Origin of the sequence: Streptosporangium fragile (genome assembly GCF_039534445.1) — a bacterium.
Taxonomy (GTDB): domain Bacteria; phylum Actinomycetota; class Actinomycetes; order Streptosporangiales; family Streptosporangiaceae; genus Streptosporangium; species Streptosporangium fragile.
On the sequence record NZ_BAAAVI010000001.1, the window covers coordinates 124,050 to 237,163 of the forward strand.

At 71.2% G+C, this 113,114-nt stretch carries 107 protein-coding genes, 1 tRNA gene, 4 pseudogenes and 2 riboswitches (1 of these 114 only partly in view); of the genes and pseudogenes, 72 read left to right on the forward strand and 40 right to left on the reverse strand.

All coding sequences use genetic code 11. The features are described from left to right. The first annotated feature begins 101 nt into the window (after positions 1–101). The 3 genes from ABD841_RS00570 to ABD841_RS00580 all read left to right on the forward strand — a co-directional run bounded on the left by ABD841_RS00570 (position 102) and on the right by ABD841_RS00580 (position 2,770). Positions 102–965 (forward strand): PSP1 domain-containing protein, encoded by an 864-nt coding sequence (locus ABD841_RS00570; RefSeq protein ID WP_425581925.1) that lies wholly within the window; start codon positions 102–104, stop codon positions 963–965. Positions 966–1,117: 152 nt separating this feature from the next. Then, positions 1,118–2,629 carry an alpha/beta hydrolase gene (locus ABD841_RS00575; protein WP_344966601.1) on the forward strand — a complete coding sequence of 504 codons (1,512 nt, stop codon included), beginning with the start codon at positions 1,118–1,120 and terminating at the stop codon, positions 2,627–2,629. 64 nt (positions 2,630–2,693) lie between these two features. Beyond that, positions 2,694–2,770: transfer RNA gene (locus tag ABD841_RS00580), tRNA-Thr, on the forward strand. A gap of 203 nt (positions 2,771–2,973) precedes the next feature. Here ABD841_RS00580 and ABD841_RS00585 read toward each other — a convergent pair. Continuing rightward, positions 2,974–3,534, reverse strand: a complete 561-nt coding sequence (locus ABD841_RS00585; RefSeq protein WP_344966603.1) for an SMI1/KNR4 family protein — start codon at positions 3,532–3,534, stop codon at positions 2,974–2,976. Positions 3,535–3,723: 189 nt separating this feature from the next. Further along, a complete protein-coding gene (locus ABD841_RS00590) occupies positions 3,724–3,912 on the reverse strand; it encodes a hypothetical protein (protein WP_344966605.1) in 189 nt (62 codons plus the stop codon). Between the two features lie 315 nt (positions 3,913–4,227). Here ABD841_RS00590 and ABD841_RS00595 point away from each other — a divergent pair, with 315 nt between their 5' ends. The 5 genes from ABD841_RS00595 to ABD841_RS00615 all read left to right on the forward strand — a co-directional run bounded on the left by ABD841_RS00595 (position 4,228) and on the right by ABD841_RS00615 (position 7,626). Beyond that, a complete protein-coding gene (locus ABD841_RS00595; protein ID WP_344966607.1) occupies positions 4,228–4,404 on the forward strand; it encodes a hypothetical protein in 177 nt (58 codons plus the stop codon). A 351-nt stretch (positions 4,405–4,755) separates the two neighbouring features. Further along, positions 4,756–5,424 (forward strand): hypothetical protein, encoded by a 669-nt coding sequence (locus tag ABD841_RS00600; RefSeq protein WP_344966609.1) that lies wholly within the window; start codon positions 4,756–4,758, stop codon positions 5,422–5,424. Positions 5,425–5,444: 20 nt separating this feature from the next. Further along, positions 5,445–6,104, forward strand: coding sequence for an HAD family hydrolase (locus ABD841_RS00605; protein ID WP_344966612.1), 660 nt, complete (start codon positions 5,445–5,447; stop codon positions 6,102–6,104). A 37-nt stretch (positions 6,105–6,141) separates the two neighbouring features. Further along, the gene (locus tag ABD841_RS00610) at positions 6,142–6,417 is read left to right on the forward strand and encodes a CPCC family cysteine-rich protein (RefSeq protein ID WP_344966614.1); all 276 of its coding nucleotides are present in this window, start codon (positions 6,142–6,144) and stop codon (positions 6,415–6,417) included. Positions 6,418–7,317: 900 nt separating this feature from the next. Then, entirely contained in the window at positions 7,318–7,626 is a 309-nt protein-coding gene (locus ABD841_RS00615) for a hypothetical protein (protein ID WP_344966617.1), read from the forward strand. 106 nt (positions 7,627–7,732) lie between these two features. Here the strand turns inward: ABD841_RS00615 and ABD841_RS00620 are convergent, their stop codons facing one another. Together ABD841_RS00620 and ABD841_RS40705 are read right to left on the reverse strand one after the other, a co-directional pair. After that, positions 7,733–8,071, reverse strand: a complete 339-nt coding sequence (locus ABD841_RS00620) for a tyrosine-type recombinase/integrase (protein WP_344967037.1) — start codon at positions 8,069–8,071, stop codon at positions 7,733–7,735. Positions 8,072–8,209: 138 nt separating this feature from the next. After that, positions 8,210–8,284, reverse strand: a pseudogene (locus ABD841_RS40705) (replication initiator); the annotation flags it as partial. An 18-nt stretch (positions 8,285–8,302) separates the two neighbouring features. Between ABD841_RS40705 and ABD841_RS00630 the strand changes: the two are divergent. Then, a pseudogene (locus ABD841_RS00630) lies at positions 8,303–8,551 on the forward strand (IS5/IS1182 family transposase); the annotation flags it as partial. Between the two features lie 66 nt (positions 8,552–8,617). Here ABD841_RS00630 and ABD841_RS00635 read toward each other — a convergent pair. Then, positions 8,618–9,967: a carotenoid oxygenase family protein gene (locus tag ABD841_RS00635; RefSeq protein ID WP_344966619.1), complete on the reverse strand. Its 1,350-nt coding sequence runs from the start codon at positions 9,965–9,967 to the stop codon at positions 8,618–8,620. Positions 9,968–10,187: 220 nt separating this feature from the next. Here ABD841_RS00635 and ABD841_RS00640 point away from each other — a divergent pair. The 3 genes and pseudogenes from ABD841_RS00640 to ABD841_RS00650 all read left to right on the forward strand — a co-directional run. After that, positions 10,188–10,370: pseudogene (locus ABD841_RS00640) on the forward strand (IS5/IS1182 family transposase); the annotation flags it as partial. A 906-nt stretch (positions 10,371–11,276) separates the two neighbouring features. Beyond that, complete coding sequence (locus ABD841_RS00645) at positions 11,277–11,795, forward strand: SigE family RNA polymerase sigma factor (protein ID WP_344966621.1); 519 nt, start codon at positions 11,277–11,279, stop codon at positions 11,793–11,795. After that, positions 11,792–12,907: a hypothetical protein gene (locus ABD841_RS00650; protein ID WP_344966624.1), complete on the forward strand. Its 1,116-nt coding sequence runs from the start codon at positions 11,792–11,794 to the stop codon at positions 12,905–12,907. The genes ABD841_RS00645 and ABD841_RS00650 overlap by 4 nt, the downstream gene beginning before the upstream one ends. Before the next feature lie 185 nt (positions 12,908–13,092). On the opposite strand, the gene ABD841_RS00655 is transcribed toward ABD841_RS00650, so the two are convergent. Continuing rightward, entirely contained in the window at positions 13,093–13,719 is a 627-nt protein-coding gene (locus ABD841_RS00655) for an NUDIX hydrolase (protein WP_344966626.1), read from the reverse strand. Between the two features lie 607 nt (positions 13,720–14,326). Here ABD841_RS00655 and ABD841_RS00660 point away from each other — a divergent pair. After that, positions 14,327–15,760 carry a carboxylesterase/lipase family protein gene (locus ABD841_RS00660; RefSeq protein WP_344966628.1) on the forward strand — a complete coding sequence of 478 codons (1,434 nt, stop codon included), beginning with the start codon at positions 14,327–14,329 and terminating at the stop codon, positions 15,758–15,760. 11 nt (positions 15,761–15,771) lie between these two features. Here ABD841_RS00660 and ABD841_RS00665 read toward each other — a convergent pair. Continuing rightward, positions 15,772–16,047 (reverse strand): annotated as a pseudogene (locus tag ABD841_RS00665) (response regulator transcription factor); the annotation flags it as partial. An 88-nt stretch (positions 16,048–16,135) separates the two neighbouring features. Continuing rightward, a complete protein-coding gene (locus ABD841_RS00670) occupies positions 16,136–16,690 on the reverse strand; it encodes a CGNR zinc finger domain-containing protein (RefSeq protein WP_344966630.1) in 555 nt (184 codons plus the stop codon). A gap of 241 nt (positions 16,691–16,931) precedes the next feature. Here ABD841_RS00670 and ABD841_RS00675 point away from each other — a divergent pair, with 241 nt between their 5' ends. Further along, positions 16,932–17,228 (forward strand): hypothetical protein, encoded by a 297-nt coding sequence (locus tag ABD841_RS00675; RefSeq protein ID WP_344966632.1) that lies wholly within the window; start codon positions 16,932–16,934, stop codon positions 17,226–17,228. A gap of 112 nt (positions 17,229–17,340) precedes the next feature. After that, positions 17,341–19,161 (forward strand): serine hydrolase, encoded by a 1,821-nt coding sequence (locus ABD841_RS00680; RefSeq protein WP_344966634.1) that lies wholly within the window; start codon positions 17,341–17,343, stop codon positions 19,159–19,161. Positions 19,162–19,312: 151 nt separating this feature from the next. Here ABD841_RS00680 and ABD841_RS00685 read toward each other — a convergent pair whose 3' ends face one another. Further along, positions 19,313–19,618: a hypothetical protein gene (locus ABD841_RS00685; protein ID WP_344966636.1), complete on the reverse strand. Its 306-nt coding sequence runs from the start codon at positions 19,616–19,618 to the stop codon at positions 19,313–19,315. 243 nt (positions 19,619–19,861) lie between these two features. After that, complete coding sequence (locus tag ABD841_RS00690) at positions 19,862–20,788, reverse strand: oxidoreductase (protein WP_344966638.1); 927 nt, start codon at positions 20,786–20,788, stop codon at positions 19,862–19,864. A gap of 522 nt (positions 20,789–21,310) precedes the next feature. Here ABD841_RS00690 and ABD841_RS00695 point away from each other — a divergent pair. After that, positions 21,311–21,460 (forward strand): hypothetical protein, encoded by a 150-nt coding sequence (locus ABD841_RS00695; protein ID WP_344967039.1) that lies wholly within the window; start codon positions 21,311–21,313, stop codon positions 21,458–21,460. Here the strand turns inward: ABD841_RS00695 and ABD841_RS00700 are convergent. Both ABD841_RS00700 and ABD841_RS00705 read right to left on the reverse strand, forming a co-directional pair. Beyond that, a complete protein-coding gene (locus tag ABD841_RS00700) occupies positions 21,457–22,395 on the reverse strand; it encodes a CU044_5270 family protein (protein WP_344966640.1) in 939 nt (312 codons plus the stop codon). The genes ABD841_RS00695 and ABD841_RS00700 overlap by 4 nt on opposite strands. Continuing rightward, a complete protein-coding gene (locus ABD841_RS00705; protein ID WP_344966642.1) occupies positions 22,395–22,997 on the reverse strand; it encodes an RNA polymerase sigma factor in 603 nt (200 codons plus the stop codon). The genes ABD841_RS00700 and ABD841_RS00705 overlap by 1 nt, the downstream gene beginning before the upstream one ends. Positions 22,998–23,280: 283 nt before the next feature. On the opposite strand from ABD841_RS00705, the gene ABD841_RS00710 reads away from it, so the two are divergent. From ABD841_RS00710 to ABD841_RS00725, 4 genes are all read left to right on the forward strand, one after another. Continuing rightward, on the forward strand, positions 23,281–24,891 hold the full coding sequence (locus ABD841_RS00710) for an ABC-F family ATP-binding cassette domain-containing protein (RefSeq protein WP_344966644.1): 1,611 nt from the start codon (positions 23,281–23,283) through the stop codon (positions 24,889–24,891). An 87-nt stretch (positions 24,892–24,978) separates the two neighbouring features. After that, the gene (locus ABD841_RS00715; RefSeq protein ID WP_344966646.1) at positions 24,979–25,782 is read left to right on the forward strand and encodes a hypothetical protein; all 804 of its coding nucleotides are present in this window, start codon (positions 24,979–24,981) and stop codon (positions 25,780–25,782) included. 288 nt (positions 25,783–26,070) lie between these two features. Continuing rightward, positions 26,071–27,873: an RNA polymerase sigma factor gene (locus ABD841_RS00720; RefSeq protein WP_344966648.1), complete on the forward strand. Its 1,803-nt coding sequence runs from the start codon at positions 26,071–26,073 to the stop codon at positions 27,871–27,873. A gap of 278 nt (positions 27,874–28,151) precedes the next feature. Beyond that, a complete protein-coding gene (locus ABD841_RS00725) occupies positions 28,152–29,402 on the forward strand; it encodes a C40 family peptidase (RefSeq protein ID WP_344966650.1) in 1,251 nt (416 codons plus the stop codon). Between the two features lie 54 nt (positions 29,403–29,456). On the opposite strand, the gene ABD841_RS00730 is transcribed toward ABD841_RS00725, so the two are convergent. Beyond that, a complete protein-coding gene (locus ABD841_RS00730) occupies positions 29,457–29,954 on the reverse strand; it encodes an inorganic diphosphatase (protein WP_344966652.1) in 498 nt (165 codons plus the stop codon). A 119-nt stretch (positions 29,955–30,073) separates the two neighbouring features. Here ABD841_RS00730 and dacB point away from each other — a divergent pair, with 119 nt between their 5' ends. The 11 genes from dacB (at position 30,074) to ABD841_RS00785 (ending at position 40,346) form a co-directional block, all read left to right on the forward strand. Further along, a complete protein-coding gene (gene dacB, locus ABD841_RS00735) occupies positions 30,074–31,441 on the forward strand; it encodes a D-alanyl-D-alanine carboxypeptidase/D-alanyl-D-alanine endopeptidase (RefSeq protein ID WP_344967042.1) in 1,368 nt (455 codons plus the stop codon). A gap of 51 nt (positions 31,442–31,492) precedes the next feature. Next, complete coding sequence (locus ABD841_RS00740; RefSeq protein ID WP_344966655.1) at positions 31,493–32,590, forward strand: zinc-dependent metalloprotease; 1,098 nt, start codon at positions 31,493–31,495, stop codon at positions 32,588–32,590. A 272-nt stretch (positions 32,591–32,862) separates the two neighbouring features. Beyond that, the gene (gene tilS / locus ABD841_RS00745; RefSeq protein ID WP_344966657.1) at positions 32,863–33,903 is read left to right on the forward strand and encodes a tRNA lysidine(34) synthetase TilS; all 1,041 of its coding nucleotides are present in this window, start codon (positions 32,863–32,865) and stop codon (positions 33,901–33,903) included. A 12-nt stretch (positions 33,904–33,915) separates the two neighbouring features. After that, on the forward strand, positions 33,916–34,473 hold the full coding sequence (gene hpt / locus ABD841_RS00750) for a hypoxanthine phosphoribosyltransferase (RefSeq protein WP_344966659.1): 558 nt from the start codon (positions 33,916–33,918) through the stop codon (positions 34,471–34,473). Positions 34,474–34,753: 280 nt separating this feature from the next. Next, positions 34,754–36,751 carry an ATP-dependent zinc metalloprotease FtsH gene (gene ftsH, locus ABD841_RS00755; protein WP_344966661.1) on the forward strand — a complete coding sequence of 666 codons (1,998 nt, stop codon included), beginning with the start codon at positions 34,754–34,756 and terminating at the stop codon, positions 36,749–36,751. Positions 36,752–36,753: 2 nt separating this feature from the next. Next, a complete protein-coding gene (folE, locus tag ABD841_RS00760) occupies positions 36,754–37,335 on the forward strand; it encodes a GTP cyclohydrolase I FolE (protein WP_344966663.1) in 582 nt (193 codons plus the stop codon). Positions 37,336–37,491: 156 nt separating this feature from the next. Beyond that, a complete protein-coding gene (gene folP / locus ABD841_RS00765) occupies positions 37,492–38,343 on the forward strand; it encodes a dihydropteroate synthase (RefSeq protein ID WP_344966665.1) in 852 nt (283 codons plus the stop codon). Then, a complete protein-coding gene (locus ABD841_RS00770; protein ID WP_344966667.1) occupies positions 38,340–38,777 on the forward strand; it encodes a nuclear transport factor 2 family protein in 438 nt (145 codons plus the stop codon). Before folP ends, ABD841_RS00770 begins: the two co-directional genes overlap by 4 nt. A 263-nt stretch (positions 38,778–39,040) precedes the next feature. Beyond that, positions 39,041–39,403: a dihydroneopterin aldolase gene (gene folB / locus ABD841_RS00775; RefSeq protein WP_344967044.1), complete on the forward strand. Its 363-nt coding sequence runs from the start codon at positions 39,041–39,043 to the stop codon at positions 39,401–39,403. Next, on the forward strand, positions 39,400–39,897 hold the full coding sequence (gene folK / locus ABD841_RS00780) for a 2-amino-4-hydroxy-6-hydroxymethyldihydropteridine diphosphokinase (protein WP_344966669.1): 498 nt from the start codon (positions 39,400–39,402) through the stop codon (positions 39,895–39,897). Before folB ends, folK begins: the two co-directional genes overlap by 4 nt. Further along, positions 39,894–40,346, forward strand: a complete 453-nt coding sequence (locus tag ABD841_RS00785; RefSeq protein ID WP_344966671.1) for a DUF3180 domain-containing protein — start codon at positions 39,894–39,896, stop codon at positions 40,344–40,346. The genes folK and ABD841_RS00785 overlap by 4 nt, the downstream gene beginning before the upstream one ends. A 52-nt stretch (positions 40,347–40,398) precedes the next feature. Here ABD841_RS00785 and ABD841_RS00790 read toward each other — a convergent pair whose 3' ends face one another. The 3 genes from ABD841_RS00790 to ABD841_RS00800 are packed head-to-tail and all read right to left on the reverse strand — an operon-like array spanning position 40,399 to position 44,186. After that, a complete protein-coding gene (locus tag ABD841_RS00790) occupies positions 40,399–41,574 on the reverse strand; it encodes an acyltransferase family protein (protein WP_344966673.1) in 1,176 nt (391 codons plus the stop codon). Positions 41,575–41,628: 54 nt separating this feature from the next. After that, positions 41,629–42,825, reverse strand: coding sequence for an NADH-quinone oxidoreductase subunit D (locus ABD841_RS00795; RefSeq protein ID WP_344966675.1), 1,197 nt, complete (start codon positions 42,823–42,825; stop codon positions 41,629–41,631). A gap of 17 nt (positions 42,826–42,842) precedes the next feature. Then, positions 42,843–44,186 (reverse strand): aminotransferase class V-fold PLP-dependent enzyme, encoded by a 1,344-nt coding sequence (locus tag ABD841_RS00800; RefSeq protein ID WP_425581926.1) that lies wholly within the window; start codon positions 44,184–44,186, stop codon positions 42,843–42,845. 52 nt (positions 44,187–44,238) lie between these two features. Beyond that, positions 44,239–44,354, reverse strand: a riboswitch (SAM riboswitch). 153 nt (positions 44,355–44,507) lie between these two features. Between ABD841_RS00800 and ABD841_RS00805 the strand changes: the two genes are divergently transcribed. Together ABD841_RS00805 and ABD841_RS00810 are read left to right on the forward strand one after the other, a co-directional pair. After that, positions 44,508–45,284: a TerC family protein gene (locus tag ABD841_RS00805; RefSeq protein ID WP_344966677.1), complete on the forward strand. Its 777-nt coding sequence runs from the start codon at positions 44,508–44,510 to the stop codon at positions 45,282–45,284. Between the two features lie 123 nt (positions 45,285–45,407). Next, complete coding sequence (locus tag ABD841_RS00810; RefSeq protein WP_344966679.1) at positions 45,408–46,607, forward strand: cytochrome P450; 1,200 nt, start codon at positions 45,408–45,410, stop codon at positions 46,605–46,607. A 112-nt stretch (positions 46,608–46,719) separates the two neighbouring features. Here the strand turns inward: ABD841_RS00810 and ABD841_RS00815 are convergent, their stop codons facing one another. Beyond that, on the reverse strand, positions 46,720–47,754 hold the full coding sequence (locus ABD841_RS00815; RefSeq protein WP_344966682.1) for an SAM-dependent methyltransferase: 1,035 nt from the start codon (positions 47,752–47,754) through the stop codon (positions 46,720–46,722). Positions 47,755–47,920: 166 nt separating this feature from the next. On the opposite strand from ABD841_RS00815, the gene ABD841_RS00820 reads away from it, so the two are divergent. The 6 genes from ABD841_RS00820 (at position 47,921) to ABD841_RS00845 (ending at position 56,201) form a co-directional block, all read left to right on the forward strand. Beyond that, positions 47,921–48,811 carry a Rossmann-like and DUF2520 domain-containing protein gene (locus tag ABD841_RS00820; protein WP_344966684.1) on the forward strand — a complete coding sequence of 297 codons (891 nt, stop codon included), beginning with the start codon at positions 47,921–47,923 and terminating at the stop codon, positions 48,809–48,811. 246 nt (positions 48,812–49,057) lie between these two features. Next, positions 49,058–49,897 carry a pantoate--beta-alanine ligase gene (gene panC / locus ABD841_RS00825; protein ID WP_344966686.1) on the forward strand — a complete coding sequence of 280 codons (840 nt, stop codon included), beginning with the start codon at positions 49,058–49,060 and terminating at the stop codon, positions 49,895–49,897. Positions 49,898–50,148: 251 nt separating this feature from the next. Then, positions 50,149–52,704, forward strand: a complete 2,556-nt coding sequence (locus ABD841_RS00830; protein ID WP_344966688.1) for an L-aspartate oxidase — start codon at positions 50,149–50,151, stop codon at positions 52,702–52,704. Next, on the forward strand, positions 52,704–53,486 hold the full coding sequence (locus ABD841_RS00835) for a type III pantothenate kinase (RefSeq protein ID WP_344966690.1): 783 nt from the start codon (positions 52,704–52,706) through the stop codon (positions 53,484–53,486). Before ABD841_RS00830 ends, ABD841_RS00835 begins: the two co-directional genes overlap by 1 nt. Positions 53,487–53,544: 58 nt before the next feature. Then, positions 53,545–55,047 carry a bifunctional lysylphosphatidylglycerol synthetase/lysine--tRNA ligase LysX gene (gene lysX / locus ABD841_RS00840; protein WP_344966692.1) on the forward strand — a complete coding sequence of 501 codons (1,503 nt, stop codon included), beginning with the start codon at positions 53,545–53,547 and terminating at the stop codon, positions 55,045–55,047. Positions 55,048–55,967: 920 nt separating this feature from the next. Further along, entirely contained in the window at positions 55,968–56,201 is a 234-nt protein-coding gene (locus ABD841_RS00845; RefSeq protein WP_344966694.1) for a LuxR C-terminal-related transcriptional regulator, read from the forward strand. A 179-nt stretch (positions 56,202–56,380) separates the two neighbouring features. Here the strand turns inward: ABD841_RS00845 and ABD841_RS00850 are convergent, their stop codons facing one another. Continuing rightward, positions 56,381–57,430, reverse strand: coding sequence for a C40 family peptidase (locus ABD841_RS00850; protein ID WP_344966696.1), 1,050 nt, complete (start codon positions 57,428–57,430; stop codon positions 56,381–56,383). A 5-nt stretch (positions 57,431–57,435) separates the two neighbouring features. Beyond that, positions 57,436–57,593: riboswitch (cyclic di-AMP (ydaO/yuaA leader) on the reverse strand. A gap of 334 nt (positions 57,594–57,927) precedes the next feature. On the opposite strand from ABD841_RS00850, the gene ABD841_RS00855 reads away from it, so the two are divergent. Beyond that, complete coding sequence (locus ABD841_RS00855; RefSeq protein ID WP_344966698.1) at positions 57,928–58,596, forward strand: amino-acid N-acetyltransferase; 669 nt, start codon at positions 57,928–57,930, stop codon at positions 58,594–58,596. A gap of 207 nt (positions 58,597–58,803) precedes the next feature. After that, positions 58,804–59,886, forward strand: a complete 1,083-nt coding sequence (locus ABD841_RS00860; protein WP_344966700.1) for an RDD family protein — start codon at positions 58,804–58,806, stop codon at positions 59,884–59,886. A 241-nt stretch (positions 59,887–60,127) separates the two neighbouring features. Here the strand turns inward: ABD841_RS00860 and ABD841_RS00865 are convergent, their stop codons facing one another. Then, positions 60,128–60,661, reverse strand: coding sequence for a hypothetical protein (locus ABD841_RS00865; RefSeq protein WP_344966702.1), 534 nt, complete (start codon positions 60,659–60,661; stop codon positions 60,128–60,130). Positions 60,662–61,164: 503 nt separating this feature from the next. Here ABD841_RS00865 and ABD841_RS00870 point away from each other — a divergent pair. From ABD841_RS00870 to ABD841_RS00880, 3 genes are all read left to right on the forward strand, one after another. Next, positions 61,165–61,497, forward strand: coding sequence for a histone-like nucleoid-structuring protein Lsr2 (locus ABD841_RS00870; RefSeq protein ID WP_184724583.1), 333 nt, complete (start codon positions 61,165–61,167; stop codon positions 61,495–61,497). 278 nt (positions 61,498–61,775) lie between these two features. Then, positions 61,776–64,277 carry an ATP-dependent Clp protease ATP-binding subunit gene (locus ABD841_RS00875; RefSeq protein ID WP_344966708.1) on the forward strand — a complete coding sequence of 834 codons (2,502 nt, stop codon included), beginning with the start codon at positions 61,776–61,778 and terminating at the stop codon, positions 64,275–64,277. A gap of 402 nt (positions 64,278–64,679) precedes the next feature. After that, positions 64,680–65,630 carry a sugar phosphate isomerase/epimerase family protein gene (locus ABD841_RS00880; RefSeq protein WP_344966710.1) on the forward strand — a complete coding sequence of 317 codons (951 nt, stop codon included), beginning with the start codon at positions 64,680–64,682 and terminating at the stop codon, positions 65,628–65,630. Between the two features lie 26 nt (positions 65,631–65,656). Here ABD841_RS00880 and ABD841_RS00885 read toward each other — a convergent pair whose 3' ends face one another. After that, a complete protein-coding gene (locus ABD841_RS00885; RefSeq protein WP_344966712.1) occupies positions 65,657–66,532 on the reverse strand; it encodes an HhH-GPD family protein in 876 nt (291 codons plus the stop codon). Positions 66,533–66,655: 123 nt separating this feature from the next. On the opposite strand from ABD841_RS00885, the gene ABD841_RS00890 reads away from it, so the two are divergent. Beyond that, positions 66,656–67,342: a hypothetical protein gene (locus ABD841_RS00890; protein WP_344966714.1), complete on the forward strand. Its 687-nt coding sequence runs from the start codon at positions 66,656–66,658 to the stop codon at positions 67,340–67,342. A gap of 50 nt (positions 67,343–67,392) precedes the next feature. Here the strand turns inward: ABD841_RS00890 and disA are convergent, their stop codons facing one another. The 5 genes from disA to ABD841_RS00915 form a co-directional block, all read right to left on the reverse strand. Beyond that, entirely contained in the window at positions 67,393–68,478 is a 1,086-nt protein-coding gene (gene disA, locus ABD841_RS00895) for a DNA integrity scanning diadenylate cyclase DisA (protein ID WP_344966716.1), read from the reverse strand. 117 nt (positions 68,479–68,595) lie between these two features. Beyond that, positions 68,596–69,996, reverse strand: a complete 1,401-nt coding sequence (gene radA / locus ABD841_RS00900; RefSeq protein WP_344966718.1) for a DNA repair protein RadA — start codon at positions 69,994–69,996, stop codon at positions 68,596–68,598. 214 nt (positions 69,997–70,210) lie between these two features. Beyond that, a complete protein-coding gene (gene trxA, locus ABD841_RS00905; RefSeq protein WP_344966720.1) occupies positions 70,211–70,525 on the reverse strand; it encodes a thioredoxin in 315 nt (104 codons plus the stop codon). Continuing rightward, complete coding sequence (locus ABD841_RS00910) at positions 70,522–70,905, reverse strand: MerR family transcriptional regulator (protein WP_344966722.1); 384 nt, start codon at positions 70,903–70,905, stop codon at positions 70,522–70,524. Before ABD841_RS00910 ends, trxA begins: the two co-directional genes overlap by 4 nt. Before the next feature lie 103 nt (positions 70,906–71,008). Next, positions 71,009–71,707 (reverse strand): class I SAM-dependent methyltransferase, encoded by a 699-nt coding sequence (locus ABD841_RS00915; protein WP_344966724.1) that lies wholly within the window; start codon positions 71,705–71,707, stop codon positions 71,009–71,011. A gap of 162 nt (positions 71,708–71,869) precedes the next feature. On the opposite strand from ABD841_RS00915, the gene ABD841_RS00920 reads away from it, so the two are divergent. The 6 genes from ABD841_RS00920 to ABD841_RS00945 all read left to right on the forward strand — a co-directional run bounded on the left by ABD841_RS00920 (position 71,870) and on the right by ABD841_RS00945 (position 78,236). Beyond that, on the forward strand, positions 71,870–72,679 hold the full coding sequence (locus tag ABD841_RS00920; RefSeq protein WP_344966726.1) for a sugar phosphate isomerase/epimerase family protein: 810 nt from the start codon (positions 71,870–71,872) through the stop codon (positions 72,677–72,679). A 145-nt stretch (positions 72,680–72,824) separates the two neighbouring features. Further along, positions 72,825–73,544: a TetR/AcrR family transcriptional regulator gene (locus ABD841_RS00925; protein ID WP_344966728.1), complete on the forward strand. Its 720-nt coding sequence runs from the start codon at positions 72,825–72,827 to the stop codon at positions 73,542–73,544. A 207-nt stretch (positions 73,545–73,751) separates the two neighbouring features. Next, positions 73,752–75,902: a (Fe-S)-binding protein gene (locus ABD841_RS00930; RefSeq protein ID WP_344966730.1), complete on the forward strand. Its 2,151-nt coding sequence runs from the start codon at positions 73,752–73,754 to the stop codon at positions 75,900–75,902. Between the two features lie 169 nt (positions 75,903–76,071). Continuing rightward, positions 76,072–76,863: a hypothetical protein gene (locus tag ABD841_RS00935; protein WP_344966732.1), complete on the forward strand. Its 792-nt coding sequence runs from the start codon at positions 76,072–76,074 to the stop codon at positions 76,861–76,863. After that, positions 76,860–77,936 carry a glycosyltransferase gene (locus tag ABD841_RS00940; RefSeq protein WP_344966734.1) on the forward strand — a complete coding sequence of 359 codons (1,077 nt, stop codon included), beginning with the start codon at positions 76,860–76,862 and terminating at the stop codon, positions 77,934–77,936. The genes ABD841_RS00935 and ABD841_RS00940 overlap by 4 nt, the downstream gene beginning before the upstream one ends. An 18-nt stretch (positions 77,937–77,954) precedes the next feature. After that, entirely contained in the window at positions 77,955–78,236 is a 282-nt protein-coding gene (locus ABD841_RS00945; RefSeq protein ID WP_344966736.1) for a metal-sensitive transcriptional regulator, read from the forward strand. A gap of 86 nt (positions 78,237–78,322) precedes the next feature. Here ABD841_RS00945 and ABD841_RS00950 read toward each other — a convergent pair whose 3' ends face one another. From ABD841_RS00950 to ABD841_RS00960, 3 genes are all read right to left on the reverse strand, one after another. After that, positions 78,323–78,484 carry a hypothetical protein gene (locus ABD841_RS00950; RefSeq protein WP_344966737.1) on the reverse strand — a complete coding sequence of 54 codons (162 nt, stop codon included), beginning with the start codon at positions 78,482–78,484 and terminating at the stop codon, positions 78,323–78,325. A gap of 233 nt (positions 78,485–78,717) precedes the next feature. Further along, positions 78,718–80,070 carry a hypothetical protein gene (locus tag ABD841_RS00955; protein WP_344966738.1) on the reverse strand — a complete coding sequence of 451 codons (1,353 nt, stop codon included), beginning with the start codon at positions 80,068–80,070 and terminating at the stop codon, positions 78,718–78,720. Positions 80,071–80,313: 243 nt separating this feature from the next. Further along, positions 80,314–80,874, reverse strand: coding sequence for a gamma carbonic anhydrase family protein (locus tag ABD841_RS00960; protein WP_344966739.1), 561 nt, complete (start codon positions 80,872–80,874; stop codon positions 80,314–80,316). A 140-nt stretch (positions 80,875–81,014) separates the two neighbouring features. On the opposite strand from ABD841_RS00960, the gene ABD841_RS00965 reads away from it, so the two are divergent. After that, a complete protein-coding gene (locus ABD841_RS00965) occupies positions 81,015–82,259 on the forward strand; it encodes a coiled-coil domain-containing protein (protein ID WP_344966740.1) in 1,245 nt (414 codons plus the stop codon). A gap of 223 nt (positions 82,260–82,482) precedes the next feature. On the opposite strand, the gene ABD841_RS00970 is transcribed toward ABD841_RS00965, so the two are convergent. The 4 genes from ABD841_RS00970 to ABD841_RS00985 form a co-directional block, all read right to left on the reverse strand. After that, positions 82,483–82,743 (reverse strand): hypothetical protein, encoded by a 261-nt coding sequence (locus tag ABD841_RS00970; RefSeq protein ID WP_344966741.1) that lies wholly within the window; start codon positions 82,741–82,743, stop codon positions 82,483–82,485. A 124-nt stretch (positions 82,744–82,867) separates the two neighbouring features. Beyond that, entirely contained in the window at positions 82,868–83,620 is a 753-nt protein-coding gene (locus tag ABD841_RS00975) for a GntR family transcriptional regulator (RefSeq protein WP_344966742.1), read from the reverse strand. A gap of 150 nt (positions 83,621–83,770) precedes the next feature. After that, positions 83,771–84,313 (reverse strand): VanZ family protein, encoded by a 543-nt coding sequence (locus ABD841_RS00980; protein ID WP_344966744.1) that lies wholly within the window; start codon positions 84,311–84,313, stop codon positions 83,771–83,773. A gap of 85 nt (positions 84,314–84,398) precedes the next feature. Then, positions 84,399–85,157, reverse strand: coding sequence for an IclR family transcriptional regulator (locus tag ABD841_RS00985; protein ID WP_344966746.1), 759 nt, complete (start codon positions 85,155–85,157; stop codon positions 84,399–84,401). A 74-nt stretch (positions 85,158–85,231) separates the two neighbouring features. Here ABD841_RS00985 and ABD841_RS00990 point away from each other — a divergent pair, with 74 nt between their 5' ends. The 9 genes from ABD841_RS00990 to kynU all read left to right on the forward strand — a co-directional run bounded on the left by ABD841_RS00990 (position 85,232) and on the right by kynU (position 93,690). After that, complete coding sequence (locus tag ABD841_RS00990; RefSeq protein WP_344966748.1) at positions 85,232–86,686, forward strand: 2-hydroxymuconic semialdehyde dehydrogenase; 1,455 nt, start codon at positions 85,232–85,234, stop codon at positions 86,684–86,686. Beyond that, complete coding sequence (locus ABD841_RS00995; RefSeq protein ID WP_344966750.1) at positions 86,679–87,476, forward strand: 2-keto-4-pentenoate hydratase; 798 nt, start codon at positions 86,679–86,681, stop codon at positions 87,474–87,476. Before ABD841_RS00990 ends, ABD841_RS00995 begins: the two co-directional genes overlap by 8 nt. 37 nt (positions 87,477–87,513) lie before the next feature. Then, a complete protein-coding gene (locus ABD841_RS01000; RefSeq protein WP_344966752.1) occupies positions 87,514–88,440 on the forward strand; it encodes an acetaldehyde dehydrogenase (acetylating) in 927 nt (308 codons plus the stop codon). Further along, positions 88,437–89,486 carry a 4-hydroxy-2-oxovalerate aldolase gene (dmpG, locus tag ABD841_RS01005; RefSeq protein ID WP_344966754.1) on the forward strand — a complete coding sequence of 350 codons (1,050 nt, stop codon included), beginning with the start codon at positions 88,437–88,439 and terminating at the stop codon, positions 89,484–89,486. Before ABD841_RS01000 ends, dmpG begins: the two co-directional genes overlap by 4 nt. Then, complete coding sequence (locus ABD841_RS01010) at positions 89,483–90,253, forward strand: 2-keto-4-pentenoate hydratase (RefSeq protein WP_344966756.1); 771 nt, start codon at positions 89,483–89,485, stop codon at positions 90,251–90,253. The genes dmpG and ABD841_RS01010 overlap by 4 nt, the downstream gene beginning before the upstream one ends. Continuing rightward, positions 90,250–90,681, forward strand: coding sequence for a RidA family protein (locus ABD841_RS01015; RefSeq protein WP_344966758.1), 432 nt, complete (start codon positions 90,250–90,252; stop codon positions 90,679–90,681). The genes ABD841_RS01010 and ABD841_RS01015 overlap by 4 nt, the downstream gene beginning before the upstream one ends. Beyond that, positions 90,678–91,193: a 3-hydroxyanthranilate 3,4-dioxygenase gene (locus tag ABD841_RS01020; RefSeq protein WP_344966760.1), complete on the forward strand. Its 516-nt coding sequence runs from the start codon at positions 90,678–90,680 to the stop codon at positions 91,191–91,193. Before ABD841_RS01015 ends, ABD841_RS01020 begins: the two co-directional genes overlap by 4 nt. A gap of 31 nt (positions 91,194–91,224) precedes the next feature. Next, positions 91,225–92,196, forward strand: coding sequence for an amidohydrolase family protein (locus ABD841_RS01025; protein ID WP_344966762.1), 972 nt, complete (start codon positions 91,225–91,227; stop codon positions 92,194–92,196). Between the two features lie 261 nt (positions 92,197–92,457). After that, positions 92,458–93,690 carry a kynureninase gene (gene kynU, locus ABD841_RS01030; protein ID WP_344966764.1) on the forward strand — a complete coding sequence of 411 codons (1,233 nt, stop codon included), beginning with the start codon at positions 92,458–92,460 and terminating at the stop codon, positions 93,688–93,690. A 280-nt stretch (positions 93,691–93,970) separates the two neighbouring features. Here the strand turns inward: kynU and ABD841_RS01035 are convergent, their stop codons facing one another. The 4 genes from ABD841_RS01035 to ABD841_RS01050 all read right to left on the reverse strand — a co-directional run bounded on the left by ABD841_RS01035 (position 93,971) and on the right by ABD841_RS01050 (position 98,420). Next, complete coding sequence (locus ABD841_RS01035; RefSeq protein ID WP_344966766.1) at positions 93,971–94,657, reverse strand: hypothetical protein; 687 nt, start codon at positions 94,655–94,657, stop codon at positions 93,971–93,973. A 399-nt stretch (positions 94,658–95,056) separates the two neighbouring features. Then, positions 95,057–96,664, reverse strand: a complete 1,608-nt coding sequence (locus ABD841_RS01040) for a CocE/NonD family hydrolase (protein ID WP_344966768.1) — start codon at positions 96,662–96,664, stop codon at positions 95,057–95,059. Between the two features lie 11 nt (positions 96,665–96,675). Beyond that, on the reverse strand, positions 96,676–97,125 hold the full coding sequence (locus ABD841_RS01045) for a DUF3237 domain-containing protein (protein WP_344966770.1): 450 nt from the start codon (positions 97,123–97,125) through the stop codon (positions 96,676–96,678). After that, positions 97,122–98,420 carry a flavin-dependent oxidoreductase gene (locus tag ABD841_RS01050; protein WP_344966772.1) on the reverse strand — a complete coding sequence of 433 codons (1,299 nt, stop codon included), beginning with the start codon at positions 98,418–98,420 and terminating at the stop codon, positions 97,122–97,124. The genes ABD841_RS01045 and ABD841_RS01050 overlap by 4 nt, the downstream gene beginning before the upstream one ends. A 72-nt stretch (positions 98,421–98,492) precedes the next feature. Between ABD841_RS01050 and ABD841_RS01055 the strand changes: the two genes are divergently transcribed. After that, the gene (locus tag ABD841_RS01055) at positions 98,493–98,996 is read left to right on the forward strand and encodes a MarR family winged helix-turn-helix transcriptional regulator (protein WP_344966774.1); all 504 of its coding nucleotides are present in this window, start codon (positions 98,493–98,495) and stop codon (positions 98,994–98,996) included. A 103-nt stretch (positions 98,997–99,099) separates the two neighbouring features. Then, the gene (locus ABD841_RS01060; RefSeq protein WP_344966776.1) at positions 99,100–99,849 is read left to right on the forward strand and encodes a hypothetical protein; all 750 of its coding nucleotides are present in this window, start codon (positions 99,100–99,102) and stop codon (positions 99,847–99,849) included. A 122-nt stretch (positions 99,850–99,971) separates the two neighbouring features. Here the strand turns inward: ABD841_RS01060 and ABD841_RS01065 are convergent, their stop codons facing one another. From ABD841_RS01065 to pcaD, 3 genes are read right to left on the reverse strand one after another with little or no spacing between them, the layout of a single operon-like run. Then, entirely contained in the window at positions 99,972–100,361 is a 390-nt protein-coding gene (locus tag ABD841_RS01065) for an MmcQ/YjbR family DNA-binding protein (RefSeq protein ID WP_344966778.1), read from the reverse strand. Continuing rightward, complete coding sequence (locus tag ABD841_RS01070; protein WP_344966780.1) at positions 100,345–101,421, reverse strand: DUF2293 domain-containing protein; 1,077 nt, start codon at positions 101,419–101,421, stop codon at positions 100,345–100,347. Before ABD841_RS01070 ends, ABD841_RS01065 begins: the two co-directional genes overlap by 17 nt. A gap of 40 nt (positions 101,422–101,461) precedes the next feature. Next, complete coding sequence (gene pcaD, locus ABD841_RS01075; protein ID WP_344967048.1) at positions 101,462–102,202, reverse strand: 3-oxoadipate enol-lactonase; 741 nt, start codon at positions 102,200–102,202, stop codon at positions 101,462–101,464. A gap of 159 nt (positions 102,203–102,361) precedes the next feature. On the opposite strand from pcaD, the gene ABD841_RS01080 reads away from it, so the two are divergent. The 6 genes from ABD841_RS01080 (at position 102,362) to ABD841_RS01105 (ending at position 108,064) form a co-directional block, all read left to right on the forward strand. Beyond that, complete coding sequence (locus tag ABD841_RS01080; protein WP_344966781.1) at positions 102,362–103,174, forward strand: class I SAM-dependent methyltransferase; 813 nt, start codon at positions 102,362–102,364, stop codon at positions 103,172–103,174. 72 nt (positions 103,175–103,246) lie between these two features. Then, positions 103,247–104,143 carry a YihY/virulence factor BrkB family protein gene (locus ABD841_RS01085; RefSeq protein WP_344966783.1) on the forward strand — a complete coding sequence of 299 codons (897 nt, stop codon included), beginning with the start codon at positions 103,247–103,249 and terminating at the stop codon, positions 104,141–104,143. Between the two features lie 233 nt (positions 104,144–104,376). Beyond that, complete coding sequence (locus ABD841_RS01090; protein WP_344966785.1) at positions 104,377–106,722, forward strand: sensor histidine kinase; 2,346 nt, start codon at positions 104,377–104,379, stop codon at positions 106,720–106,722. After that, positions 106,691–107,128, forward strand: coding sequence for a roadblock/LC7 domain-containing protein (locus ABD841_RS01095; protein ID WP_425581930.1), 438 nt, complete (start codon positions 106,691–106,693; stop codon positions 107,126–107,128). Before ABD841_RS01090 ends, ABD841_RS01095 begins: the two co-directional genes overlap by 32 nt. Further along, entirely contained in the window at positions 107,128–107,475 is a 348-nt protein-coding gene (locus ABD841_RS01100) for a DUF742 domain-containing protein (protein ID WP_344966787.1), read from the forward strand. The genes ABD841_RS01095 and ABD841_RS01100 overlap by 1 nt, the downstream gene beginning before the upstream one ends. Then, entirely contained in the window at positions 107,456–108,064 is a 609-nt protein-coding gene (locus tag ABD841_RS01105) for a GTP-binding protein (protein ID WP_425581927.1), read from the forward strand. Before ABD841_RS01100 ends, ABD841_RS01105 begins: the two co-directional genes overlap by 20 nt. A gap of 352 nt (positions 108,065–108,416) precedes the next feature. Here the strand turns inward: ABD841_RS01105 and ABD841_RS01110 are convergent, their stop codons facing one another. After that, entirely contained in the window at positions 108,417–109,118 is a 702-nt protein-coding gene (locus ABD841_RS01110) for a TetR/AcrR family transcriptional regulator (protein ID WP_344966791.1), read from the reverse strand. A gap of 182 nt (positions 109,119–109,300) precedes the next feature. Here ABD841_RS01110 and ABD841_RS01115 point away from each other — a divergent pair, with 182 nt between their 5' ends. From ABD841_RS01115 to ABD841_RS01125, 3 genes are all read left to right on the forward strand, one after another. Next, positions 109,301–110,536, forward strand: coding sequence for an acyl-CoA dehydrogenase family protein (locus ABD841_RS01115; RefSeq protein ID WP_344966793.1), 1,236 nt, complete (start codon positions 109,301–109,303; stop codon positions 110,534–110,536). Continuing rightward, complete coding sequence (locus tag ABD841_RS01120; RefSeq protein WP_344966795.1) at positions 110,533–111,399, forward strand: SDR family oxidoreductase; 867 nt, start codon at positions 110,533–110,535, stop codon at positions 111,397–111,399. Before ABD841_RS01115 ends, ABD841_RS01120 begins: the two co-directional genes overlap by 4 nt. A gap of 219 nt (positions 111,400–111,618) precedes the next feature. Further along, positions 111,619–113,114, forward strand: partial view of an ATP-binding protein gene (locus ABD841_RS01125; RefSeq protein ID WP_344966796.1) — the 5' portion only. 1,993 nt of this gene lie beyond the right edge of the window; the window shows 1,496 of its 3,489 coding nt (coding positions 1–1,496); the start codon lies at positions 111,619–111,621; its stop codon lies off the right edge, out of view.

Sequence of the window (113,114 nt, forward strand, 5' to 3'; positions counted from 1 at the left end):
GCCCGGGGCACCACGCCCCGGGCCGGCGGCTGTCAGGCACCGCGTACCCGCGGGTATGCCGCATAGGCTGAGCGCAGGCCGTCCCCCAGCTTTGGAGCCTCATGAGCATGATCATGGCGGTGAGCTTCACCCGCTACGGCAGGCTGTACTACCTCGATCCCGGCGAGCACAGCCCCAAGGTCGGCGACAAAGTTCTCGTCCCCACCGACGCCGGGCCCGAGGTGGCCGAGTGCGTCTGGGCGCCGCAGTGGACAAGCGAGGAGGTCGGCGGCCTGCCGGTCTGCGCGGGCATCGCAGGAGAGGAGCACCTGGCCCGCGACGAGGCCAACAAGAGGCGGCGCGCCGAGGCCCGCAGCGTCTCCAAACGTCTGATCAAGCGGCACGCCCTGCCGATGAAGGTCGTCGGCGTCGACTACCTGGACGCCGACAACGTCTACACGGTCTACTTCTCCGCCCCCCAGCGAGTGGACTTCCGCGCACTTGTCCGCGACCTGGCCCGCAACCTGCGCGCCCGGGTGGAGCTGCGCCAGATCGGCCCCCGTGACGAGGCGCGTCTCCAGGGCGGCATCGGCCCCTGCGGCCGCGACCTGTGCTGCGCCACCTTCCTGAAGGATTTCGAGCCGGTCTCCGTCCGCATGGCCAAGGACCAGGACCTGCCGGTCAACCCGCTGCGCATCGCGGGGGCGTGCGGGCGGCTGATGTGCTGCCTGAAGTACGAACACCCGCTCTACCTCGACGCCCACAGCAGGATGCCCCGGGTCGGGCTGAAGGTCGACACCCCCGAGGGCTCGGGCACCGTCGTGGGCCGCAACGTGCCCTCAGACTCCGTGGTGGTCCGCCTTGACGAGGGCGGTCGCCGCTGCGCGTGCCCCTCGGCCTCGGTGTGCTCCCCGCGCAAGCAGCACGACGAGGTGTACGGCGGCGCGGTGAAGGTCGCCGAGAGCGGGCCCGACGGGGAGGGGTGACGTCCCAGGCGTAGCGCCTATTTGGGGTTATTCCGCTGGTTTGTAGTGATAGAGGCGTAGGATGCCAGCGGTATGCGAGCAGTCGTCCATCCCCCCGAGCCGCGCCTTCCCGCCGGACCGGCGGGCGACCCGACCTATGGAGCGGACCAGGCGTGAGATCCCGTACGGCCGCCGCGCTGGCGGCGGTGGCCCTGCTCGCCGGCGCCTGCACCGGCAACGGCGCCGCCCCCGGCCCCACCTCCACTCCCGGTTCCGTCTCCAGCGCCGGTGCCGACTCGGCCGTGGCGGGGGCGACGCTCGCCTGGGCGGACTGCGGCGACGGCTTCGAGTGCGCGAAGCTCCAGGTGCCCCTGGACCATGACAAGCCGGACGGCGAGAAAATCTCGATCAGCGTCATCCGGCTGCCCGCCTCGGGGAAGCGGATCGGCTCGCTCCTGTTCAACCCCGGGGGACCCGGCGCCTCCGGGGTCGAGTTCGCGCGCAGTGCCCGCCAGGTGATGAGCCCGGCCCTGCGGGAGCGCTTCGACATCGTGGGGTTCGACCCACGCGGGGTCGGTGAGTCCGCGCCCGTGCGGTGCCTGTCGTCGAGCAAGATGGACGAGTTCATCGGCATCGACGGCACCCCCGACTCCCCGGAGGAGGTCACCGCGCTGGAAGAGGGCGCCCGGCAACTCGTCGCCGGATGCCAGGAACGCTCGGGCAAGCTCCTAGCGCATGTCGGCACCGTCGACGCGGCCCGGGACATGGACCTGTTGCGCGCCGCCGTCGGAGACTCCACGCTCACCTACCTTGGCTTCTCGTACGGAACGCAGCTGGGCGCCGTCTACGCCGACCTCTTCCCCGGCAAGGTCCGGGCCCTCGTCCTGGACGGTGCCGTCGACCCCACGCTCGACCCGATGAAGCTGAGCGCCTCCCAAGCGCGTGGTTTCGAGGTCGCGCTCGACGCCTTCCTCGAAGACTGCTTCACGGCCGCCGACTGCCCCTTCCGGGGATCGGTCGCCTCCGCTCGCGAGGAGATCGCCCGGCTGCTCCGCCGTACGGACGCGGCCCCCCTCGACAACACCACGGGCGACGGGCGCGCGGTCACCGAGCCCTGGGCCATTCTCGGCCTGCTCACTCCGCTCTACGACCGGCAGTCCTGGCCGGTGCTGCGCCAGGCGCTCAGCCAGGCGCTGAAGGGTGACGGGACCGCGCTCCTGCGCATGGCGGACCTGCTCATCGACCGCCGTGAGGACGGTGAGTACGCCAACCAAACCGAGGCCAACTACGCCGTGAACTGCGTCGACTCCACCTACCCCGACGCCGCCGCCTTCGCCGAGGCCGCACGCGACGCCGCCAAGGACGCGCCGCTGTTCGGCTCGTCCACCGTGTGGAGCTCGCTGCCCTGCGCGTACTGGCCGGTCAAGGCGGGCCCCAAGGAGAAGATCGACGCACCCGGCGCCCCGCCCATCATGGTCGTCGGCACCCAGCGCGACCCCGCCACCCCCTACGAGTGGTCCGAAGCCCTCGCTTCCCAGCTCTCCTCCGGTGTCCTCGTCGGTTTCGACGGCGACGGCCACACCGCCTACGGGAGAGGTTCCACATGCGTGGACGGCCTGGTGGACGACTACCTGATCAACCTGACCGTCCCGAAGGACGGGACCCGCTGCCCGAAGATCGGTTGAACCGAGGCGCGGAAACTCCGCGGAAGCCTGTACACTTCGGTAAGTCGCGTGAAGCACGCGGCACGCCGCCTTAGCTCAGTCGGCCAGAGCACTTCACTCGTAATGAAGGGGTCAAGGGTTCGATTCCCTTAGGCGGCTCCAGCTCAGAGGCCCTCACCGGACACCGGTGGGGGCCTTTTGCTAACACCCTTGCTAACAGCGCCATGGACCCGGCCGCTTTTCCCACGGCGGGGCGGTCGCCGGCCGCGCTGTGGCTCTCCGGCCGGTCGCGGCCAGCGCCGCCCACGCGCATGACCACCGCCACGAAGGACCCGAGACGGCGAAGCTCAACGACGAAAGGGACATCAACGTGCGTATCGCATTCGCAGCTCGTCCATTGCGAGGTCCCAGAAGGACCTGTAACGGTTAGCCCCGGGCAGCCATGGCGCGAGATACCAGGCTTCCCACTCACCTTCAGAGGTCCTGACGTGGGGATTGAGGAGAGCCACTCCGTCATCCCAGTATCCGGCCAGAAGGGTGTCGGGCACATACTCCCCTCTGTAATGGATGGAGTCCTGCTCCAGTCCGTAGACGAAGTAGAGCTCGTCGGGCACGCTCCATGAGTTCTCGGGCTTGGGTTCTGACCAGCTCTCGGCGATCGAGGGATCGACATCACGGAGCCAGCCGACTTCTTCGATGTGTAGCAGGCAGCAGTCATCGTCGCTGCCCCACCCGTTGGCGAACAGGAGAAACTGCCGGTAACTCGGCGGCAGCTCCACACCCAGCCGCTCTTCAAGCTTGCGGACTCCTGCTTCGGTAGCCGGAGGATACAGATCGCCCAGTGGGCTGACCGCCGGGTGATCAGAACCCTTGGTCACCGGATGCCGTGCAGGGAAGCGTTCAGACCATGCGTACTGGGCACTCATTGTGAAGAAGATCTCCCGTTTCGAGTGGCTGCTGCACGTGCAGCACAAAGCTAGGGCTGCCCCTCCCGATTACCTCCAGGCGTGGGGCGTACGCGATATGATCAAGGTATGGCATCTATCGATGCTTAGCATCCCCGCAGGTCACCCAGTACGCCGGACCGCAGGAGCGCCGTTCTCCTAAAGCGCGTGTCACGCGTAACCGCGGAACCTAGTGGCCCATTCGGTGTAGTCGTCGCGGAGGTAGGCAGGGTCGACGGGCTTGAGGCGGATCTGGGGTCGTTCGTCCATCCACCAGATCTCGAAGTCCGTCACCGCTCCCACGGCGGGCCAGCGGTCGGCGTCCTGCGGTAGGAGGAGGACGTCCACGAAGCCGGCCACCGGTAAGCGAAGGTCGACGAAGATGCTGGTTACTCCGGCAGGCCACGGGCTGGGCAGGACGGTTCCTTGTAGCCTTTGCCCGAGCGTGAGCCGTGGCCGGAGCCGGGGCCACGCCTCCGCGTTCATGCCTGCCTCCTCGTCTCCGGCACGGTAGCGCGGCTCGGAGAGGACGTGAGTGGAATGAGGTACTTCCGGCGGGAGTGAGACGAGGACTGCGGGGACCAGTACGCGAGCTGGGGAACGTCCACGTATTATCTGGCGCTCGACGACGAGGGATACGCCCACGTACAGGTCGAGGCCTATGCCGACGGCACGGTGATCGCCTACGACACCGAGTACGCGGAGGACTCTTACGGCGGCCTGACCTACGCTCAACTTGATCTCGACGAGTTCGCGCCGTACGAGATCGGTGAGCAGGAGTTCCACGAGGAACTGAGCCGCCTGCGACTGATGAACCTGCGGGCAGGCCAGAAGTGGCCGCCCAGCCGGTGAGGCCGCATTCCGCCGCCGCTCCGGGAGAGCGCCGAAAGCGGTACGCAGCGAGGCACGGTGACGGTAGGTGAGCCCTGTTCAGTTGCGTGATCGGCTTGCTCTCTCGAACGGTCGGAACCAGTGTCGGAGACCACCCAGATCTCGATGGGCAGGACACAACGAGGGCACACGAGGGTGTGAGACGGCCGGAGACATCGAGAACCGGTGAGAGGCCGGGGCGCAGGTCAGACGCCGCCCCGTGATGCCGGCCCAGGTCTCAGCCGTCGCCCTGACTGAAGTGCCGACAGTCCCCTATGCCCGGGGAGAGAACGCATCGGGAGGATGTCACCGGCATCCGGTTGGATGAGGCGCATGACTGCTCATGACGTGGCCCGGCTGCTGCCCGATGTCCCGGTGCTCCGTGACCTGTGCCGGTCCATGGCGGTGCTGGAGGCCGTCCTGAGCCCGGAGTGGTCCAGCCGCTACCACTCCTTCGACGCGGACTGGAGTCCCGGGCAGGAGATGGCCTCGATGCGCAACGGCTCGGGAGATGAGTACTCCATCGTCTTCTCGGGATCGGGTGCCTACATCCGCGGCTTCGATCACGAGGCGGTGATGAGCCCGTACGGCAACGACGGGCCGTGGCCGGGGGTGCTCGACTCGGTCCCCGAGGTCTTCCGCCACTGCGTGGCCGAGCCCGCGTTCTGCGACGAGGACGGCATGCCGGTTGTGACCGCCTGCCTGTGGCGCAAGACCGGGGACGACCGCTGGCGGGTGGGGGAGATCGACTATCCGGACGGTGCGGGCGATCCCGATGGGGCGTCATACCTGTTCGGACGGCTCGTCGACCCGTCTCCGGAGGCGTTCCGGCGGTTCGCCGAGGACTACTACGAGATCCCCGTGGACCTGGAGGCGGTGCGGCACGTCTACGCCCTCCGCCCGCTGACACAGGAGGTGGTCACCGCGCTGAACGCCGACCTCACCATGAACGACCTCACCGACGACCTCGCGGCAGCCCGGTATCCATCCGCCGCCGGTTGAGAAGACGGTCTGCCCGTAGGGTGGTGATCGTGCAGCGGCTCGCGCTCTTTGATCTGGACAACACGCTCGTGAGCCTGGATGAGGCGTTTCGGGTATGGGCCGCGGAGTTCGCCGACGGGTACGGCCTCGGACGCGAGGCGGTGGATTGGCTGATCGCTCTGGACCGGGCGGGTTACCCGCATCGTGAGGTCTTCTTCGGCAGGGTCCGCGAGCACTTCGCCCTCGCCGCCTCGGTTGAGGAGTTGTGGGGCCGTTACCGCCGGCGCATGCCGTACCTGGTGCGTTGTCGGCCCGCGGTGATGGACGGACTGTCGCGGCTTCGTGTGGCCGGGTGGAAGGTGGCCATCGTCACCAACGGCACGGCGGACAACCAGCTCGGCAAGATCCAGCGGACGGGACTGGCCGAGGCCGTCGACGCCTACGCGCTGTCCGGGTTCGAAGGCATCCGCAAGCCCGATGTGGGCCTGTTCGAGATCGCCGCCCGGCGGTGCGGCATGGTCCTTGCCGATGGGGGATGGATGGTCGGTGACCACCTGGTCGCCGACATCGGCGGGGGACGGGCCGCCGGCCTTCGCACGGTCTGGGTCGATCGGGGGACGTGGCCGGACCAGGAGCACGGGGCGGACCACGTTGTTACGGATGTGCTGCAGGCGATGGAAATCCTGTATGGCGAGAGCTGATCGGACCACCGCGCGTTACCGTGTGCGGGTGACGTTCATGAACATTGTTCGTCGTAAGGGCGAGGAGCCGTATCCGTGTCCGTGCTGCGGCTTCCTCACGCTTGAGGAGCGGGGCATGCACGAGATCTGCCCGGTGTGCTTCTGGGAGGACGACGGACAGGACGAGCATGACGCCGACGAGGTCCGTGGTGGTCCCAACTATGGGCTGAGCCTCACCCAGGGACGGCGTAACTTCGCCAGATTCGGCGCAAGCAGCAAGCGGTGCATCGACAAGGTGCGCGACCCTCTCCCGCACGAGCACCCAATCACGTGATCTTGCTAACGCGGGTGCTAACAACAGGTCTGGACAGCCCTGGACGAGCATGGACCGAGGAGCCCTGTAGACCCCACCCCACCAGGCTCGGAAGACGGCTGTGGAAGGTCCTGGACGATCGTGCCCTCACTCGTAATGAAGGGGTCAAGGGTTCGATTCCCTTAGGCGGCTCCGCATGTCAGAGGCCCTTCCGGATGATCCGGGAGGGCCTCTGTCGTGTCCGTACAGCAGTGGCGTACAGCTACAGCTACTTTTGCTTCCCGTAGTCCGGGGTCCGGTGGCTGTACGAAGGTGGTCAGCCGAGAGGGGAGCGGGCAAGCGTCGGTAGTACCGTCAATCAAAGGATCTTGACGATGAACAACTCGCCGCTGTCCTTCTGTCGCACAAGCAGATCGTTGCCCTTGGATGCCTCGGCCTCCACGTACTCGTAGAGCGTGATGGCTCTGTTCACCAGGTCAGTCTTCGAGAAGCCGGTGCGTTCCTGGAGTCTCTGGAGCTGTTCCGAGACTCGCGGAACCAAACCTACTGTTATCCGCTCACTCACTATCTGCCGGGCTTGCGGAGGGGTTGACTCCGAAGGCATCGCACACCTCGCATAAGTAGCTGACCCGTCCGCTGTCTACGGGGTTACTCAGCTGATGGTCGCACATCTAGCAGATGATTAGCCATGCAGCGGCAGTAGATCTGCAGCTATTTGATGCAAATGCGCGGTCGTCCTGGTAGTCTCCCCTCCGGACAGAACGTCTGCCTGTCTATGGCTGAAGGAAGACCTCAAGGAGTAGAGGCATGGAGCTTCTAGCACTCCCGGTCGGGACTCTTACCCCCGACTAGTTCAGGTTGCTATTTGGGGCGCAGAAATGCTCCGCAATGGGCGGAGCTGTGCCCTGACAGAGGAGCAACATGCCCACCAGTCCCGCTTCACCTCACCCTGTCGACGACGTCCCCAGCGACGCCGCGAACCTCAAGATTTCCCTCCAGTCCCCCGAAGGGCTGGATATGACTGCTTCAAGCGAGATGAGCGGTCCTCACCTCGGCCGCTTCTGGGATGTCGTAACCACCGTTGCCGCCATCGTTGCAACCGCCCTCGTTCCGCTGCTCAGTGCGAAGGAGCTGTACCTGCTCCCGGCGCACCTGGCAAGCTGCATCATGGCGATGCAGGTGGTCGTCGTCCTCGCGATCTATGCTCTCTGGCGGTCTCGCAGGAAGTAGCGAACCACCTGGTTACTCATGCGTGCTAAAGGCCCTTCCGGCTAGAAATGAGCCGGAAGGGCCTTTGGAGTTCAGAGCAGTACACCTGGCGGCAGTAGGGATGAAGTTACGACAGCGGTTCGCCGAGGCTCTGGTTCAGTCGATTCAGCGCTCTACGCGTTTCTGGCGCCGGAACCTGCGTGTAGACGTTCATGGTCACCGAGATCTGCGAGTGTCGGAGGATGCGCATCGCGACGCGGGGGTGGACGTCCAGCGCGGCCAGGAGCGAGGCGCAGGTGCGCCGGGTGTCGTGGACGCGGATGCGAGGGACACCGGCCTTCTCGCAGTAGCGCTCGAAGGACCGGTTGAAGTTGCGCGGCTCGACCGGGGTCCCGTTCCTCGTGGTGAACACGAGGTCGGAGTCCTGCCACTTCTCTCCGGCGCTCTCGCGGGCCTCCTGCTGGATTCACCGACGGCCCCGGAGCGCCGAGACGCAGAGCCCGAGCAGCGGAAGAGAATCCGTCGAGTTCTCCGTCTTGGTCCTCTCCCGGTGCAGGAGCCGGCCGCGGACCCGGCTGAGCTGATGGGAGATCCTGAGCTCTTCGCCGTCGAGGCGGATCACGGCGTGGAAGCGGACGGCCCCGCGCCGCTGGTACTCGGCCACCTTGGCGAAGGAGATCACGGCCTGCTCACATGCCGCCGCATGACCGGCGAGATCGCCCGCAAGGGCACCAGAGCGCCTGTTCAGGCCACCTGGCGCCGGCGTGTCGAGCGGACGAACGCCTGGCACAACGCCTTCACCCGCCTGGCCCGTTGTCACGGACGACGTGCGAAGGTCGTGGATGCCTTTTTCGGCCTCACCGACGCCGTCATCACCGTCCGTAACCTGATCCGCCGGACCTGGCACACTCACCGCTGGGACGCCCGACCCCATCGACGCCGATGACCGTCGCCTGTCCGCGCGACCGCCCAGCTGAGGATCACTGAGACTCGGCGAACGGTACCCCGGTGCTCAGGCCGGGATCCAGTTGCCGTGGAAGCCGGCCGGGACGCGGACCGGGACATGCACCTCGGCCAGTGGCGGCGCAGCCAGGTCGGCGGCGTCCAGGATGGCCAGATAGCTGCGGTCGGTGGCTCGGTCGTGGGCGAAGGTCATCAGGTAGCCGTCGTTCTCCCCGGCCGCGCCCGCCGCCACGAACACCGCCTCGCCGCAGGTGTGCCCGGCCGGGAAGCGGTGCACCGCCCGTACGCCGCCGTCGGCCAGGTCATAGGCGTAGATCTCCGACCGCTCCGGCTCGGCCTCCAGGGCGAAGCTGGTGGTGTAGCCGTAGCGGTGCGGTAGCCCGATCGCGCTGTCGGCGACACGCGGGTACTCGCTGGGTGCGTCGTCGACGGGGGCCTCCGCGACCGTGCCCGCGCGCGGGTCCAGGGTCCAGCGGTGCAACGTGGGCAGGCCGCCGCCGACGTCCTCGGGACCGCCGCGCCACAGCGACGGCACCCGGGTGCCGGTGACCGTGATCGTGCCGGTGGCGGGGTCCTCGAAGGCATTCATGGTGTGCCAGACGTAGCACGGCGCGATGTCGAACCAGCGTACGGGCGCGTCGTCGCCGGCCGTGCGTGGCAGAACACCGAACCTGGCCTGATGGGCGTCGTCCCAGTGCCATGGCGGCGCACCGGCGGCGGCCTGGGCCGCGTCGAAGACGACCGGCAGGTCCAGGAAGATCACGTGATCGCGGGTGACGGCGAAGTCGTGCATCATCGTCGCCCGCGGCACGTCGATCACCCGCGTCTGCACCACCTTCCCCGCAGCGTCGGCGCGGTAGTACGTCAGGTACGGCGGGCGCAGCCGGGAGCCGAAGAACAGCAGCTCACCGGTGATCGGGCAGGTCTTCGGGTGCGCGGTCATCGGCGTCTGCAGCGCCCCGTCAAAGGTGTACGCCCCGATGGTGGCCAGGTCGGGCGTCACCTCGTACGGGAAGCCGCCCTCCTCCAGCGCGAACAGTCTGCCCGCGTGCGCGATCAGGTGCGTGTTGGCTGTGGTCACCCGGTAGTCGATCCGGCCCGTGCCGGGATCGAAGGCGAGGGCGAACCGGGACTCGCCGGGGTGCTCGTACAGCGGCGTGCGGACGTACCGGTTGCGGTACCAGCGCGCCCGGCCGCCGTCCAGCGCGATCGTGTGGATCATGCCGTCGCCCGCGAAGGAGTGCGGCGACCAGCCGGTGCGTGGGTTGGGCCCGTTGCGGAAGAACTGGCCCGACAGCTCAGCGGGGATCTCGCCCGTCACCTTGGCGGGCTCCAGCGTCACCTCCTCCGCGACCGGCGCGTTGTTGCCCGCGAGATGCAGCGGGATGGTCTCGGCCATGGTGGATCTCCTGTCGGTGTGGTCGGGGGACGCCGACAACCATGCGCGGGGAAATCCGCGAAGAACAGTCTTGTTTTGCCGGACGCCGTCAGCCGCCCGGCGTACGCGCAGGCCAGGGCGGTGCGAGAATCTTCGGCGGCAGGCTCGGACGGAGGTCGTGACGAGACCGGCGGGGGCACCCGGCTCACCAGCCCGGCCCGCTCCAGGCGGGCGATCAGGCGCGACAGCGCGCTGGCGTATCGAGCGGACGAACGCCTGGCACAACGCCTTCACCCGCCTGGCCCGTTGTCACGGACGACGTGCGAAGGTCGTGGATGCCTTCTTCGACCTCACCGACGCCGTCATCACTGTCCGTAACCTGATCCGCCGAACCTGGCACACTCACCACTGGGACGCCCGACCCCATGCGGATCTGCCCCGCCTCGACTTCATCGACGGCATGGAAATTGCCGAGGACCGTGTGATCTGGTGGGGCAGCGGAGGTCTATCAGGTGCCTCTCGCCGGCGGAAAACCGGCACAGATCCCGATGCACGGCTATAGACACATCATCCGGTGGCCTTGGGCTCATGATGAACGCGATGATGTCCTCAATCTGGTCACAGGGGAGAGGCGCAGCGCGGAACTCTCCGATGGGGAGCGCCGGTGTGGCCCGGAATGGTGTGTGGCCGGAAGCACTGAGCCGGGATATGAGCAAGCCGAGGTCGTTCTACAGCGTCTGGACGGTTCGGATCAGCGCGCGTTCCGGGGCAGGTGACAGGCCCCGTGGGTCTCGTCGCTCGTGAGCGGTTCGGTTTGTTCTACCCGCCGGTCCTCCCGAATGGCAGGGCGGTGAGCATCTCCGGGGGCAAGGCGGTGGGGTCATGGGGGCATGCTCTGGTGATCTACGACCGCTGTACCAGTGAAACGGGACTTCTGGATCCCCCTGATGTGGAGGCGCCCCACACGGTGAGTCACAGGTATGCTCCCGGGATCATTCGTGAGGGAACCGATGCTTCCGGAACGCTCTTGTTCTGGAACGGCCCCCGCAACCGGCATTCGGTTCTCGCCCTGACGGGTCCCGTCTCCGATGATCAGCCCTGCTGAATTCACGTACCGGTGAGATCGCCGACGGCCTGAGCGAATACATCGGCGGTGGCAGCCTTCGCCGCGCGGATCACGTGGGCGTGGACGCGAAGGGTGATCGTCGAGGAGCGGTGGGGCGGCTTCGTGGTGCTCCTATGCCGTCAAGCTGCCGGCGCCGAGAAAGAAAAAGGGCTGGCAACCATTCGTCCGACAGGTCGCGTTGGGAACGGGCGAGAGGAGATCGCATTGAATCATCACGACGGCTTCCGTGAGTTCGTGCTCGCCCGCCAGCAGGTGCTGATGCGGACCGCGTACCTGCTCACGGGAGACGCCCACCTCGCCGAGGACCTGCTGCAGAGCGTCCTGATCAAGATCGCGGGGCAGTGGCCCAAGCTGTCCAGGGGCGGCAATCCCGAGGCGTACACGCGCAAGGCACTGGTCAACCAGTACATCTCCTGGAGGCGTCGGCCACGCCGCGAGTTACCCAGCGCCAACCCGCCCGAACGCGGCTCCTCCTGCGACGAGGCCGCACTCGACCGGATCGTGCTGCGCCAGGCGCTGGCCAAGCTGACACCCAAGCAGCGTGCCGTGATCGTGCTGCGCTTCTGGGAGGACCTCACCGAGACGCAGACGGCCGAGGTGCTCGGCTGCTCTGTCGGCACCGTCAAGAGCCAAGTCCATCGCGCGCTGGTTCGCCTGCGTTCGCTCGCGCCCGAGCTGGCGCACCTGCTGACGGATTCCGAGCTTGAGGAGGTGGCCCGATGACGAGGCTGCGTGAGGCGCTGGACGGTATCGCCGACGAGGCCCCCTTGGCGGACCTGGCCGACCGGGTCGACCTGGCCGTCGCCGGTCACCGGCGCAGGCGGCGCACGGTCCTGGGGCTGGCCGCCGTCGCGGCGGTCACGGTGCTGGGCGTGGCGACGGCGGTCGTGGCGCTGCAGGTGCCCCGTGGTGACGACACCACCGCGCCCCAGCGCGTGGACACGGTGCCCGACCTGCCGGACGGCAGGACAGGACCGCTCAGCCACGCGTACCAGACGCCCTGCAAGGTCGACCCGGAGGAGCCGCTGCGGCGGCCACCCGACTGCCGCGCCGTCGAGTGGCGGGTGGTCACCCGTGCCGGCATGACCTACCGCGTGCCGCAGGCGCTCGTCAGGAACACCAAGGAGTGGCGTGCGCCCGTCGCGATCAGCCGGGACGGGCGCATGCTCGCCTACTACAGCCGTCAGGCCCAGGCGCACGTGGTCCGCGACCTGGTGAGCGGCTCCGAGGTCACTTCCCCCGTCACCGTGAAGGAGGAACGGATCGGCATGGGCTCCATGCTCGTGGTGTCCGACGACGGTCGTTACGTGGTCTTCGACCCGCGGGAGGGGAGCAAGGAGCCCGGCCTGCTGATCGACATGCGCACCGGCAAGACGGTCTCGGTGCCCGGCAAGTTCGAGACGATCAGCGTCAAGGACGGTGTCGCCGAGCTGATCCGGTACGTCAAGACCGACCTGTGGCTGATGCCCGCCACCGGTGGGGGCGCGCCGGTGCGCTTCGACGGCGTGTTCATCATGTTCAGCGAGCTCGCCCCGGACGGCCGGACGGTGGCCGCCTTCCGGATGCGGGACATCGAGAGGCACACACTCACCCTTCTCGACGCCAAGACCGGGCGTACCCTGCGGAAGGTCGCCATCCAGGGCCTGCCGAAGGACGGCGGCATCGCCGGTACCACCCTCTGGCGGAGCGGATCCGAGGTCACGATCGTTCACCTGGGCACGGGACTCACGAGCACCTATGCGGTCGACGTCAACACCGGACAAGCCCGCCAGCTTGCCCGTTACCCCGGCCATCTCCCGTATCTGACCCTGCCTGGATTCGAGGGCGTGGGATAGCGATCGAAGATCGCTGCGCGTCCGACCGCGTGACGGCGGTGGAGCGCTTCCACGGACGCTCCCGGACGTTCACGGACGTTCACGCACGTTCCGCTCCCGACCACGGGGGTTCTCCCGGGAGCCATGATGCGGGCGGTTCCTTCGTGATGAAGGGGTCACGGGTTCGTTCCTTGGGCGCCTCCAGGTCAGAGGTCCCCGGATGATCCGGGAGAGCTTCTGCCGTATCCGTGCGGCAGTGGGATACGGCAACGGCGTCGGTTGTTCTCGATGCCGCCGTCGAGCAGGTCGGCCGCCGCGTCCCTACCCGAGAGGATCCGGGTGGTGCCAGGGAAGACGACGGGCTCGCGGGGGATGTCGCCGGTGAGCAGGCGTCCCAGCAGCCCGGCCAGGCCGAGCGGGATGACCCGTTCGTCGGTGTTCCGAAGCTCGGCCGGCGACCACCAGTGGAACCGGTCGAACATCGACCGTTCGAGATCCTCCATGCTGGAGGGGTCGGCCCCCAGCTTCCCGATCCGGAGGAAGAAGAAGGAGTCGGAAGCGAGGAACAGCCGGCCGTCGGCCGCCTGCCAGTGGCCTGAACTGGTGGCTATGACGTGCCCGAACTCTTCGGGTGTGGCCCGGTGTCCGGTCTCCTCGCGGAGTTCGCGGGCCGCGGCCTGGTTCAGGGACTCACCGTCCTTGACGCCGCCGCCCGGAGTGAACCAGGCGTAGTCGAGGTTCTCCGTCGACCACAGCCCTCGGTAGAGCAGGAGCCGGTCGTGATCGTCGACCAGCAGGATTCGCGCGGAGGGCCGGGTGGTCACGTCGGGCATGCGGGTGATCATAGGAGCCGCTGTGGTGACGTGGCCATCGGCGCATTCTCATGCCGAGCCCAAGCCTGAGCCCGAGCCCAAGTCCGGGTCCGGCCCGGCGACCGGCCGGCCGGTCGCGCTGCTCGTGACCGGCCGTAGTGGCGCGGGGTGCGCACGGTCGTCCCGCTTGCCCGCGCCGGCTCCCCGACGCCCCACCGGCGGCCACCGTCTGCCTGGATCACGCGGCCCACGCTAGGGCCTGACACCGTGTCAGGTTCAAAGGGCGGGTCCGAGCCCGTCTTGTGCCCGCAGCGCTCTCATCTCGTCGGCGTTTCTCATCGGCGTTTCCGGGCCCGCGTGATCCTGGGCGCTGTTCGAGCCGGCCGGCGAACGCTGTTTCCTCTCATCGGCAGGCCGCTGCGGGGTCCGCGCGATCCCGGTGAGAGGTTCGGGAGGCCCCGCGGTGCTCACCGAACCGGGGTGCGATCACCCGGAGGAGGTGCGGATTCCGGGCCACGACGCGGGCGAGAAGGATGTTCGGCGGTGCCACCGCGTCCCCGGGCCCGCCGACGGGGACTCACCGCCCGGCGGTTGCCATCGATCGCCGTACGCCCTAACGTTCCTGCGCGTGATCGACGCTGTAGCGAAGACCCGCCAGGGCCTGGTCCGAGGACTCGGCCAGGACGGCATCGTCTCGTTCAAGGGAATTCCGTTCGCCGCTGCTCCGGAGGGGGCGCTGCGTTTCCAGCCGCCCGCCCCGCCGGCCGACTGGGACGGGGTGCGCGACGCCACGGCGTTCGGTGCCGCGCCGCCGCAGCTGCCACCGGCACCGGGTGTGCCGCCGATCTGGCGGCCCGGTGACGGGCTGGACTGTCTGACGCTGAACGTCTGGAGCCCGGACCCGGGCGCCGCCGGGCTGCCGGTCATGGTGTGGCTCTACGGCGGTGCCTGGAAGGTCGGCTCGTCCGGGATGCCGCAGTATGACGGTGCCACGCTGGCCCGCTCGGGGGTCGTGGTGGTGACGGTCAACTACCGGGTGGGCTTCGAGGGCTTCGGCCACCTGCCGGGTGTTCCGGACAACCGCGGGCTGCGTGATCAGATCGCGGCGCTGGAGTGGGTGCGGGACAACGTCGCGGCCTTCGGCGGCGACCCCGGCAACGTGACCGTCTTCGGCCAGTCCGCGGGTGCGGCCTCGGTCGCGTTGCTCGTCGCGGCGCCGGCCGCCGAGGGCCTGTTCCGGCGGGCGATCGCGCAGAGCATCCCGGCCGGCTACCACAGCGTCGCCGAGGCCGAGCAGATCACCGGGACGCTGGCCGCCGCAGCCGGCGTGGCCGCCACCCGGGAGGGTTTCGCCGCGTTGGCGCCCGAGGCGATCCTGGCCGTTCAGGACGTGCCGCTGACCGGCCCCGCGGCGGGCGCCAGCGCGTTCGGGCCGGTCGTCGACGGTGATCTGGTGACCGGTCCGCCGTGGACGGGAATCCGGGCGGGTGCTGCCCGGGACGTGGACCTGATCTGCGGATTCACTCACGAGGAGTACCGGGGGCTCGCCCCGGGAGGTCCTCCTCCGGGTGTCGCTCCGGAGGCCGCGGCCGCCTCGCTCGGACTCGGCGAGGACGCGGTCGCCGTCTACCGGGACGCCCATCCCGGCAGCTCCGACGCCGATCTGTTCGCCGTGATGATGTCGGACGCGCTGGTCAGGATGCCGACCACCTGGGTGGCCGAGGCGCACGCGAGGGCGGGCGGCCGGACCTGGCTGTACGACTTCACCTGGCGGGGGCCTCTGCTCGGCGCCGGTCACGGCGTCGACGTGCCGTTCACTTTCGGCAACGGTGACGGCCGGTTCGCCGCCCGCCTGGTGGGCTCCCCGCCGGCCGCCGGCTTCGCCGCCCTGTCCGAGCGGATCCGCACGGCCTGGACCTCCTTCGCCGCCACCGGCGACCCGGGCTGGCCGCGTTTCGATCTCGAACACCGTCGGACCCGGATCTGGGACACCACGCCCTCCGAGGCGGCCTACCCTCTGGCGGACTCCTACCGCGTCTGGGAGCGGGCCGCGCCGCGCTGACCGGCCGGGGGCTACTCCGGCCTGCCGGGGGCCGTCGGTCCGGTCTCGTACGCGGTGATCACCGCTTGGACCCGGTCGCGGAGTCCGAGTTTGGTGAGCACGTTGCTGACGTGCGTCTTCACGGTGTGCTCGCTGACCACCATGGCATCGGCGATCTCCGCGTTGGACAGTCCTCGCGCGAGCATGCGGAGTGTCTCCCGCTCGCGGGCGGTGAGCACGTCGAGGCGCTCGGCCGGGCGGGCGGGTGCTTTGGAAGTGAACTCGGCGATCAGTTCGGTCACGTACGGCGTTTCGGCGTCCGGTCATGCGTACGGTGCCCGAGGGCGGCGGTCGCCGGGGCCCGGGGTGGGGACGGAGCCGTGGGCGTCCCGGGGGTCACGGTTTGTGACGCCGGTAGTAGCGGGCGACGCGGACGCGGTTGCCGCACAGCTCCGGTGAGCACCAGCGGCGCCTCGGGTGGGCGGGCAGGAAGAGCAGCCGGCAGCCCGGCCCCTCGCACGCGCGCACCGAGTGGACCGGGCCGGCCAGCAGGTCGATCACCGCGTCCGCGAGCAGCGCGAGGAGCGTCGCCCGGTCGTCGCCGGCGCGTTCGGTGGCGACCGTCAGGCCGCTGTCCCGCCAGCGCAGCGTCCGGTACGGCGGGGCCAGCCGGTCGGCCTCGCTCAGCGCGCGCAGCGCCGGGGCGGGGGGTTCGACACCCCGCAGCACATGGTCGACCACCGTGTCGGCCGCCTCGCGCAGGCGTAGGACGGCCGCGAGGTCGGCCTCGGTCGGCGGCGCGGCGGGCCGGGGGAGCCGATCGGCCTGGATCCGCAGCCAGGCGTCCAGCGCCTCGACGGTGGCCAGGTGGTCGGAGAGGCCGTCCGGGGAGTCGCTCCGGGTGTTGATCAGGTCGAGCGCAAGCGGTTCACCGGTCAGCGGGAAGGCCATGAACTAATGGTATAGACAGGCATTGACACATTAGAAGCCATGACCGGGCGGAGGGTGGGACCGGGGGTCCGAAGGCGGGTCCCGTCCTTACCCGTCGCGTAGGACTCATGCTCCTTCACCGCGAAACAGCCACGCGTACGGGGTTGCAGAAAGACGGGCGGGTTTTTGACCCAAGCCTCCTTGTCCACTTTCTCCGGCGAAGGGTGGAGTTGGAGCAGGAGGCGAGAAACGGGAGGGTCTCATGAGCTTCATACAGGTCATCGAGTTCGAGAGCACCCACGAGGAGGACGTCCAGAGGCTGATGGACGAGTGGCGTGACACCACCGGGAACGAGCGCACGGCCACGCACACCACCCTCACCCGCGACCACACGCGCCCCGGGCACTACGTGGCCATCGTGCAGTTCCCCTCCTACGAGGAGGCCGTGCGCAACAGCAAGTTGCCGAAGACGGACGAGATGTCCCGGCGCATGCAGGAGCTGTGCGACAGCCCGCCCCGATTCGTGGACCTGGACGTGATACGGGACGAGGATCTTTGACGGTCCCGGCGCCCCTTCCCGCCGCGGCGCAGCCGGGGGAGGACCCCTGATGGGGGCGCGGCGCCGGAAGGGACGCGGCGCGCGCGGGGTCACGGCGGTTCTGGTCCCCGGAATGCTGGTCTCGGGGGCCCTGGCCTCCTGCGGGGTGGCAGCCCCCCGGCAGATCGGCGTCCCGGACCTCCGGCAGGCCGCCGTGACGGGCTCCGGGGAGGCCGCCGTGACGGGCTCCGGGGAGGCCGCCGTGACGGGCTCCGGGGAGGACACCGCGACGGGCTCCGGGGAGGACACCGCGACGGGCTCCCGGCGGGTCCGCGCGACCGGCTCCGGGCAGGGCCGGGTGACGGACCCCCGGCGGGTCGGCGTTCCCGTACCCGGCCGGGCCACCCTGACCGCCGGTCCCGCCCCGGCACCCACTCCCACCGGCGCCGGTGCCACGCCGTCGCTCGCCCCGGCCCCGCCCGCGCAGGCGCCGCCCTCGCTCACCCGGTCCGCGGTCGACGACGCCGTCGCCGGGCTCGGCGGTCTCGTACGGGACACCATGGCGAGAACGGGCATCCCGGGGATGGCGGTGGCCGTCGTCCACCGGGACCGGGACGTCTATCTCAAGGGCTTCGGCGTCCGGCGCGTGGGCGCGCCCGACCCGGTCGGCCCCGACACGGTCTTCCAGCTCGCCTCCGTCTCCAAGCCGCTGGCCTCCACCGTGGTCGCCGGGGCCGTCGGCCGGAAAGCGGTCTCGTGGGACGACCCGGTGGTCAAGCACGATCCGGGGTTCGCGCTCAAGGACCCGTGGGTGACCCGCCACGTCACCCTCGCCGACCTGTTCTCCCACCGCAGCGGCCTTCCCGACCACGCGGGGGACCTGCTGGAGGACCTCGGCTACGACCGTCGCTACATCCTCGGACGCCTCCGCGAGGAACCTCTCGCGCCGTTCCGCGCCCACTACGCGTACACCAACTTCGGCCTCACCGAGGCGGCGGTCGCGGTGGCGAAGGCCAGGGGGACGAGCTGGGAGGCCCTCTCGTCCGAGGTGTTGTACGAGCCGCTGGGCATGACGTCGACCAGCTCGCGCTTCGCCGACTACGCCAGGGCTCCGGACCGGGCTTTCACCCACGTCAGGGTGGGCGGCCGGTGGGAACCCGGGCACGTGCGCGACCCGCAGGCGCAGTCACCGGCGGGTGGGGCGAGCTCCACCGTGCGGGACATGACCCGGTGGATGCGCCTGCAGATGAGAAACGGCAGGTTCGGCGGCAAGCAGCTCATCGACGCCGCGGCCCTGGAACGGACCCACGTGCCGCACATCGTCTCCGGCCCGCCCCGGGCGCCGGCGGGCGAGCCGGCCTTCTACGGGCTCGGCTGGAACGTCGGTTACGACGATCGCGGCCGGCTCCGGCTCAACCACTCGGGCGCCTTCGAACTGGGCGCCGCCACCACCGTGACGCTTCTGCCGACCGAGGGGCTGGGAATCGTCGTCCTCACCAACGCCGCGCCGGTGGGCGCCCCCGAGGCGGTGGCCGCCTCCTTCTTCGACCTCGCGGAGAACGGCAGGGTCACCGTCGACTGGCTTGGCCTGTTCGGCGGGCTCTTCGCCCGGATGGACGAGGCCGACAGACCGAAGGCCGACTACTCCAGGCCACCGGCGGGCGCCGCCCCGGCCAGGTCCGACGCCGCCTACGCCGGCACGTACGCCAACGACTACTACGGCCCGCTCACGATCGGCGCCGTGAACGGCACCCTGGTGATGCGGCTCGGCCCGCGGGGCGAGCGGTTCCCGCTGCGGCACTACGACGGCGACATCTTCAGCTACCGGACCGCGGGCGAGAACGCCGTCGGTCTGTCCGGCGTGACCTTCACCGTGGGGCCCGAGGGCACGGCCACCCGGGTCAGGCTGGAGAACCTCGACCCGACCGGCCTCGGCGTCTTCACCCGCCGCTGAGACCGGGCCCCGGCCGCCGCCACCGTGTCGTGACCCTGAACGGCCGCCGTACGGCCGTCCTGAACGGCCCTCGCGGTCGAGGCTCGAATCCTCAGAGGTGCAACGCTGCCGGGGCACGGAAGGACGCGGTCAGAGACGTGGGAGAACGCCGTCAGGGGCGCGGCGACGTCCTGCGCCAGCCCTTGCTCCAGCCACGGCCGCTTCCACCGCCCGCCGCGGCCCGGCACCTCGGGCAGACTCGCCGTACCTCGTCGGCCGCGCCGCCCGACTCCGGAAACGTGTCCGTCCACGCCACGTGGTGGAACCGGCGCAGCCGCGACCGGCTCAGCGCCAGCCCGCAGAGCGTCTGGTTCGTCCCCGGCCACCAGGCGTGCACCTCGCCCGCCGGCAGCCGCACCCCGTCGTCGTCCATCCACTCGCCCGAGGCCGCGACCGAGGGCTCACCGCGTCCCGGCATCACGAGCCTCCTCTCCGCACCGCGCCCTTCCCGCACGAGGCGCGCCGTCACCGTCTCCCTGCCCGCACGGTGCGGTGCCATGTCGGCCGGCCCGCGGCGGATTCCTCCGGAGGATCCCGCGGGCGGATCCCTCCGGAGGCTCTCTCCGGCATATCCCTCAGGTCCGTCCGGCGGATGGTCGCGATCCGCCGCCGGGCCTGCCGTCGCGGCCTTCGCGCCGCTCGCCGTGGCGCCCCTGAGACATCAGGCGAGCTTGTCCAACCGGGTGACGTCGTCCTCGGTCAGTCGTAGGTCACCCGCGGCGACGTTCTCCTCCAGGTGTGCCACGGAGGCGGTGCCGGGGATCGTGAGGGTGACCGGGGATCGGGCCAGCAGCCAGGCCAGCGCCACCTGGGCACGGGTGGCGCCGTGGCGCGCGGCCACGGCGTCCAGCGTCTGCTCCTGCTCCTCGGTGGGTGCCATACCGGGCGGGATCTGGGACTTGTCCAGGCCGGGCCGGAGCATTCCCGCCGCGAGGGGGAAGTACGGGACGAACGCGATGCCGTACTCCTCGCAGGCGGCGAGGACGTCGGCGCTGCCCCGGTCGAGGAGGTGAAACCGGTTCTGCACCGCGACGATGGGGACCATCTCGCGGGCTTGGGCCAGCTGGGCGGGAGTGACCCCGCTGAGCCCGAGGTGGCGGATGAGCCCACGCTGCCGCAGTTCGACGAGCGCGCCGAGGGACTCGGTGAAGGGGGTCTCGTCGGGGAAGAGCAGGCCGTCACCGCCGACTCGCAGGTACACCAGGTCGAGGCGGGCCCTGCCGAGCCGGGAGAGATTCTCCTCCACCTGCTCGCGCAGCCGGGCCGGCGCGGCGGCGGGGTTCCAGCCCCGCCACTCGTCCCGGCTCACGCCGACCTTGGTGGCGATCACCAGGTCGTCCGGGTAGGGATGGAGGGCTTCGCGGATGAGGTCGTTGGCCACGTGCGGGCCGTAGAAGTCGCTGGTGTCGAGGTGCGTGACGCCGAGCTCGACGGCCCTGCGCAGGACGGACAACGCGCCCGCCCGGTCTTGCGGCGGTCCCCAGACCCCGGGGCCGGGCAACTGCATGGCCCCGTAGCCGAGACGGCTGACGGCCGGGCCGTCGACGAGCCGCAGGAGGCCGCCGGGGGCGGGGCGGTCGGTGGTCATATGTGGTCTCCTCACGTTGGTTGCGGGTCGGCCGGGACCCGGACGGCGCGGGTCTCCGCGGCCAGGCGTTCCCGCAACGCCTCTCCCCGCCGAAGAGGACGTCCAGGGGGTCGAGCACCCGGCCGCCCACGACCCTCGCCGGGTCGGCCGCGAGCGCGTCCCGGGTTTCCGCCCAGGGGCCATGACTTCCCCTCCTACTTGACGCTTATCGTCAAGTACTTGTCGTCAATCATCAAGTACTTGACGGTAAGCGTCAAGTGGCTTTTCCGGAGGATGCGGGGCCGGGAAGCCGCGATGGCGGGCGAGGTGGTGGTTTTCCACCAGAAATATGGAGGAAAATCGCAATGACCCCGGGAAAGGCGGCGTACCTGGCGTCGGGGGACGCTCAGAATCACCCTTGCCGCGATCTGCCGTGCCGTATCCCCTCTGCCTGGGCTCTCCCGGTCCGGCGACATCACCCCCGCGGCCGTCGACGCGTTCATCGCGGAGTACCGCGAGGCGACGGGCTTGCCCGGCGTGGCGGTGGCCGTCACCAAGGGGACGGAGATCATCCATGCCGCGGGGCACGGCGAGACGGCCTCGGGTGAACCCGTGACGGCCGACACTTCCATGGCCGTCGCGTCGGTCAGCAAGTCCTTCCCGCCCTGGAAGGCCGACCAGCCAAGGTGCTAAGGCCGTTGCCCGGCTCTGTCGACGAGGTGGGTCTCCAGTTGGGCGCTGAGCACGAGAGGGGTGCCCGCCGGCACGAAGACCGATCCCGAGGCGGAGTAGTTCGTACGGTCCTTGACCGTGACCCCGTACGTCCCCAGGTAGCGGAAGTCGTCCGGGCTCAGGATGAGCTCGTAGCGCGCCCAGTCGCCGGTGTAGGCGAACGCCACCCCACGGCGGCCGTCGGCGTCCACGGCGTCCGGCCGTACGGTCACTCCCTTGATCGAGGGCAGCGCGCGGAACAGCGCGGCGCGTACCTCCGGGCTGAGCGCCTGCTCGCCCATGAGCTGGTAGATCGCTTGGAAGAGCCGTTGCTCCCTGGGTTCCCTGTAGGGGCTGCCGTCGCTGTCGAGCCATCCGGCCATGGCATCCGCCGTGACCGTGTCGATCCGGCTGAGCACCTTCTGCGGGGTGACGGGAGGCTCGGCCAGTTCAGCCGCGGAGATCCCGGGATGTGTGCCCTGAACGAGCAGGTTGCCGCCGGGTTGGTACCAGGCCTGATGCTTGCCGTCCACACTGGTCCAGGTCTCGCTGGTGGTGCGCTCATCGAGGTTCACGCCGACCCCGGCACCGGGCGCCAGCCTCTCCTTCACGTACAGCCACTGGCCCGACGAGGGCTCCGGGCCGTCGTGGGTCTCGGCCGCCTCGGCCGCGCGCTCGCTGAGCTCCTGGACGCTCGCCACCGGCACCACCGATGGGGTCTGCGACCGGATCACCCCCAGACCCATCACCACCGCGAACGCACCGGCGAGCACGATCCGCCACGCGTACCGGGGCAGGCGTCGCCGCCCAGGTTCGCGGCCGGTCCGGATCTCGTGCAGCAGGCGGGCGCGGGCCGCCGCCTCCGCCTCGCGAGTGATCGCCGCGGTGGACGCGCGGAAACGCTTGATCTCCTCCACTACTCCTCCTCCTGGGCCGGGTCGTCGCCGCCGAGTGCGGCCCTTGCCTTCTTCCGCGCGCGATGCAACCGGGAGCGCACGGTCCCCACCGGGACGCCGAGTGCCTGCGCGGCCTCCTCATAGGACAGGTCACCCCATGCGATCAGCAGCAGCACGTCGCGGTCGCCGCGCGACAGTCCCGCCAGCGCCTTCGCGAGCCGTCGCTCCTCCTGCGCGGCGACGCGATCGACCACCGCGTCGGCCATCGGCTCCGGCAGCGGGTCCACCCCCGTACGGCTCAGTGCCCGCAGGAACCGCTCCTCGCCGCGCCGGTGCCTGGCGACCAGGGTGGTCGCGATGCCGTACAGCCAGGGTCTGGCCAGCGGCCGGGCCAGGTCGTAGGAGTCGCGGCGGCGGAAAGCCGCCAGGAACGTCTCCGCCGTGATGTCGTCGGCGGCCTGGGTGCCCAGCCGCCGCGCGACGTAGTGGTGGATCTGGTGGACGTAGCGGTCGAACAGCACGGCGAACTGCTCGGGATCGTCACGTGAGCGGCGGATCAGCTCGGCGTCGTCCGTCTCGTCCGTCTCGTCCGTCTCGACCGTCTCCGCCGGCCGGGCGGTCATCTCGGTCCTCGTGATGTCATGCCTGCTGTCTCCCGAAGGGCCGGGGCGGGTTCTCCCCGGAGGAGGACGGGACGCACGTCCGTGGATTCCGGCGGGGACGCGGCCCATGGAGAGAACGTTGGCGGGGCCTGCCCGCGGCGGTCTGTTCCCCGGTGGCGCCGGCACCCGCTCCGGGGGAGCGGGCTCCGCCTGATCTTCGCGACTGCCGCACCGGCGGAAATCCGGATGCCCGCGATGGAGGGCGGCGTGTACCCTGCGCGGGGATCGCAGGGAGGGAAACGCCGTGGGGCACGTGGAGGTCGCACATCTGACGTATGTCCTGCCGGATGGCCGGCCGTTGCTGAACGACGTGTCCTTCCGGGTGGGCGAGGGGGTCAAGGCGGCGCTCGTCGGCCCCAACGGGGCGGGCAAGACGACCCTGATGCGGTTGATCGCGGGTGATCTGCAACCGGTCGAGGGCAGCGTCGCGAGCTCCGGCGGTCTGGGGATCATGCGGCAGTTCATCGGGAACATCCGCGACGGCCGGTCCGTCCACGACCTGCTGGTGAGCGTCGCCCCCGAGCGGGTGCGCGTGGCCGCCGCGCGGCTGGAGGCCGCCGAGCTGGCGATGATGGAGTCCGACGACGAGAAGGTCCAGATGCGCTACGCGCAGGCCATCACGGACTACACCGACGCCGGCGGCTACGACATCGAGGTGCTCTGGGACACGTGCACCATGGCCGCGCTCGGCATCCCGTACGACGGCTGCAAGTATCGCGAGGTGAACACCCTCTCGGGTGGCGAGCAGAAGCGGCTGGTGCTGGAGGCGCTGCTGCGCGGGCCCGACCAGACGCTCCTGCTGGACGAGCCGGACAACTACCTCGACGTGCCGGGCAAGCAGTGGCTGGAGCAGGCGCTGCGTGAGACGTCCAAGACGGTGCTGCTGGTCAGCCACGACCGGCAGCTCCTGGCCAACTCCGCGGACCGGATCGTCACCGTGGAGTCCGGCAACGTCTGGGTCCACGGCGGGGGTTTCCGCACCTACGCCGAGGCGCGCAGGGAGCGCAACGAGCGCCTGGAGGAGCTGAAGAGGCGCTGGGACGAGGAGCACGCCAAGCTCAAGCGCCTGGTCAACATGCTGAAGAACAAGGCGAAGTACAACGACGGGATGTCCGCCGCCTACCACGCGGCCCAGACCCGTCTGCGCAAGTTCGAGGAGGCGGGTCCGCCGGAGGCCGCGCCCAGGGACCAGCTCATCAGCATGAGGCTCAAGGGCGGCCGGACCGCCAAGCGGGCGGTGATCTGCCAGGGGTTGGAGCTCACCGGCCTGATGAAGCCGTTCGACCTGGAGATCTGGTACGGCGAGCGGGTCGCGGTGCTGGGGTCCAACGGCTCGGGCAAGTCACACTTCCTGCGCCTGCTCGCCGGGGAGGAGGTCCGTCACACCGGCGAGGCCAGGCTCGGCGCCCGGGTCGTGCCGGGGCACTTCGCCCAGACCCACTCCCACCCGGAGCTCCTCGGCCGGACGCCCTGTGAGATCGTCATGACCGAGCACGCCCGGCTGAAGAACGAGGCGATGAAGGCGCTGGCCCGCTACGAGCTGGCCGGGACCATCGCCGAGCAGCGCTTCGAGACGCTGTCCGGCGGGCAGCAGGCACGCCTGCAGATCCTGCTGCTGGAGCTGTCGGGCACCACGCTGCTGCTGCTGGACGAGCCGACCGACAACCTCGACCTGGCCAGCGCCGAGGCGCTCCAGGAAGGTCTGGACGCCTTCGACGGGACCGTGGTGGCCGTCACCCATGACCGCTGGTTCGCCGACGACTTCGACCGTTACCTCGTCTTCGGATCCGATGGAAACGTCTACGAATCGTCCGAACCGGTCTGGGACGAGACCCGGGTGGTCCGCCGGAGGTGACACGGCCGGTCCGCACGGGGCAAAGAGTCGGTCTGCTCCTGGCGTGTCGGGGGTGACGGCGAGGGCGTCACGGGTTATGACGACTAGGTGACGCACAGTATCCGAATTGTCGGCGCCCTCGCCCTTCTGCTCGTCGCCGGATGCTCCGGCGAGGAGAAGCGGCAGGCCGTCGCGCTTCAGCCTCTCACGGTCAAGGAGCAGGTCTCGTCGATCGTCAAGGGCGACGACGGGTACGCGGTCAACTGGGCGGGCGTGCTCGTCAACGCCAATCGGTGGCACTTCGGCGAGCACGTGGTGGCCACCGTGGTGGCCAAGGACGCCCGGGGCAACGAGGTCGTCCGGATAGAGCAGCCGCTGGACGCCGTGCCTCCCGCCGGGACGCTCCCGTTCAGCGGGCAGGTCGTCGTCGAGGACAAGCCCGCGGACGTGAGCATCCAGTACCGCCCGGCGCGCTGGCACCAGGCCGGCCGGATCGTCTCCGCTTTCAAGCCCTTCCCGGTCTCCGACGTGATGACCGACCGCAAGGACGACGGTGCCTACCTCATCACCGGTTACGTGGGCTCGCCGTACGTGCTGCCGGTCCGCAGCCTGGCCGTCACCGCGCTGCTCCGCGACAAGAGGGGCAAGCTGCTCGGCGGCGGGAGCACGTTCGCCGACGACGTCCAGCCGGGGGAGAAACGCCGGTTCATTCTGCAGATCAAGAGCGTCGAGGACACCGGGGAGATCGCCACGGCCGAGGTGACCGCGCGGACCTGGGGCTCCAGCAGCCGTCCGTACGAACAGCTCGCTTTCGGCGGTGTCATACCCGCGAACACGGCCAAGCCGACCACACCGCCGTTCACCAGGGACCGTGGCGCGCAACTGACCGTCAACGGCGACAGCCGGCCGTGATCGTGCTCGTCTCCGGGGATCGCGCCCGTGCCCATGCCTGTCTCCGTGGTGGGCGGTCGCGGGGTCGCGCGGCGAGCCGAGGGTTCCGATCACCCCGTGGATTCCGGCGGCCCGCCGCTCGGCGTGCCCACCGCACCTGCCAATCCGGTCGAATAGCGATTAGTCCCCATTTATGCATGCATATCATGGGGAATTTGTGGCGGGCGATATTGAAGCGTCAAAGAAAACCGTTGCCACAATGGGGAAACGGCTGGAACTTGCCGTGATGTAGCCATTACCTTCGGTTACATGACTGACAGTGTCCTGGTCGAAGCTCTGCGTGCACGCGATCCGGGTGGCCTGGCCGCTCTCTACGACTGCTACGCCGAGAGCGTCTACCGATACTGCTGCTCGATGCTCGGCTCCCCCGACAGCGCCCAGGTGGCGCTGCGCGACACCCTCATCGCCGCCGAAGCCCATATTCACGCGCTTGCCGACCCTCGTCGGCTGGAGGCGTGGCTGTACGCACTCGCTCGGGGGGAGTGCGTACGCCGCAGCCTCGCCGCGGGGCCCGATCCGTCACCGCCCGACCCGGCGGCCGCCCGGGGCGGTGACGCCGACCTCCGGGTGATGGCGTGGAACGCCGTCCGGAGCCTGTCGCCCGACGACCGCGAGGTCCTGGAGCTGAGCTGCCGCCACGGCCTGGGGCCCGCCGACCTCGCCGCCGTGCTCGGCGTCACCGCCAGGGTCGCCGGCGCGCTGTACGAATCGGCGCGCGAGCGGCTGCGCGACGTGGTCACCGCGGAGGTCCTCGTCCGCAAGGGGCCCTACGACTGCGCGGGCCGGGCCCAGCTGCTGGCCGGTTTCTCCGGCGAGCTCACCCGCGAGACGCGCGAGCGGGTCATCCGCCACGTGAGCCGCTGCGACACCTGCGCCCCGCACCGGGTCAGGCAGGTCTCCGCGGCCAAGGTCTTCGATCTGTTGCCCGCGGCCGAGGTGCCGCCGACGCTGCGGGTGCGGGTGATGAGCTGCTTCACCGATCCGGAGCTCGTCCCCTACCGCCGCCACGTCGCCCAGCGGGTCGGCCTCCTCGACGGCGCGGGGTTTCCCGCCTTCGGGATTCGCCGGAGTCGTCGCCGGTCTCGTGTGGTGGCCGGCGCGGTGGCTGCGGTCGCTGCGGCGGCCGCCATCGCGCTGATCTTCGCCCAGGTCGCGGTGGAGCCCGCGGGCCGGAGGTCCGGCGTCACCTCGGAGTCCTTCCCGGCGGAGGCCGAGCCGCCGGGTGTCCGGCTGCCCCGGGAACCCGAGCCCGCCGACACCCCTGCGGCCCTCGACCCCGTCGGCGAGCGGTCCACCGGACCGGTCGGCTCCCTCGGCTCGACGGAGCCGGTCAGCGCCACCGGGCCCGTCGGTCCCGCCTTCCGGATCGGCGCGATCCCCCCGGGGCCGGTCGACCGCCCGGTCGGCGGCCCGCTCCGTCCGCCGGTCGACGATCCCGCCGACCGTCCGGGCGAGGGGCCGCCCGACGGGCCGGGAGATCCGGCGCCCGATCCCGTCCGGCCGTCCCCCGCCGATCCGCCGTCCCGGCCGGTGCTGCCCCCTCCCCGGGCGGACACCCCGGATCGGCCCCATCGCCCGCACCGCGACCACCACGGGCGGCGCCCGTCCGACCGCCCCTGCCGGTTCGCCCCCGGTCCGACCGCACCGCGGCCCCCGTACGGGAACCCCCCGCCTGCGCGGGGCGGCCGGGGCGGCGCCCCCAGGCCCCCGCAGAACGGTCGGCCTCCGCAGGCGAACCCCAGGCCCCCGCAGAACGGTCCGCGGCCTTCACCGGCGAATCCCCGGCTTCCGGGGGGCGATCGGGGATCCGCGGATCCCGGTCCCTCGGGCCCCCGTCCCGCCGACCCCGGCTCCTCCCGTCCGGGTCCTTCGAACCCGGGTCCCTCCGCCTCCTCCGCCCCCCAGGCGGGTTCCCCGGCTCCCGCAGCCTCCGGCGCCGCTTCGAGCGCGGCCTCCGGCGCCGCTTCGAGCGCGGTGCCCAGTGCCGCCCCGAGCGCGGCGCCGCTCCCGCCGGAGCCCTCCACCTCGCGGGAAAGCGCGCCGACCACCTGACGCCCGCCGCGTGACGCCGACCGCGGTACCCCGCCACGCCGTCGGCGTACGGTGACCGGTCGCCGTACGCCGACGGCGTTGACGACCGGGCGCCGACCGCTCCGCCCGACCCCGCCCTCTACGCGTGTGACTACAGGTAGTTATGTTTCTTGCGGGAAATGTGTGCGAAGAGTGACCGGGGGGAATCCTGGGGATGCCGCTTGTCTGCAGCAGGACGCTGCCGTGCGCGGTGACACGCAGCGTTATGCGGCATTACGGGGTGACTCGGGGGGAAACGCATGCATTCGCTTGTCAGGGGGCGCCGACGCGCCGCCGCGGTGGCGGGCCTGGCCTGTTGCCTCATCGCCGGTGCGGGAGCGCCCGCGGGCGCCGTGCCGGGCACGCCGGGCCCGTCCGCCGACGAGGTCGCCGCGGCGAGGTCCGAGGCCCACGAGCGCGACAGGCGGCTCGGCGAGGTCACGGTCATGGTCGCCGAGGCGCAGACCAGGCTGGAGGAGCTGGTCGTCCGGGCGGAGAAGCTCGTCGAGGCCTACAACGGCGAGGTGGTCGAGACGGCCCGTGCCAAGGAGGCCTACGAGCAGGCGGTCCGGCGGGCCGAGACCGCCCGGGCCGAGGTCGACCGGGCGCGTGAGGCGGTGGCCGCGATCGCCGCGCAGAACTACGGGAGCCTGGACCTGGCCCAGCCGATGATGGCGCTGATGGCCGACGGCGGCGCAGACCAGGGCTACCTCCACCGGGCCAGCGTCATGGCCCACATGGGCGGCGGACAGGCCGAGACGCTCAACGGGCTGCGCGACGCCCAGGAGGTCCTCGCCATCCTGCAGGACCAGGCCGAGGACGCCTACGCCAGGCAGCAGGAGGCGCAGGAGCGCGCCGAGGAGGCCAAGAGGGCCGCCGAGGAGGCCGTGGCCGCGCAGCTCGCGGAGACCCGGCGGATCGAGGAGGAGCAGGCGCGGCTGGAACGGCTGGCCGACGCGGCGCGCGACACCGCCGAGCTGCTGGCCAGGCAGCGGGAGGAGGCCCTGGAACGGGCCAGGATCGCCCGGCAGAAAGCCGCGCACGAGAAAGTCCGAGTGGCCGCGGTACGGCGCGACACGGCCCGGATGCGCGTGGCACGGGGGGAGCCCGTCGCTCGCTGGGCGCTCAACGTGACGGCGCGCTCGTCCAGGGGGGACATCGCGGCCGACTGGGCGCTCACCCAGCTCGACAAGCCCTACGTGTGGGCGGCCGACGGGCCCGGCGCCTACGACTGCTCCGGCCTGACGATGCGGGCCTGGGAGCAGGTGGGGGTCGATCTGGACCACTGGACCGGCACCCAGTGGACCGCGGGCCCGCACGTGCGGCTGAGTGAGCTGCACCGGGGCGACCTGCTGTTCTTCGGCCGCGTCACGGACAATCCCGGCGACATCTATCACGTCGGGATCTACATCGGCAGAGGGCTGATGGTGCACGCCCCGCAGACGGGGGACGTGGTCCGGGTCGCGCCGATATGGCGCGGCGACCTCGTCGGCGCGACCCGCCCCGCCTGAGGCTCGGTCCTCGCCGTCCGGCCGGGACTCGACGCCCGGCCGGACGACCGGGGCTCAGTGCTCGCCGTGCGCCTGCTCCTCGGCACGCTTGAGGGACCGGGAGATCTCCTCCTCGGCCTCGACCCGGCCGACCCAGTTGGCGCCCTCGACGGACTTGCCGGGCTCCAGGTCCTTGTAGACCTCGAAGAAGTGCTGGATCTCCAGGCGGTCGAACTCCGGCACGTGGTGGATGTCGCGGATGTGCTCCATCCGGGGGTCGGTGGCCGGGACGCACAGGACCTTGTCGTCGCCGCCCTTCTCGTCCGTCATGCGGAACATGCCGACCGCGCGGCACTTGATCAGGCAGCCGGGGAAGGTCGGCTCCTGGAGCAGCACCAGGGCGTCGAGGGGGTCGCCGTCCTCGCCGAGGGTGTCTTCGATGAAGCCGTAGTCGGCGGGGTACTGCGTGGAGGTGAAGAGCATCCGGTCGAGCCTGATGCGGCCCGTCTCGTGGTCCACCTCGTACTTGTTCCGTTGTCCCTTGGGAATCTCAACGAGAACGTCGAACTCCACCGCGGTTCCTCCGCTCAAGCCCCCGGGCACCCCCGGTTGGGCGTTAATGTCTCGTAGGCGTTGATGCCTTTGGATATCGATGATGAGAGGTCGGCGACGTCATGCGGCGCGAGCGGTGGGTGGCCTTGGTCACTCTCGTCTTGCTGCAGATGTTCGCCGTCGCGGCCGGCGTCCACCTGCTCACCAGCGGCCTGCTGGACGAGAAGGAGGAGCCCGATCCGGTCGCGTCAGCCGGACCGCCCCCCGTCCCGGTCATCACCGCGGGTCCGGTGCTGGCCGCGGGGGGGAACGGACCTCTCCCTGCCAAGGGTACTTTGGCGGAGCGGTTGACCAAGGCGCTGGGGGACCCCGCTCTGGGCGACAGGGTCGGGGCCGTGGTCCTCGACGCCGAGACGGGCACCACCCTGTTCGGCAGCGCCGCCGGCGTCGGCATCACCCCGGCCTCCACCACCAAGATCGTCACCTCGGTCGCCGCGCTCGCCTCGCTGGGCCCCGACGCCAGGCTGAGCACCCGCGTGGTGCGGGGCGCGTCGCCCGGCTCGATCATCCTGGTCGGCGGCGGTGACCCCACCCTCGCGGGCCCCCGGGCGCAGACCGGCCAGGCCTACCCCAAGCCCGCCTCGCTGGCCGCCCTGGCCTCCCACACGGCCAAGGCGCTCAAGGCGGCGGGGGTCGCCAAGGTGACGGTGGCCTACGACGACACTCTCTTCACCGGGCCGCGCGTCTCCCCGGCGTGGAAGCCGGTCTACATCCCCGACGGCGAGGTGGCCCCCGTCACGGCACTCATGATCGACGAGGGCCGGGTCTTCCCGGGGAATCGCAACCGGGTCTCCGACCCCTCCCGCGTGGCGCACGGCGCGTTCGTGTCGCTGCTGTCGAAGCACGGCATCACGGTCTCCGGGTCCGCCAAGCGGGTCAAGGCGCCCGCCGGGGCCGAGGAGATCGCCCGGGTCGACTCCGCGCCGGTCTACGCCCTGGTCGAGCGGGCGCTGACGCTCAGCGACAACGACCTGTCGGAGGCCCTGGCCCGGCAGGTGGCCCTCAAGGAGGGCGAGCCCGCGTCGTTCGACGGCGGCGCGGCGGCCGTCCACAAGGTCCTGGCCCGGCTCGGTCTCACCGACGGCGTCACGGTCCACGACGGCAGCGGGCTCTCGCCGAAGAACCGCATCGCACCCCAGGCCCTGGCCCGCCTGCTCGCGATGGCCGCCTCCCCGGCCAACCCGCGGCTGCGCCCGGTCGTCAGCGGCATGCCGGTCGCCGGCTTCACCGGCACCCTGGGGCGCCGCTTCGGCAAGAGCAACTCCGCCTACGGGCTGGTCCGTGCCAAGACGGGCACCCTGAACGGGGTCTCCACCCTGGCGGGTATGACCACCACGAAGAGCGGCCGGTTGGTGACCTTCGCCTTCATGGCGGACGACGTCACGTCCGGCGGGGGCGAGGCGGAAGCGGCCCTCGACAGGCTCGCCGCGCTGGTCGCCGCCGGTTGATCATCTGTTCGGGGTACGCGACCCGGCGGGAGAGCACGTACGGTGGACGGTATGCAGGTGATCGACTGGGATCTTGCCGTAGCGACCGGAACGCGCTTGGTGCGCCCCGGGCCGCAAGTGAGCCGAGAGGAGGCCCGGCAGGCCGTCGCCGATCTACGGCGGCTCTCGCGAGAAGCCGAGGGGCACGTCCGCGAGTTCACCCGAATCGACACCGAGACCGCGCCGCAACCCGCGACCATCGTCGACAGGCCGGGCTGGATCAGGGCCAACGTCGACGGCTTCCGGGTGGTGCTGGAGCCGCTGACCGAACGGATGGCCGCCCGGCGGGACCAGACGCCGGCGATCGTGAGCGCCGTGGGGTCGCGCGTCACCGGGGTCGAGGTCGGCGCGGTGCTGGCCTTCCTCGCCTCCCGTGTCCTCGGGCAGTACGAGCTGTTCCTGCCGCCCGACCCGACGGGCCAGGCGCCCACGGGCCGCCTCACGCTGGTCGCGCCCAACATCGTCCACGCCGAGCACGAGCTCAACGTCAACCCGCAGGACTTCCGCCTGTGGGTCTGCCTGCACGAGGAGACCCACCGCGTGCAGTTCACCGGCGTCCCCTGGCTGCGCGAGTACATCCGCTCGCAGATGACCGAGTTCCTGCTCGCCTCCGACATCGACCTGCCCGCGCTGCTCGACCGGCTCCGCTCGGCCGCCGACACGGTCGCCGACGTGGTCAGGGGCGGCGAGGGCAACCTCATCGACGCGATCCAGACGCCCGCGCAGAAGGAGATCCTCGACCGGCTCACCGCGGTGATGACCCTGGTCGAGGGCCACGGCGACTACGTGATGGACGCCGTCGGCCCGTCGGTCGTCCCCTCGGTCGCCGAAATCCGCGCCAAGTTCGGCCACCGCCGCGAGGGCGGCTCCCGCCTCGATCGCACGGTCCGCAGGCTTCTCGGCCTCGACCTGAAGATGAAGCAGTACGCCGAGGGGTCGTCCTTCGTCCGCACGGTCGTCGACCGTGCGGGCATCCACGGCTTCAACAAGGTCTGGACCTCGCCGCAGACCCTCCCCACCCAGGAGGAGATCAGCAAGCCCGAGCGCTGGATCGCCAGGGTCGTCGGCGCTCCCGCCCTCCCGGAGACGGGCGGCGCCACCACCGGCTGACCGGAGCCGCCACGGGCCCGCCGGGTGTCTCCGGGTGGTCCGGGGCGGTGGTGTCGCGGGCTCGCCATGGGTCCGCCGGGTGTCTCCGGGTGGTGCCACGGGTCCGCCGGACGGGGGCCCACGGCACATCCGGGGACCCGCTCGTGCCTGTGGGCCCGCTCGGCCTCCGAGCGTCTTCGGAGGGCACCGGCCGGGCCTGTCCGGTGAGGCGGCGGCCGTTCACCGGCCGGTACCGGCACCGATGGTCCGGCCGAGGCCGGACAATGGCGGGCATGGGTCCGCATCCCGCCGTCGCCGACGTCCGCCGCGCCGTGCGGCTCGCCCTGGGTGACCTGCGGCCGGGTGAACTCGTGCTGGCCGCGTGCAGCGGCGGCGCCGACTCCCTCGCGCTGGCCGCCGCGCTGGGCTTCGAGGCGCCCCGGGCGGGGCTGCGCGCCGGGCTGCTGACCGTCGACCACGGCCTCCAGGAGGGCTCCGCCGACCGGGCCGCCGAGGTCGTGCGGCTGGCGCCGCGCCTCGCGATCGGCCTGGCGGAGGCGCTGACCGTCTCCGTCGGCACCTCCGGCGGTCCCGAGGCGGCGGCCAGGCAGGCCAGGTACGCGGCGCTGTCGCGGGCGGCCGAGCGGCTCGGGGCGGCGGCGGTGCTCCTCGGGCACACCAGGGACGACCAGGCGGAGACCGTGCTGCTCCGGCTGGCCCGGGGGAGCGGCACCCGGTCACTGGCCGGGATGCCGGCGCGGGCCGGGATCTACCGGCGGCCGCTGCTGGGGCTCGGCCGCGCGACGACGGTGGCGGCCTGTGCGGCGCTCGGGCTGATCCCGTGGGACGACCCGCACAACCTCGACGCCCGCTACACCCGTGTCCGGGTCCGCGAGCGCCTGCTGCCCGCCCTGGAGCGCGAGATCGGCCCCGGCGTCGCCGAGGCGCTCGCCAGGACCGCGGACCTGTGCCGGGACGACGCCGACGCGCTCGACGCCTGGGCCGACGCCGTCTACGCACGCGCGGTCCAGGCCGCCGGAGATGCCCAGGATTGCGCTCTTAGCGATATCGAGACCGGCGGCCCGGTGGTGCGAGTGGCCGTACGGGAGATCGCGGACCTGCCCGCCGCCGTGCGGCGGCGGGTGCTGCGCAGGGCGGCGGTCGAAGCGGGGGCACCGTCCGGAACCCTGTCGGCGGCGCACATCCTGCAGGTCGACCGTCTCGTCACGGAGTGGCGGGGGCAGCGGCGCATCGAGGTGACCGGGGGGATCGGCGTGGTTCGACGGTATGGCACCCTGATATTCGCCAGACAGCCAGCAAGCCCCGTCTCGTAAGGAAAATCCCAGGTGGACGCAGCCGACATGGGCAAGGACCTCGCGAAGGTCCTCATTCCCGAGGAAGAGCTCCAGGCCAAGATCAAGGAGCTCGCGAGCCGGATCGACGACGACTACGAGGGCAAGGACCTGCTCATCGTGGGCGTGCTGAAGGGCGCGGTCATGGTGATGGCGGACCTGGCGAGGGCGCTGCACGTGCCGGTCCAGATGGACTGGATGGCCGTGTCGTCCTACGGAGCCGGCACCAAGTCCTCCGGCGTCGTGCGGGTGCTCAAGGACCTCGACACCGACATCGCCGGCCGCCACGTGCTGGTCGTCGAGGACATCATCGACTCCGGCCTGACCCTGTCGTGGCTGGTGCACAACCTGAAGTCGCGCAACCCGGCCTCGGTGGAGATCTGCACGGCGCTGCGCAAGCCGGACGCGATCAAGGTTCCGATCGACGTGAAGTACGTCGGATTCGACATTCCCAACGAGTTCGTGATCGGCTACGGGCTCGACTACGCGGAGCGGTACCGCAACCTCCCCTTCATCGGAACTCTCGCCCCGCACGTGTATGGAGCAGGCTGAAAAGTACGCCCTGCGCGAAGTACGCCATCCCCAATGGGGACATTGTCCACAGCGGCGGGGAACACCGGCCTACTTGACGTACGTTGGTAGGGCATAGCCGGTGCTGTCGGAGCAGTTACTCTGCGCGCCACACCGGTGTACCTTCGGACGACCGAAGAGGTGGCCCCCCGCCGTCTCTGGGTAGTCAGTTGGAGCGGTTAGGGATACCGCGAGCCCCGGGGCGGCCCGGGGTTGCAGGCCATGGTCAGGAAGGGACGGGCCCGCCGGGGTTCCGCATCGGATGGATCTCAAGCGATTTACACGTGGGCCACTGCTGTGGATCCTGGGCATCGTCGTGCTTCTCCTGCTCGTCACGACGATGTGGAGTGGTGACGGCAACTACGAGAGAGCCGACACCTCCAAGATCATCAGCTGGATCGACGAGGGTAAGGTCTCCAACGCCAAGATCACCGACAAGGATCAGCGCATCGAGGTCACCCTGACCGACAAGAAGCGCTACTACTCCTCGTGGGTGACGGGCCAGGGCGTCCAGCTCGCCGACCGGCTCGAGACCGCAGCCAAGAGTGGCAAGCTTCCCCAGGGTTACACCGTTGACGTGCCGAAGGAGAACTTCCTCCTCAGCCTTCTGGTGAGCTTCCTGCCGATCGTCATCATCGTGCTGATCTTCCTGTTCATCATGAACCAGATGCAGGGCGGCGGCTCGCGGGTGATGAACTTCGGCAAGTCGAAGGCCAAGCTCATCACCAAGGACACCCCCAAGACCACCTTCGCCGACGTCGCGGGTGCCGACGAGGCCATCGAGGAGCTCCAGGAGATCAAGGAGTTCCTGCAGGCCCCGGCCAAGTTCCAGGCGATCGGCGCCAAGATTCCCAAGGGCGTCCTGCTGTACGGCCCGCCCGGAACCGGTAAGACCCTGCTCGCCAGGGCCGTCGCCGGCGAGGCCGGGGTGCCGTTCTACTCGATCTCCGGCTCCGACTTCGTCGAGATGTTCGTGGGTGTCGGTGCCTCGCGCGTCCGCGACCTGTTCGAGCAGGCCAAGGCGAACGCCCCGGCGATCATCTTCATCGACGAGATCGACGCGGTGGGCCGTCACCGCGGCGCCGGTCTCGGCGGCGGTCACGACGAGCGCGAGCAGACGCTGAACCAGCTCCTCGTCGAGATGGACGGCTTCGACGTCAAGGGCGGTGTGATCCTGATCGCCGCGACCAACCGGCCCGACATCCTCGACCCGGCGCTGCTGCGTCCCGGCCGCTTCGACCGCCAGGTCACCGTCGACCGCCCCGACCTGGAGGGCCGCAAGGGCATCCTCCGGGTGCACGGCCGCGGCAAGCCGTTCGCCGAGGGCGTCGACCTCGACGTCATCGCCCGTCGTACGCCCGGCTTCACCGGCGCCGACCTGGCCAACGTGATCAACGAGGCGGCGCTGCTCACCGCGCGCGCCGACCAGAAGCTGATCACGATGGAGACGCTGGAGGAGTCCATCGACCGCGTGATGGCCGGCCCCGAGCGCAAGACCCGGGTCATGTCGGACCAGGAGAAGAAGATCATCGCGTACCACGAGGGCGGTCACGCCCTGGTCGCGCACGCGCTGCCCAACTCCGACCCGGTCCACAAGATCACGATCCTGTCCCGCGGCCGCGCCCTCGGCTACACGATGACGCTGCCGATGGAGGACAAGTTCCTCGCGACCCGCTCGGAGATGATGGACCAGCTCGCGATGCTGCTCGGCGGTCGCACGGCGGAGGAGCTCGTCTTCCACGAGCCCACCACCGGTGCCGCCAACGACATCGAGAAGGCGACCTCCATCGCCCGCCGTATGGTCACCGAGTACGGCATGAGCGAGCAGCTCGGCGCCCGCAAGTTCGGCACCGGCCAGGCCGAGGTCTTCCTCGGCCGTGAGATGGGCCACGAGCGCGACTACTCCGAGAAGATCGCCTCCACGATCGACGAGGAGGTCCGCCGCCTCATCGAGAGCGCGCACGACCAGGCCTGGGAGATTCTCGTCGAATACCGCGACGTGCTCGACAACCTGGTGCTGGAACTCATGGAGAAGGAGACCCTCTCCCGCGAACAGGTTCTCCAGATCTTCGCCCCGGTGGTGGTCAAGGAGAAGCGCCCGTCCTACTCCGGATACGGCAAGCGGCTGCCCTCCAACCGGCCGCCGATCCTGACCCCGAAGGAGCAGTCGGGCAACGGCTCCGTCCCCTCGGGCGCCGGCAACGGCGCGCTCCCGGCGGGCACGGTCCACCCCGACTCCGCCGCCAAGGGCGGGAACTGAGCGTGAGCGCCAAGCCGCTCAAGGTCGACTCCGCTCGCCTGGAGAAAGCGGTTCGCGAGATCCTCATCGCCATCGGTGAGGATCCCGACCGCGACGGCCTGCAGGAGACCCCGGCCCGCGTCGCCCGCGCCTACGCGGAGCAGTTCGCGGGCCTCGGGCAGACTCCGGAAGACGTCCTGACCACGGTCTTCGACGTCGACCACGACGAGATGGTGCTCGTCCGCGACATCGAGGTCTACTCGACGTGCGAGCACCACCTCGTGCCGTTTCACGGCGTCGCCCACGTCGGTTACATCCCCAACGAGAAGGGGCAGGTCACCGGCCTGTCCAAGCTCGCCCGCCTTGTCGACGTGTATGCCCGGCGCCCCCAGGTGCAGGAGCGGATGACCTCGCAGATCGCCGACGCGCTCATGAGCGTGCTGGAGCCGCGCGGGGTCATCGTCGTGATCGAGTGCGAGCATCTCTGCATGACCATGCGGGGTGTCCGCAAGCCCGGCGCGAAGACCATCACCTCGGCGGTGCGCGGAGACTTCCGCAACAGTGAGAAGACCAGGGCCGAGGCGATGGCCCTGATCATCCGCTGATCTCCGGGTGCGTATACGTCGGGCCGCATGGTTCTGCTGCGGGGTGCACCGGTGCCCAGTAGTGTGTTCGGCGTGCGGGGCGACGGGCCGATTCGTTATCCGCCAAGCCGGACCCGCGAGGCGGGCGGGTGGCGGGCAGCGCCTAGGCTTGTCGGCATGACTACGTGGAGTGTTCCGGGGCTGCCCGATCCGGGCCGGTGCCTTGTGATGGGCGTGGTCAACGTGACTCCCGACTCCTTCTCCGACGGCGGCCGGTGGTTCGACCCGGACGCGGCCGTGCGGCACGGGCTGGAGCTGGTCGAGCAGGGCGCCGACATCGTCGACGTGGGCGGCGAGTCCACCAGGCCCGGGGCGGCCCGGGTCACCCTCGAGGAGGAGCTGACCAGGGTCGAGCCCGTCATCCGGCGGCTGAGCCGCGAGGGCGTCGCGGTGAGCGTCGACACCATGCGGGCCGAGGTGGCCCAGGTGGCCGTAGAGGCCGGGGCCAGGCTGGTCAACGACGTCAGCGGCGGGCTGGCCGACCCGGAGATGCCCAGGGTCGTGGCCGCCTCCGGGGTGCCGTACGTGGTGATGCACTGGCGCGGCCACAGCCACAGCATGGACCGCCGGGCGGTGTACGGCGACGTGGTGACCGAGGTGCGCGAGGAGCTCGCCAAGCGGGTCGCCTCCGTGCTGGCCGAGGGGGTGGCCGAGGAGCAGATCGTGCTCGACCCGGGCCTCGGCTTCTCCAAGAACCCCGAGCACAACTGGGCCCTGCTCGCGGGGATCGACCGGCTCGCCGAGCTGGGCTACCCGTTGCTCATCGGGGCCTCGCGGAAGCGTTTCCTGGGCCGGCTGCTCGCCGACCCGGACGGCACGCCGCGTCCTTTCAGCCGCAGTGACGACGCCACGCTCGCCGTGACCGCGCTCGCTGCACACGCGGGCGCGTGGTGCGTCCGCGTGCACGACGTGCGTCCGAACGCGGACGCCGTCCGGGTGGCCGCCGCAGTCCAGGGAGCGAGATCATGAGCGTCGACACCACCGCCGTCGAGACGGTCAACCAGGCGTTCTACACCGCCATCGAGAACGCCGACCTCGACCGGATGACCGAGATCTGGGCCGACGACACGGACGACGAGCAGGTCAGCTGCGTGCACCCCGGGTGGCCGATCGTGAGCGGCCGTCAGGAGGTGCTGCGCTCCTGGGCGCTCATCATGGCCAACACGCCCTACATCCAGTTCGTGCTCACCGACGTGCGGGTCATGGTCCTGGGCGACGTCGCCATCCTCACCTGTGAGGAGAACATCCTCACCGCCGGCGACGAAGGTGAATCCAGCTTCGCCGCGGGCAAGGTGGTGGCGAGCAACACCTTCGTCCGGACGTCGGCGGGGTGGCGGCTCTGGCTGCACCACGGCTCACCCGTGCTGCAGGGGGACGACGACGAGGAAGAGGAAGCCGCGTGACCGACCGCACCGGTGAGCGGCCCGGCGAGGAGGGCGCCCGGCCCGCCGCGGGCTCCGGCCCGCACCCTGACCCGGCCCGCGACCGGCCGCAGGTCCACATCCACGACGGGATCAGCGACCTGATCGGCGACTCGGCCCACGACCCGTCCCGGCAGCCGGCGGGCCCCCCGCTCCCCGGCCCGGAGGAGGAGTTGCTCAGCGAGCCCGGACGCACCGTCCTGCCGGGCCCGTCCGAGCGGCGGCTGGGGGCCGGCCCCTGGCGGGTGCCCGACAGGATCAGCCTCAGGGGGCTGCGGGTGCGGGGACGGCACGGCGTGCTGGCGGCGGAGCGGGAGCTCGGCCAGGAGTTCGTCGTCGACGTCGTCCTCTTCCTGGACACGGAGCCCGCGGCGGCCGGCGACGATCTGACCCTGACCGTCCACTACGGCGAGCTCGCCGAGGATCTGGCGCGGGTCGTGGCGGGGGAGCCGGTCAACCTGATCGAGACCCTGGCCCAGCGCCTGGCGGACGTCTGCCTGGCCCGTGAGCAGGTCTGGTCGGTGGAGGTCAGCGTCCACAAGCCCGCCGCGCCGATCCCGCTGCCCTTCGACGACGTGGTCGTGACGATCACCCGGAGCCGGTCATGAGAGTCGTGATCGCGCTCGGCAGCAACCTGGGCGACCGGTTCGGCACCCTGCAGGGCGCGGTCGACGCGCTCTTCGACACGCCGGGGCTCACCTTCGTCGCGGTCTCGCCGGTCTTCGAGACCGACCCGGTGGGCGGCCCCGAGCAGGGACCGTACCTCAACGCGGTGGTGATCGCCGAGAGCGGGCTGGAACCCCGGGCGCTCCTCGATCGTGCTCAGGGTGTGGAGAACGCATTCGGCAGGGTCCGCGCCGAGCGCTGGGGCCCGCGCACCCTGGACGTCGATCTGATCGCCGTGGGGGACGTCGTCATGGACGACCCCGACCTGACGCTGCCCCACCCCAGGGCGCACGAGCGCGCGTTCGTGCTGGTGCCGTGGGCGGAGGCCGACCCGGACGCGAGCCTGTCCGGGCGCAAGGTCGCCGACCTGCTGGCCGGGCTCGACCGGAGTTCGGTGCGGCCCCGCGCGGACCTGACCCTCCTGGGGCCCGCGTGAGGCCTACCCGTCCCGGCGTCCTCGTCGGGCTTGTCGTCGTGTTCACGATCCTCAGCTGGGCGGTTCTGAAGCCCCTCTACTCGTCCCTGCCCACCGTGCCGTGGACCGCCATCCCGACGGTGTTCCTGCTCGCGCTCGGCGAGTTCTACAGCGGGTGGATGACCAGGGCCAGAATCCACCGCAGGCCCGGCACCAAGCCGGTCGAGCCGCTGGCGGTGGCCCGGCTGGCCGCCCTCGCCAAGGCCTCCGCGTACGGCGGCGCCGTCTTCGCCGGGCTCTTCGCGGGTTTCGCCCTCTACACCGCCGACCTGCTCGACCAGGAGACGCCCGGCCGCGACTTCCTCATCGCCGGTGGCTCGTTCCTGGCCTGCGTACTCCTGATCTGCTCGGCCCTGTACCTGGAGTACTGCTGCAAGGTGCCCAAGGACTCCGGCGAGGACGAACGCTGAGCGGCCTCCGGCCGGCGCCCCGTACCTCCCCGGCGCCCCGAGGTCCCGCCGGTCAGGCAGGGTCGGCGGGATCGGGGGCCGGCCCCGGCTTCGGGGCCTCCTCCCGGCGCCGCGAACCGGCCCACCTGCGGCCGAAGAGCATGATGACCGGGAGCGTGCACACCAGCGCCCCGCCGACGGCCAGGGGCCGCTCCAGCCACCAGAACAGGTCCGGTGGGGTGACGCGTCCCGCGGGGCCGCCGCCGAACAGCCACCAGGTCAGCGCCACCCAGATCGCCATGCCGGTCGTGTGGAACAGGAAGAGCGGCAGCGCGAACCTGTTGACCGTCTCGTTCACGCGCTGCCACCCGGGGCGTTCCAGCAGGTGCTCCATGGTCGGCCGCACCACCTCCACCAGGCCGATCTGGAAGACCAGCAGGGCCACGATGACGAAGGTCGGCGGAGCCATGTTGGACAGCTTGTCGCCGGGCACGCCCACCATCGAGCCCGGGTAGATGCCCGAGTAGACCAGGCCGAACAGGGCGAACAGCCCGGTCCACAGGATGGCGACGTCGAAGCGGCGGGGCAGCGCCACCACCCTGTCGTAGAAGAACCCCGCCTGGTGGGCCAGCCCCCAGACGATGACCATGTTGAGCCAGCCCACGGCCTCGTACCCGTAGCGCAGCCGCAGCACGTCGACCACCAGCGCGGCGCCGGCGAGCCAGATCAGGGCCAGCACGTCGAAGCGCCGGTGCAGCCAGAGCGCGACCGGGAGCAGGGCGATCAGCACCAGGTAGACGCCGATGAACCACAGCGGGCTGATGACGAGCAGGACGACACGGTCCATCCACCGGACCCCGAACGCCTGCGCGACGATCGCGCCCAGCACGGCCCAGGTGCCGGCCAGCGCCAGCGCCGGGACCGCCAGGCTGCGGATGCGCCGCCACACGAAGGTGCCGAGGCCGACCCCGCGCTCGCACGCCCGGTTCCACGACAGCAGGTGGACGTGGCCGCCCACGTAGAAGAAGAGCGGCAGCACCTGCAGCAGCCACGTCAGGATCCACAGCCCCGAGGTGAAGCCCAGCGGGCTCGTCGGCGAGGGGCCGGCCGGCCCCCACTCCAGGATCGTGAACGCCCAGTGCCAGACGACCACGACGAGCAGGCTGAACGCCCGGAGCCAGTCGACGTACTTGTCGCGCCGCGGTCCGGAGGCCGCCGGGGGCGCCGCCGTGCCGCCGTCTTCGATCATGCGGTCGTACCGTGCCTCACTGCTCGGGTCTCTGCCTGGCGACGCCGCCCTCGGTTACTTGTCGATGTCGCCCACGACGAAGAACATCGAGCCGAGGATGGCGATCATGTCGGAGACCAGGTGACCGGGGAGCATCTCGCGCAGCACCTGGACGTTGTTGAAGGAGGCCGAGCGGAGCTTCAGCCGCCACGGCGTCTTCTCCCCGCGCGAGACCAGGTAGTAGCCGTTGAGGCCCAGCGGGTTCTCCGTCCAGGCGTAGGTGTGGCCCTCCGGGACCTTCAGCACCTTGGGCAGACGCTGGTTGATCGGCCCCTGGGGCAGCTCGCGGAGCCGCTCCACGCAGGCGTCGGCCAGGTCCAGGGAGACCTTGAGCTGCTCCAGCAGCACCTGGAAACGGGCCAGGCAGTCTCCGGCCGACCGGGTGACGACCTTCACCGGCAGCTCGCCGTAGGCCAGGTAGGGCTCGTCCCTGCGCAGGTCCACGTCGACGCCCGAGGCGCGGGCGATCGGGCCGCTCACGCCGTACTGCAGGATCGTCTCGCGGTGCAGGACGCCCACGCCGCGCGTGCGGGCGAGGAAGATCTCGTTGCCGGAGATCAGGTTCTCGATGTCGGGCAGCCGGCGCCGCACGTCGGCCACCGCCCGGGAGACCCGGCTCAGCCACCCCTCGGGCAGCTCCTCCTTCAGGCCGCCGACCCGGTTGAACATGTAGTGCATGCGCCCGCCGGAGATCTCCTCCATCACCCCCTGGAGGGTCTCGCGTTCCCGGAAGGCGTAGAAGATCGAGGTGATCGCGCCGAGCTCCAGGGGATAGGAGCCGAGGAACATCAGGTGGCTGAGCGCCCGGTTGAGCTCGGCCATCAGCGTGCGCGTCCAGACGGCCCTGACCGGGACCTCCATGCCGAGCATGCGTTCCACCGCCAGCACGACGCCCAGCTCGTTGGCGAACGCCGACAGCCAGTCGTGCCGGTTGGCCAGGACGATGATCTGCCGGTAGTCCCGGACCTCGAACAGCTTCTCCGCGCCGCGGTGCATGTAGCCCACGACCGGCTCGGCCGCGCTGATCCGCTCACCGTCCAGGGTGAGGCGCAGGCGCAGCACGCCGTGCGTGGACGGGTGCTGCGGCCCGATGTTGAGGACCATGTCCTCGGTGGCGAGCTCCTTGCCGTGCGTTTCCTGCACGGCGCCGGCTCCCGCCCCGATTCCCACGTCCAGGCTCCGGGACACGCCCTCGGCACGAGGCTCAGTCATAGCCCCATGCTGTCACGTCAGGCGCGCGAGACAAGATCCCGCAGGGCGGCGACGAGGCGGTCGACGTGCTCCGAGGTGGTGCCGATGCCGATGGAGGCGCGGACGGCGGAGGCGGTGACGTCGTCGCAGCCGCCGTCCTTGGCGCCGAGGAGGTGGCGGACGAAGGGGTGGGCGCAGAACTTGCCGTCGCGGACGCCGATGCCGTGGTCGGCGGAGAGCGTCTCGGCGACCTCGCGGGCGGTGAATCCCGCCACGACGAAGGAGACGATGCCGACGCGGGGGTGGTCCGGGCCCCACAGGGACAGCTCCTGGACGCCCGGGACGGTGGCCAGGCCCGCGCGCAGGCGGCCGAGGAGACGCTCCTCCTCGCGGACCAGCGCGTTCCACCCGGTGGCGCTCAGGGCGTCGCAGGCGGCGGCCAGCGCGACGGCGCCCAGGACGTTCGGGGTGCCGGCCTCGTGGCGGGCCTCGGGGTCGTCGTGCCAGTCGGTCTCGCCGTCGTTCACGGCCCGGACCGCGCCGCCGCCCCTGAGGTACGGCTCCGCCTCCGCCAGCCAGTCGGCGCGGCCGACCAGCGCGCCGGTGCCGAACGGGGCGTAGAGCTTGTGGCCGGAGAAGACCACGTAGTCGAGGTCGAGCGCGGTCAGGTTGAGGGGCCGGTGCGGGACGAGCTGGGCGGCGTCGACGAGGATGCGGGCGCCGTGGCGGTGGGCGATGTGGGCCAGCGCGGCGATCGGCCACAGCTCGCCGGTGACGTTGGAGGCGGCGGTCACCACCAGCAGCTTGGAGCCGTCGATCGCGGCCAGGGCCTCGTCGGCGGCGCGCACGGCCTCGCCGGGGAAGGCCGGGGGCGCCAGCCGCACCGCGTCACCCCAGGGCAGGAGCGAGGCGTGGTGCTCGGTGTCGAAGACCACGGCGGTGGTCCCCTCGGGCAGGCTGCGGGCCAGCAGGTTGGTCGCGTCGGTGGTGTTGCGGGTGAAGATCACCGAGTCGTCGGGGCGGGCCCCGACGAAGGCGCGGACGGTGTGCCGGGCCTGCTCGTAGCGGGCCGTGGTGAGCTGGGACGCGTACCCGGCGCCGCGGTGGACGCTGGAGTAGGCCGGGAGCGCGGCGGCGACGGCGGCGCTCACCGGCTCCAGACAGGGGGCGCTGGCGGCGTAGTCGAGGTTGGCGTAGCGGACGAGCCTGCCGCCCCTGACCGGGACCTCCAGGTCCGAGCCGAGCACCGCGGGGATCGGCCGGTCGCCGGACGGGCGGGTCGCGGGGACGGCCGGGACCGCGGAGGCGTCCGGAGCCGCGGGAACGCCCGGGGCGGCGGCGTCGGCGGCGGTGGCAGCGGTGAGGATCGTCAGTGTGGACACGCCGGGGCTCCTTCGAGGTCGTCGGACCCCAAGCCGTGGCGTTGGTGCGTGGAGCCCGCGCTTGCCCGGCACACCTCGTGCCGGACCAGGTCTTCACCCGGGGCACCCCGCCGCGGACGCGAGGGTTGCCGGCCAGCGAGCCGGGGCTTGTCACTGGCACTCATGACCTACGCCGGAACTATAACCGACTCCCCGCCGCATCTCGCAAGCCCGAAATGTGACCAGACCGGTATCCGGGCAGGAACTCAGAGCGCTCGCCAGTCGTCCAGGCAGTCAATGGTGAGAGCCGGTTGAGGCCGACAACCGACGGAGGAGGCGTAAATGGACTGGGTGACCAACCCGGAGATATGGATAGGGTTCTTCACCCTTGTCGCTCTGGAGATCGTTCTGGGGATCGACAACATCATCTTCATCTCGATCCTGGTGGGGAAGCTCCCCGAAGAACAGCGTGACAGGGCGCGCAAGCTCGGTCTTCTCGTCGCCCTGCTGAGCCGGCTGGCCCTGCTGCTGGCGCTGTCGTGGGTGGTGCGGCTCACGAACCCGCTCTTCGAGGTCTTCGGGCAGGGGATATCCGGGCGCGACCTGATCCTGATATTCGGCGGCCTGTTCCTGCTGGGCAAGAGCGTCTACGAGATGCACGACAGCCTGGAGGGCAAGTCCGGCCATGCGGGCGGCAAGGTGGCCGCCTCCTTCACCGCCGTGATCGTCCAGATCATGATCCTCGACATCATCTTCTCGCTCGACTCGGTGATCACCGCGGTGGGCATGGTCGACGAGCTCGCCGTCATGATCGCCGCCGTCATCGTCTCCGTCGTCGTGATGCTGGTCGCGTCCGGGCCGATCAGCCGCTTCGTGGACCGGCACCCGAGCATCAAGATGCTTGCCCTGTCCTTCCTGGTGCTGATCGGCGTCGTGCTGATCGCCGAGGGCCTTGAGCAGCACATCTCCAAGGGCTACATCTACTTCGCGATGGCGTTCTCGCTCGTCGTGGAGTTGCTCAACATCCGGATGCGCGGCAAGGCGGGCAGGGAGGAGCCGGTCGAGCTGCACCGTCGCTACCAGGCCGAGGGGCAGACGGGCGAACAGGCCGGCTCCTAGACACCTCCCCGGGTCTCCCGGTCCCCTGCTTCCGGACGGGGTCGGCCGGACCGGCTCCCCGGCGGGACTCTCGGGGGTGGCCGGTGGATGGGAGACCTTTGAGGTGGGGATTACGATGCTTAAGTGCACTTTGATCCTTGGAGTCCGGAGTTCATCGCCCATCCGTACGACGTCTACGACGAACTGAGGCGGGAGCGGCCGGTCAGCTTCTTCGAGCCGACCGGCCAATGGCTGATCGCCCGGCACGCCGACGTCAACGCGTTGCTGCGCGACCGCAGGCTCGGCCGGTCCTACCTGCACGTGGCCACCCACCAGGAGTTCGGCAGGCCGGACGATCCCGAGTTCCAGGACCCGTTCTGGCGGGTGATCAGGGCGGGCATGCTCGACGTCGAGCCGCCCGTCCACACCCGCCTGCGTCGGCTGGTCTCCAAGGCGTTCACTCCGCGCATGGTCGAGGCGCTCCGCCCCAAGGTCGCCCGGATCGCCGGCGAGCTCGTGGACGCGTTCGTCGAGCGGGGCGGGGGAGACCTGATCGCGGAGGTCGCCGAGCCGCTCCCGGTGACCGTGATCGCCGAGATGCTCGGCGTTCCCGAGGCCGACCGCCACCTGCTCCGGCCGTGGTCCGCCGACATCTGCGGCATGTACGAGCTCAACCCCTCCGTCGAGGCCCAGCACACCGCGGTGCGCGCCGCCCAGGAGTTCTCGGACTACCTGGTCGGGCTGGCCCGCGCCCGCCGCGCCGACCCCGGCGACGATCTCATCAGCGCGCTCGCCCTGGTCGCCGACGAGGGCGACCAGCTCACCGAGGAGGAACTGGTCGGCACCTGCGTGCTCCTGCTCAACGCCGGGCACGAGGCCACCGTCAACGTCACCGGCAACGGCTGGTGGTCGCTGTTCCGCAACCCGGCCGAGCTGGAGCGACTCCGCGCGGACCACGGTCTGCTGCCCACGGCGATCGAGGAGCTGATGCGCTGGGACACGCCGCTGCAGATGTTCGAGCGCTGGGTGCTGGAGGACATCTCGGTGGGTGGGGTGGACATCCCGCGCGGTACGGAGGTGGCGCTGCTGTTCGGCTCCGCCAACCGCGACCCCGAGGTCTTCGCCGACCCCGACCGCCTCGACGTGAGCCGGGCCGAGAACCCGCACATCTCCTTCGGCGCCGGCATCCACTTCTGCCTGGGCGCCCCGCTGGCCCGGATCGAACTGGCCGAGTCGTTCGGCGCTCTGCTGCGCAAGGCGCCGACGATGGAACTCGTCGCCGAACCGTCCTGGGGCCCGGGTTACATCATCCGCGGGTTGCGCTCCCTCCAGGTGACCACCTGACCCCCTGACCGCCTGCCGTACCGCCGACGTGCCGGGACGGCCCGGCCGGCGCCCCGCGGGCACCGCTGTCCACCCGCCGCCCGGCGGTCGTCCGGCGGGGCCGGGCGCCGGGTCAGGCGCGGCTCTGCGCCAGCCAGCCGAACCCGCCGAACCCCTCGGCGGCGATCAGCTCCGCCTCCTCGGAGGCCCTGGCCAGGGCCTGCAGGTAACCACGGGGGTCGTCGCGGGCATGCTCGACGGACGGGCGGCGCCCGGTGACGCCCAGCGCGCGCAGGGCCTCGCGCTGGGTGGTCAGTGCCGTCGTGGCGGCCCCCGCCCGCCTCCCGGCGTCCGCGCAGGCGTCCAGCGCCACGTGAGCGGTGATGTCGCACGAGCCGTCGGGCACCGGCGCGACCGTCGCGCCGTCGCGGTACCCGGCCAGCGTGCCGTAGGGCGGGCGGTCGTCGCGGGAGTGGGCGTAGTCGATCGCGATCGCCCGGCCCCGCGCGAGCCGGGCGATCACCGCAGCCCAGGCTTCGTCGCGCGGCCTGCCGATCTCGGCCCGTTCGCCCGCGGTCCGCATCGGCCACCAGCGGCCCAGCCACGCCAGGTCCTCCTCGGTGGGCCTGCCGCCCAGCCGCTCCTCGCCGTCGGCGAGGTTGACCTGGACCAGCCGGGGCCCGTCGGCCGTCTGCTCGACGACGTCGACGGGGACGTTGTCCAGCCACTCGTTGGCGATCACCAGGCCGTGGATCGCGTCCGGCACGAGCCGCGCCCAGACGATCTCCTCGGGCAGCCGCGACGGCCGGGGAGCCAGGTCGACCGCGGTCACCCGGAGTCTCGACCGCAGTCCGGGCGGGGCGGCGGCCAGCACGCCGGAGGCCAGCCTGCCCTCACCGGCGCCGACGTCGACGAGGTCGAGCACGGCGGGACGGCCCAGGGCCTCGTCCACCGCCGTGAGCTCGCGCAGCACGGCCTCGGCGAAGACGGGGGAGGCCCCGACCGAGGTGCGGAAATGCCCGGAGGGGCGCTCTCGAAGGTAGAAACCGCTCTCGCCGTAGAGTGCCTGCTCCATCGCGGCACGCCAGGTGAGCCACACGTCCGCCGACGTCACCCGCCGTGGAGAGGGGACGAGATCGCCGCGCGCTGACGCTTCGAGTGAATACATGACTGCATTCTGTCACTGATTTGCACAGGCGTTGTCGACGTCCCGGCAACCGGCGGCGACGCCCCGTACGGTCGTTCGGCGCGTGCCTTGGCGCGGTTGCGGCGACCCGGCCCGTTACGCTGGTCAATCGGGTACGGAGCCCCACATGGCCGAAGGACGTGACGTCATGGACGCAGTGGATCGCCCGGCACGTCTGGCCGTCGGGGTGGTCGGAACGGGAAAGGTCGGTTCGGCGCTCGGCGCCGCCCTCGCCCGGGCGGGTCACCGGATCGTCGCGGCGAGCGGCGTCTCCGACGCCTCCAGGGAGCGGGCGGTCGAGCGGCTCGGGCTCGTTCCCACCCGGCCCGAGGACGTGGTGGCCCAGTCCGACCTCGTCCTGCTGACGGTCCCCGACGACGTGCTGCCCGACCTGGTCTCCGGCCTGGCGGGCACCGGCGTCGACCTGCGCGGCAAGCTGGTGGCCCACACCAGCGGCGCGTACGGCCTGTCGGTGCTCAACCCGGCGGTCAAGGCCGGGGCCCTGCCGCTGGCGCTCCACCCGGTGATGACCTTCACCGGCCGCGACGACGACCTGCGCCGCCTGACCGGCATCTCCTACGGGGTCACCGCGCCCGAACCGCTCCGCCCGGTGGCCGAGGCCCTGGTCATCGAGATGGAGGGTGAGCCGGTCTGGATCGCCGACGACGACCGGGCGCTCTACCACGCGGCCCTGGCGGGCGCGGCCAACCACATGGTGACGCTCATCGCGGAGTCGTCCGAGCTGCTGGAGCGGATCGGCGTGGAGCAGCCCGGCCGGATGCTCGGCCCGCTCCTCGGCGCGGCCCTGGACAACGTGCTGAGGCTCGGCATCGCCGGACTGACCGGCCCGGTGGTGCGCGGCGACGCCGGCACCGTCCGCAAGCACGTGGACGCGCTCATCCTCGCCGCCCCCGAGGCCGCGGACGCCTACGTGGCGCTCGCCAGGCTCACGGCGGACCGGGCGCTGGCGGCCGGGCTGCTCAAGCCCGAGGCCGCCGAGCGCCTCCTGGACGCCCTGGGAGGCAACATATGGACGTGACGTCCTCCCGGCCCTGAAGAGGCCGGAACTCCCGGCCGGAGCCGGGTGGTTCGCGGCTCACGGCCCCGCCCGGCGGCTGGAGGGCTCCTCGGACCGGCACCCCGGGGCGGTCGGACAGCGCCGGCTTGGCCATCATCGGTCCACGCAGTGCAGCCACCACCGATACCGTCAGGAGACCACAATGCAGAATCCCTCCGTGTCCCCTCCCCGTCCCGAAGAGCGGGGCCTGCACGCCCGGGGTGCCCGATGATCGTGACGCGCGACCGCGCCGGGCTGGTCAAGGAGCGCGAGACGCTGGGGGTCGGCGCGGGCGGGGCCACGCTCGGGCTGGTGCCGACCATGGGGGCGCTGCACGAGGGCCACCGCTCGCTCCTCCGGCTGGCCCACGAGAAGGCCGACCACGTGGCGGTGAGCATCTTCGTGAACCCGCTCCAGTTCGGCCCCGCCGAAGATTACTCCCGCTACCCCCGCACGTTCGACGCCGACCTGGAGGTCTGCGCGGAGGAGGGGGTGAGCCTGGTGTTCGCCCCGGCCCCGGAGGACATGTACCTGCCGGACCGGCAGGTCGGCGTCTCCGCGGGCCGGATGGGCGCGATCGTCGAGGGCGAGTTCCGCCCCGGGCACCTCGACGGTGTGCTGACCGTGGTGCTGAAGCTGTTCAATCTGGTCCGGCCCGATCTGGCGGTGTTCGGGCAGAAGGACGCCCAGCAGCTGGCGATGATCCGCCGGATGGTCGCCGACCTCGATGTGCCCGTCTCCATCGTGGGGGCGCCCACCGTCCGCGAGCCCGACGGGCTGGCGCTGTCCAGCCGCAACCGCTACCTGTCGAGGGACGACCGCGCGGTGGCCCTGGCCCTGTCCAGGGCTCTGGCGGCCGGAGCGGCCCGGCGGACGCCCGAGGAGGTCCGCCGGGCCGCCCGGGCCGTCCTGGCGGCCGAGCCGGCGCTGGCCGTCGACTACCTGGTCCTGGTCCACCCGGCGACCTTCGAGGAGGTCGGCGACGACCACTCGGGCGAGGCGATCCTCGCGGTGGCCGCGAAGGTGGGCTCCACCAGGTTGATCGACAACGTCACGGTCACCCTCTGAGCTCCGCCGCTCCGTCCCCCTACCCTCCGAACCTCCCCACCCCTGCCTCCGGGTTCGCGCCTGTCCGGGTTCGCGCCCGGCCGCCCTCGTGCCTGTGCGGGTTCGCGCCTGTCCGGGTTGCACCTGTGCGGGTTTGCGCCTTCCGGCTCCGGAGCCGGAAGGCCACCCCGGGGAACAGCCGCCGTCCGGGCCGCGTTATCGTCACATTGACGAAATTAACGGCCTCTAATGATCCCCGCGAGGAGGCGGCAATGGGCATCCCGGCCATCCCCCAGAGGTTGACCGCGCCCGCCCCGGGTTGGACGGTCCAGGCGGACGTGGTCGTGGTCGGCTCCGGCATCGCGGGGCTCACCCTGGCGCTCCGGTACGCCGATCTCGACCCCGAGGCGAAGGTCCTGGTCGTCACCAAGGACGTCCTGTCGGCCGGGTCCACCCGCTGGGCCCAGGGCGGCATCGCCGCCGTACTCGACCCGGGGGACACCCCCGCCGAGCACCTGTCCGACACGCTCATCGCGGGTGTGGGCCTGTGCGACGAGGAGGCCGTCCGGGTCCTGGTGACGGAGGGGCCCGACGCCCTGCGCGGCCTCATCGCGGCCGGCGCCCGCTTCGACACCGACGACTCCGGCGAGCTCCAGCTCACCAGGGAGGGCGGCCACCGGCGCAACCGCATCGTGCACGCGGGCGGCGACGCCACCGGCGCCGAGGTGCAGCGGGCGCTCGTCCAGGCCGTCCGCGAGTCGGCGATCGAGGTGATCGAGCACGCTCTCGTCCTGGACCTGCTCAAGGACGCCGGCGGTCGCGCCGCCGGCGTCACCCTCCACGTCATGGGCGAGGGCGAGCGCGACGGCGTGGGCGCGGTCACGGCCGGGTCCGTGGTGCTGGCCACCGGCGGCATGGGCCAGGTCTACGCCGCCACCACCAACCCCGTCGTCTCCACCGGAGACGGCGTGGCGCTCGCGCTGCGGGCCGGCGCCGTGGTCAGGGACCTGGAGTTCGTCCAGTTCCACCCGACCGTCCTGTGGCTCGGTGAGGACTCCACCGGCCAGCAGCCGCTGATCTCGGAGGCGGTCAGGGGCGAGGGCGCGGTGCTGGTCGACGCCGACGGCACCGGATTCATGAAGGACGTCCACGAGCTCGCGGACCTCGCGCCCCGCGACGTCGTGGCCAAGGCGATCATGCGGCGGATGCGCGAGACCGGCGCCGACCACATGTACCTCGACGCCCGCCACTTCGGCGAGGAGAAGTGGCGCACCCGCTTCCCCACGATCCACGCGGTCTGCCTGGAGTACGGCATCGACCCGGTCACCGATCTCATCCCCGTCGCCCCCGCCGCCCACTACGCCAGCGGCGGCGTCCGCACCGACCTGCACGGCCGCACCAGCGTGCCGGGCCTGTACGCGTGCGGCGAGGTGGCGTGCACCGGCGTGCACGGTGCCAACCGGCTGGCCTCCAACTCCCTGCTGGAGGGCCTGGTCTTCGCCGGGCGCATCGCCGCCGACATCCACCGGGCACGGCGGGCCGCGTCCGGCGAGGGCGGTACGCGGCCCGGTGAGCCGGTTCCCGACGACCGCCCCGCCGGCCTGATCGACCCCAGGGCCAGGGCGAGGATCCAGGGGCACATGAGCCGCGGGGCGAGCGTGCTGCGCAGCGAGGAGTCCCTGAGCGAGGTCGCCAGGGCCCTGCTGAACGTCCGGTGGACCCCGGTGGCGGTCGAGCCGTGCACCGAGTCGTGGGAGACCACCAACCTGCTGACCGTCGCCTCCGCGCTCGTGGCGGCGGCGCGCGGCCGCCGGGAGACCCGGGGGTCGCACTGGCGCGAGGACTTCTCCGAGCGAAACGATGCCTGGTGGCTGGGCCATCTCGACGTGACCCTGACAGCGGAGGGAACGACCATGACATACGTGCCGCACGGGCAGCGCGCGACCACGCTGCCGCCCCAGGTGGAGGCGGACCTGATCGAGGCGGGCCTGGACCCGGTCGCGGTGACGGCGGTCCTCGCCGCGGCCGCCGCCGAGGACGTCCAGGAGGCGGGTGACGTCACCAGCCTGGCCACCATCCCGGCGGACCGGGTCGACACCGCCGACGTGGTGGCCCGCGCGGACGGCGTGGTCGCCGGGCTCGCCGTCGCCGAGGGCGCCTTCTCCCACCTGAGCCGGGGCCGCCTGGTGGCCGAGCGCATGGTCAAGGACGGCGAGCACGTCCGCCGCGGCGATGTGCTGATGACCGTCACCGGTCCCACGCGGGACCTGCTGACGGCCGAGCGGACCGCGCTCAACATCCTCACCCACCTGTCCGGCATCGCGACCCTGACCGCCCGCTGGGTCCGGGCCGTGGAGGGCACCGGGGCCGCCGTCCGCGACAGCCGCAAGACGCTCCCGGGACTGCGGGCTCTGGAGAAGTACGCCGTGCGGTGCGGCGGCGGCGTCAACCACCGCATGTCGCTTTCCGACGCAGCCCTGATCAAGGACAATCACGTGGTGGCCTCCGGCGGGGTCGCCGAGGCGTTCCGGGCGGTCCGGGACGCCTACCCGGACCTGCCGATCGAGGTGGAGGTCGACCGGATCGACCAGATCGAGCCGGTGCTGGCCGAGGGAGCGGAGGAGATCCTGTTGGACAATTTCACCGTCGACCAGCTGGCGGAGGCCGTACGCCTCGTGGCCGGCCGGGCGCGGCTGGAGTCCAGCGGAGGCTTGACCCTGGAGACCGCTCGTGATGTAGCTGAAACAGGCGTTGACTACCTTGCCGTGGGCGCGCTCACGCACTCGGCGCCGGCGCTGGACATCGCCTTGGACCTTCGGGGGAACTGATGCTGCTTGCCATCGACGTCGGCAACACCCACACCGTCCTCGGCCTCTTCGAGGGCGACGAAGTCATCGAGCACTGGCGGATCGCCACCGACGCCCGGCGCACGGCGGACGAGATCGCCGTCGTGCTCCAGGGGCTGCTCGGGCAGTCGCCGCTGCTCAAGGGGGCGGACGTCAACGGCATCGCGATCTGCTCCACCGTGCCCTCGGTGCTCAACGAGATGCGGGAGATGTGCCGCCGTTACTACGGCGACGTGACCGCGGTGATCGTCGAGCCGGGCGTCCGCACCGGCGTGCCGGTCCGCATGGACAACCCGAAGGAGGTCGGCAGCGACCGCATCGTCAACGCGCTGGCGGCCATCCAGCTCTACGGCGGGCCGTGCATCATCGTCGACTTCGGCACCGCGACCTCCTTCGACGCGGTCTCGGCCAAGGGCGAGTACGTCGGCGCGGTGACCGCGCCCGGCATCGAGATCTCGGTGGACGCGCTGGCCGCGGCGGGCGCGCAGCTGCACAAGGTGGAGCTGATCCGCCCCCGCTCGGTGATCGCGAAGAACACGGTCGAGGCGCTCCAGGCGGGCATCATCTACGGCTTCGCCGGTCAGGTCGACGGGATCGTCGAGCGGATGGCGGCCGAGCTGGCCGACGACCCCGACGACGTCACCGTGGTCGCCACCGGCAGTGCCGCGCCGCTCGTGGTCGACGAGGCGCGCTCGATCGACATCCACGAGCCCTGGCTCACGCTGATCGGCCTGCGCCTGATCTACCACCGCAACACGGCCTGAGGGCCGCCGAAAGCGTGACGACCTCGCGGGGTTCGCCACATCGGTACCCTTTGGAACTGTGACCGATGAAGTGACGAACCCCGTCGAGGATCTGCCGGAGCAGATGCGCGTCCGCCGGGACAAGCTCGACCGACTCCGCTCGGAAGGCGTCGACCCCTACCCGGTGAACTTCCCGCGCACCGCGACCAACGCCGAGATCCGCGAGAAATACGCCGATCTCCCCGCTGACACCGCGACCGGCGACAAAGTGGGCGTCACCGGTCGCGTCATGCTGTCGAGGACCGGCGGCAAGCTCTGCTTCGCCACCATCCGCGACGGCTCCGCCGACCTCCAGATCATGATCTCCCTGGACAAGGTGGGCGAGGAGTCCCTGGCCGCGTGGAAGCGCGACGTCGACCTCGGCGACCACGTGGGCATCGAGGGCGAGGTCATCACCTCGCGCCGCGGCGAGCTGTCCATCCTCGCCGACCGCTGGGCGATCACTTCCAAGTGCCTGCGTCCCCTGCCGGAGAAGCACGCGGGCCTCACCGACCCCGAAGCGCGCGTCCGCATGCGCTACGTCGACCTCATCGTCAACGACGAGGCCCGGAAGATGGCCTACACCCGCAGCGCCGTGGTGCGGGCCGTGCGCGACTTCTGGTACGAGGAGGGCTATCTGGAGGTCGAGACCCCGATGCTCCAGCCGATCCACGGCGGAGCCGCGGCACGGCCTTTCAAGACCCACATCAACGCCTACGACATGGAGCTCTACCTCCGCATCGCGATCGAGCTCTACCTCAAGCGGCTCGTGGTCGGCGGCATCGAGAAGGTCTTCGAGATCAACCGCAACTTCCGCAACGAGGGCGCGGACGCCACCCACAACCCCGAGTTCACCATGCTCGAGGCGTACGGGACGTACCTCGACTACAACGACATGGCGGACCTGACCCAGCGGATGATCCAGAAGGCGGTCGTGGCCGCCCTGGGCCACTCCGTGGTCCACCACCACGGCCGGGAGATCGACCTGGGTCTGGAGAAGTGGCCGCGGATCACCCTGTACGGGTCGGTCTCCGAGGCGCTGGGCGAGGAGATCACGACCGAGACGTCCCTGGAGCGGGTCCGCAAGCTCGCGGACGCACGCGAGATCCACTGGGAACCCAAGTGGGGTCAGGGCAAGCTCGTCCAGGAGATCTTCGAGGCCCTCGTCGAGCACACGCTCGTCCAGCCCACGTTCGTCATGGACTACCCGCTGGAGACCTCCCCGCTGACCCGCCAGCACCGCGACAACCCGCTCCTCACCGAGAAGTGGGACCTGATCGGGTTCGGCACCGAGCTCGCCACCGCCTACTCGGAGCTGGTCGACCCGGTCGAGCAGCGCCGCCGCCTCACCGAGCAGTCCCTGCTCGCCGCGGGCGGCGACGCGGAAGCCATGCAGCTCGACGAGGACTTCCTCACCGCGCTGGAGTACGCCATGCCGCCCACCGGTGGCATGGGGCTCGGCATCGACCGGCTCATCATGGCCTTCACCGGTAAGAACATCCGCGAGACCATCCTGTTCCCGCTGGTCAAGCCGGCGGGCTGAGCCCCACGGGCGGGGCCGCCGAACCCCGCCCGGGTGAAATTCCTCCGGTACGGCGGCGCCGGACCGGCCGGTGCCGGATCCGGCGCCGCCACGGGCGCCGGCACCTCTCCGGGCGGGCCGGCGGTGTCCGGCCACGCCCCGGCACCTCTCCGGGCGGGCCGGCCGCGTCCGGCCACGCCCCGGCACCTCGCCGCTGTGGATCGGCGTTCCGCGCGACTCCGCGTCCTGAGGGACGAGCCCGGTGGCAAGCCGGGGCGGCGGATCGTAACGGTGAGACTTCTCCGCCGTCCGCAGCGCGCCGGCGAAGCCAGGGGCGGGCGGGCCGTACCCGGGAGGTCGAGGACGCCCGCCGCGCTCCCGGCTCCCCGCCCAATTGCGGTCGCGTTACCGCATGGCGCGAAAACCGCATTTCACCCGTGCTCTATACCGCGGGGCGGTTGGCCCTCGGGGATAGTCGCCGAATGCCGCAAAGGCGCTCGCGTGGCCTTCCCATTGGAGGATGATTTCCCCGGTACCGTCAAGCCGGCGGGTGACGTGGCGGCCGAAGAGCGCCGGAAGTAGATCGTCTTTTCCGGGGAAATGCCGCGGGGCCGTGCCCGTCCCGCCGTGGGCCTGCGGGGATCCCCGCGACGACGGCTCCGGCGAAAGTTTGTTCTGTGAAGGCTCCGATTGCCGCAGCCGGCGGGCGGTTGCGGGCCTGCGCCTCGGCGTTGCCACGACTTAACCACAAAGGCGCTGACATATCATGAGTACTTCACGTTGCACGTACTATGTCAATAGCGCGCGCGCCCCATGAAGGGCGGAACTTGACGACCTTTGAACGAGGCGTTTACCGTTCCTGACGGGCGGTATTGATTCCCGGCGTCTTCACGTCCGGATTCCTGTAGTGGGGGGAGTGACTCTAGATGGCATATCCGGAAGTGGATTCGCGCCATGGCGACAGCCCCCTGGGCCTGAGCGATATCAGTCTCAGCGACGATGACCTCGTGCTGCTGGCGGAGCTCGCCAAGGGCGTCACCGTCGACCGGGTGGGGCGCCGTCTCGACATCAGCGGCCGGACCGTCAGGCGCAGGCTCAGGGGCATCTGCGACCGCATCGGCGTCGCCACGGCGATCGAGGCCGTGGCCTGGGCGGCCCGCCGCCGCCTCATCTAGACATCCGCGTCGCCGGGGCCCCGGCGGACGGCCGTCCGTCCCCGCGCGCCGCCCAGGCGGCGTGACAGGGCCGTGCGGAGGCCCCGGACCGTCCGCACGGGAGCCGAAGTCGCGCTCGGTCGCACTCCGGTGCGGAGGCGAAGACCTGACGCGGCCCCGCCGCGCCCGCCCGGACGGGATCAGTCGGCGATGCGCACGCCGCCGGCGAAGGGCCGGTTCTCGATGCTGGCGATGTGGATGACGTCACCGGTGCGCGGCGCGTGGACCATCAGGCCGCCGCCGATGTAGATCCCCACGTGGTGCAAGTCGTTGTAGAAGAAGACCAGGTCGCCCGGGCGTAGCTGGTCTTTGGAGATGCGGGTGCCGGCGGCCCACTGGTCACCGGTGTAGTGCGGCAGGCTGATGCCGACCTTCTGGTAGGCCCACATGACCAGTCCGGAGCAGTCGAAGCCGTGGGGGCCCTCGGCGCCCCAGACGTAGGGCTTGAGCTGCTGGGTGAGTGCCCAGCGGGCGGCCTCGGCGGCCTTGCCGCTGCCCGGGATGGGCACGTCGACCTTCACCCGGGCGCCCCGGCCGCTGGCGGCCCGCTCCCGGACCTCGCTGAACAGGCTGCTCTCGACCCGCGCGACCAGGCGCTCGATCCTGGTGCGCTTCTTGTCGATGTCGGCCAGGAGCTTCTCGACCTCGTCGGTTCTGGCCTTGGCGCTGGCCTGCGCCTGCTGGGCGGCCTCGATCGCCCGGCCCACCTGGGCGACCTCCTCGCTCTGCTGCTGTTGCAGGGCGTAGGCGGTGGTGGCCTGGTCGAGGAAGGCGTCGGGGTCGGTCGCCTGGCTGAAGGCGAGACCGGGGCTCAGACCGCCCGACATGTAGTTGCTCTGGGCCAGGAGGGTGGCCTTGGTGCGCCGGGCCTCCAGCTCGGACTCGCTGACCGCGAGGGTCTTCTTGGCGCTTTCGGCGGCGCGCTGCGCCTGCTTGAGCTTGACCCGCTCCCCGTTGTACTGCTCGGTGAGCATGCCGATCTCGTTGTGCAGCTTCTCGGCCTGGTCGGCCAGTTCCTGGAGGCTGGGCTGGGGGTCGGCGGTGGCCGCGACGAGCGGGGTGCCGAAGGTCAGGGCGGCGAAGGCCAGCCCGATGACCGCGATGCGGCGACGGAGCCCGCGCGATGTGCGTTCTCGACCGCGGGCGTCACGGCCCGCATGTCCTTGTCCGCGGCCGCGCGTGCGCTTCACCAACAGGCTCCTCTCCTCGGCCGCCTACCGGGTTAGCTGACGGGTTCGGGCCGGAGGCAGCCCTACCAGGTGCGCCGGTGGCACCCGGATTCACCCCGGGGACTTCGTGGAGAAGGTGGGTCCCCGGCTCCCCCGGGGGCGGGGGATTCGGCGGGTCAGGCTTTCACGTCTCTGACATCGAGCACGGACATTAGTGCACCGGAGGTTCTTGCTCAACCAGAACTGCGAACCTGGTAGAGCTCGCGCAACTGAAATGTCACGGAAGGATCACGTCATGTCAAGGTCCCCGTGCCCATTACGCTGCCTTTCTCTTTCGCGCGACGTGTGTGACGTCTGTCGTCGCAGGTCCGAAGGGAGACGGAAGATGAGATACGACACACTCGTGATCCGTGGGGGTCGTGGGGGAATCCGGCGGCGAACGGTCATCCGGCGGTAGCGAGGGGAAGTTTAAGGATGAGCCGTAATTAAGGTTCACCGAGGACGTACGCTGATCAGTCATGGACCAGGTTGCGGAGCATTCCCCCGTCGTGGCCGCGGACGCCGTCGCGAGCGGGGAGCGGCCCTCTCGATCCGGGGGGGAGAAGGCGGAGCGGGCCCCGTCCGGCCCGGGGGCCGCCGGGGTCGTCGTCCGCCGTGCCCGCACCCCGGACGTCCGCGCCATCCGCCGGCTCGTCGACACTTACGGCGGGGCCGGCCCGCGCCTGCTGGAGAAGGCCACCGTCACCCTCTACGAGGACATCCAGGAGTTCTGGGTCGCCACCGACGGGACGGGGCGGGTCCTCGGCTGCGGGGCGCTCCATGTGCTCTGGGAGGACCTCGCCGAGATCCGCACCGTCGCGGTCGACCCCGACTGCCGGGGGATGGGGATCGGCCACCGGATCGTCTCGGCGCTCATCCGCACCGCCGTGGAACTGGGTCTGCGGCGGGTCTTCTGCCTCACCTTCGAGGTCGACTTCTTCGCCCGCCACGGATTCCGGGAGATCCAGGGCACGCCCGTCTCACCGGAGGTCTACGCGGAGCTTCTCGCGTCGTACGACGAAGGCGTCGCCGAGTTCCTCGACCTGGAGCACGTCAAGCCCAACACCTTGGGAAACACCCGCATGCTGCTTCATCTGACACGCGAGCCGGACTCTCCTGACAGTGGGGCTGACTCAACGGAAAGGTGACTGTTGATACCTATCTCGATACCTTGTGCAGCAGCAAGCATGTGAGTCTGACATATGCCACATGCGCAGTCTAAGTGAGGTGACGCGGTGAGCACCGGACAGCCGCCGTATCCACAGGATGATCCCGACCGCGATCGCACACCGTCGGGACAGCCGGATTACGGACAGCACAACGTGGGTCGAGCCCCCGGTCAGCACGACCCCGATGTGACAGTTGTGGGATATCGGTCGGAGGCCTCACAGCCGAACACCGGTCCCGGTCAGGCCCAGCCCGGCTACGGGCAGCAGGGGTACGGCCAGCAGCCCGGTTACGGTCAGCAGCAGGGGTACGGGCAGCAGCCCGGCTACGGGCAGCAGGCTCAGCCCGGCTACGGCCAGCAGGCCGCCCAGCCGGGTTACGGGCAGCAGGCCGCCCAGCCCGGCTATGGCCAGCAGGCCGCCCAGCCCGGCTACGGGCAGCAGGGGTACGGCCAGCAGCCCGGCTACGGCCAGCAGGGCGCCACGGGCGCGTACGGCCAGCAGCCCGGCTACGGGCAGCAGGCTCAGCCCGGCTACGGCCAGCAGGCCGCCCAGCCGGGTTACGGGCAGCAGGCCGCCCAGCCCGGCTATGGCCAGCAGGGGTACGGCCAGCAGGCCGACTACGGCCAGCAGCAGTCGTACGGGCAGCCCGACTACGGCCAGCCGGGTTACGGGCAGCAGGCCGCCCAGCCGGGTTACGGGCAGCAGGCTCAGCCCGGCTACGGCCAGCAGCCCGGCTACGCCCAGGCCTACGGCGGTCCTCCCGGTGCCCCCGCCCCCCTCGCGGAGTGGTGGCAGCGTCTGGTGGCGCGGATCATCGACGGGGTCATCCTGGCGATCCCGATCTTCATCCTCAGCCTCATCCTGGGCATCTTCTTCCTGGCGTCCAGCACCTACGATCTGTCGACCGGTGAGTACACCGCCGCGACCTCGATCGGCACCATCCTCACCGCGGTGCTCGCCGCGGGAATCTGCTTCGCCTACGAGTTCTTCATGCTCGGCAAGGGCGGCCAGACGGTCGGCAAGATGGTCATGGGCATCAAGGTCGTTCCCGTCGGCGCTGTCCTGCCGCCCGGCGGCCTGCCCTCCGGCGCCGCGCTGAAGCGCGCCGGCGTGCTCTACGGTCCGTACGCCCTGAACTGGGTGCCGTTCCTGAGCTGGGTCGTCAGCATCTTCGGCCTCGTCAACGTGCTGTGGCTGCTGTGGGACAGGCCCCTGCAGCAGGCGCTGCACGACAAGGTGGCCGAGACGGTCGTCGTCAAGATCAAGTAGTTCGGCGAAAAACGGGGCCGGCGGTCGAACCGCCGGCCCCTTTTCGTGCGCCGGTGAGAATGGGTGCACCCGGGGGCGGCCGGTAACGGTGCCGGGTAACGGGCGTCCGGTACGGGCCGGTGCGGGCGCAAACCCATTCCCGGCTCGCCGGAAGGTCGCGGCGGCGACCGGCCGAGAATCAGCCGCCGGGCCCACCGGCGGACCACCCGAGGTATGAGATGTCAATGCCGGATCGACGCCGTCAGGGGTTCACGTGCCACTCGGCGAATGGCTGCGCCGCCGGTCGGCCGCGTCCTCCCGAGGCCATCTTCGCGCCTCTTCGCGAGGATTCTTCTAACCCTTCCGCCGCTTCTCCGGCGCCTTCCGGGCAGCCGGCGGAGTTCTTCTTAGGGATCCGGTGCGGGGTCCGTGGTGTTGCCGGGGTTGTCTGGAAGTCCGCATCGCCTTTGGTGGTTATAAGGCCTACGACTATGTACTCGGTGCCGGAGAGGGTCGTACTCTTGGCAAGAAAGCGTTGAAGATCCGTCTTGTTCCACGCGCTCGCCCTCATCGCGTCGCCGGCGTGATGAAGCGGGCCGGCCTCTACCCGGGTGTTCAAAGCCGACGGTGGGCATTGTCGTGATGAACCCGTCAGCAGAGATCTCCGGCTCCGTGACCGTGCGTCGTCCGGCCCGCCCGACAGCCCCTTCACCAGGGCTTTCGTGGCTGGGGGGCCGATGCTCCCGCGAGCCGGCTCCCGGCCTGCCATTGGTTTTCCGGAGACGACGATGATCACTTGATCACCCTGTCGGTTTTTTCCCCACGGCTTTACGTACTGCAACCGGTAAGGCGGCTGGAGAGAAGCATTAAGCTAGACAGTGGCAGACATGGCCGCCCCTGTGCCGCGCGCCGCCACTCGGTGGCGCTATGGTCATGGTGGGCGCGACCGGGTCCTTCGGGCGCGCGGTCCGCGCGCCGGGAGTCGCCGCCACATTTCCATGGTCCCCACAAAGACATCCACGGTGCGGAGCGAGGACGAATGTACGACGTATTGTCCGCGTTGATACCCCCCGCGGTCGTCGGAGGGGCCTTCATCTTCGGAGTGGTCAAGCTACTTCGCAGTGAAGCGGCCGCCCGGCGCCCGGCAAAACGGTCCGGCGTGACCGGGCCGCAGAAGAGCTGATCCACTCCGGATCACGGTTCCCCGGGAATCGCCGGACCGGTGGAATTGCCGCCCCCCGATTGCGGGTATATGTTTAGCTGGCGAATCAAACAATACTCCGCGAAAGGATTGCGTAGATGGCCAAGCAGATCCAGGAGATTCTCATCGACGACCTCGATGGGGGCGAGGCCAATGAGACGGTCGCCTTCGCGATTGACGGCACCAGCTATGAGATTGACCTGAGTGACGTTAACGCGAAGAAGCTCCGCGACTCCCTGTCGCCTTTCGTGCAGAGCGCCCGCCGCTCCGGCGCCCTGGCTCCCCGCCGCCGTCGGGCGGGCGGAACCCGGGCACTCACGCGAGAGAAGAGCGCCGACATCCGGGCGTGGGCGAAGTCCCACGGCCTTAATGTCAGCGAGCGCGGCCGAATCGCCTCCAAGATCGTCGAGCAGTACGAAGCCGCTCACTAGATCGGTTCGTAGATCGCGTGAATCATGCGGTTATGGCGGTCACGGTGGGGTCCGGTGGCGGCCATGACCGCATGAAGCGTTTGAGTGCTCGATAAACGTCGTTCGCTTGCGGCGTAGTGGGAACATCGCACCCCCCATAGGTAGTTGGATGGAGGGTGAACGCCCTGCTCTCGGGGAACGTCTTCTGCGTAGAGCGGTCGCCGGGTCGGGGCTACCATGCGGGATGACAGGGCCCGGATATCCCGGACCTGCCTGACCGCTCTGTGAGGAGCGACGAGATGTTCGAGAGGTTCACCGACCGCGCACGGCGGGTTGTCGTCCTGGCCCAGGAAGAGGCCCGGATGCTCAACCACAACTACATCGGTACGGAGCACATTCTTCTTGGCTTGATCCATGAAGGTGAAGGCGTTGCCGCCAAGGCTCTGGAGAGCCTCGGCATCAGTCTTGAAGGTGTGCGTCAGCAGGTCGAGGAGATCATCGGCCAAGGGCAGTCTGCGCCGTCGGGGCACATTCCGTTCACCCCGCGGGCCAAGAAGGTTCTTGAGCTGTCGCTCCGCGAGGCCTTGCAACTGGGTCACAACTACATCGGCACCGAGCACATCCTGCTCGGCCTCATCCGTGAGGGCGAGGGCGTGGCCGCCCAGGTGCTGGTGAAGCTGGGCGCCGATCTCAATCGCGTGCGGCAGCAGGTCATCCAGTTGCTCCACGGTTACCAGGGCAAGGAGCCGGCCGCCGCGGGCGGTCCGACCGAGGCCGCTCCGTCGACCTCCCTTGTGCTGGACCAGTTCGGCCGCAACCTGACCCAGGCCGCCCGTGAGGGCAAGCTCGACCCGGTCATCGGCCGGGACAAGGAGATCGAGCGGGTCATGCAGGTCCTGTCCCGCAGGACCAAGAACAACCCGGTCCTGGTGGGCGAGCCCGGCGTCGGCAAGACCGCCGTCGTGGAGGGCCTGTCCCAGAAGATCGTCAAGGGCGAGGTGCCCGAGACGCTCAAGGACAAGCAGCTCTACACCCTGGACCTGGGCGCCCTGGTGGCCGGCTCCCGCTACCGCGGTGACTTCGAGGAGCGGCTGAAGAAGGTCCTCAAGGAGATCCGCACCCGCGGTGACATCATCCTGTTCATCGACGAGCTGCACACGCTCGTCGGCGCGGGTGCAGCCGAGGGCGCGATCGACGCCGCCAGCATCCTCAAGCCGATGCTGGCCCGCGGCGAGCTCCAGACCATCGGCGCCACCACCCTCGACGAGTACCGCAAGCACCTGGAGAAGGACGCGGCGCTGGAGCGGCGCTTCCAGCCGATCCAGGTGGCCGAGCCCAGCCTCAGCCACACGATCGAGATCCTCAAGGGCCTGCGCGACCGCTACGAGGCGCACCACCGTGTCTCCATCACCGACGGCGCCCTCGTGGCCGCCGCCCAGCTGGCCGACCGCTACATCAGCGACCGGTTCCTGCCCGACAAGGCGATCGACCTGATCGACGAGGCCGGCTCGCGCATGCGCATCCGCCGCATGACCGCGCCGCCGGACCTTCGCGAGTACGACGAGAAGATCGCCAACGTCCGGCGCGACAAGGAGTCCGCGATCGACGCGCAGGACTTCGAGAAGGCCGCCGCGCTGCGCGACCAGGAGAAGCAGCTCCAGCTCAAGCGCGAGCGCCGCGAGAAGGAGTGGAAGGCCGGCGACATGGACGTCGTCGCCGAGGTCACCGAGGAGCTCATCGCCGAGGTCCTGGCGACCGCGACCGGCATCCCGGTCTTCAAGCTCACCGAGGAGGAGTCCCAGCGACTGCTCCGCATGGAGGACGAGCTCCACAAGCGGATCATCGGCCAGGACGACGCCATCAAGGGCCTGTCCCGCTCGATCCGCCGTACGCGCGCCGGTCTGAAGGACCCGCGCCGTCCGGGTGGTTCGTTCATCTTCGCCGGTCCGTCCGGTGTCGGTAAGACCGAGCTGTCCAAAGCGCTCGCCGAGTTCCTGTTCGGGGACGAGGACGCGCTGATCATGCTGGACATGTCGGAGTTCATGGAGAAGCACACCGTCTCCCGTCTGTTCGGCTCGCCTCCGGGCTACGTCGGATACGAGGAGGGCGGCCAGCTGACGGAGAAGGTGCGGCGCAAGCCGTTCTCGGTCGTCCTGTTCGACGAGATCGAGAAGGCCCACCCCGACATCTTCAACTCGCTGCTGCAGATCCTGGAAGACGGTCGCCTGACCGACGCCCAGGGCCGGGTGGTCGACTTCAAGAACACCGTCATCATCATGACGACGAACCTCGGCACCCGTGACATCTCCAAGGGTCAGGGAGTCGGTTTCGCGAGGTCCAACGACACCGAGTCGAACTACGACCGGATGAAGGCGAAGGTCCAGGAGGAGCTCAAGCAGCACTTCCGGCCCGAGTTCCTCAACCGTGTCGACGACATCGTGGTCTTCCACCAGCTCACGCCGAAGGAGATCATCCAGATCGTCGACCTGATGCTGGCCCAGGTGAGCCTGCGTCTGAAGGACCGGGACATGGGCCTGGAGGTCTCGCCGGAGGCCAAGCAGCTGCTGGCCGACCGCGGCTACGACCCCGTGATGGGCGCCCGGCCGCTCCGCCGTACGATCCAGCGCGAGCTGGAGGACATCCTGTCCGAGAAGATCCTGTACGGAGAGCTGCGTCCCGGCCAGATCGTGAAGGTCTCGGTCGAGGGCGAGGGCGAGAACGCCAAGTTCGTCTTCACCGGTGAGTCGGCGGATCGGGTTCCCGACTCGGCAGCCGCCATCGCCGCGCCGATCCAGCACTAGGTCGTCTCGATATAGGGCGAAGACCGTAAGGGGCACCACCCCGAACGGGCAAAGGCAGACCCCGTCGTGAGGAGATTCACGGCGGGGTCTGCCTTTTTGTTACCTAAGGAGGTATCTCACCACCAAAGGTAGTACTACACTCTGTAGAGCGAACTCGGTGCGCCCCACGCCGCTGATCTCCATGCCGTGCTGATCGCGGTGAGGCCGGTATCGAGGTCAGCCCAGTGACGTACCGAGGGATCGGCTCCGAGAACGACGCGGAGCTCGGTGCGCGCGCGGGATCCTTCAACAAACCGGACCGGGCCGAGCTCCCGGCAGGGAGAGCCCCAGGCTCGCGGCGCCGGCCCCGACGGCGCGCGGGGCGTCGGGGTCGCTCACACGAAGTAGCCTTGGAGGCACTGGATGCGTTTGCGGCACGAGGACGGGACGCTCGTTCACCTGGCCTACAACGCGGGCGTGCACCCCGCCGAGGACCTGGAGAACCTCATCGCCCACCTGACCCGGTACGCGGTGCCGGTTCGCAAGCGCCTGGGGGTGGACCGGATGGGCGTCGGCCTGTGGCTCTCCCCGAGCGTGGCCGACCATCTCATCGCCGACCGGATCGAACTGGTGCGCCTGCGCCGCTCCCTGGAGGAGCGCGGCCTGGAGGTCGTCAGCCTCAACGGCACCGGTGGCAGGAACCAGGAGTCCCCCGGTCCCGACTGGGCCAAGCCCGAGCGCTACCGTTACACGATGGCGCTGGCCAGGATCCTGGCCTTCCTGCTCCCGCAGGACGTCCGGTTCGGAAGCATCTCCACCATCCCCATCGGCTGGCGTCGTGACTGGCCCGCCGACCTGCACGCGATCGCCTCGCGCCGGCTCGAACGCCTCGCGCGTGAGCTGCGCGGCCTCCACAGCGTGACCGGTAAGACGATCAGGGTCGGCTTCGAGCCCTGGCCCGGATGCGTGCTGGAGACCACCAAGCAGGCCCTTGACCGGGTCTGCGACATCGACTCCGAGCACCTGGGAGTCTGCCTGGACGCCTGCCACCTCGCGGGCGGCGCCGAGGAGCCCGGAGCCGCCCTGCGCGGCCTGGCCGACGCCGGAGCGCCGGTGGTCAAGCTCGGCCACGTGCACAACCACATGGCCGACGCCTGCCAGGAACTGCCGAGCACCCGCCCGATCCTGGAGGACACCCTCACCGCGATGCTCTCCGGTGCCGTCAACGGCACCGCCCACATCGAGGTGGAGACCCACGACCTGGCCGTACCCGTGCGGACCAAGGGCCCCGGCGCGCTCGTCAACATGATCGCCGAAGAGCTCGACTGGGCCCGCACCAACCTCACCGCCCTGGGGCTGCGCCTGGCCGCCTGACGGGCCGCGTCCCGCCGGGCGGTCCGTCAGCCCGGCAGGCGGTAGGTGCCGTCGTCCAGGACCTCGGCCAGGCCGTCGGCGACGAGGCCGTCGAGGGCGCGCTCGCGCTGCGCGGCATCGTCCCAGACCACGTCCAGGGCGTCCTTGGGGACCGGGCCGTGGGCCTGACGCAGCACCGCGAGCAGGCGGCCGCGGCACTGGCGGTCCGTACCCGCGTAGGTCTGGCCCTTGCGCGCGGGGCCGTCGTAGGCCGGCTTGCCCGCCAGCCGCCAGGCGCACAGATCGCGGATCGGGCAGTCGGCGCAGCGTGCCGCACGGGCCGTGCAGACCAGGGCGCCCAGCTCCATGACGGCGACGGCCCAGACGGGGGCCCGCTCGGCGTCCGGGAGCAGCGAGGCGGCGAGCCTGCGCTCGGCGGGCGTGGTGGCCTTCGGCGGGTACTCCTCGCCCCGCACGGCGCGGGCCAGTACCCGCCGCACGTTGGTGTCGAGGACGGCGTGGCGGCCCTTGAAGGCGAAGCTGGCCACCGCCGCGGCGGTGTACTCGCCGACGCCGGGAAGGGTCAGCAGCGTGGCGTGGTCGGAGGGGACCTCGCCGCCGTGCCGGTCGGTGATGGCACGGGCGCAGGCGTGCAGGTTCAGGGCCCGGCGGGGGTAGCCGAGGCGGCCCCAGTGGCGCACGGCCTCGCCGGGCGGCTCCTGGGCGAGGGCGGCGGGCGTCCGCCAGCGCTCCATCCACTCGGTCCAGACGGGCAGCACCCTCACCACCGGCGTCTGCTGCAGCATGATCTCGCTCACCAGGATCGACCAGGGTGAGGCACCGGGTGCACGCCAGGGAAGGTCACGGGCGTTCCCGGCGTACCAGTCGAGAACAGGTTCGAGCAGGCGGTTGGACTCGGGCACCCTCCGACGATAGTGCCGGATCGGGAGTTCTTGACCCGCCTTCACCCGTGGCCGGTCGCCGAAACGACGCGGGCAGCGGCGGGTCGCTCCTCGTGTCCCGCGGCGACTCTCCATACTGTGCGTATGGATCCGGACACCTTCCGTAGCGATATCGGGGTTGACGTCTACTGGCGGCGCCGGATGGTCGCCCTCGTCGGTGTGCTCGTGGTGGTCGCCATCGTGGCCTGGGCGTGCTCGGCGACGAGCGGGCCGGATGACACCTCGCCGAAGGACGCCTCGGCCACCCGGTCGGCCACGCCGGGTTCCGTGCCGGCCGTCCTGTCCACGGCGACGGCCGCCCCCACGCCGGCCGCGAGTCCGAGCCCGAGCCCCACCCCGACCCCGCGGGCCGCCGAGGCGGCCGGCCGGTCCAGGCGGCCGGGTGACGCCTGTGCAGCTCCGCAGCTCGTGCTCGACATGCAGGGCCAGGGCACCGTCTACCCGCCCGGGACCCAGCCCCGGTTCATCCTCACCCTGGTCAACACCGGCAAGGTGATGTGCGTCGCCGACGTCGGGCCGCGTGCCATGGAGGTCCGCATCACCTCCGGCGACGACCGGGTCTGGTCGTCCGCCGACTGCGTCAGCGGTGAGACCGACGAGCTCCGCAGGCTCGACCGGGGCATCCCGTACGTCCGGGAGCTGGTGTGGAACCGCCGCCGATCCGGTGACGACTGCCGGGTCGAGGGCGAGCCCGCCCGCCCCGGCACCTACGTGGCGGTGGTGCGCGCCCCGGGCCTGAAGAGCAGCAAGGCCGTCTTCCACCTCCGCTAGGGCAGAGGTGGGAGAGCCCGCCGGGCCCGTCTCCACCTGACCGGGACCTACTAGACGTAGCGTTCGAGGATGGACGACTCGGCCAGCCGGGACAGCCCCTCGCGGATGTGCCGGGCCCGGGCCTCGCCGACCCCGCCCACTTCCTGCAGGTCGCCGGTGCTGGCGGCCAGCAGCTTCTGCAGGCTGGCGAACTGGTCGACCAGACGGTCGACCACCGTGCTCGGCAGGCGGGGCACCTTGGCCAGCAGTCGGTAGCCCCGGGGGCTCACCGCCGTCTCCAGGGCGTCGCTGCCGGAGTGGCCGAGGACCTGGGCGACGGCCGAGATGTCGAGCAACTCGTCGGAGGAGAGCTGGTCGAGCTCGTGCAGCGCGTCGGCGAACTTGCGGGGGCGCCGGCCCGACACGGGGAGGTAGTCGCGCACGATCAGCTCGCGGTCGCTCTCGGTGCCGGCCACCAGCTCGTTCAGCTGCAGGGAGAGCAGCCGGCCGTCGGTGCCCAGCTCGACCACGTAACCGGCGATCTCCTCGGAGATGCGCCTGACCATCTCCAGCCGCTGCGCGACCACCGCGACGTCGCGGACCGTCACCAGATCCTCGATCTCCAGCGCCGACAGGGTGCCGGAGACCTCGTCCAGGCGGAGCTTGTAGCGCTCCAGCGTGGCCAGGGCCTGGTTGGCCTTGGACAGGATCACCGCCGACTCCTCCAGCACGTAGCGGATGCCGTCGAGGTAGAGGGCGATGATCCGCATGGACTTGCTGAGGGAGATGACGGGGAACGACGTCTGCAGCGCCACGCGCTGGGCGGTGCGGTGGCGGGTGCCGGACTCGTCGGTCGGGATGGACGGGTCGGGCATCAGATGCACGGCCGCGCGCACGATCCTGAGGTCGTCCGCGTTCAGGACGATGGCTCCGTCCATCTTGGCCAGCTCGCGCAGGCGGGTCGCGGAGAACTCGACGTCCAGCTCGAAGCCGCCGCTGCAGATCTCCTCGACCGTCCGGTCGTACCCCAGCACGATCAGGCCGCCCGTGTGGCCGCGGAGAATGCGCTCCAGGCCGTCGCGTAACGCGGTGCCCGGTGCCACCGCGGCGAGGACGCTCCTGCGGCGCTCGTCGAGCCCTTTGTACGTTGCTGCCACATGACCCCCGTGGTCCGCGTATCACGCCCAGCTTACCGGCGAAGGCTCCGCGCGGTCCGGAATCGCCGTACGGGACCGTCCGCCGCGCACCCCGGCCCGCCCGCCCGGCGGGCCGCCTCAGGTGACGTGGGTGAGGGCGTCCCAGACGTTCTCCGCCTCGACGACGTCGAAGCCGGGCCCGAAGCTGGCCGAGCGCCCTCCGACGGGGACCAGCGACTGGTGGCCGTCGCGCTTCTTGCCCACGTCAAGGGAGCCCGCGGGGACCAGCGCGCGGGTGAAGCCCAGCCGCGCCGCCTCCGACAGCCGGCGCCGCACGTCGCGCACCGGGCGCAGTTCCCCGGCCAGGCCCACCTCACCCAGCACGACCAGCCCGGCCGGCAGCGGCTTGTCCCCGGCGGCGCTGGCCACCGCCAGCATCACCGACAGGTCGACCGCGGGGTCGTTGAGCTTGATGCCGCCGACGGTGGCGGTGAACACGTCACACCCGCCGAGCTTGGCGTTGAGCCGGCGCTCCAGCACGGCCAGCACCATGGTCACCCGGTAGGTGTCGAGCCCGGAGGTGGAGCGGCGCGGCTGCTGGGCCTCGGTGCGGGCGACCAGGGCCTGGACCTCGGCCGGCAGCGGCCGGGTGCCCTCCAGGGTGACCGTGACGCACGTGCCGGGCACGGGGTCGGTGCGGTGGGAGACGAACAGGCCGCTGGCGTCGGCGATGCCCTCGATGCCGCCCTCGTGCAGGTCGAAGCAGCCGACCTCGTCGACCGGGCCGTACCGGTTCTTGATCGCGCGGACCAGGCGGAGCCGGGAGTGCCGATCGCCCTCGAAGTGGAGCACGACGTCGACCAGGTGCTCCAGGGTGCGCGGGCCGGCGATCGAGCCCTCCTTGGTGACGTGGCCGACCAGCACGGTGGACATGCCGCGCTCCTTGGCCAGCCGCACCATGTTGCCCGCGACCTCCCTGACCTGGGTGACCCCGCCGGGCACGCCGGTCGCCTGGGCGGAGCCGATCGTCTGCACCGAGTCGACGATCAGCAGGTCGGGCTGGACCTTCTCGACGTGGGTGATCAGCGCGCTCAGGTCGGTCTCGGCCGCCAGGTAGAGCCGGTCCTGGATCGCGCCAATCCGGTCGGCCCTGACGCGCACCTGGGAGGCCGACTCCTCGCCCGTGACGTACAGCACGGTCTGCTGCCGGGCGATCTTGGCGGCGGCGTCGAGCAGGAGCGTGGACTTGCCGATGCCGGGCTCGCCCGCCAGGAGCACGACGGCGCCGGGCACCAGGCCGCCACCGAGGACCCGGTCGAGCTCGCCGACGCCGGTGCGGCGCGCGTGCGCCACCTCGGCCTTGACCTGACCGATCGGGACCGCCGGGGCCGTCACGGCGCCCGCCGAGGCCACGTTCACGCCCGTGCGGGCGGTCTCCTCCTCGACCGTGCCCCAGGCCTGGCACTCGCCGCAGCGCCCCACCCATTTCGCGGTCTGCCACCCGCACTCGGCACAGCGGTAGCCAGCCTTCTTCGCCATGGCCGCACGTTACCGGTACGCACCGACAACTTTCACCCGGCACGGCACGCCGTACCGGGTGGAAGCGGGGGAGACGCGTCACACGGCCCGGTGCAGGACGGGCTCCGCGTGAGCCGGGACCCGGGTGGGGAGCCCCGGGAGCCGGCTCACGCGGAGCCCCACGGCGGCGGAGATCCGGGCCGGAGGGCCCACGAGGCACCCCTGCCCGGGTCCGTCAGATGTGGCCTTCGAGGTCGGCCAGGAGGAGGCGCTTGGGCTTGGCGCCCTTGATCTGCTGCACCACCTCGCCGTTCTTGTAGAGGTTGAGCGTGGGCAGGCCGAGGACGCCGTACCGGGCGGAGATCTCGGGGTAGTCGTCGGCGTTGAGCTTGGCGATCGTGAGGCGGTCACCGAGCTCGGCCTCGATCTGCTCCAGCACCGGCGCGATCATCTTGCACGGCCCGCACCATTCGGCCCAGAAGTCGACCAGGACGGGTTTGTCGCTCCGGAGCACCTGCTCGGCGAAGTTCTCGGCGGTCAGCGTGATCATGATTCGTTCCCTCTCCTCAGTGCGGCGCATCCGGTGCAGGTCCCGGCCAGCTGGGCGGCCACTTCCGCCCGGCGGGAAAGCAACGTGCGAATCTCGTCGTCGATCTCGGCCAGCTTGCGCCGGTAGACGGCGACGGACTCCGGGCACGCCCCGCCGGACTCGTGCCCGGCCCGTAGGCAGGCCACGAACGGCCGGGCGTCGTCCAGGGTGAAGCCGACGGCGAGCAGCGACCGGATCTCGGAGACGAGGCGCAGGTCCGCCTCGCCGTACTCCCGGTAGCCGTTGGCCGAGCGGCGGGCCGTGATCAACCCCTGCTGCTCGTAGTAGCGCAGCGCCCGGGTACTGACCCCGGCCCGCCGCGCGAGCTCACCGATCCGCATGCGGCCCTCCCACGGGACGACGATAGACGTTGACGTCAGCGTCAAGGTCAAGCCGCGGCCCGGTTGTTCCCGCGCGCCCGGCCGGATCTCGCGCGAGGCGGGCTCAGAACCGCTTCCAGCGCAGCACGGTGGGGTAGTCGATCTCCAGGCCGGAGGTCTCCGCGATGGCCCGCTCGGCGACCGCCGGGGTGAACTCGATGCGGAGCACCGCCTCCAGGTCGGCGCGGCGCTCGAAGACCATGCGCAGGTCCAGGCGCTCGCTCTGCCAACCTTGGAGGTTCCAGAAGACCTCGACGGACCCGGCCGAGTACGTGGGGACGGACTGGCCGAACCAGCGGCCGAAGGCGCCCCGCGTGGTGTCGATGTCGACCACGAAGGCCGCGCCGCCGCGCCGCATCACCCGGGAGAGCTCGGCCAGCCCGGGCTCGCAACCGGGACCGAAGAAGTAGGCCCAGCGCGCGACGGCCACGTCCACCGAGGCGTCCGGGACCGGGAGCGCCTGGGCGGTGCCCGCAAGGACCTCGACGCCGGGCAGGGCGTGGCAGCGGCGTCTGGCCAGCCGGACGAGGTCCTCGTGCGGCTCGACGCCGATCACCCGGGCCGCCGTCGCGGACAGGGACGGCAGGTGGTAGCCCGTCCCACAGCCGATGTCGAGGACGGTCGCCCCGGTCCACGGCCTGACGGCGGCCATCGCGGCCTCGACCCGCCCGTCCGGGTCGACCGCCCGGTTCTCCAGCTCGTAGACCTGCGGTGTGTTCCAGATGTTGGGGCTGGGGATGGCGCCCTTCATGACCCTCGGCATGTCCCCACCGTAACGGTGTGATCTCGGTTGCATCGGCGGCGCAGGACAGCACCGCTCCCCGGACCCGCTTAGGCTGGCAATCGTGAGCGACATAAGCGAGCCGGCGGGTGGGCGCAGCGGTGTTCGCGAGCGTGTGCTCCGAGCCGGAGACGAGGAAGCGGTATGAGCGTCCGAGTACCCAGCGCGAAGATCGCGCTGTCCACCGCGTCGGTGTACCCCGAGCGGACCCCTGACGCCTTCGAGTTGGCCGCACGTCTCGGATACGACGGTGTGGAGATCATGGTGGGCGCCGACCCCGTGAGCCAGGACATCGACGTCCTGGAGCGGCTGTCGGACCACTACGAGCTGCCGATCCTGGCCATCCACGCGCCCTGTCTGCTGGTGACCCAGCGGGTGTGGGGCAAGGACCCGTGGGCCAAGCTCCAGCGCGCCCAGCGGGCCGCCGAGCGGGTCGGCGCGAGGACGGTCGTGGTGCACCCGCCGTTCCGGTGGCAGCGTGACTACGCCCGTGACTTCGAGGCCGGGCTGGCCAGGATGCGCGACGAGACCGACGTCGTCTTCGCGGTGGAGAACATGTTCCCGCTGCGGGCCAGGAACAACGAGGTCGTGCCCTACTCCCCCGACTGGAACCCGCTCGACTACGACTTCCCGCAGGTCACGCTGGACCTGTCCCACACTGCGGTCTCCGGGACCGACGCCATGGAGATGTTCACCAAGCTCGGTGACCGGCTGGCCCACCTGCACCTGGCCGACGGCGTCGGGGTGCCGAACAAGGACGAGCATCTGGTTCCCGGCCGGGGCAACCAGCCGTGCGGGCCGATCCTGGAGCGCATGGCGGGCAACGGTTTCTCCGGGCTGGTCGTGCTGGAGATCAACACGCGCAAGGCGGTCAGCCGCACCGAGCGGATCGACGACCTCGCCGAGGCACTGGCCTTCGCGCGGCTCCATCTGGCCGCGTCCACCACCGCATGAGCGGGTCCGCGTGAGCGAGCCGTCCCCGGACGGGGCCTTCGCGCACGGCGCCTCCACGGGCGGAGCCGCTGTGGGCGGGACTTCCGCGCACGGCGCCTCCACGAGCGGTGTCTCCAGGGGCGGTGCCTCTGCGCGTGGCGCTTCTGTGAGCGGGACTTCCGCGCACGGCGCCTCCGCGGGCGAGGCGGTGTACGGGCCGGCACCGGCGAGGGCGTCCCGGGCCACGTCGGCGGCGGACACCCGGCCCGGGTCCGCGACGGCCGGGTCCACGCCCGCGGTGCCGGCCGGGCGCCGTCCCGGGCGCAGGCCGGGCTCGGTCGACACCCGGGGGCAGATCCTCGCGGCGGCGCGTGAGATCTTCGCGGAGAAGGGGTTCGACAAGGCGACCATCCGGGGCATCGCCCGGCAGGCGGGGGTGGACCCGGCGCTGGTCCACCACTACTTCGAGGGCAAGGACGGCGTGTTCATCGCGGCCATGGAGCTGCCGATCAACCCGGAGACCGTCATCTCCACCCTCCTGGCCGGGCCGCGCGAGGAGATCGGCGAGCGGCTGGCCCGGCTGATCCTGACGATCACCTCCGATGCCGAGGCCCGTCAGCCGCTGCTCGCGTTGGTCCGCACGGCGATGACCAATGAGCGAATGGTTATCATGGTTAGGGAGTTCATGACGCACGCCCTCCTGGACCGGATCGCGGAGACCCTGCGGGTTTCGCGCGTCCGGATGGAGGCGGCCTTCGCGCAGCTGTTCGGCGTGGTGCTGGTGCGTTACGTTCTCCGGCTGGAGCCGATGGCCTCAGTCGACGTCGAGGAGCTCGTCGAGCTGCTCGGCCCCACGATCCAGCGCTACCTCGACGGATCCCGCTAGCCGCCGGCGGTTCTTCCTCCGCCGTTCGGCAGGTGGAGGTGTATAGAGCATTGTTCTGGGGAGTGAGTTGACCATAGGGTGTCGACGGTCGCCGTGGGCCGCGTGCCGCCTTTAAGTTACTCGTGGGTAGGATTCATGGCGACCCATCGTCACCGTGGATGACCGGCGGTCGTACGCTGGCAGCCAACGCCATCTGTGGGAGGACCCGTGCTCTGGGTAGCGATCATCGGGCTGATCATGACAGCCGTCGCGGTCGCGCTTGCCGCGCGCCGTGTGCTGTTCCTCTACAAGCTCGCCACCGTCGGGCCTCCCGCGCCCGAGCGCATCGAATACGCCAGGAACCACCTCGGCGAGGAGATCAAGGCCCAGCTGGTCGAGGTCTTCGGGCAGCGGAAGCTGCTGAAGTGGACGCCGTCGGGCGTGGCGCACTTCTTCGTCATGTGGGCCTTCTTCATCCTGGCGACGGTCTATCTTGAGGCGTACGGCGCGCTGATCCAGGGGGCGATCACCGGCACCCCCGACTTCCACATCCCGATCATCGGCCGGTGGGCCGTCCTGGGGTTCCTGCAGGACTTCATCGCGGTCGCGGCCCTGCTCGGCCTGATCGCCTTCGCCGTCATCCGGATCAGGAACTCGCCGAAGAAGCTGGGCCGCAGGTCCCGCTTCTCCGGGTCGCACCTCGGCGGCGCCTGGCTCGTCCTCTTCATGATCTTCAACGTGATCTGGACGATGTTCCTCTTCCGCGGCGCCTCGGCCAACACCGGCAACCTCCCCTACGAGTCGGGCGCGTTCGCCTCCGACGCCACCGCCGCCCTGCTGCGACCGCTCGGTCCGGAGGCCAACGAGGTCCTGGAGCACGTCGGGTTGCTGCTGCACATCGGCGTCATGCTGGTGTTCCTGGTGATCGTGGTGAACTCCAAGCACCTGCACATCTTCACCGCCCCGCTCAACGTCGCCTTCTCCCGCCGCCCCGACGGCAACGGCCCGGCGCAGCCGCTGCGGATCGACGGCAAGGTCGTCGACTTCGAGGACGAGAACCTGGACGGCGACAGGCTCGGCCGGGGCAAGGTCGAGGACACCACCTGGAAGGGCTTCCTCGACTTCTACACCTGCACCGAGTGCGGCCGCTGCCAGTCGCAGTGCCCGGCCTGGAACACCGACAAGCCGCTCTCGCCCAAGATGCTGATCCTGGACCAGCGCGACCACGCCTTCAAGATCGCTCCGTACCTGTCGGCCACCCAGGAGCAGCGCGCCGACCTGCCCGAGGACGTGCTCTCCCTGCTGGACAAGCCGCTGGTCGGCGAGGAGGGCGTCATCCACCCGGACGTGCTCTGGTCCTGCACCAACTGCGGCGCGTGCGTCGAGCAGTGCCCGGTCGACATCGAGCACATCGACCACATCCTCGACATGCGCCGCTACCAGGCGATGGTGGAGTCGAACTTCCCGTCCGAGGCCGGCGTCATGGTCAAGAACCTGGAGAACAAGGGCAACCCGTGGGGGATGTCCGAGATGAAGCGGGCCGACTGGATCGAGGAGCTCGCCGGCCGCGAGGACGACCCGATCGAGGTCCAGCTCGTCGACGAGAAGATGCCCGAGGACACCGAGTACCTCTTCTGGGTCGGCTGCGCCGGAGCCCTGGAGGACCGGGCCAAGAAGACCACCAAGGCGGTCGCGGAGCTGCTGCACGTCGCGGGGGTCAAGTTCGCGGTGCTCGGCCCGATGGAGGCCTGCACCGGCGACCCGGCCCGCCGCCTGGGCATGGAGTACCTCTTCGACATGCTGGCCAAGCAGAACATCGAGACGCTCAACGAGGCCGGGGTCAAGAAGATCGTCGCCACCTGCCCGCACTGCTTCAACACCCTGGCCAACGAGTATCCGCAGCTGGGCGGGACCTACGAGGTGGTGCACCACACCCAGCTGCTGGCCAAGCTCGTGGACGAGGGCAGGCTGATCCCGGTCACGCCGATCGACGAGAAGATCACGTACCACGACCCCTGCTTCCTCGGCCGCCACAACAAGGTGTACTCCCAGCCCCGCGACATCATGGCCAAGGTTCCCGGCGTGCGGACCCAGGAGATGCACCGCCACAAGGACCGCGGCTTCTGCTGCGGCGCCGGCGGCGCGCGGATGTGGATGGAGGAGCGGCTCGGCAAGCGCATCAACACCGAGCGCGTGGACGAGGCCCTCACCACCGACCCGGACACCATCTCCACCGCGTGCCCGTTCTGCCTGGTCATGCTGGGCGACTCGATCAACGAGAAGAAGAACACGGGTGAGGCCAAGGAGACGCTCGAAGTCGTGGACGTCTCCCAGCTCCTGATCAAGTCGATCAAGGGTCAGCCCGTCGAGGCGTCCTGACGCGGACAGCCGGTTATGCCAGATGCGACATGTTCTCTCATGTCGCATCTGACATGCCGTCAAGCCATCAGGAAAAGGACACTGGGTCCGAAAACCTTTCTCCACATAACGGGAAAATCACGGTAACCTCAACGTCGCGTAGCTCATTCGACGGGGAGGGGGCTCGACGATGCGTGTCGTCGTCAGCGATGCCGAGGTGACCCTGGCCGACGTGCTCTCACTCCGGTTGGTCATCGATGAACCGCTTGCCGAGGGCACCGAGTTGGTCCTGCGGAACCGGGCCACCGCCGCCGAGAGCCGGGTGCGGCTCGGCGTGCCGGGGGCCGAGGTGCGCGACGCGACCCTCGCGGTCTCGCTCGCCCCGCTGGAGCTCGGCCCCGGCCGCTGGGACACGTACCTCGACCAGGACGGCACGCGCACCCGGCTGCGGAGCGTCGATCCCGGCTTCTCGCTCGACCACCTGGACGCGTACGCGCTGAGCCGCCGGACGCTGGCCTACCGCGCCTACCGGACCCGTAACGGCTTCCTGGCCCTGAAGATCGACGACGCCCGGCCGGCGGCGGAGGTCCGCTCCGTCTGGTTCAGGGAGGGCCGCTTCGAGGTCACCGGGCTGCTGGCCTTCACCGGTCTCGATGACGACGAGTCCCGGCACGAGGCGAGGCTGGCCCTGCGCCGGAGCCGGCCCGACGCCGAGCTGACGGCGATCGCGACGGTTCAGGGGGTGCGCTTCCACGCCGCGCTGTCCCTGTGCGACGTGGTCGCCGCCGCCGACCAGTCCGGCACCTGGGAACCCTCGCTGGAGGTGGACGGGGTGGCCACGCCGCTGCGCCTGGGCTCCCGGCTGGACGACGTGGACGGCAAGCGCCGCAGGCTGCACTACCCGGCCGCGCAGATCGACGGGGTGCCGATCCGGCCCTGCTACACCGCGGACGACGAGCTCAGGATCGAGGTCGGCGGGTGAGGATCTGCCTGCTCGTCCCCTCCGCCTACGGCATGCGGGGTGACGTCCGCTCGGTCGTCAACCTCGCGGGAGAGCTCGCAGAACGCCACGACGTCGAGATCCTCAGCGTCCGCCGCCACCGGGAGAAGCCGTTCTTCCCCGTCGTCCCCGGGGTGAGGATGTCCTGGGTGATCGACGCGCGGCCCGGGGTGCGCCACCTGCTCCCGCGCGGCCAGATGCGCACCGAGGTCGCGCTCTGGCGGCGGCTGCGCACCCTCAAGGCCGACGTCCTCGTCACCACCCGGCCGGGTCTCGGCGTCCAGGCGGCCCGGCACGCGCCGCGCGAGATGGTGCGGCTGGCCCGCGAATGGGGCCGGCCCCCGGTGCCGGGCCCGATCAGGAAGTTCTATCCCCGCCTGGACGGGGTCGTCACCGCCACCGAGGCGAGCCGGGAGGAGTGGGACCGTCTCCTGGAGGAGAAGGTCCCGGTCACCCTGATCCCGGACGCGCTTCCCGGCGGACCGTGGCCGCGCTCGCGGATGGACAACCGCATCGTCGCCGCGGGCGGGCGCCTGATCCCGGTCAAGTCCCACGACCGGCTGATCCGCGCGTTCGCCGTCGTCGCCGACAAGCGTCCGGACTGGCGGCTGCGCCTGTACGGCGCGGGCCCCGAGGAGAAGCGCCTGCGCGCCCTGGTGGGCTCCCTCGATCTGCACAACCACGTCTACTTCATGGGCACCACCTCCGACCTGACCGGTGAGTTCGCCAAGGCGTCGATCGTGGCGACGACCTCCAGGACGGAGGCGCTCGGGATGACCGTGATCGAGGCGATGTCCAGCGGGGTGCCGGTGATCGCGTTCGACAGCCCGCGGGGGCCCGGCGAGTTCGTGACCCACGGGCGCAGCGGGGTGCTGGTCCCCGAGGGGGACGGCGAGATCGAGGCGTACGCCTCCGCGCTGCTCGCGCTCATCGACGACGAGCGGCGACGCCGGGCGCTCGCCGCGGGCGCGCTGGGGGCCGCGGCGGCGTACGGGGCGCCCTCGGTGGCCGTGCGCTGGGAGAAACTGATCGCCTCGGCGTCCCGCGGCGCCTGACACGGGTACCGTTGGGACATGCATGGGTACAGCGGTGACAAGCAGGCTTATCTGACCCGGTTACGACGCATCGAAGGGCAGATCAGGGGCCTGCAGCGAATGGTCGAAGAGGATGCCTACTGCATCGACGTGCTGACCCAGGTGTCGGCGGCCACCAGGGCGCTCCAGGCCGTGGCGCTCGGCCTGCTGGAGGACCACATCGGGCATTGCGTCGCAGACGCCATCAACACCGGCGGCCCGGAGGCTCAGGAGAAGGTCAAGGAGGCCTCGGCGGCCATCGCCCGGCTCGTCCGCTCGTGACTAGTCACAGGACTATCCTCTGACCACGTCCCGGACTCCCGAAGAGGAGTCCGGGACCGGCCGTCAATACGGTTCTCTCAGTGGCTTCAGCGGATCGCCGAAGCGCTCAATCCGAGCGCGTTGTCGAGCTCCACCAAGGTGAGCGGCCGTTCGCTGATGGCGACGGCGGTCAGCACCTCGGCGTAGAGCGCGATCTCGTCCAACGCGACACGGTCGTGGACCCTGGAGTCCAGCTCATCGTGCCCCACCGCGTCGTCCTTCCTTCCGCAGCCCACACCCACTTCGAGGTTACGGCGGGCCGTCATCGGTGCCCATGGCCCATCGGGACCATTCCTGGCGCGGCCGCCACGACCCCGGGAGGATCATTTCCCGTTTCCGAGATCACAATTCAGCTAATTGTCCGATGCGAGGGGGGTTAGAAGGATATAGGGAGAGTAAGGATGAAATAACTCCATTTGTGGTTTAATTCTGCTGGTTCTTGTCAGAAGTGATGAGGATAGGTTCCTGATACTCCTGGTGCGTCCGGGACGGGGTCGTCGCGCTCGTGCGTCAGCCGGTGCACGAGCGCCGAGGCCGTCGCGAAACCCCGCTCGGGAACGGCCGTCCCGGTGAGGCGGCACCAGGCGAGCCCGGTGGCGTACGCCGCGCCCAGCAGCGCGGCGGCCGAGCCCCGGTCCGCCGGATGGAGCGCCGAGGGCAGCTCGCCGGATTTCGGCCAGCACCCCCGCAGCGGATGCGACGGGTCGGTGAGCACCACGTGGAGGATGTGCCGGAGTTCGGGATCCAGCCACGGGTAGATCCCGTCGGCCGCCCGCGGCGCGAAGGCCGCCAGGTCGGCGGCGAGCAGAGAGGCGGCCACCGCCCGCGGGTCGGCGCCCTTGGGGGCGAGGAAGCCCAGGGCCTGGACGAGGTCGTAGAGCGTGTGCTGGAAGTGGTCGCCGGGCGAGGTGTCGGGGAGCGTGACGTGGGACGGGCAGCGCGAGATCCAGGCGTGCCGCAGCGCCTCGTCGCCGTGATGGGCGAGGGAGGGATCCTGGCAGGCCCGGCGGAGCAGCGGGTCGAGCATCGTCAGCAAGGCGTCGGCCCGGGGCCGGAACCTGGCGTCGCCGCGCACCACGGCCGCGGTGTCGGCCATCAGCGCCACCAGCCGCAGGCCCGCCTCCGGATGGCCGGCCCTGACCCGCTCGCCGTACAGGGCGACCAGATCGTCCAGCGTGGTGGGCGGCAGCCAGCGGACCCACTCGTCACCGGGCAGCGGCCGGGCCAGGAACTCCCCGAACACCGAGAGCAGCACCTCGTTCCCGTCGAAGGCGGGCGCGTAGGCGCACCACATGAGCGTGCCCCAGATCGCGGCGACCGGACTGGCCACCTCCTCGGCGAAGAGCCGCGTGAACGGCCCGGTGACCGGGAAGTCCTCCCTGCGCCGGCCACGCTGGCGGACGACCAGCTCGCGGACCCGCTCGGTGATCTCGTACGGGACGTCGGGGCCGATGAACCCCTGCACCGACCCGCGGTCGGCGGTGAAGTCGGGCCCGGCGGGGACCAGGTGGGGCATGATCACCGAGGTGGCCTGCACGATGTGCGCCGCCGCGCGGAAGTCCCGGTCGGCGGGCGGGGCGGTCAGGTACCAGCGGCCGTCGGCCGGGTCCTGGCGGTACCAGCGGGCGTGGGCGCCGAACAGCCAGCGTCCGCCGTCGGGGGTGGCCAGCGTGCGCAGCGCGATGGCCTGGGCCCGCGCGAGCGGCGGGAGCATCGTCCATCGGGGGTCGGTGACCATGGTGCGCACGTCGTTCTCGATGCTGTCGAAACCGTCCCACTGCCACACGCCGGTCATCGGCATCTCGGGGTGCGCGACCCCGGCCGCAGCCAGGGGCGGCAGGCCCCTGCCTCCCTTCGGTCAGGTCATGCTCGGGCCTGCGATCACCGAGCGGGCCTTGCACGATCCTAAGGCTCTTCCCGCCGCCGCGGCGGGGCGACCGGCCCGGCCGGTGCGCACACGGAGTCCAGGCGGGGCCCGGCCGGGGTGCGCACGGGGCCCAGGCGGGGCCCGGCGGGGTCCGGCCGGGGTGATGCGGGTTCAGGCGGTGGCGGGCCCGCCGGGCGGAGGGACGACGGCCGCGGCGCGGTGGCGGGCCGCCTTGGCGATGTAGTTGTCCGGGGTGCGGGCGAAGGAGGCGCGGTCGTCGTCGGTGAGTTCGCGGACGATCTTCCCGGGCACCCCGGCCACGAGCACCCCGGCCGGGATCTTCTTACCGGGCGGCACCAGCGCGCCCGCCGCGATCAGGGAGCCCGCGCCGATCCGCGCCCCGCCGAGGACGATCGCGCCGATGCCGACGAGCGCGCCGGCCTCCACGTGGGCCCCGTGCACCATGGCCTTGTGGCCCAGGCTCACCCGGGGCTCCAGGACCGCGGGCTCACCGGGGTCGGCGTGCAGGCAGCACAGGTCCTGGACGTTGCACTCCTCGCCGACCTCGATGGCCTCGTCGTCGCCGCGGAGCACCGAGCCGTACCAGACGTTCGCGGCACGGCCCAGCCGCACCCTGCCGACGACCACGGCCCCGGGGGCGACGTAGGCGTCCGGATGGATGTCGGGGATCGCGTCGGCGTCGAGGGAGGCGATGTACGGCGTGGCGTTCATGAGAACGATGTTACGGGGAGTGAGCGTGTCCGGTATTTCGGCAAGTACGTCGGGCGTTCCGGTTGCACAGTGGGACAGTAAGCAGGAAAGTCGTCTCCTGACGTCTCCTTTCCCGCCACACGACCTCCACGGGCAGTGCAATGACAAACCAGCACGACAGCTTTCCCAACCTGATGCATGAGGACTCGTTCGAGGTCGTCATGCGCGGCTACAGCCGTCGTCAGGTCCACGACTACATGGACCGCACCCGCCACCAGATCCGTGATCTGGAGGAGCGGCTCACCCGTGCGATCGCCCAGATCGAGCAGAGCCGGATGGAACTCGCCGAGGCCCGCCGGAGGCTCTCCGACGCCCCGCAAGACTACGACGAACTCGGCCAGCGGCTCAGCCAGATCCTGAAGCTGGGCGAGGAGGAGGCCGCCGCCAAGCGGCAGGTCGCCGAGGCCGAGGCCGCCAAGCTCCGCGACGACGCCGCCCAGGAGGCCGAGCGCCTCGTCACCTCCGCGCAGGAGCGCGCCGAGGGCATCCTGAACGCCGCCCAGCAGGAGGCCGAGCGCCGGGTCGTGGAGGCCACCTCCGCCGCCGAGCAGATGCTCTCCCAGGCCGGCAACGATGCCGAGGAGACGCTCAACGCGGCGCGTGCCGAAGCGGACGAGACGCTGCGCAGCGCCCGCGCCGAGGCCGACCGGATGGTCACCTCCGCCAGGAACGAGGCCGAGCGTACGGTCGAGGCCGCCCGCGCCGAGGCCGAAGCCACGGTGGCCGGCGCCCGCGCCGAGGCGCAGGCGACCGTCACCTCGGCCAACGCCGAGGCGCACTCGACGCTGACGGCCGCCCAGCGGCGTGCCACGGTCCTGGACGAGACCACCGGCCGCCGGGTCGCCTACCTCACCGACACCCACCACGAGGTCATGCGCCGCCTGCACGAGATGGGCGCCGTCCTGGGCGACCTGCTGCACCGCGAGAGCGTCGCCGGGCCCCTGGTCGACGAGGCCGCGGTGCTGCCCCCGGTGCCCGCCCAGCTCGTCCCGCCCGCGCTGACCGCCCCCGCCGGACCGGCCGAGGTCCGGGGCGCGCAGGTGCGGTCCCTGGAGTCCGGTGCCGCCGCCGGGACCGGGGACGGTTCCGTCGAGGTCGTCACCGTCGAGCCGGAGGCCGCCGGTCCCGCCGGGCACGGGCCCGCGCCGGAGGCCGGACGGGACGCCGAGCCCGGCGACGCCTCGCCGGACGTCGAGTCCGTCCGGGTGATCGTGGACGACGCCGCCCCCGGGGCCGGCGGGCGCGAGGCGGCCGAGCAGCACATCGAGGTGTACGACGACACCGACGTGGATCTCACCCCGGCCGCCAGGCGCGACGACGAGGAGTACGCCGCCCGTCGTAAGTGAGCCGCCGGCCGGGCACGTGCCGACGTCCCGGGGTTCCCCCCGATCGGAGGCGTGGGGGATTCCGGGTCGTGGTACGGCCCCGCCGCGCCTTCCTCGCCCGGTGCCCGGTCTGCTGCCGGGCCGGGCGGAAGCCCCCGCCCCCGATAGGGTCGGGGGCTTCCGCGATTGGGGGCCCGGCGCCGGGACCGCATGCGATCCGCTGATCCCGGTACCGGGCGGTCTGTCAGGTCTCCGTCCCGTCGTCCGGATCGTCGGGATCCGTGCCCGCCGGGTGCGGGCCGGCGGAACGGGCCTGCTGGTCGCGTAGCTGCTCGCGCAGCCCTTCCGGGTCGTCCGCGTCGATCGTCATCGCGCAGCCGAGATCGCGCTGGGCGGAGGTCAGCGGGTGGTGGCGGGTGGCCCACCACCTGCCCGCGTCGCTCCGCCAGATCGTCCAGTCGGGAAACTCCCGGGCGATTTCTGCGAGATGTCGGTCGAGAGACATCTGTGCACCTTCCCCGCGCCCAGGCCCGCCTTTGACGTTCCACCTCTGACGGTGAGGCACTTCTCTAGAGAAATCAATGATCGCGAGGGTCAGGTCAACCTATCGGTTGACAGATGGACTTGATCTATGCGTCGAAGTCGTACTGGAGTACATACGAGGCGGCGTCGAGGACCATCTCGTTGACCTCGACGGGAACGCCGTCGGCGGTGTAGGCGGTCCTGGCGATCACGATGACCGGGGTGCCCGCCGGGAGGTCGAGCTGGACGGTCTCGTGGGGGTGGGGCATGCGGGCGCGGATCTCCTCGGTGAAGTGCACCGGGGCGTGGCCCAGCTCACCCAGGCGCGCGTAGACGCCCCCGGGCCCGGTGTCCTGGCGGGTGATCGCGGTGTTCTCCACCAGACGGGCCGGGAAGTGGGAGACGGACAGCTGCACCGGCCGCCCGTCCACCGAGTAGCGGCGCCTGCGGACCCACACCTCGGCGCCGCCCAGCGCCCGGGCGACGGCGTCATCGGCGGTCTCCCGGTCGATCTCGACCTCGTCGACGGTGTAGGGGCGGTCTCCGGTGTCGGAGTCCCAGATCGCCTGGCCGCGTCCCCACTGCTCCCGGGAGAGCCGCCTGGCGCCGTGCCGCCTGATGGGGCGGAACAGCCGGACGTACACCCCCGAGCCGCGCTTGGGAACGGCCAGTCCTTCGTTGATTAGTACGGACAGGGCCTGCCTGGCGGTCGCACGGGCTATGCCGTGCTGCGCCATCAGGGCGTTCTCGCCCGGAAGCCGGTCCCCGTCTCGGAGATCACCGGACAGGATCGCTTCGCGAAGCCCGTCGGCGATGCGCCGATAGATCGGGGGCTCGGGAGGTACCGGGGACTGCTGCACGTTCGATCACCCTCTGTCACCAACCGGGTTTGGCGTCTCCAGAGAACTTGCCCCGCCTTGTCCACGATCGCACAGATACAGGGGTTGGTAACGTGCTTCCTTTGGGAGGATCGTGCCTGTGTGGCGATCTTAGGGAGTTTTTCCGGTCCGTTACTGTGGAGCGGTCCCATCCGGTATTCGGGAGGCCCACCACCGGCGCGTGACGATCGCGGCCAGGACGGCACCGGCGGTGTTGACCGCCACGTCGTCGAGGGAGCTCACCCGGCCCAGATTCAGGACGTACTGGAGCAGTTCCACGGCGCACGAGGCGGCTGCCGCGACGACCGCGACGGCGCCGGGCGAGGCGAACCGCGCCGACCGTACGGGCAGCATCGCGCCGAGCGCGGCGAAGACCAGGAGATTCCCTCCCACCTGCACGAACGCCGTCCGGCCCGGTCCCTGAAGGGTGGCCCACAGGTCGACGAAGGGGACGAGGCTCACCCCCGGGACACCCACCCCGGGGGTGAGGATCATCCAGATCCAGGGGGCGGTGCCGGCCACGGCGACCACGTCGGCCAGGGCCGTGCGGACGGGGAAGGGGTGGCCGGCCCGGGTGCGCCGGGCGGCCAGCAGCCACCCGGCGAGGGCGGCCGGCGGGATCGCAAGAAAGGCTGCGATGACGACATCGCCCCATAAATGCCACGCCTGGTCCATGGGGCAATGATGCCGGGGCCCGGGGCCCGGTCGGCCCATCAGGGGGTACGGGAAGGTGGCCTCCGGGCAAGCCCTTCGCGGTGGGTCAGATGGTCCTGGCCAGGGCCCGGGAGATGCCCAGGGCGGCTGCCTTGACGGCCGGGGCCAGACGGGTGGGCTGGAAGCGGGCCAGCGGCACCGAGACGGACAGCGCGGCCACGGCCACCCCGTCGCCGAACACCGGGGCCGCGATGCACGCCCCGCCCGGTTGGGCCTCCTCGCGCTCGTAGGCCAGCCCCGCGGCCTGGATCTGGCCGAGGGCCTCCTCCAGGCGCTGCGGATCGACGATCGAGTGCGGGGTCAGCCGGCGCAGCGGGCGGCGCAGGACCTCCTCGATGAGGTCGGGACCGGAGTAGGCCAGCAGCGCCTTGCCGATCCCGGTGCAGGTCAGCGGGAGGCGCCCGCCGACGCGCGAGGGCAGCGCGAACGCCTCCTGGCCGCGGATCTTCTCGACGTAGACCACGTCCAGGCCGTCGCGCACGCCCAGGTGCACGGTCTCGTGGGTGGCCTCGTACAGGTCGTGCATGAAGGGCAGCGCCGCGTGTCTCAGGTCGCGCTCCAGGGGCACGATGCTGCCGAGCTCGAACAGGCGGCGGCCCAGGTAGTAGCCGTCGGGACGGCGGACGAGCGCCCCGATCCCGGCCAGCTCGGTCAGCAGCCGGAAGGCGGTGGTCCTGGGCAGATGGCAGCGCTCCACGACGTCGGCGAGGCGCAGCGGCCCTCCCGTGGGGCGGAACGCGTCGAGCACCAGCCAGGATTTCTCCAGCAACGACAACCGGTCGGTGTTCCGTTTCACGGAACGCATTGTTGCCCAGGTACCGCCGTCGCATCTATACCCGTACGTAGTCATCCGAAGGAGCCCTTCCCCGAGGAGAAGTCTTGTCTGACCAGGTGGCCCACTTCATCGGTGGCGTGCCGGTCGCCGAGGGCGCGACGTTCGCCACGTACGACCCCGTGACGGGCCGGCCGGTCCGCCGGGTCCACGAGGCGGACCGGACCGTCGTCGACGCCGCGGTCGCCGCCGCCCGCGCGGCCCTGCCCGCCTGGGCGGCGCTGCCGCCGGCCGAGCGGGCGGCCTGGATGCGGCGCCTGGCCGACGCGATCGAGGAGCGGTTCGAGGACCTGGTGGCCGCGGAGATCGCCGACACCGGAAAGTCGATCACGCAGACCCGCACGCTGGACATCCCGCGCGGCGCCGCCAACTTCCGGGCCTTCGCCGAGATCGCGGCCCAGCGCCCGGAGCAGGCCTTCCACCTGCCGGAGGTGCTGAGCTACACGGTCCGCAGGCCCCTCGGCGTGGTCGCGGTGATCGTGCCGTGGAACCTGCCGTTCCTGCTGGCGACCTGGAAGATCGGCCCCGCGCTCGCCGCGGGCAACACCGTCGTCGTCAAGCCCTCGGAGCACACGCCCGGCTCGGTCGCGGTGCTCGCGGAGATCGCCGCCTCGATCGGCCTGCCGCCCGGCGTCCTGAACGTGGTGCACGGCTTCGGCCCCGGCTCCGCGGGCCAGTTCCTGGTCGAGCACCCGGGGGTGGACGCGGTCACCTTCACCGGCGAGAGCCGCACCGGATCGACGATCATGAAGGCGGTGGCCGACCGCGTCAAGCCGATCTCCTTCGAACTGGGCGGGAAGAACGCCGGACTGATCTTCGCCGACGCCGACCTGGACGCCGCCGTCGAGGGGAGCGCGCGGTCGGTCTTCACCAACGGCGGCCAGGTCTGCCTGTGCACCGAGCGGCTCTACGTGGAGCGGCCGGTCTTCGAGGAGTTCACCGCGCGGCTGGCCGAGCGGGCGAGGCGGCTGACGTTCGGGCGCCCCGCCGACGAGAACACCACGATGATGCCGATGATCTCCGCCGAGCACCGGGACAAGGTGCTCTCCTACTACGAGCTGGCCAAGAACGAGGGCGCCGAGATCCGCGCCGGAGGTGGCGTGCCCCGGTTCGGCGACGACCGCGACGGCGGCTACTACGTCGAGCCCACCGTGCTGACCGGCCTGCCGCGCGACTCCCGGGTGAACCGGGAGGAGATCTTCGGCCCGGTCTGTCACATCACCCCGTTCGACACCGAGGCCGAAGCCGTCGAGCTGGCCAACGACAGCGAGTACGGCCTGGCGGCGACCGTCTGGACCTCGGCGCTGAGCCGGGCCCACCGGGTCGCCCAGTCGCTGGAGGCCGGACTGGTCTGGGTCAACACCTGGTACCTGCGGGACCTGCGCACCCCCTTCGGCGGGGTGAAGCTCTCGGGCATCGGCCGCGAGGGCGGCACGCACTCGCTGGACTTCTACTCCGAGCCCACCACGATCACCATCAAGCTGGAGCCTGGACATGAGTGAGTGGAGCGAGGCCACCGACGTGCTCACCGAGGTCGCCGACCGGTTGCTGGAGGCGGCCCGCAGCGGCAAGCCCTGCCCCCCGGTGCGTGAGATGCTGCCCGACCACGGCGCGTGGACCGGCTACGCCGTACAGGAGATCAACACCCGGCGCGCGCTGGCCGAGGGACGGCGGCCGGTCGGCCGGAAGATCGGGCTGACCGCCCCGGCGGTCCAGCGCCAGTTCGGCGTGGACCAGCCCGACTTCGGCGTGCTCTTCGCCGACATGGCCTACCTCGACGGCCTGCCCGTCCCGACCGGCCGCTTCCTGCAGCCCCGGGCCGAGGCCGAGATCGCGCTGGTCCTCGGGAGCGACCTCGTGGGCGGGCCGTTCACGGTCGCCGACGTCATCCGGGCGGTCGACTTCGTGCTGCCCGCGATCGAGATCGTCGACAGCCGGATCGCCGGGTGGGACATCACGCTCGTCGACACGGTCGCCGACAACGCCTCCAGCGGCGCGTTCGTCCTGGGCAACACCCCGGTCGGCCTGCGCGGCCTGGACCTGCGCCTGGCCGGGATGACCATGACGCGGAACGGCCAGGAGGTCTCCACCGGCGCGGGCGCCGCCTGCCTCGGCCACCCGCTGAACGCCGCCGTCTGGCTGGCCGACGCCCTGGGCCGCACCGACTTCCCCCTGCGCGCCGGGGACGTCGTCCTCACCGGCGCGCTCGGCCCGATGGTCCCCGCCGAGCCCGGGGACGTGTTCGAGGCCCACATCGACGGCGTCGGCTCGGTGCGGGCGGTTTTCGCGTGACGCCCGGCACGTCCGGTCCTACGAAGGCGGATCTGTTGTGAAGATAGCGATCATCGGTTCCGGGAACATCGGCACCGACCTGATGTTCAAAGCGCTGCTGTCGGAGAAGGTCGAGGTCGTCGCCATGGCGGGCATCGACCCCGACTCCGACGGCCTGGCCCGGGCCCGCCGCCGCGGGGTCGCCACGACCCACGAGGGCGTCGAGGGCCTGGTGGCGCTGCCCGGCTTCGCGGACGTCGACGTCGTCCTCGACGCGACCTCGGCCGGGGCGCACGTGCACAACGACCGGGTGCTGCGGGCGCACGGCAAGCGGGTCATCGACCTGACGCCCGCCGCCCTCGGACCCTACGTGGTGCCGCCGGTCAACCTGGACGCCCACCTCGGCGAGCGCAACCTGAACATGGTCACCTGCGGCGGGCAGGCGACCATTCCCATCGTGGCGGCGGTGGCCGCGTGCACGCCGGTCAGGTACGCCGAGATCGTCGCCTCCATCGCCTCCCGGTCCGCCGGGCCGGGCACCCGGGCCAACATCGACGAGTTCACCGAGACGACCTCGCGGGCGATCGAGAAGGTCGGCGGGGCGGCCAGGGGCAAGGCGATCATCATCCTCAACCCGGCGGAGCCGCCGTTGATCATGCGCGACACGGTCTACTGCCTGGTCGGCGAGTGCGACGAGGCCGCCGTGACGCGGTCCGTGGCGGAGATGGTGGCCAGGGTCAACGAGTACGTGCCCGGCTACCGGCTCAAGCAGGGCGTGCAGTTCGAGACGGTCCCCGCCGGAGAGCCGCTGCCCGACGGCACGCGCACCGGAGGCGTCAAGGTGTCCGTCTTCCTGGAGGTGGAGGGCGCCGCCCACTACCTGCCCGCCTACGCGGGCAACCTCGACATCATGACCTCGGCCGCGCTGCGCACGGCCGAGCGCCTGGCCGACCGGGCGGAGCGGGCCGCGGAGGTGGGCGCGTGAACCTGTACGTCCAGGACGTGACGCTGCGGGACGGCATGCACGCCATCCGGCACCGCTACACCACCGCCCAGGCCGCCGAGATCGCCGCGGCGCTCGACGCCGCCGGGGTGGCGGCCATCGAGATCGCGCACGGCGACGGACTCGCCGGGAGCAGCTTCAACTACGGCGCGGGCGCCCACACCGACGACGAGTGGATCGAGGCGGTCGCGGGCGCCGTGCGGCGGGCGAAGCTGACCACCCTGCTGCTTCCCGGCATCGGCACCGTCCACGACCTGCGGCGCGCCCACGCGCTCGGCGTCACCTCGGTCAGGATCGCCACCCACTGCACCGAGGCCGACATCGCCGCCCAGCACATCTCCACCGCCCGCGAGCTCGGCATGGACGTCGCCGGATTCCTGATGATGTCCCACATGGCCCCGGCCGGGGAGCTGGCGCGGCAGGCCAAGCTCATGGAGTCGTACGGCGCGCACTGCGTCTACGTGACCGACTCCGGTGGCCGGCTGACCATGGACGGGGTCCGGGAGCGGATCCGGGCCTACCGTTCGGTGCTCGACGAGGGCACCGAGATCGGCATCCACGCCCACCACAACCTGGGGCTGGGCGTGGCCAACTCGGTGGTGGCGGTGGAGAACGGCACCCACCGGGTGGACGCCTCCCTCGCCGGGATGGGCGCGGGCGCGGGCAACTGCCCGATCGAGGTGTTCGTCGCGGTGGCCGACCTGATGGGCTGGGAACACGGCTGCGACCTGAACGCGTTGATGGACGCCGCCGACGACCTGGTCAGACCGTTGCAGGACCGGCCGGTCCGGGTGGACCGGGAGACGCTGACGCTCGGCTACGCCGGGGTCTACTCCAGCTTCCTGCGCCACGCCGAGGCGGCGTCGTCGCGTTACGGCGTCGACACCCGGACCATCCTGGTCGAGGCGGGCCGCCGCCGGATGGTGGGCGGGCAGGAGGACATGATCGTGGACATCGCGCTGGATCTGGCGGGTTCGCCGGCTTCGGCGGGTTCGGGGACTTCGGGGGCTTCGGGAGGCGAGGAGTGATCGACATCCACGGGCTGGCCGCCGTGCTGGACGAGGCCGCCCGGACCGGGCGGCCGGTGCCGCGGCCCGAGCAGGACTACGGCGTGGCCGACGCCTACCGGGTCCAGGAGGAGTTGATCCGGCTCCGCCTGGCCGGGGGCGACCGGCTCTCCGGGGTGAAACTGGGCTTCACCAGCGAGGGCAAGCGCCGCCAGATGGGCGTGCACGACGTCATCTTCGGCCGGGTCCCGGAGTCGACGGCCATCCTCGACGGCTCCCACGCCGACATATCCCGCTACATCCATCCGCGGGTCGAGCCGGAGGTGGTCTACCTCATCGGCCGGCGCATCGCCTCGGTCGCCGACGCGCTCGCACCGGACGCCGTCGCGGCCGTCGCGGCCGGCATCGAGGTCATCGACTCGCGCTACGAGGACTTCCGTTTCTCGCTGCCCGACGTGATCGCGGACAACACCTCCGCCGCCGCGTACGCCGTCGGCCCGTGGCAGCCCTACGACCCCTCGCGGTGGAACCTGGGCGTCGTCTTCGAGATCGACGGGCGCGTGGTCCACACCGGCTCGACCGGCGCCATCCTGGGCGACCCGCGCCGGGCGATCGTGGAGGTCGCCCGGCTGGCGGCCCGGGCCGGGCTGGTCCTGGAGCCCGGGTGGATCCTGCTCGCCGGGGCGGCCACACCCGCCGAGCCGCTCGCGCCCGGGGCACGGGTCCGCGCGGAGATCCAGCACCTGGGCTCGGTCTCGTTCACCGCCTCCGCGGGGGAGGACCGGTGAGCGGGGAGAGCGAGGGGATCGTCGTCACCGGCAAGGCCACCCCGCGCGGGAGGTTCCCGCACATCAGACGGGCCGGGGACCTCCTGTTCGTGTCCGGTACCAGCTCGCGCCGGCCGGACAACACGATCGCCGGGGCGAGCGCCGACGAGTTCGGCACGGTCACGCTCGACATCGTCGAGCAGACCCGCGCCGTGATAGAGAACATCCGCGACATCCTCCGGGCGGCCGGAGCCGGCCTGAGCGACGTCGTGCAGATCACCACCTACCTGGTGAACATGAACGACTTCGGCGGGTACAACGCGGTCTACGCGGAGTACTTCGACGAGACCGGTCCGGCCCGCACCACCGTGGCCGTCCACCAGCTTCCCCATCCGCATCTGCTGATCGAGATCCAAGCCGTGGCCCACCGACCGAAGGAGAGCTCGTGATCCCACCCATCGACTTCACCGCGTGGATCGACGAGAACGCCCACCTGCTCAAGCCGCCGGTGGCCAACAAGATGGTCTTCGAAGGCGCGCAGGACTTCATCGTCATGGTCGTCGGCGGCCCCAACGCGCGGACCGACTTCCACATCGACCCGTACGAGGAGCTCTTCTACCAGATCCGCGGCAACATGCACGTCAACGTCATGACCCCCGAGGGGCCCGAGACCGTGCACATCCGCGAGGGCCAGATGTGGCTGCTCCCGCCGAACACGCCGCACTCGCCGCAGCGCCCCGAGGAGGGGTCGGTCGGCCTCGTGGTGGAGCGGATCAGGCCGGAGGGCGTGCTGGAGAAGTTCCTGTGGTACTGCCCGGAATGCAGCGCCGTGGTCCACGAGGTGGAGCTTCAGGTGCGTGACATCGTGACCGACCTGCCGCCGGTCTTCCAGGCGTTCTACGACGACGAGAAAGCCCGCACCTGCGAGAACTGCGGGGCGCTCCACCCCGGCAAGGGGTAGGGCGGGGACGGCGAGAGGCGAGGGACAGCTGTTGATCATCGACGTTCACACACACCACGTCCCGGGGGGCTGGCCGGACCTCGGCTGGCCGGGGGCGCCCCGGCTCCGGGTCGACTCCGAGCGGGAGGCCATGATCCTGCTCGGTGACCGGGAGTTCCGCCGGATCGCCGACGACTGCTGGAACCCCTCGGTCCGCCTGGAGCGGATGGACGCCGACGGGGTGGACGTCCAGGTGGTCTCGCCGACGCCGGTGTTCTTCTCGTACGACCGCCCGGCGGCGCAGGGCGCGCAGGTCGCGAAGATCTTCAACGACCTGGCGCTGGAGATCTGCGCGTCCGAGCGGCTGGTGCCGTTCTGCCAGGTGCCGCTCCAGGACCCCGACCTGGCCTGCGCCGAGCTGGACCGGTGCCTGGCCTCCGGGCACGCGGGCGTCGAGATCGGCAACCATGTCGGCGACCGGGATCTCGACGACGAGGGAATCGTCCAGTTCCTCCAGCACTGCGCCGCCGTGGGCGCGCCCGTCTTCGTCCACCCGTGGGACATGCCGGGCGGACCCCGGCTGGAACGGTGGATGGCGCAGTGGCTGGTGGGCATGCCCGCCGAGACCCACCTGTCGGTGCTCGCCCTGATCCTGGGCGGGGTGTTCGACCGGGTGCCGGAGACGCTGCGGATCTGCTTCGCGCACGGCGGCGGCTCGTTCGCCTTCTGGCTCGGCCGCTTCGAGAACGCCTGGCACCGTCGCGGCGACCTGGTCGGGGTCTCGGAGTTCCCTCCCTCGCACTACCTCGACCGCTTCAGCGTCGACTCGGTGGTTTTCGACGAGCGGGCGTTGCGCCTGCTGGTCGACACGATGGGGGAGGACCGGGTCATGCTCGGCTCCGACTTCCCCTACCCGCTGGGCGAGTCGCCGGTGGGCTCGCTCGTCCGGGGCGCGGGGTTCCTCTCCGAGGACGCGCGGGCCAAGCTGCTCGGCGGCAACGCCGCCCGCTTTCTCGGCCGGTGACCCATGAACGCATGAACCGGTGATCCATGGACCGGTGACCCGTGAACCGGTGACCCGTGAACCTGCGAACCGGTGATCCGCGGGCGGCCCCGGACCACCGGTTCGTGGGAGCGGGCGGGCCCGGACCGGTGAGCTCCGGGCCGCCGGCTCACGGGCGGGCGCGAACCGGTGAGCTCCGGGCCGACGTCCCCGACGTGCGGTGACATGCACCGTAAACGGCATTATGGGAGGGTCTCTAACCACCCGACCCGGAGGCGATTCGTGGCCATCAGCCGTGCGGAGTGCGTCGCGCTCGACGCCAGCGACCCCCTCAGGCACCTCAGGGACGAGTTCGTCCTGCCCGACGGGACGATCTACCTGGTCGGCAACTCCCTCGGAGCCCCGCCGAAGACCGCCGTGGCCGCGGTCACGCGGACGGTGGAGCAGGAGTGGGGCGGTCGGCTGGTCGGCGGGTGGAACGCCTCCGGCTGGTACGACCTGCCCCTGACCACCGGTGACCGGATCGCCCCGCTCATCGGCGTGGGCCCCGGCCAGGTCGCCGTGGGCGAGAGCACCTCGGTCGCGATCGTCAAGGCCGTCTCCGCCGCCCTGGGCCTGCGCCCCGGCCGGCGCGTGATCGTCTCGGACCTGGACAACTTCCCCACCGATCGCTACGTGGTCGAGGGGCTGGTCAGGGCGCTGGGCGGCTACGAGATCCGCGACGTCTCCGGGCCGGGCGGTCTCGCGGGCGCGCTCGGGGACGACGTCGCGTGCGTGCTGATGTCGGAGGTGGACTACCGCACCGGGGCCCGGAACGACACGGCCGCGGTGACCGGGATGGTCCAGGCGGCGGGCGCGCTGATGGTCTGGGACCTGTGCCACAGCGCCGGGGCCTTCCAGGTCGACATGTCGGCCGCCGACTTCGCGGTCGGCTGCACCTACAAGTACCTCAACGCGGGCCCGGGGGCTCCGGCCTACATCTACGTGCACCCGCGCCACCAGGCCGAGGCGGAGCACATACTGACCGGCTGGCACGGGCACGCGGCGCCGTTCGCGTTCGAGCCGGGCTTCCGCCCCGCCGAGGGCATCCGGCGCTTCACCGTGAGCACCCCGCACGTGCTCTCCTTCGCCCCGCTCAACGCCTCGCTCGACATCTGGGAGCGCGTCGACCTGACCGCGCTGCGGGCCAAGAGCGTGGCGCTGACCTCGCTCTTCGTCGAGCTGGTCGAGGAGTTCTGCGCGTCGTACGACCTCGCGCTGGTCTCGCCGCGCGATCCTGAGCGCCGGGGCAGCCAGGTCAGCTTCCGTCATCCCGACGGCTACCCGGTCATACGCGCCCTGATCGACCGCGGCGTCCACGGGGACTTCCGCGCTCCCGACGTCCTCAGGTTCGGCTTCGCGCCGCTCTACATCGGCTACGCCGACGTCCACGACGCGGCCGTGGCCCTCGCCGAGGTGCTGCGGGAGGAGCACTGGCGCGACGAGCGCTACCAGCGGCGTCTGGCCGTCACCTGACAGCCGGGGGAGGACGTCCGCCGTCCGGGGCGGGGCGGAACCCGGTCCCGGTGTTCCGCGAGGTGGGACGGGGTGTATCGGGGCCGGTGCGTCCCCGGCCCGAGGCGTCCGGGCAGCCGGGCCGGGAACGCACCGGAGCTCTCGTCTCCCGCGCGCCGTGCTTCCTCGGCGGGCACGAGGCCGCCGGGGAAGCACGCGGGCGAGAGACCATCACGCGCCGGATCGCATGGGCGGTCACCGGTGCAGGCGCCGTCCGGCGAGACGCCTGACCGGGCGGGCGTCAGCGCGGGCTCAGCGGGCGTCCCTGGAACATCGGGCGCTTGGTCTCCCAGTACCGCCAGCCCTCCACCCGGGCGGGGATGTTGGCGATTCCGGCGGCGACCGGGCGCACGGTGCAGTTGCGGACCTGCCGCCAGGCGGTGAAGCCCACCCGGTAGCCGAAGACGCGGTACCACAGGTTGCCGTACTTGCCCTTGCTGATCTCCCTGGTGTAGTCGTGCCCGGCCTCGACCACGAACTCCTCGGCGAGCAGGGGGTTCACGTTGTTCGCCAGGGAGCGGACCAGGGTCGCCCTGTCGATGTTGGCCCGCTCGATCGAGGATCCCTTGACCCGCTCGATCTCGATCTCGGCGTACACGCGGTGCTGCCGCCTGACCGTCGCCGTCATCGTGCCGCCGGGACCGTCGATGAAGCGGGTGCGGGGCAGGTAGAAGTTCCGCGGGTGGAAGTCGTGGAACCGGAAGAACTGCCTCGGCCGGCACTTCCTGGCGGCCTCCTCGGAGATCAGGGACCGGTCGTGGCGGTCGAAGTGGTCCGGCGACGTCGTGCTCGTCGAGATGGAGGTGCTCGACGTGGACGAGTCGTCGTCCGGCGGCGGAGCGTTGTGCAGGGACACGGCGGCGGACGGAGACGCGGCGAGGGCCAGGGAGAGAGAGCCGGCCACGGTCAACGCCGCCAGCCCCTTCATCGGCCCGCGTCCCTTCGGCCGGTGACGTGCGGCTCCGGCGTTCATCGGAGGAGTGGACGTGGACATAAGAGACACCGTTCCTTTCGAGGCGCGGCCCGTGGCCGCGGTCGATCCGCTGGCCTTGGATACGGCCCATGCACATACGTTGAGCGACTCAGCGTGATGTTGAAGATACTTACAGTCACTATCGGTCGACCTGTGTCGCCACGCCGACATGGAGTCCACTAAATAAGGAAAGCGCAGGTGAAGCGGTGTCTATGCGGATTGGTCGTCGGCCTGCCGGTGCCGCGTCCGGCGGCCCGGGGCGTCGCGTCCGATCTCGCCCGGGGTGTCCGGGCAGGGTCTGCCCGAGGTGTCCGGGCGGGACCCGCCCGCGGTGTCCGGGCGGGTCCCGCGGGGTCAGCGGGGGACGATCGGCAGGGTGACGAAGGAGCCGGGGAAGACGGTCTGGTGCTGGACGACCATCTCGTCCTCGGTGGAGTCGGCCGAGGTGCGGCCGGTGCCGGGATTGCGGTCGAAGCGGGGGAAGTTGGAGCTGGAGATCTCCACCCGGATCCGGTGGCCGGCCTTGAAGACCTGGCTGGTGGCCACCAGGTCGATCACGAACTCGGCGGCCCGGCCCGGCTCGGTCCGGTTCGGGACGATACCGTCGATCACGCTCATCGCCCGGCCGCCGGGCCGGACGTCGACCAGTTTGGCCGTCCAGTCGGTGCTGACCGCGGAGGTCGCCGCGCGCAGCGTGACCCGGAGCGGGCCGGTCACCTCGACGTCGGCCGCGAGGACGGGGGTGGTGAAGCAGAGCACGTCGGGGCGGCGCTCCACCTCGCGCTGGTCCTGCGGACCGACGTTGGTCGGGTCGGCGAGCAGCAGCGGCCCGCCGACCGTGGGGACCGGGTCGCGGGGGTCGAACACGAACGTGGCCGGGTCCTCGGCGGGTCCGGGGGGCTCGGGTGAGAGCAGGCCGCCGGCGCGCAGGTAGTAGCGGGTCTCGACCGCGCGGGCGAGCGGCCACTCCTCCTCGTCCCGCCACACGTCGTCGCCCATCACGAAGATCCGCACGGCGGGGCCGGTGTCCGCGCCCCGCAGGAAGGCCAGCTGCCGGCCCTCCAGCTGCGCGGCCTGGGCCGAGGCGGCGAAGCCGAAGTTCACCGCGCCCGTGCCCGAGGCGCCCGGGCCGTGCGACCAGGGGCCGATGATCAGCGGGCCGCCGAGCCGCCGGCGGTTCTCCAGTGTCCCGGCCAGGAACAGGTCGAACCAGCCGGCCACGTGCATCACCGGCACCTCGATCCGGTCGTGCCGCAGGGTCTCGGCCAGCCCCTCCCAGTAGGCGTCGCGGGTCGGGTGCGAGATCCACTCCTCCCACCACGGGATGCCGGGGATGTCACGCAGCGGGAGCGTCCGCGCGGCCCCCGCCGGGTCGGCGATGAGCGGCAGCACGGTGCCGAACCCGGCCGCCACGTCCTCGCCCGCCGCGGCCCCGTGCATCAGGCCGAGCATCGCCTGCAGCGACCCCCAGTTGAGCGCCGAGCCCAGCGAGAACGCCCCGCCGTGGTACTTCAGCCCGTCGTGGAAGTCGTGCGGCGTCATCGACGCGAACACGGCCTTCAGCCCCGGCGGGCGCGTCGCCGCCGCCTGCAGGGCGCACCCGGCGAGGTAGGACATCCCCGCGGCCACGACCTCGCCGTTCGACCACGGCTGGGCGGTGATCCATGCGATGGTGTCGTAGCCGTCCGGGCCCTCGTCCAGCCAGGGCCGGAACTCGCCGTCGCTGCTGCCGCGTCCCCGGCAGTGCTGCAGCACCACCGCGAATCCCGCCTCCAGCGCGGGGATCTTCGGCGTTCCCCGCAGCGAGCCCTCCCCGTACGGGCTGCGGACGAGCAGGGTCGGGAACGGCCCGCCCGAGGCGGGGCGGTAGACGTCGCCGCGCAGGACCGTGCCGTCGCGCATCGGCATGGGGGTGTCGTGCTCGACGGTGAGGGGGAGCGGCGGACGGTCGAGCTTCGGCATCGGGGGGCTCCTCAGGTCAGGGTGTAGGCGTCGTAACGGACGGCGTGGGCCGTGCGGGCCCCCGAGGCCACGGCCAGGGTGCGGTTGAGCCACAGGTAGCGCTCGTCACCGGTCTCGAAGCGGCAGAAGAGCCGGAAGTAGTACTCGGCCGGGTCGACGGCCTCGCCCCTGGACAGGCGGTCCAGGACGGCGGGCGGGCCGTGCCGTACCCCGGAGGTGGAGATGTACAGGTGCGCGCCGTCGTGGGTGCGCAGGGTGTAGCGGGTGTCGATGCTGGCCATGCCGTCGGCGTGCAGGATCTGCCAGTCGGCGCCGCCGGGCAGCACGGTTCCCGACAGCCGGGGGCCCTCGAACGACCCGCCCACGATGTTGATCACCCGGCGGCGGCCCCACGGCGAGTCACCGAGGTCGAGGATCGGGTCGAGTTCGACGTGGAAGGCCGCGAGCGGTTCGAGGTTCACCGGGTCACGCTCCAGGACGGGCGCTCGTTGAGGGAGGCCGGGTCGAAGCCGGCCGTGCGTTTGTAGGACGCGGCGATCTCGGCCCGTTCCGCGAAGGGGATGACCTCCTCGACGTCGTCGAAGCCGCTCGGCGCCCGTTCGTGAGCGAGTTTCATCACCACCTCGGGTCCCATCTCCCGGTTGGCCAGTTGCAGCGCGGTGGTCGCCGGGCGGCGGGCGGCCTCGTAGGCGGCGAGGTCGCCGTGCGCCAGGGAGTGGGCGAGCACCCGGGCGTCGATGATCGCCTGGGAGGCGCCGTTGGAGCCGATCGGGTACATGGCGTGGGCGGCGTCGCCGAGCAGCGTGATGTTCCCCGATGTCCAGTACGGCAGCGGATCCCTGTCGACCATGGGGTACGCGTAGGCGCTCTCGGCGCCGGTGATGATCCCCGGCACGTCCAGCCAGTCGAACCGCCAGTCGGCGAAGTGCGCGGCGATCCGGCGGGGGTCCGCCGGACGGTTCCAGTCACCCCGGTCCGGGGCCTCGCCGTCCAGCGGACGCTCGGCGATCCAGTTGATCAGTGTCCGCTCGCCCACCTCGATCGGGTAGGCCACGAACTTCTGGGTGCCGTCCCCCGCCATGATCATGGAACGCCCGGTCAGGAACGGCTCGCCGTAGGTCGTGCCGCGCCACAGCACCAGCCCGTTCCACGGCGGGGGTCCCTCGCCGGGGAACAGGTGCGCCCGGACCGCCGAGTGGATGCCGTCCGCCCCCACCAGCAGGTCGTCCGGCCCGACGGGCAGGCCCAGCAGCTCGCCCGTGCCCGGGTCCGGCCCGTCCGTGTGACCCGTGCCGTCCGTGTGACCCGTGCCGTCCGGGTTGCCCTCCCGGCCGGGAGCGGGAACCGGAGTCGCGGAGGGGGCGGCGGCGCGGGCGCGGCTGCCGGTCCGCACGGCGTGCGGTCCCAGGCGCTCGATCACGGCCTCCAGCAGGACCATCTGCAGCCGCCCGCGGTGGACCGAGTACTGCGGCCAGGCGTATCCGGCGCCGAGACCCCGGGGTTCCGACCAGATCGGCGTGCCGTACCGGTTGAAGTAGGCCAGTTCCCCGGTGGGCACCCCGATCTCCGCCAGCCGGTCGGCCAGCCCGAGCTCGGTGAGCTCGCGCACGGCGTGCGGCAGGAGGTTGATGCCCACGCCCAGCGGCCGGATCTCCCGGGCCGCCTCATGGACGACGACGTCCTCGAACCCGGCGGCGTGCAGGCTGAGCGCGGTCGCCAGCCCGCCGATGCCGCCTCCGGCGATGACCACGCGCACAGACGCCTCCCCTGAATTGTTATGGCCATAACAATATTCACGTCGTGCCTCGCCCTGCGCAAGACTTGCCGGGTGGACAGAGCAGACCTCCGCTACGCCGCCTACGCGCGGGAACGCCTGGCGGCCATGCCGCCTCCGGCGGATGCCGCGGCCTTCGCGCTGGCCTACAACCTGCTCCAGCTCTCCTACCTGCTCGTCACGGACCTGGAGGCGCGCATCCACCGCCCGCGCGGCTGGACCCTCCCGGGCTTCCGCCTGATGTTCAAGCTCTGGCTGCTCGGCCCCACCCAGCCCGCCAGGCTCGCCGAGATCTCCGTCATGTCCCGTTCGGCGGTGACCAACGCGGTCAACACCCTGGAACGCGACGGCCTGGTCGAGCGCCGTCCGGTCCCCGGCGACCGGCGGGCCCTGGTCGTCGCCCTCACCCCGGCGGGCGAGGCGGCCGTCCGTGAGACGTTCGCCGAGCAGACCCGCAGGGAGCAGGAGTGGTTCGCCCCGCTCGACGCCGCCGAGCGGGAGCTCCTCACCGGCCTCCTCGACCGCGTCCTCGCCGCCCGCCCGGACGAGTCTCCCTGAGCCGCGGTCCGGGCCCCCGCCCGCCGGGTCACCCGTTCGGTGCCCGATCCGTCATCCGCGCGGGTGACGTCAGGCCGGGGTCCGGTTCGTCAGAATCGGTCCCATGGGGAAAGTGAGGCCGGAGGCGGCGCTCCGGGCGGGTTGGGACCTGGTCGTCGTCAGAGGAGTGGTTTTCCTGGCCGCGGTGGCGGCCTGCTGGCTGCTCCTCGGCATCGTGGCGGCCCTCGACATCCCGGTGTGGCTGGCGTGGGTGCTGGGCACGCCCCTCTTCATCGCGCTGGCCGCCGGTCCCATCGCCGCGATGATGAAGATCTCCGAGGACGTCCCCTGGGCACTCTGGGCGCTGCTGCCGTTCCTCGTCGTGCTGGGGGCCATGGCCATCGCCCTGCCGGGCGACCACTACCTGAGCGTGTTCGGCGAGCGGGTGACGGCGACCGTCGCGGACCGGGAGTGGGTGGAGACCTACTCGCGGAGGAGCGGTCGCGACCAGTACTACGTGTACGTCCTGCACGGCCCGGACGGGCAGGTGCTGGCGGAGGATTTCAGGACCTTGCACGACAGGACGCTGGAGGTGGGGGCACCGGTCGAGATGCTGGTCGACCCCCGGGGCGTGGTCGCACCGCGCGCACCGGCCGCGGATCCCGGCTTCGTGAGGATGCTCACCTGGGTCTCCGGGGGCTGGATCGTGCTGATGACGGTCGTGCTCAGCGTGATGGGCGAGCTGCGGCGCCGGGGGATGCGCCCCAAGGGCTCCGGCGGGCCGGGCGGCTCCGGCAGGCCGGGCGGGGCGCCGGGGGCGGGATCCCCGGGGAAGACCGGCGCCCCGGGGAAGAAGAGGCGGCGTGGCCGGTGACCGGGCCCTGTCGCGGAGGCCGGCCCGGGACGGACGGAGGGGACCGCCCCGTGTCACCGCCACCGCCACCGGGCGACGGTCCCGAGCGCGAGGCGGCCGGGCGGACCGTGCCGGGGAGCCGGTCAGCCGGCCGCGGGGGGTTCGTCGGCGGCGTCGAGCAGGGCGACGAGCTTCTTGGGAGCCACCGCCCGGTAGCTCTCCTCGACCCAGTCGAGGAGCACCTCGGTCTCCGGCGGCCGGCCGGTCAGCGGGATCGTCACCCACCCGGACCTGCCGAGGCCGTAGCCGGAGGGCCGGGCGCCCTCGACGGCCAGGGCGTGACCGTTGGACTCGGGGAGCTTCACCCCGACGGTCGGCCCCCACCTCTCGGTCGGCTCGTCGACGCCGAGGAAGAGGAAGATTTTCTTGTTGACCTTGACGACCGTGTCACCCCAGGGGTGGTCCTCGTAGGCCTCCGGCAGGCGCAGCGCGAACTCGTGCAGTGACCGCCGGATCTCACGCCAGTTCTCCATGGCGCCCATTGTGACCCCGGCCACCGACGGTTCCGCGCCAGTCGGCCAGCACCCGGTCGATGGCCGGGCGGATCCGCTCCCTGGCCTCGGCACGGGGCACCCCCGACATCAGCAGCCGGTCGTAGTCGGTGTCCAGATGGCGCACGGAGGCGATCACGGCCAGCGTGATCGCGTTCTCGTCGAGCACCTTGGCGGCGGCGGTCCGGCCGACCCGGCCGCTGCCGCGCTGCGCGGCGTGCCCGGAGATCTCCCCGGCCCGCTCGGGCGGGCAGCCGGGGAACAGCCGGACGATCTCCGCCGCCATGGCCGCCTGGAACTCCAGGTCCTCGCCGGCTCGCCGTACCCGGTCGCGCTCCCGGCGGCGCAGCCGCACCTCCTCGTCGGCCAGGCACTGCTCCTCGGCCCGCGCCAGCGCGGCCTCCTCGACGAGGATGCCCATCCGCTCGTAGCGCTTGCGCCGGCGGTTGAACCGGACCACCACGGCGGCGAGCCCGCTCTCCTTCTTCGCCCGGCGGCTGAGCGCGGCGTCACCGGCGGGCAGGAAGACCAGATGGTCCAGGTCGGCGCAGGTCAGGCAGTGCGGCCCGGCGCTCTCCATGATCAGGTATGGTCCGGTGCCGCCGCAGCCCGCGCACTCCCAGGGCTTCTCGGGCTCCACCACCGTCAGGTCGGGGGCCTTGCTCTGCCGCTCGGCGAGCTGCCGCCGCCTGGCCTCGCTCATGTCCGGCGAGATCCAGTGGACCCGGAAGGCGCTGTCGTCCCCGCTCGCGACGAAGCGCAGCTCCCCGCGGTCGCGGGCACCGGACACGTACGGCGTCGGGCTGGGGGTGAGCCCTCGCCCCAGCGCCCAGCGGCGCAGCGCGGCGACCGCGTCGGTCATCTTGGCGCCGTCGACGGCCGCGAGTTCCTCCAGCGTCGCGGCCCGGCCCTGCCGCCAGGTGTCGACGTGCCGCGCGTGCAGCCAGCGGAGCCCGGTCAGCACGTCGATCGCGGTGATGTACTTCCGCTGCGCGAGCGCGGCCTCGGCGGCCTCGGCGATCCGGCGTTCGAGTTTGCTCACCCGACAAGCTTGCCGCACCCGGGGAGGCGCGGAGCCCGGGTCAGTTCACGAGGAAGTGGCCGACCAGGAGCCGTGAGACCTCCTCGGGCCGCTCCACGTTCGCCAGATGGGCGGCCCCGGGCAGGACGGCCAGCCGGGCCCCCGAGATGCCCTCGACGATCCGCTCCGCGTGCTCGGGCGGCGTGGCGGGGTCGTCGGCCCCGGCTATCACCAGCGTGGGCGCCGTGATCGACGGCAGGTCGGGGCGGAGGTCCATGGCCCCGATCGCCTCGCAGCAGGCGGCGTACCCCTCCGCGGGAATCCCGGCGAGCATCGAGAGGTACGGCCCCCGCCCGGTGAAGGCCGGGGTGAACCAGCGGGCCGCGGCCGCCTCGGCGATCGACACGGTGCCTCCCGCGCGGACCGCCTCGGCCCGCTCGGACCAGGAGGCGGGCGTTCCCAGCTTGGCCGACGTGCACAGCAGGGCGAGCCGGTCGATCCGCTCCGGCGCGTGCGAGGCCAGCCACATGCCGACCATGCCGCCGAGCGACAGCCCGGCGAAGGAGACCTTCGACAGCTCCAGCGTGTCCAGCAGCTCCAGCACGTCACCGCCCAGGTCGGCGATCGAGCAGCTGCCGTTCACCGGCGACCGGCCGTGTCCGCGGTGGTCGAAGCGGACCACGCGGAAGTGCTCGGCCAGTTTCCCCACCTGCGGATCCCACATCTCCAGGGTGGTCCCCAGCGAGCCGGCCAGCACGACCGGCCGCGCGTCCGCGGGGCCGTCGATCTCGTAGTGCAGCATGTTCACCTGCCGAACATCAGTTCTTTATCCGGACACACTGTAGCCCAGAGGCCACCTTCTCCTGGTGAGGGTCCCCGGGGCGGCCGAAGGTCCTCCGTCTCCCGGCGGGTACGGCCTAGCATGCGGTCAAAATCGATGACTGCTGGGGGGATTCATCAGATGACCAGGCAGAACCGCGTCGCCGCGTCCGACTACGTGTTCGACAACGACGGGGACCACTCGGCCGACCAGCACCGCTATCTGGCCGAGCTTCTCGACCCGCTGACGTTCGAGCGCCTCGCGCAGACCGGCGTCACCGCGGGCTGGAACTGCCTGGAGGTCGGGGCGGGCGGCGGCAGCGTGGCCCTGTGGCTGGCCGGACGGGTGGCGCCCGACGGACGGGTGCTGGCCACCGACATCAAGCCGGGGCTGATCCAGGCCCGGCCGGGGCTGACCGTCGTCCGCCACGACATCGTGCGCGACCCGCTCCCGGAGGGGGAGTTCGACCTGGTCCACGCCCGGTTGGTGCTGAGCCACCTGTCCGACCGGCGCCGGGTCCTCGCGCGTCTGCGGACCGCGCTGCGGCCGGGCGGGTGGCTGCAGGTCGACGAGATCGACATCACCCGCTGGGTCGCGCCGCCTCTTCCCGGCGCGCGTGCAAGGAACGTGTACGGGGTCTACACCTCGACCATGGCCCGGATGCTGGCCGCCGCGGGCAGCGACCCGACCTGGGGCGGCGTCGCCGCCAGGGAGATCGCCGAGGCGGGGTTCACCGACGTCGACCCGGTGCGCTGGACCGAGACGTGGGGGCACGGCTCCGCCGGGATCGGCCTGCTGGTCAGCAACAGCCACCATCTGGAGGACCGCCTGCTGGAGGCGGGCATGACCCTCGACCTGCTCCACGAGGTCCGCGAGATCATGGCGGATCCCGGCTTCACCGCGCCCTCCTTCGCGATCCACTCGATCCTCGCCCGCAGGTCCGCGGAGGGCTGAGGGAGGGGTTCGCGGTCCGGGCCCGGGGTGCCCGAGGTGGTAGGCGGGCGAGCCGCGGGTAGAGGCCGGTGCATGACGGTCACGGAGTTCACCGGGCGGATCGCCGGGGCGTGGGAGCGGGCACGCCGTCGCCACGGCTGGCTGGACCACCTGGTACGTGCCGTCGTGCGCTACGACGAGGTGGACGCGGGACGGCTGTCGGCCGCGCTCACCTATTACTCCTTCTTCGCGGTGTTCGCGCTGGGCCTGCTGGGTTTCGCCATCATCGGGCAGTTCCTCCATGTCCCCGAGGTGCTGCGCACCGTGCAGGCGTACCTCGCCGAGACCTTCCCCCGGCTGGACGTGCAGGCGCTGCAGGACGCCAGCGGCGCGGCGGGGGCGATCGCCTTCGTCGGCCTGCCGATCACCGGCCTGTTCTGGATGGACACCCTGCGGTCGGCGATCAGGGCCATCTGGCGGATCGAGGAGTATCCGGGCCCCTTCGTCGTACGCCAGCTCATCGACCTCGGGGTGATGGCCGGGCTCGGGCTGCTGCTCTCGGTCTCGCTGGCGGTGGCCTTCGCCGCCGAGGCGCTGTTGAACTGGCTGCTCCTGCACACCGTGGGCGTCGAGGACACCGTGTCGCGGTGGCTCCTTTCGGTCGCCGCGTTCGTGCTCGGCCTGGGCGTCAACACCCTGCTGGCGGTCGCCCTGCTCAGCGCCCCGCCGCGGCTGCGGCTGCCGCTGCGCCGGGTGCTCGGGCCCGCGCTGTTCATCACCGTGGGCCTGGAGATCCTCAAGAGCATCGGGCAGTTCTACCTCGAACTGACCGCCGGCAACCCCGCCTACCGCGTCGTCGCGGGCGCTGTCGGGATGCTCGTCTTCCTCAAGATCCTCAACCAGTTGCTCCTCTTCGCCGCCGCCCTCACCGCCACGGGCGACGGGGACGGCATCGTCGATCTGGCGGGTTCCCGTTCCCGCTCCCTGTGACGTTCCGCGCCGCCTGGTCGTCCGCGGCGTGGCCGCGTCAGGGGTTCGTGAGGCTGCGGTACTCGAGAGTAATGAATTGATACTCAATTTTCGCTTCGCTGGCTTGAAGCGCTGTATGTCCGGTGGGCATAGTGTGACGAATCACAAGCCCCCAGTCGCGGTGCGGGCCGCGGGATCGATCCGTGCCCGCGGCTGCCGGTCACGAGCAGGAACCCGCGGATTGGACAAGAAGTATGAGTTCCCCCCCGCCGATCCGCTCCAAGATCCTTAGAATTCTGGTCATCCCCCTGGTGTCCCTGGTCGCCCTGTGGGGTTTTCTCGCCTACTCCACCCTCTCGCAGATCGCCGGTTTCTCCCAGACGCAGAGCCGCTGGGAGGTGCTCGGGGAGCCGATCCGGCAACTGACCGTCGAGATTCAGCGGGAGCGCCAGCTCTCCGCGGCGGCGGCCGGCCGCACGGCTCAGAACAAGCCGCTCTCCGACCAGCGGCGGGTCACCAACGGCAAGGTGGACCTGGTGCGCCAGGTGATCACGTCCGCCGAGGGCTACGCGCCGGACAACGCCCCGACCGACGTGCGGGCCCTGGAGTCGGCCATGGACGGGCTCGTCCGGGTGCGAGCCTCGGCCGACAGCGGCGTGATGACCCCGATCCAGGTGATCGACGCCTACAACGCGTTCATCACCGTCGCCAACCGGCAGTTCGGTGAGACGGACGCGATCCTCGACGTCTCGTCCTTCCGGACCCTCCGCGGCCTGGGAGCCTACGGCAACGCCGCCGAGTACCTGGGCAGGGAGCACGCCGTGCTCACCGTCGTGCTGGACCAGGGCACGATGTCGCCGGCCGAGCACGCCGCCTTCGTCGCGGCGATGACCAGCCGGCGTGCCAACCTGGCCGACGCCGAGCGGGACATGGGCGCCGAGCTGCGCGCGCACTACCAGGAGCACGCTCGCGACGAGGCATACCAGCGGCTCCAGGCCGCCGAGGACAAGATCTTCGCCTGGGATCTGAGCGGGAAGCCCCCGGTGGACGCCGCCGCGTGGCGGGCCGACGCCGAGTTCGTCCTGGGCTCCTTCAACCAGCACGTGCAGCAGGAGTTGCTCCACGCCGCGGAGCGGGGCGAGGACATCCAGGCGGAGACGCTCCTGCGGGTCATACTGATCGTGGGCCTGGGCCTGCTCGCGGTGATCGTCTCCATCCTGGGCTCGTACCGGTTCGGCCGCTCCATGATCGTCGAGCTGAGGCGGCTGCAGACCTCGGCCGTGGAGCTGGCCGAGGAGCGGCTGCCCCGGCTGGTCCAGCGGCTGCGCAAGGGCGAGGAGGTGGACCCCGCGGCAGAGGCCCCCGACCTGGACCCGGCGGACACCGCCGAGATCGACGGGGTCGTGCACGCGCTCTCCGCCGTGCGGCGCACCGCGGTGGAGGCCGCGGTCGGCCAGGCGACGCTCCGCAAGGGCGTCGGCCAGGTCTTCCTCAACCTGGCCCGGCGCAACCAGGCTCTGCTCCACCGCCAGCTCACGCTGCTGGACGCGATGGAACGCCGTGTCGAGGAGCCGGACACGCTGGAGGACCTGTTCAAGCTCGACCACATGACGACCCGCATGCGGCGGCACGCCGAGAACCTGATCATCCTGTCCGACGCGGCCCCCGCCCGCCGGTGGCGGGACCCGGTACCGGTCTTCGACGTGGTGCGCGGCGCCGTGCTGGAGGTCGAGGACTACACCCGCGTCACCGTCCTCCCGATGCCGCAGGCGCCCCTCCTGACGGGCAGCGCGGTCACCGACGTGATCCACCTGATCGCCGAGCTGGTGGAGAACGCCACCGTCTTCTCGCCGCCGAACACCGTGGTGCACGTCCGGGGCATGACGGCGGCCAACGGGTTCGCGCTGGAGGTCGAGGACCGCGGTCTGGGCCTGAACCCCACCACCCTCGACGAGCTCAACGCCAAGCTCGCCGAACCACCGGAGTTCGACCTGGCCGACAGCGACCGGCTCGGCCTGTTCGTCGTGGCCCGGCTCGCGGCCCGGCACGGGATCAAGGTCGTGCTGCGGCCCTCGCCCTACGACGGCACCACCGCGATCGTGATGCTCCCGCCCAACCTGCTCGTCACGTCCGGGACGACCCCCGTACAGGCCGAGCCGGAGCGGGACGTCCGGGTCGGCGCCCCCCGCCCGCGCCGGCCGGTCCGGGGGGCGCTGAGCGCGCCGCGGCCGCGGCCGCGGATCGTCTCGGCGCCGCAGGACCGGCTGGTGGCCCGCGCCCCCGACCGCTCGGAATGGTTCGAGACCCGGCCGCGGCGCGAGAACCCTCCGCCTCCCGCGCCCGTACGCCAGGCCGTACAGGTCACCGACGACGACCTCGACGGCCTCCCGGTGCGGGTACGGCAGGCTAGTCTGGCTCCTCAGCTGCGCCGGGCGCCCGTCCAGGAACAGCGCGACGTCTCCGTCCGGTCCCCGGAGGAGCTCTTCACCCTCATGTCGTCCATGCAGGAAGGCTGGCAGCGGGGACGCGGCCAGGCCGAGCAGGACGAGGACATGCGGCATGGAAAGGATGATCACCCCGATGGCCGACCCCAGATCTGAACTCAGCTGGCTGCTCGACGACCTGACGCAGCGCGTCCCCGGGATCCGGCACGCCATCGTGCTGTCCGCCGACGGGCTGGCCATGGGCGGCTCTCGGGAGCTGACCCGGGAGGACGCCGAGCACCTGTCGGCCATCTCGGCGGGCAGCCACAGCCTCGCGCTGGGTGCCGGACGGCACTTCGGCCTCGGCGGCGTACGGCAGACCATCATCGAGATGGAAGGCGGCTTCCTGTTCGTCACCGCGGCCGGGCAGGGCGCCCGGCTGGCCGTGCTGGCCGCCGCCGACGCCGAGCTGGGCATGGTCACCTACGAGATGGCGCTGATGGTCAAGCGCGTCGGCGAGCACCTGTCCGCGCAGCCGCGAGGTGCCGCCCCCGCCCCCGCCTGGAACGGTGCCCAGCCGTGATGGACGAGGATCCCGGGCCGCTGGTCAGGCTCTTCGGGCTGACCGGCGGCCGTGCGCGCCCACTGGGGGAGAGCTTCGACCTGGTGGCCATCGTGACGACCGTCGACATACCGTCGGAGCCTCTCGGACTGCTGCCCGAGCACTTCGAACTGTTGTCGTTGTGCCGCAGGCCCACCCCGGTGGCGGACGCGGCGTCGCACCTGAGGCTGCCGCTCAACATCATCCGCGTGCTCCTCGGCGACCTGCGGCGTGAGGGCCTGGTCACCATCGACCGGCCCCAGCCCGCGGCGCAGACGATCGACGAACGCATCTACAGGGAAGTGCTGCATGGGATACGCGGCCTTTGAGCCGGGCCGGACCGCGGTCACCGCGCCGCCGATGGCCATCAAGATCCTCGTCGCCGGTGGCTTCGGGGTCGGCAAGACCACCCTGGTCGGCTCGATCAGCGAGATCAGGCCGTTGCACACCGAGGAGCTGCTCAGCGAGCGCAGCGTCGGGGTGGACGATCTCGAGGGTGTGGAAACCAAGATCACAACTACCGTGGCGCTGGACTTCGGCCGGATCACCATCCGGGACGGGCTCTGGCTCTACCTGTTCGGCACCCCGGGACAGGACCGCTTCTGGTTCATGTGGGACGAGCTGTCGCTCGGCGCGCTGGGCGCGGTCGTGCTCGCCGACACCAGGCGCCTGCAGGACTGCTTTCCGGCGGTGGACTACTTCGAGCAGCGCGGGCTGCCGTTCGTGGTGGCGGTCAACTGCTTCGACGGGGCCCGGCGGCACGACCCGGCGAAGGTGCGCAAGGCACTGGGCCTGGAGGGTGTGGCCCCGATCGTCCTCTGCGACGCGCGCAGGCGCGAGTCGGTCAAGGAGGTGCTGACCACGCTGGTCACCTACGCGGTGGGGGGTGCCTTCCAGGACGCCCCCGTGGGCGCCTGAGGACACTCGCGCGGGTCGTGAGGTGTTCACCCGTGTCCGGCCCCGACCCGGTCCGGACGGTTCCCGCGAGCCGTGAGGGCGTTCCCGCGAGCCGTGAGGGCGTTCCCGCGAGCCGTGGGGGCGTTCCCGCGAGCCGTGAGGGCGTTCCCGCGAGCCGTGGGGGCGTTCCCGCGAGCCGTGAGGGCGTTCCCGCGGGCGCCTGACGGCCCGCGCCCGTTGTGGCCCATTCGTGGGTTCGCGCCGGCTTGGCTCGCTCGTGGGTCCGTGCCCGTTGTGGCTCACCCGTGGGTCCGTGCCGGCTGTGGCTCACCCGTGCCTCGGCGGCCCTTCCGGCGAGTTCTTACGCGCGTTCTCAGCGCGCGTCCCCCGTCCCGTTCCCGCCGTCCGCCCGGCCGCGCTCCCTGTCGCGCTCGCCCAGCAGACGTGCGGTCTCCTCGGACACCTCGGTGGCCAGGACGGCCGAGACGACGTCGATCAGGTGGCTGGTGAAGAGCCGGTCGTCCTTGCCCTCCGGCCCGGCGGCCCGGCGGGCGAGCTCCACGTACGTCACCCGGATGGCCATGAAGCGCTGGTGCAGCCGTCGCACGGCGATCTCCGGGAGGAGCGGGGCGACGAGCTCGCGCCACCGGTTGATGCTCTGGCCGGGGTCGCCCTGCACGGCGCGCAGCGCGGGCAGGTCGCCGCGGTGGACGAGCTGCTCCATGATCCGCAGGTAGGCGCGGCCGCCGTCGGAGTCGGCCAGTTTCGTGGCCATCGGCCGGACCAGTGCGGCGGCGAGGGTGCGCCGGGCCTCGGCCGCCGGCAGCTCGCCGCGTGACTCGTACTCGTCGAGCAGCTGGTGGCGGCGTGCCTCGATCTCCGGGTGGTGTTTGGCGAGCACCGCGGTCAGCAGTCCGGCGCGGTCGCCGAAGTGGTACTGCAGCGCGGTCGAGTTGCGTTGGCCGGCGGCCGTGTTGATCTCGCGCAGCGACACGCCGTCGATGCCCCGCTCGGCGAACAGCCGCTCGGCCGCCGCGACCAGCCGCTTACCGGTGGTCTCCGGGTTCGGGGGCATGGGCGCTCTCCTGGCTCTTGCTGGTGGATGTCCCACTCGCTAGGGTAATAATGCATTTGCATCAAATCATCAAGCAGTCGCATCAGGGGCGGCTGCACTCGGCAAAGAATAGAAGCCGCGTACGCCTGACGACCCTCTCGACCTGGTAGACCACCCCGCAGACCACCGGTAAGGGGAGCCCCATGGCCATCGACTTCACCCTCGCCCCCGAGCACGAGGAGATCCGCCGGCGCGTGCGGACCTTCATCCAGGAGACCGTCGCCCCCGCCGTCAGCGGGTTCGACGACGAGGAGAGGGTCACCAGCCGTGACGAGTATCTCCGCGTCATCTTCGGCCTCCGCGAGAAGGCCCGCGCCGAAGGGCTCTGGCTGCCGCACATGCCCGAGGAGTGGGGTGGCATGGGCCTCGGCCACGTCGAGCTCGCCATGGTCCAGTCGGAGGCCGCCAAGACCCGCCTGGGGCCGTGGATCCTCAACTGCTCGGCACCCGACGAGGGCAACATGCACACGTTGCTCCACTGGGGCACCGAGGAGCAGAAGGAGAAGTACCTCAGGCCGCTGCTCGACGGCGTGAAGATGTCGTGCTTCGCGATGACGGAGCCCGAGGTGGCCGGTTCCGATCCCACCCTGATCCGCACGCACGCCGTCAAGGACGGCGACGAGTGGGTCATCAACGGTCACAAGTGGTTCATCTCCAACGCCCGCCGCGCGAGCTTCGCCATCCTCATCGCCCGGACCGAGCCCGACGTCCCCGAGGGGTCGCGGGGGGCCAACACCGCGTTCATCGTCGACCTCCCCCAGGAGGGATGGAACGACGTCCGGGAGATCGAGACGATGCACGGCTCCACCGGTCACAGCGAGATCGTCATCACCGATCTGCGGGTGCACGACAGCCAGATCCTGGGCGGTCGCGGCAACGGCCACCGGCTCGGCCAGTACCGCCTGGGTCCGGCCCGGCTGGCGCACTGCATGCGCTGGATCTCCCAGGCCGAGACGGCGCTCGACATGATGGTCGACCGGGCGCTCAACCGCTACAGCCACGGGTCGCTGCTGGCCGAGAAACAGGGGATCCAGTGGATGATCGCCGACTCGGCCATGGAGCTCTACCAGTGCAAGCTCATGGTCCTGCACGCCGCCTCGAAGATCGACAAGGGTGAGGACTTCCGCACCGAGGTCTCGATGGCCAAGCACTTCGTGGCCAACAGCCTCAACCGGATTGTCGACCGGGCGATCCAGGTGCACGGCGCGCTCGGCTACTCCACCGACACCCCGCTGGCCAAGATGCTCCAGCACGCCCGCTGGGCCCGCTTCGCGGACGGTGCCGACGAGATCCACCAGATGCGCATCGCCGAACGCACCATCGCCGCGTACCGGAGCACCGGCTCCACCAGCGCCGCCACGGGAGGGCTGCCGCTTTGAGCACGGAACAGACAGGCGCGGAGCGCGCCGGCGCCGCCGGAGGGCTCGCCGCCGGCGGGGCGGGGCTGCTCAGCGGGCTGGGGGCACGGCTCCCGGAGGGAGCGGTCAACACGGTCCGCAGCGACCGGCTGGCGGGCAAGGTCGCCCTGGTCACCGGGGGCGGCAACGGCATCGGCGCCGGGGTGGCCCGGCGGCTCGCGGCGGGCGGCGCCCGGCTCGTCCTGGCCGACGTCGACGACGCCGCGGGCAAGGCGCTCGCCGGCGAGCTCGGCGCGACGTACGTCCACTGCGACGTCTCACGCCTGGAGGACAACGAGGCGGCCGTGGCCACCGCGGTCGAGCGGTACGGCAGGCTCGACCTCGCCTTCCTCAACGCGGGCATCGCCTCCGGCTGCGGCCTGGGCGAGGACTTCGACATCCGGCGTTACCGCCTGGCGATGGGCGTCAACCTCGACGGCGTCGTCTTCGGCGCGCACGCCGCGATCCCGGCGCTCCTGGCCGCCGGCGGCGGCACGATCGTGGCGACCGCCAGCATGGCCGGCATCGTCGGGATCCCGTCCGACCCCATCTACGCCGCCAACAAACACGCCGTCGTCGGGCTCGTCCGCTCGCTCGCCCAGGACCTCCAGCCCCACGGCATCGCGGTGCAGGGGCTCTGCCCGTCGTTCGCCGACACCGCGATCCTCGGTGAGGGAAAGGCGACGCTGGAGCAGATCGGCTTCCCGATCCTCGACGTCGAGACCGTCGTCGACGCGTTCTTCCGGCTGCTCGACAGCGGCGGCACCGGCGAGTGCTGGTTCGTGATCCCGGGCCGTGAGAGTGAGCCCTTCGCCTTCCGCCGCGCCCCGGGGCCGCGCGTGTGAGGCGGCTTTTCACCGCGATCCGGGGCCGCGCGTGTGAGGCGGCTCTCCGCCGTGATCCCGGGTCGTGCGGGTTCTCCGTCGCGCCCCGGGCCGCGCGGGTTCCCCGCCGTGGTCCGGGGCCGTGCACGGGACGCCGGTGGCGCATATGGCAACTTTCCGGCTTTTCGGGTTAACGTCGCTTCGTATCCGGTCGACGGCGATCCCCTGGACGTGCGAAAAGTGGACATACGAGTACTCGGGCCGCTGGAGATAGTCCGGGGCGGGCAGATCGTCATCCCGGCACCGCACAAGGTGCGGATGCTCCTGGCCGTCCTGGTGCTCGCCGAGGGCCGGCCGATCGCCCCGGACGTCCTGATCGACCGGATCTGGGGCGACGACGCCCCCGCCGAGGCCATGGCGTCCCTGCACTCCTACGTCTCCCGCCTGCGCCAGGTGCTGGAGCCCGGTCGCCTGCCGCGGTCTCCCAGCTCCTTCCTGCAGCTCGGCCCCGCCGGGTACTCCCTGCGCGTCGATCCGGACGGCGTGGACGCCGGCAGGTTCACCGCCCTGGTGGCCCAGGCGGAGAAGGCCGTGACCGGCGGGGACCCCGCCGGTGCCGAGCGGGCGGCCCGCGAGGCACTGGCGCTGTGGCGCGGCGAGCCGTACGCCGACCTCGACGGCCGGGAGTATGCCGCGGCCACCCAGGCGCGGCTGTCCGAGCACCGCAACCGCGCCCGCGAGCTGCGGGTCACGGCGGCCATGGCGCAGGCCAGACACGCGGAGGTCATCGGGGAACTGGAGGCGCTCACCCGTGACCATCCGATGCGCGAGCGGTTCTGGGTGCTGCTGGCGCTGGCGCTGTACCGTTCCGGGCGCCAGGGCGACGCGCTGGAAGCGCTGCGCTCCGCGCGCAGGATCCTCGCCGAGGAACTCGGCATCGACCCGGGTGAGGAACTGCGCACTCTCGAACTGAACATTCTGAACCAGGCGCCGGTGCTGCGCCTGCCCGCCGGGGCCGCCCTGCGCGGAGCCGCGGCGGGAGCCCTCCCGGGCCTCGGCCCGGACGTCGATCCGGTGCTCGCGGGCGGGACGGCGGTGGGCGGGCGGGCCCCCCGCCCCCGCCGGACGTCGCCGGTCGGCCGCCGGGCCGAGATCGTGGCGATCGGCCGGCTCCTGGACGGCGTGCTGCGGGACGGACCGGGCTTCGCCCTGGTGACCGGCGAGCCGGGCATCGGCAAGACGAGGCTGGCCGAGGAGACGGTGGCCCTCGCCCAGGAGCGTGGCTTCCTGGTCGCGGTCGGCCGGTGCGCCGCCATCGAGGGCTCGCCGGCGTTCTGGCCGTGGACGACCGTGCTGGAGCGGCTGGTCGACACGCTGCGCGAGGTGCCCCCGCGGGTGCGGGCCGACCTGCCCGGAACGGGGACGGCGACCACCGCCGACCCCGAGGGCTCCCGGTTCAGGGCCTACCACGCGGCGGGGCGGGTGCTCGCCGCCGCGGCGGCGCAGCGGCCCGTCGCCGTGGTCCTCGACGACCTGCACTGGGCCGACCCGTCGTCGCTGCAGCTCCTCCGCTACCTCGCGGAGACCTTCGACGGCGCGCCCGTGGCACTGATCGGCACCGCCCGCGACCAGCCTCCCCGGCCGGCCGCCCTGGCCGGTGTCTTCGAGGCGTTCGCCCGCCGCGGGGCCGTGCGGCTGGCGCTGACCGGGTTGAGCGCGGCCGACCTGGCGGCACT

Excerpts from the sequence above, each read along its gene's own strand:
- ABD841_RS00570 (WP_425581925.1), top strand. The coding sequence starts at position 102 with ATGAGCATGATCATGGCGGTGAGCTTCACCCGCTACGGCAGGCTGTAC.
- ABD841_RS00585 (WP_344966603.1), bottom strand. The coding sequence starts at position 3,534 with ATGAGTGCCCAGTACGCATGGTCTGAACGCTTCCCTGCACGGCATCCG.
- ABD841_RS00600 (WP_344966609.1), top strand. The coding sequence starts at position 4,756 with ATGACTGCTCATGACGTGGCCCGGCTGCTGCCCGATGTCCCGGTGCTC.
- ABD841_RS00610 (WP_344966614.1), top strand. The coding sequence starts at position 6,142 with ATGAACATTGTTCGTCGTAAGGGCGAGGAGCCGTATCCGTGTCCGTGC.
- ABD841_RS00615 (WP_344966617.1), top strand. The coding sequence starts at position 7,318 with ATGCCCACCAGTCCCGCTTCACCTCACCCTGTCGACGACGTCCCCAGC.
- ABD841_RS00635 (WP_344966619.1), bottom strand. The coding sequence starts at position 9,967 with ATGGCCGAGACCATCCCGCTGCATCTCGCGGGCAACAACGCGCCGGTC.
- ABD841_RS00650 (WP_344966624.1), top strand. The coding sequence starts at position 11,792 with ATGACGAGGCTGCGTGAGGCGCTGGACGGTATCGCCGACGAGGCCCCC.
- ABD841_RS00655 (WP_344966626.1), bottom strand. The coding sequence starts at position 13,719 with ATGCCCGACGTGACCACCCGGCCCTCCGCGCGAATCCTGCTGGTCGAC.
- ABD841_RS00670 (WP_344966630.1), bottom strand. The coding sequence starts at position 16,690 with ATGGCCTTCCCGCTGACCGGTGAACCGCTTGCGCTCGACCTGATCAAC.
- ABD841_RS00675 (WP_344966632.1), top strand. The coding sequence starts at position 16,932 with ATGAGCTTCATACAGGTCATCGAGTTCGAGAGCACCCACGAGGAGGAC.
- ABD841_RS00680 (WP_344966634.1), top strand. The coding sequence starts at position 17,341 with ATGCTGGTCTCGGGGGCCCTGGCCTCCTGCGGGGTGGCAGCCCCCCGG.
- ABD841_RS00685 (WP_344966636.1), bottom strand. The coding sequence starts at position 19,618 with ATGCCGGGACGCGGTGAGCCCTCGGTCGCGGCCTCGGGCGAGTGGATG.
- ABD841_RS00690 (WP_344966638.1), bottom strand. The coding sequence starts at position 20,788 with ATGACCACCGACCGCCCCGCCCCCGGCGGCCTCCTGCGGCTCGTCGAC.
- ABD841_RS00705 (WP_344966642.1), bottom strand. The coding sequence starts at position 22,997 with ATGACCGCCCGGCCGGCGGAGACGGTCGAGACGGACGAGACGGACGAG.
- ABD841_RS00720 (WP_344966648.1), top strand. The coding sequence starts at position 26,071 with ATGACTGACAGTGTCCTGGTCGAAGCTCTGCGTGCACGCGATCCGGGT.
- ABD841_RS00725 (WP_344966650.1), top strand. The coding sequence starts at position 28,152 with ATGCATTCGCTTGTCAGGGGGCGCCGACGCGCCGCCGCGGTGGCGGGC.
- ABD841_RS00740 (WP_344966655.1), top strand. The coding sequence starts at position 31,493 with ATGCAGGTGATCGACTGGGATCTTGCCGTAGCGACCGGAACGCGCTTG.
- tilS (WP_344966657.1), top strand. The coding sequence starts at position 32,863 with ATGGGTCCGCATCCCGCCGTCGCCGACGTCCGCCGCGCCGTGCGGCTC.
- ftsH (WP_344966661.1), top strand. The coding sequence starts at position 34,754 with ATGGATCTCAAGCGATTTACACGTGGGCCACTGCTGTGGATCCTGGGC.
- folP (WP_344966665.1), top strand. The coding sequence starts at position 37,492 with ATGACTACGTGGAGTGTTCCGGGGCTGCCCGATCCGGGCCGGTGCCTT.
- ABD841_RS00770 (WP_344966667.1), top strand. The coding sequence starts at position 38,340 with ATGAGCGTCGACACCACCGCCGTCGAGACGGTCAACCAGGCGTTCTAC.
- folK (WP_344966669.1), top strand. The coding sequence starts at position 39,400 with ATGAGAGTCGTGATCGCGCTCGGCAGCAACCTGGGCGACCGGTTCGGC.
- ABD841_RS00790 (WP_344966673.1), bottom strand. The coding sequence starts at position 41,574 with ATGATCGAAGACGGCGGCACGGCGGCGCCCCCGGCGGCCTCCGGACCG.
- ABD841_RS00795 (WP_344966675.1), bottom strand. The coding sequence starts at position 42,825 with ATGACTGAGCCTCGTGCCGAGGGCGTGTCCCGGAGCCTGGACGTGGGA.
- ABD841_RS00805 (WP_344966677.1), top strand. The coding sequence starts at position 44,508 with ATGGACTGGGTGACCAACCCGGAGATATGGATAGGGTTCTTCACCCTT.
- ABD841_RS00815 (WP_344966682.1), bottom strand. The coding sequence starts at position 47,754 with ATGTATTCACTCGAAGCGTCAGCGCGCGGCGATCTCGTCCCCTCTCCA.
- ABD841_RS00820 (WP_344966684.1), top strand. The coding sequence starts at position 47,921 with ATGGACGCAGTGGATCGCCCGGCACGTCTGGCCGTCGGGGTGGTCGGA.
- panC (WP_344966686.1), top strand. The coding sequence starts at position 49,058 with ATGATCGTGACGCGCGACCGCGCCGGGCTGGTCAAGGAGCGCGAGACG.
- ABD841_RS00830 (WP_344966688.1), top strand. The coding sequence starts at position 50,149 with ATGGGCATCCCGGCCATCCCCCAGAGGTTGACCGCGCCCGCCCCGGGT.
- ABD841_RS00835 (WP_344966690.1), top strand. The coding sequence starts at position 52,704 with ATGCTGCTTGCCATCGACGTCGGCAACACCCACACCGTCCTCGGCCTC.
- ABD841_RS00855 (WP_344966698.1), top strand. The coding sequence starts at position 57,928 with ATGGACCAGGTTGCGGAGCATTCCCCCGTCGTGGCCGCGGACGCCGTC.
- ABD841_RS00870 (WP_184724583.1), top strand. The coding sequence starts at position 61,165 with ATGGCCAAGCAGATCCAGGAGATTCTCATCGACGACCTCGATGGGGGC.
- ABD841_RS00875 (WP_344966708.1), top strand. The coding sequence starts at position 61,776 with ATGTTCGAGAGGTTCACCGACCGCGCACGGCGGGTTGTCGTCCTGGCC.
- ABD841_RS00880 (WP_344966710.1), top strand. The coding sequence starts at position 64,680 with ATGCGTTTGCGGCACGAGGACGGGACGCTCGTTCACCTGGCCTACAAC.
- ABD841_RS00890 (WP_344966714.1), top strand. The coding sequence starts at position 66,656 with ATGGATCCGGACACCTTCCGTAGCGATATCGGGGTTGACGTCTACTGG.
- radA (WP_344966718.1), bottom strand. The coding sequence starts at position 69,996 with ATGGCGAAGAAGGCTGGCTACCGCTGTGCCGAGTGCGGGTGGCAGACC.
- trxA (WP_344966720.1), bottom strand. The coding sequence starts at position 70,525 with ATGATCACGCTGACCGCCGAGAACTTCGCCGAGCAGGTGCTCCGGAGC.
- ABD841_RS00910 (WP_344966722.1), bottom strand. The coding sequence starts at position 70,905 with ATGCGGATCGGTGAGCTCGCGCGGCGGGCCGGGGTCAGTACCCGGGCG.
- ABD841_RS00915 (WP_344966724.1), bottom strand. The coding sequence starts at position 71,707 with ATGCCGAGGGTCATGAAGGGCGCCATCCCCAGCCCCAACATCTGGAAC.
- ABD841_RS00920 (WP_344966726.1), top strand. The coding sequence starts at position 71,870 with ATGAGCGTCCGAGTACCCAGCGCGAAGATCGCGCTGTCCACCGCGTCG.
- ABD841_RS00935 (WP_344966732.1), top strand. The coding sequence starts at position 76,072 with ATGCGTGTCGTCGTCAGCGATGCCGAGGTGACCCTGGCCGACGTGCTC.
- ABD841_RS00945 (WP_344966736.1), top strand. The coding sequence starts at position 77,955 with ATGCATGGGTACAGCGGTGACAAGCAGGCTTATCTGACCCGGTTACGA.
- ABD841_RS00955 (WP_344966738.1), bottom strand. The coding sequence starts at position 80,070 with ATGACCGGCGTGTGGCAGTGGGACGGTTTCGACAGCATCGAGAACGAC.
- ABD841_RS00960 (WP_344966739.1), bottom strand. The coding sequence starts at position 80,874 with ATGAACGCCACGCCGTACATCGCCTCCCTCGACGCCGACGCGATCCCC.
- ABD841_RS00965 (WP_344966740.1), top strand. The coding sequence starts at position 81,015 with ATGACAAACCAGCACGACAGCTTTCCCAACCTGATGCATGAGGACTCG.
- ABD841_RS00970 (WP_344966741.1), bottom strand. The coding sequence starts at position 82,743 with ATGTCTCTCGACCGACATCTCGCAGAAATCGCCCGGGAGTTTCCCGAC.
- ABD841_RS00980 (WP_344966744.1), bottom strand. The coding sequence starts at position 84,313 with ATGGACCAGGCGTGGCATTTATGGGGCGATGTCGTCATCGCAGCCTTT.
- ABD841_RS00985 (WP_344966746.1), bottom strand. The coding sequence starts at position 85,157 with ATGCGTTCCGTGAAACGGAACACCGACCGGTTGTCGTTGCTGGAGAAA.
- ABD841_RS00995 (WP_344966750.1), top strand. The coding sequence starts at position 86,679 with ATGAGTGAGTGGAGCGAGGCCACCGACGTGCTCACCGAGGTCGCCGAC.
- ABD841_RS01035 (WP_344966766.1), bottom strand. The coding sequence starts at position 94,657 with ATGAAGGGGCTGGCGGCGTTGACCGTGGCCGGCTCTCTCTCCCTGGCC.
- ABD841_RS01040 (WP_344966768.1), bottom strand. The coding sequence starts at position 96,664 with ATGCCGAAGCTCGACCGTCCGCCGCTCCCCCTCACCGTCGAGCACGAC.
- ABD841_RS01060 (WP_344966776.1), top strand. The coding sequence starts at position 99,100 with ATGGGGAAAGTGAGGCCGGAGGCGGCGCTCCGGGCGGGTTGGGACCTG.
- ABD841_RS01065 (WP_344966778.1), bottom strand. The coding sequence starts at position 100,361 with ATGGAGAACTGGCGTGAGATCCGGCGGTCACTGCACGAGTTCGCGCTG.
- pcaD (WP_344967048.1), bottom strand. The coding sequence starts at position 102,202 with ATGCTGCACTACGAGATCGACGGCCCCGCGGACGCGCGGCCGGTCGTG.
- ABD841_RS01080 (WP_344966781.1), top strand. The coding sequence starts at position 102,362 with ATGACCAGGCAGAACCGCGTCGCCGCGTCCGACTACGTGTTCGACAAC.
- ABD841_RS01085 (WP_344966783.1), top strand. The coding sequence starts at position 103,247 with ATGACGGTCACGGAGTTCACCGGGCGGATCGCCGGGGCGTGGGAGCGG.
- ABD841_RS01090 (WP_344966785.1), top strand. The coding sequence starts at position 104,377 with ATGAGTTCCCCCCCGCCGATCCGCTCCAAGATCCTTAGAATTCTGGTC.
- ABD841_RS01095 (WP_425581930.1), top strand. The coding sequence starts at position 106,691 with ATGATCACCCCGATGGCCGACCCCAGATCTGAACTCAGCTGGCTGCTC.
- ABD841_RS01100 (WP_344966787.1), top strand. The coding sequence starts at position 107,128 with ATGGACGAGGATCCCGGGCCGCTGGTCAGGCTCTTCGGGCTGACCGGC.
- ABD841_RS01105 (WP_425581927.1), top strand. The coding sequence starts at position 107,456 with ATGGGATACGCGGCCTTTGAGCCGGGCCGGACCGCGGTCACCGCGCCG.
- ABD841_RS01110 (WP_344966791.1), bottom strand. The coding sequence starts at position 109,118 with ATGCCCCCGAACCCGGAGACCACCGGTAAGCGGCTGGTCGCGGCGGCC.
- ABD841_RS01115 (WP_344966793.1), top strand. The coding sequence starts at position 109,301 with ATGGCCATCGACTTCACCCTCGCCCCCGAGCACGAGGAGATCCGCCGG.